The sequence below is a fragment of the Methyloversatilis sp. genome (genome assembly GCF_030696805.1).
Taxonomy (GTDB): Bacteria; Pseudomonadota; Gammaproteobacteria; order Burkholderiales; family Rhodocyclaceae; genus Methyloversatilis.
On sequence record NZ_JAUYRO010000096.1, the window covers coordinates 56,684 to 159,163 of the forward strand.

Consider the following 102,480-nt stretch of genomic DNA (forward strand, 5'->3'; position numbering starts at 1 on the left):
CTGCAGCGCGCCTGGTCGGCGCTGCCGCGCGCAGACGAACTACTGATCGAAGTCGTGCAGTCGCGCGAAGGACATCACGCCTTTTTCTATCCGTTTTCCGGCCGGCCGGTGCATGCCGGGCTGGCCGCACTGCTCGCCGGGCGCATTTCGCGCAGCCGTCCGATCACCTTTTCGCTGTCGTTCAACGACTATGGCTTCGAACTGTTGTCTGCGACGCCGATCAACTGGGCGCAGGAAATCGCGGCCGGCCTGCTGTCCGGCGACGCACTCGCGACCGACATCGAACACTGCCTGAATGCGGCCCAGCTCGCACGCCGCCGCTTTCGCGAAGTTGCCCGGGTGGCCGGCCTGACCTTCCAGGGCTATCCCGGACAGGGCAAGAGCGCGCGCCAGCTTCAGGTCAGCAGCGAGTTGCTGTTCGACGTGTTTTCGCGCCACGACCCGGACAACTTGCTGTTGCAGCAGGCGAAGCAGGAAGCCCTGCACGACGAACTGGATGCCGAACGCATCGCCGACACGCTGGCCGCGATGCGCGCCGCCCGGCATTGCATCACGCGCCCACCGTCGATGACGCCGTTCGCCTTTCCGCTGCTGGTGGCGCGGTTGCGCGAGCGGCTGTCGAGCGAACAACTGTCGGACCGTGTGGCGCGCATGGTGGCGCTGCTGGAAAAAGCGGCCGGAACCTGACGCCATGCTGCAGCTCGACATTGCCGGCGAATCGATGACGCTGCTCGCCGAACGAGCGCTGTGGTGGCCCGCGCAATCCACGCTGCTGATCGCCGACGCGCACTTCGGCAAAGGCGTCACCTTCCGGGCGCGCGGCGTGGCCGTGCCCTCGGGCACCAGCGACGACACGTTGGACCGGCTGGCCGCGCTGCTCGATCGCACCGGCGCCTCCCGCGTGGTGTTTCTCGGCGACCTGCTGCACGCCCGCGAAGCACGCCAGCCGGCGTTGATGGCGACGCTGGCCGGGCTGCACGCGCCCGCGGTGGAGTGGGTGCTGGTGCGCGGCAACCATGATGCTCACGCCGGAGTGCCGGCCGAACTGGGGCTGACCGTGGTCGACGAACCGTGGGTGTTGGCGCCTTTCGCGCTGTGCCATCACCCGGACACGCGAACGGGCCACTATGTGCTGGCCGGCCACGTGCATCCGGCGCTGCGTGTCGAGGCGGGTGGTGACAGGCTGCGCCTGCCCTGCTTCGCGTTCGGCCCGGACGTCGGTCTGCTGCCGGCCTTCGGCAGCTTCACCGGACACATGACGCTGGCGCCCGACGCCGGCATGCGCTGCTTCGTCGTCGCTGCCGACCGCGTGCTGGAAGTGCCGCATGCCTCGGCACGCCGGCGCGGCAGGGCCTAAAATGCAACGCTTGTACGATCGGTCGCGCGTCGACACACGTTTCCCGGATCCCGAATGCGAATCAGCCCGAACGCCCTGAACACCGCCGCGCTGCCTGCGCTCTACAGCGCAGAGGCCCTGCGGCGCATCGAGCGGCACTATGCACCGCGCAGCTCGCCGCGCCTGATGGAGCGCGCCGGCGCGACGGGGGCGGCCAAGGCGATGGAAATCATGGGCGGCCGGCACGGCCGCGTGCTCGTGATGTGCGGGCCGGGCAACAACGGCGGCGACGGCTTCGTGATCGCCCGCCAGCTGCGCCAGACCGGCTTCGATGTTGTCGTGGCCTATATCGGCGACGAACATGCGCAGGCCACCGACGCCGTGTCGGCCTGGGCGTCCTGGCGTGCCATCGGCGGTGTCACCCTGCCGCGTCTGCCGCAGGGCGAATACTCGCTGGTGGTCGATGCGCTGTACGGCATCGGGCTGACGCGGCCGGTCGAAGGCGAACACGCGGCGTGGATCGATGCCGTCAACGACATGACGTGCCCGGTGCTGGCCATCGACGTGCCGAGCGGATTGAACGCCGATACCGGCCGCGTGCTCGGTCGTGCCATCCGTGCTTCGCACACGGCGACGATGATTGCGTTCAAACCCGGTCTGCTGACGCTGGACGGGCCGGACCACTGCGGCGAGCTGTCGCTGCACGATCTCGGACTCGACTGTGCGTTGGTCGAGCGGCCGTCCGGCTGGCAGGTCGGCCGCGCGCTGTTCGACCACCTGCTGCGGCCACGGGCGCGCAACAGCCACAAGGGCAGCAACGGCAATGCAGTGCTGATCGGTGGTGCGCGCGGCATGGCGGGTGCCGCGCTGCTGGCAGGGCGCGCCGCGTTGAAGGTCGGCGCCGGCCGGGTCTATGTCGGCATGCTTGATCACGCTGCATTGCCGCTCGATCCCGAACAGCCCGAACTGATGATCCGCTCGCCGGGTGAAATCCTGACCGGCGACCTGGCGACCTGTGTTGCCATCGGTCCCGGTCTGGGTCAGAGCCCGGCGGCGTTCGAACTGATGCGCGAGGCGATTGCGACCACCGGCACACTGGTGCTCGACGCCGACGCGCTGAATCTGTTGTCGCAACACCCGGATCTGGCGCAGGCGGTGCATGACCGCAGTGCGCCGACATTACTCACGCCGCATCCGACCGAGGCGGCGCGCCTGCTTGGCAGCACGACGCCGCAGGTGCAGGAAGACCGCATCGCCGCGGCCTGCGCCGTCGCGCGCCGCTACCACGCCGCCACGGTCCTCAAAGGCTGCGGCAGCGTGATTGCACTGGCCGACGGACGATGGTTCATCAACACCACCGGCAATCCGGGCATGGCGTCGGCCGGCATGGGCGATGTGCTGACCGGGCTGATCGCGGGTCTGCTGGCGCAGGGCTGGCCGGCCGATCTGGCGCTGATCGGCGGCGTGCATCTGCACGGCCTGGCCGGCGACCGGCTGGTCGCGCTCGGCAAGGGGCCGAACGGCCTGACCGCCGGCGAGGTGATCGAATCGGCGCGCGCCGCGTTCAATGCGCTGATTGCCGGCACCGATGTGCAGGAAGTCAGCCATATCCCGCTCTGACCGCTCACAGCCGCTGATCGGCGTGATGCTGATGCTGGCGGCGCTGTTCTGTTTCGCCGTGCTGGACACGACAGGCAAATACCTGTCGCAACGCTATCCGGTCGGCGTACTGGTATGGGCGCGCTATCTGGTGCCCGCCATCGTACTGGGCGCTGTGCTGTACCCGCGCATGGGGCGCAACCTCGTGGTCACCGCGCGCTGGCGGCTGCAGATCGTGCGCGCGGCGCTGCTGGCCGGCGTGTCTTTCCTGATCATGGGGGGCCTGCGCACGATTCCGATGGCCGAAGGCACGTCGCTGTTCTTCATCACGCCGCTCATCGTCACCCTGCTGGCCGGTCCGGTGCTGGGCGAGCGGGTGACCGGGGCGCACTGGCTGCTCGCGCTGTTCGGCTTTTCAGGCGTGCTGCTGATTGCGCGCCCTGACGGCGACCTGCCGCTGGTGCCGGTGCTGATGCTGCTGGCCGGTTCGTTGCTGTACGCGCTGTACCAGCTGGCGACGCGCACGCTGGCGCCGACCGAGCGACCGCTGACCACGCTTTTCTACACCGCGCTGATCGGCGCAGCCATCTCGTCGGTGGCGCTGCCGGCCGCGGCACACAGCGATGTTCCGGGCTGGCAGGACACGCTGCTCGTGCTGTCGCTCGGTGTATCCGGCATGGCCGGCCACTTCCTGCTGATCCGGGCGATGGCGTTCGCGCCGGCGTCGACGCTGAGCCCGCTCATCTATGTACAACTGGTCTGGGCGACGCTGATGGGCTGGCTGGTGTTCGGCGACCTGCCGGGCGCCAGTGCCATCGGCGGTGCGGCCATCATCGTGGCCAGCGGATTGCTGAGTGCCTGGCTGGCGCACCGGCGCTGAGCACGTCCGGTGTGACTGCCGCCGCATGGCGCGTACGGGCGCGATGCTAGAATCCGCCGCTTCGATCCACCGGTCACTGCCATGCGGGAAAATGAACAGCTGTCCATCGAAATCCAGCGCAATGTATCGCAGGCGCTCGCCGAGGATGTCGGCACCGGCGACCTGACGGCGCGCCTGATTCCACCCGGGCGTGCTGCGCAGGGGCTGGTGACGGCGCGTGAAGAAGCTGTGCTGTGCGGCCGCGACTGGTTCGAAGCCTGTTTGCGTGCGCTCGATCCGAAAGCGACGGTCGCCTGGCATGTACCGGAGGGCGAGTGGGTTGCACCGGACCAGAAGCTTTGCGAAATCCTGTCCGAAACCCGTGCCTTGCTCACCGCCGAACGCGCCGCGCTGAATTTCGTGCAACTGCTGTCGGCCACCGCCACGATGACGCGCCGCTTCGTCGACGCGATCGGCGGCACCTCGGCGCGCATCGTCGATACCCGCAAGACCTTGCCGGGCCTGCGACTGGCGCAGAAGTACGCAGTGCGCATCGGTGGCGGGCTGAACCATCGCATGGGGCTGTACGACGGCATCCTGATCAAGGAAAACCACATCATGGCGGCTGGCGGCATCCGCCCGGTGCTGGCGCGGGCGCGCGGCATTGCGCCATCGAATGCCTTCATCCAGATCGAGGTGGAAACACTGGCACAACTGCGCGAGGCGCTGGACGCAGGCGCCACCATGGTGCTGCTGGACAACATGAGCATCGAACAGATGCGCGAGGCGGTGGCGATCAATGACGACCGGGCCGAACTTGAAGCATCCGGTGGTGTGGATCTGGACCGGGTGCGTGCCATTGCCGAAACCGGTGTTGACCGCATTTCGATCGGCGTGCTGACCAAGAATGTTCGTGCGATTGATCTTTCCCTTCGTCATGTCGAGCGCTGAGCGTCCGACCCACGCGACAGTCACCTGCGGAGACCCGGGCTGATGTGGTTCATCCTGTATTACATCGTTGCAATCACCGTACTCATCCTGCACTTCACCGGTTTTCTGGCCCGCAACAACATCGAATGGCTGGTGTTCGTGCTGGCGGTGACCGTGTTCCCCGCGGTGCTCTACCTTTAAGCCTGCGCGCCATGCGGGTGCGGCGCAAAAGCCCTCCCCCGCGCGAACACACGCTCACCAGCGAATCCTGACTGCCCGCCATCCGGCCGGCAGTTTCCACCCGTCGCGTGCCTGGAACCCGCCATTTTCTGCTGGGGCAGAAAACGGTTCGACTCATTAGGTAAATGAAAATACGTCCTTAAATCTACTTGAGAACCATTTACATCACGTTTACATTACGCACCTGATGCAATTCGTTCAGTGACCAGCGTTACTTGCCTAATGGAGCCAAACCCGTGATGCATCTGCCCCGCCCGATTCCGCTCGCAGCCGCCCTTGCTGCCGCCCTGTCGTCCTGCGCCTTCGCGAACGACAGCCCGACGATGCTCATGCCTCGCGTTGATGTGATCGGAACTGCCAATCGGCTGCCGGACCTTGCCGGGACCGGGCAGATCATCGACAGCAAGGAACTTGAAGGTAGCCGTGTCTTCACGGTCAACGAAGCACTGCGGCGCGTCACCGGGGTGAACGTGAGGGACGAGGAAGGGTTCGGACTGCGTCCGAACATCGGCATCCGTGGCCTCAACCCGACCCGTTCAACCAAGGTGACCCTGCTCGAGGACGGTGTGCCGCTGGCTTATGCACCGTATGGCGACAACGCGAGCTACTACCATCCGATGGTCGATCGCTACGAGCGCATCGAAGTGCTGAAAGGACCGGGATCGCTGCTGTTCGGGCCGCAGACGGTCGGCGGCACGGTGAACTACATCACCCCCGCACCACCGCAGGAGGTCGGCGGGTACGTGCAGGGCGCACTCGGCAATCGGGATTACGCCAATGCGAAGTTCAATATCGGCGGTCACGGGTTGTTGCTCGACTACACGCGTAAGCAGGGCAATGGCTCGCGCGACAACATGGAACATGAACTTGACGATCTGAACGTCAAGTACGTGATGAATCTGACCCGCGATCAGGTTTTGACGCTGCGCGGCAACTATTACACAGAGAACTCGACGGTGACCTACTCGGGTCTGACCCAGGCGGAATTCGATCGCTTCGGCGCGCGTTACAACCCGTTCAAGAACGACAGGTTCGACATCAGGCGGCATGGATTCTCCGCCACGCATGCCATCGCCGTCACTGAGAAAGCCGTGCTGACCACCAATCTGTACTACTCGCATTTCGATCGCGACTGGTGGAGACAGTCGAGCAACAGCACCGATACGCAGTGTGGGACGGGATTTCGCGATAGTCGCCTCGCGGGTATCGCAGTCGATCCCGACAACTGCAACTCCATCCAGGGACGTCTGCGCGAATACGACACCTGGGGCATCGAGCCCAGGCTGACGGTAGAGCATCAGTTCGGTGAATTCCAGGCCGGCGTCCGCATGCATTACGAAGAACAGCGCAGGGTCCAGATCAATGCAACGTCACCGACCGGACGCACCGGCGCCGTGGCGGAAAACAATCTTCGCGAAACCAAAGCGTTCAGCGCCTATGTGTCGAACCGCTTCGATATCGGCAAATTCAGCATCACGCCCATCATTCGCCATGAGGACATCGATGCTGAACGCAGGAACCGTCTGACCGGCGACACGGGTGATACGCGGGTCAGCAAAACGACACCGGGCATCGGCATCACGTGGAATCCCTCCGATGCACTTACGGTGTTCGCCGGCGCACACAAGGGCTTTGCCCCTCCGCGCGTGGAAGATCTGATTGGTGGCACGGGGACAGTGACCGAGGTAGATCCGGAAGAGTCGACCAACTTCGAACTGGGCGCACGCGTGCGCCCGACCGACAAGATTTCGTTGCAGGCTGCCTATTTCAGGTCTGATTTCGACAATCTGATTGCGGTGGGTTCGATCGCTGGCGGCAACACGCCGCTGTCCCAGGGAAAGGCGTTGTTCGAAGGTGTCGAATTCTCCGGTCAGGCCGCGTTGGCAAGCGGTGCATTCACACGCGTCGCCTATACCTGGCTGCCGGTCGCCGAGCAAAGCACGCCTTTCAGAAACGTCGCAACGCAGGCTGTCATCGCAGGCAGCCAGTCCGGTCTGCGCCAGCCCTACACGTCAAGGAACACCCTCACTGCAGCGGCCGGCTACGAGAAGGGATCGTTCCGCGGAGAGCTCGAAGCGCAGTACGTCGGCAGGCAGTTTTCGGATTTTGCGAACGTGATCGATCCGACGGCTGACGGTCAGCGTGGCGAAATCTCGTCCTACACGATCTGGAATGCCAGCCTCAACTACCGCTTCGATCGGGCCTTCAGCGTTTTCCTGACGGCGAAAAACCTCGGTGACAAGACTTACATCGTCGACCGTACCCGCGGCATCCAGGTTGGCATGCCCAGGCTGGTGTTCGCAGGCATTCGCTACACCTTCTGAGATCACCGACGCACCGGGCTGGATGCAACCTGGGGCGTCGTTCCATCTTTACCGGACCCGCCCTCACTCGTGCCGCCCTTGCCCATTCATGTTGCTGACCATAAACAACCTGCTGCAGGACGATGAAGTCGCCCTTTTGCGCACCTTGCTCGCTCGCGCCGAGTGGTCGAGCGGCGCGGCCACCGCCGGTACGCAGGCTGTCACCGTCAAGAACAACCAGCAGATCGCCGAAGATGCGCCGCTGCTGCCGGAGTTGCGGCGCATCGTGCTGGCGGCACTGAACCGCTCGCCGCTGTTTTTCACGGCGGTGCTGCCACACCGCATCGTGCCGCCCTGCTTCAACCGCTACGCCGACGGCGCGGACCGATACGGCGCGCACATCGACAACTCGATGCGCGCGCTGCCCGATGGCAGTGGCTATATGCGTGCCGACGTGTCGGCCACATTGTTCCTGTCCGACCCGGCCGATTACGACGGCGGCGAACTGGTCATCGAAGATACCTACGGACGCCACGAAGTGAAGCTGCCGGCCGGCAGTCTGGTCACTTATCCATCATCGTCGGTGCATCAGGTGCAGCCGGTGACGCGCGGCGAGCGCATCGGCTGCTTCATGTTCATCCAGAGTCTGGTGCGCGACGCCGAACAGCGGCGCCTGCTGTTCGATCTCGACATGGAATTGCTGGCGCTGCGCCAGCAGCTCGGTGAAACGCCATCCATGGTCAGGCTGACCGGGGTGTATCACAACCTGCTGCGCCGCTGGGGCGACACCTGAAGGTGAATATGCCCGCGCCGCGTTCCATCGCCGACTATCGCGAATTGGCGCGCATGCGCCTGCACCCCGAGCTCTGGCACTACCTCGACGACGGCCGCGACACGCCGTGCGGGCGCGCCAACCGCGCAGCCTTCGACGCCGCGCCGCTGATGCCGCGCCCATTGACCGACGTGCGCGGCGGCCATACCCGCATCGAACTGTTCGGCGAGGTGCTTGGTCATCCGATGCTGCTCGCCCCGCTCGCCTATCAACGCCTGTATCACCCGGATGGCGAGCAGGCGAGCGCGATGGCGGCGAATGCGCAGGACGGACAGATGGTCATGAGCTCGCTGGCCAGTCAGCCGTTCGACGCCATTGTCCGCGCCGCCGAGCGCGCGCCCTGGTTCCAGCTTTACTGGCAAGGCAGCCGCGAGGCGACGCACCGGCTGCTCGATCGCGCGATCGCTGCCGGCGTCCGCGCGGTGGTGTTCACGGTCGATGCGCCGGTCAAGGTGACGGCGCTGGCGCTGCCGGCACAGGTTGGCGCAGTCAATCTCGATGCACCGGCAAGCGCGGTCGCCATCGCCGTCGGCCAGAGTCAGGTGTTCGACGGTTGGATGGCGAAGGCGCCGACCTGGGACGACCTGGCCTGGCTGAGGGAGCACACTTCGCTGCCTTTGCTGCTCAAGGGGGTGCTGCATCGGGACGACGCGGTACGTGCGGTGCAACGGGGCTGCGACGGAATCATCGTGTCCAATCACGGAGGGCGCGTGCTGGCCGGCGCTCCGGCCAGCCTGTCAATGCTTCCGGCCATCGTATCGGCCGTCGGGCCAGGCGTGCCCGTGTTGCTGGACAGCGGCATCGACAGTGGCAGTGACGTGCACCGCGCACTGGTCGCCGGCGCACGAGCAGTGCTGATCGGCCGACCTTGCATCTGGGGGCTGGCCTGCAACGGTGCGCTCGGCGTCGCGCACGTCGTCCGGCTGTTGCGCGACGAGCTGGAACAGAGCATGGCGCTGTGCGGCCACGCCACCGTCGCTGCTAGCGCAGGAATGTCCGGCTGATTTCGCGGAATTCGTCCGAGCCCGCCGCCCCCAGCCATTCGAACGCCACCATTTCGCGCGACACCACGATCACGCCATGCTGACGCATACGATCGAGTGCGACCAGGCGGTTGCTCGGGTCGCGTGACGCGATGCAGTCTGCGACAACAAACACCTGCTTGCCGCTGGACTGCAGGTCCAGTGCGCTCTGCAGTACGCAGATATGCGCTTCGGTACCGCAGATCACGACCTGCGGCCGCTGCAGCCCGGCGACTGTGTCCAGGCAGCCATCGGTGACGCAGGAAAAATGCATCTTGGGCACAATGGACTGAACCGGCACGAGGTCGCGCAGTGCCTGCACGGTCACACCCAGACCTTTCGGATTCTGTTCGCAGATCGAAACCGGCACCGAGAGGCGCTGTGCGATGCGCACCATCCACACGACATTGTCGAGCAGACGCTCGGCGTCATCCATTGCGGGCAACAGTCGCTCCTGCATGTCGATCAGCAGCAGCGATGATCCGTGGCGGTCAATAAGCATCGAACACTCCGTCGGTCCAGACTGACCAAGAGCTTACCAGTCGTTGATGGCTGCTTGCGACGCCGACGTTCGACGTTGCCGATTCGGGCGGCGGCTCAACGCACGCGTTGCTGGCCAAGTGCCTGACTGACCGCCCGATCGAACATCGGCTCGTTATTGACCACGCGCGCCTCGCCGTTGGCCAGCTGCAGCGCCAGCGCGTCTGGCGCGATCGAGGTCGCCCGCGTCGAACCGGGGTTCGTAAACAGATAGATGCCGCGTTGCGGGCTGACCCAGTTCAGGCGCATGCGCACAAAACTGCCATCGGCCTGCCTGAACTCGATCCAGTCGCCCCGCTTGAGTTCGAATACGCGGTCCTGCTCCTGGATATCGAGCGGTGACGGCAGGTTTAACGAAATGTCATTGAGTTCCAGTCCGTCCTGTTCGACACGCTCGCTGACCACTTCGGGCGCCGGCACATCGTCATTCGCCGAGTATGCCTCCGGTACCCACTGTTCGACTGCCGGTGCCGCTGTCGCCGCACCGGGCTTGATCCACTGCGCGTGCAGATCGAACAGGCCGTTGAGCAGCATCAGCTTGTCTGCCGGATGGGCGCCTGCCAGATCGAAGCCCTGGTTGAGGCGGCGCAGCAGACCGGGCAGCGCCACGACGAGGGCGCGGCGTTCATCCGCATCGGCCTTGGCTTGCACGCTCCAGATCAGTTCGTCGATGGTGGCGAGCGCCTGCTGGTAATCGACGGCCGCATCCGGACCGGTGTCGACATGCTTGCGCAGCAGCCGGCGCCATACGCCATCGAGCAGACTTTGCACCACGCCGGGCAGCGGTTTGCGCAGCCGGTCATCGATTTCGTCGTCGGCGGCGCGCCGCGCATCTTCGCGGCGCAGCCGTTCCTGCTCGCGCGCGCTGGCAATCAGCGCCGCCGCTTCCGCACGCTGCGTCTCGTCTGCTTCCAGTTCGATGACGAAGGCGCGCAGGTCGTCGCTGCACGCCTCGAAGAGACTCAGATCGCGGTCGAAATCGCGCAGGATGCGATCGACGATTTCCGCCAGCTTGATGTACAGCGGGTCTTCGTGTCCGACGTCACGCCCCCAGCGCATCATCGAATTGGAAATCAGGTCGAGCAGTCGACGTGCCGGATGCGCCTTGCTGGAGAAGAAGCTGCGGTCCAGCATGGCCACCTTGACCAGCGGAATCTGCAGCCGGCCGACCAGCGCCTTGATTGGATCGGCGATATCCGCGTCGTCGAAGATGAGGTCGAACAGCATGGCGACGATGTCGACCGTGATCGCATCGAATTGTCCGAGATGGCGGCCCAGCTCGGAGGTGCGGAAACTGCGCAGCAGATTGGGCGGTATGCCGAGGTTGTAGGACGAAGCGGCGGGAACCGAGAGGTCAGCGTCGGACTGCAGCGCGCTCAGTGCCTCGAACACGAAAGGTGATGCAAGCCCGGCCGGGCTCGCCCCGGCGGCGCCGATCGGCGGCAGCGCAATACCCTGTGCCGCCATCTGGCCCTGGACCAGTTGCGACAGCATGGCGTAGATGTCGCCGTCTGCCTCCGCAGCGGCGCCAAACGCAGCCTGTTCTGCGAAGCCGCCATTCACCGACGACATGCCGAAGCCGGGCATCGATGCGGTGAAGCCTGCATCCTGGACACCGCCTATCGCAGGAAAACCACCCTGCCCACCAACTGATGGTGCAAATCCGCCGCTGGCCATTCCTGCCTGATCACTGGCTGCGCCGATGCCCTGACCATGCGTTGCGCCCACCACGCCGGCGCGCGCACCGACGTTGCGGCGGAATCCGCGACGCAGTCCCGGCAGCACGTTCTGCCGCTGCAACCGTACGTTCAGGTCCTGATACAACTTTGAAAGTTCGCGTGAAATCTGCGATTCGAGCGATTGCAGCAGCACCAGCCGCATCTGCACGCTGGCATCGACTTCTTCGCAGGCTGCGCGCAGCGCCTTGGCGACACCTTCGGTGCCGAGCGGATTGTCCTGATCGGTCGGATCCGTCTTGCCGAGCAGCGAGCCCAGACGCTGTTCGACGCCGAACAGCTCCTCGTCGCAGTGTTCCTTCAGCTTGCGGGTGAGTTCATGAACAGCCAGATCCTGCGTCAGGTCGTCTTCGCCCACCAGGCTGAGCTCGTCGAGCGACGTCGGTACCGCAGATCGCGATGATTCAACCGGCTCGCCGCGCACACGCGCGTCGAAATAGCGGGTCAGGTGGTCGATGAAGGTTTGTTCGATGCCGGCCCACTGCTGGCGGGCCTTGCCGCAGGTAAACATGTAGAGGTTACGCTGGTCACGGTCGAGCTCCGCTTCGGCCCGGGCGACGAGGTCTTCTTCGATTTTTTCCAGCATGCCGCGCAGCGAATCACGCAGGCGCCGGATCGTGAAATCCCGGCAGTCGCTGATCACCCGCCCTCGTTCGGGCGGTACGGCAGTCTGTTTCGGCAGGGGTACAGCGCTCATGATTCACCTTTGCGGCCGCGCACGGCGGTCGGTAAAGGCTGAAACGGGGCGCAAAGTCAGGACCGGACGCGAGGCGTGGTACAGCATCACGGCGGCCCCGCTGTCATGGGGCGCTGGGCACCCGGTAGACCGGAAACTTTGCGTCGCCACCTTTCGGTGGGTTTGCCCTGGTTCAGCTTCAATATGTCGTCACATCATTTAACGACTGCGCTGCGCAAGACTTTAGGCCCTCATATCTGCAACGTGGCGATGATGGAGTCGAGTTCTTCCTTCGATTCCGCGACCACCGCCTCCAGCGTTTCATTGTCGATGTCCGAGGTCGCCGCGTCGGCAAGAACCCCGTCCTCTTCCGGCGACAGCGTGGAGAACGGATTAGGGAATGCTGCCATGCTTTCGGCGAGGAACAGCACGTCGCCCAGCGATCGGGGCGGCACGACTGCGCCTTCGAACGACGGTGCATCAATGGCAGCGATCACCTGTTCCGGTACCTTGAGCGATTCGAGCACGGCGCGGCCGACGCTCTGGCTGAAACTGAACATCAGCCCGCCCAGTTCGGCTTCGCGCTGCAGCAGCGCAGGAAAGGCCGAGGCGCGGGCCAGCAGGTAGAACTGGCCGATTTCATGCACCAGACCGGCGAACATGGCCGTGTCGGCGTTGAGCCGCGAAAGGCGACGCGCGATGACGTAGCTCAGTGCCGAAACGTGAATGGTGTGCCGCCACAGGTCATGCGTCAGGACGCGCAGGCGTTCGTCGGCGCGCGCGTCCACCATCTGGCGGACGATGAGCGACATCGTGAGCATGCGGATCGGCTCGGTTCCGACGCGCGTGACCGCGGTACGGACGTCGGTGATTTCGTTGCCGCTGCGGTTGTAGGCGACCGAATTGGCGAGACGCAGCGCTTTCGCGCTGAGAACCGGCTCGGCGCCAACCAGCCGGCAGACCTCATTGACATTGATATCAGGATTCTCAAGCGCTTGCCGGATGCGCAGCGACACGTCAATGCTGGTCGGGAAGACGATGTCGCCCGATTCAAGTTCCGCTGACAGCCGCTGCAGTGCCTCAAGCGATGAATTCACCGGCTCACCCATGACATGTTCTCCGTGACGCACCGAGGTGCGCATATGGTTCGATGTCTGTGTATACGGCAGCGTGCGGGTCGGACTTGATCCCCGATTCAGCTCACGCTGACGCCGCTCGCCTGCAGGTCATGCAGCGTTGCGGGCAATGAAGGCCTTCATGGCGGCCACGTCGGTACCCATCACCTCGTAACGCTGCGGCAGCGATTCAAGGTGCTCCATGCCGTGCGGGCGCACCGGCTCGCAGCCCAGCGCCTCGACCACCGTTTCCGAAAATTTGGCCGGCAGTGCGGTTTCAAGCACCACCATCGGCACACCGGCTTCGCGCCGCTCCAGCGCCACTTTCAGGCCGTCGGCGGTATGCGTGTCGATGGCGCGCCCCCAGCGCGCATGGGCCAGACGCATCGTGGCCAGACGATGGGCATGATTACTGGCGCCGGACTGGAAGCCATACTCAGACGCGACCTTGCCGAACAGCCCGGTGCCTGACAGATCGAACGGGCGGCCGCGATCGACTTCGCCCCACATCGCCCTCACCTGCTCGGTGTCGCGACCGGCCAGGTCGAAGATGAAGCGTTCGAAGTTGCTCGCCTTGGAAATATCCATCGACGGGCTGCTGGTATGCAGCGTTTCCGCGTTGCCACGCGGCCGATAGAGGCCGGTGCGGAAGAACTCGTCGAGCACGTCGTTTTCGTTGGTGGCCACCACCAGATGGCGGATCGGCAGGCCCATCATGCGGGCGATGTGACCGGCGCACACATTGCCGAAGTTGCCGGACGGCACGGTAAAGCTCACCTGCTGGTCATCGCGCTGCGTCGCGGCGAAGTAACCCTTGAAGTAATAGACGACCTGGGCCGACACGCGCGCCCAGTTGATCGAATTGACGGTGCCGATGCGGTACTTCGCCTTGAAATCGAGGTCGTTCGACACCGCCTTGACCATGTCCTGGCAGTCGTCGAACACACCGCGCACCGCGATATTGAATATGTTCGGATCCTGCAGGCTGAACATCTGGGCGCTCTGGAAGCGGCTCATCTTGCCGTGCGGGCTCAGCATGAATACGCGGATGCCGCGCTTGCCGCGCATCGCGTATTCGGCGCTCGAACCGGTATCGCCCGACGTGGCACCGAAAATGTTCAGCTCGGCCCCGTTTTTCGCCAGTGCATACTCGAACAGGTTGCCGAGCAGCTGCATTGCCATGTCCTTGAACGCCAGCGTAGGGCCGTTCGACAGTTCGAGCAGATGCAGGTCGGGCTCCAGCGTGAAGAGCGGCGTGATGTCGCGTGCGTCCGAGCCGGACACCGTGTTGCAGTAAACCTCGGGGCGATACGTGCGGTCGATCAGCGCGTGCAGGTCGTCTGACGGCAGGTCGTCGGCGAAGCGCGACAGCACGGCATAGGCAAGCTGGCGGTAATCCATGCTGCGCATCGAACCGAGTTCGAGCGGCGTGAATTTCGGGTACTGCACAGGCATGGCGAGGCCGCCGTCTTCCATCAGGCCGCCCAGCAGGATGTCGGTAAAGCGCTTCTGCGGCGCGAGGCCGCGGGTGGATACGTAATACATCGCGTCGTGCATCGGATTCGTGGTCGGGAGGCGGTCGGGCGCAGCGCGCTCAATGGCGTCGGTTCAAGGGGCATCAATCTAGCACAGCGCGCCCTTGCGGCCCGCCGATCCCCTCCCGGGTTATGGCTGCATGAATGCACCAAATTGGGGCGATTGGATACACTACGGCGTTTCGCCCGGATGTTTCCCGATGACCGGCCTGACAGAACTGCTGCGCCGACATCTGATTTCCGATGCCCCGCCGCTTTCGTCCGCCGAACGATGGCGCAGTACGCTGGCCGGCCTGTTCGGCCTGTTGTTGTTCGAGTGCGTGCTGTTCGTGCTGCCGCTCGGAGCGGAAGAGAAGCGCATCCTGGCGCCGCTGGGCGCGACGTCCGTCATCCTGTTCGCGCTGCCGCACAGTCCGCTGGCACAGCCGTGGTCGGTCATCGGCGGCCTGCTGATTTCTGCGCCGCTCGGCTATGCCTGCGGTTACTGGCTACCGAGCGGGCCGTGGGTGATGGCCGTGGCACTCGCTGCATCAATCTGGCTGACCGCATGGGCGCGTTGCATCCATCCGCCGGCCGGTGCGATGGCACTGACCATGGCGATGGCCGCCGCGCAGGGTGCGACGATCGAACCCGCACTGATGGCGACCGCCGCGAACACGATCGCCATCATGGTGGCAGTTATGGTCGTGAATAACCTGATTCCCGGCCGCCGTTATCCGCAGGGTACGCCCCCCGCCGCGCAGCTGAGGATGCACGGGGCGCCGCCGGTGATCGCGCACCGCGATCTGGAGGCGGCTCTGGGCGAAATCGACGGGTTTCTCGACGTGCGTGAGGACGACCTCGTCGATCTCTACGAACGCACGCTCAGGCACGCCTTCATGCGCGTGCATGTGATGCGCTGCAGCGATCTGATCGAACGTTCGAACAAGGCAGCTCCGGCGCTGGAGTTCGCGACCCCGCTCGCCGAGGCCTGGCAGCTGATGCGCACGCTGCGCGTCGATGCCTTGCCGGTGGTCGACCGCAGTCGGCGCGTGATCGGCCTGCTGTCGCTGGAAGACTTCCTGCGCGAGGTTTCGCCGCAAGCGAGCCGGTCGATGGGCGACGCCGTGCGCCACCTGCTGGCGCGCTCGCCGCACATGCATTCCGACAAGGCAGAGGTGGTCGGGCAGATGATGCGCGACGTGCGCGATGGCGTACTCGTGCTGCGCCAGCACGACAGTGTGGCCGAGGCGGCCGAGGCGATTGCCGCTGGCCGTCAGCCCGCTGTGCCGGTGATCAATGGCGCCGACCGCTTGGTCGGTCTGCTCGATCGCACCGATCTGGTCGCGGCGCTTTACCACCGGATGGCGCTGGTCGATGCGACAAACGAACAGTCGATCTCCGGATCGGACCCCACGTCGAACTCAACCGCGGCACAGGCCGGCTGACCGCCGGCCCTGCCGTTTCAGCCGTTCAGCTCTTCCAGACGCAGTCGCGTCACGTTGCCCACCGTGCTGTCGAGCGCTTCGATGCGCGCGATGGCGGCATCGACCTTTTTCTCGCGCGTCACATGGGTCAGCATGATGATGTTGGCCTGCTGTTCACCCTCCGACGGTTCCTTCTGCAACATGGCGTCAATGCTGATTTCCTGGTCAGCCAGGATGCGCGTGATGTCGGCCAGCACACCCGGCCTGTCCTGCACACGCAGGCGCAGGTAGTAGGCGCTTTCGACTTCACTGATCGGCAGGATGGGGATGTCGGACAGCTGATCGGCGCGGAACGCCAGATGCGGCACGCGATGTTCCGGGTCAGCCGTATGCAGGCGGGTCACGTCGACCAGGTCGGCGATGACGGAACTGGCCGTCGGCTCTGCACCTGCGCCGCGACCGTAATACAGCGTGGCGCCGACCGCGTCGCCTTTCACCAGCACCGCGTTCATCACGCCTTCGACATTGGCGATCAGGCGCTTCGACGGGATGAGTGTCGGGTGCACGCGCAGTTCGAAGCCATCAGCCTTGCGCTTGGTGATGCCCAGCAACTTGATGCGATAGCCCAGCTCTTCGGCGTAGCGGATGTCGTCGGCAGTCAGCTTCGTGATGCCTTCGATGTGGGCGCGGTCGAACTGGACCGGGATGCCGAAGGCGATCGCCGACAGCAAGGTGATCTTGTGCGCGGCATCGACGCCTTCGATGTCGAACGTCGGATCGGCTTCGGCATAGCCCAGCCGCTGCGCATCGGCGAGCGCGTCGGCGAAGGTCAGGCCCTTGTCGCGCATTTCGGACAGGATGTAATTGGTGGTGCCGTTGATGATGCCGGCCACCCATTCGATGCGGTTGGCCGTCAGCCCTTCGCGTACCGCCTTGATGATGGGAATGCCCCCGGCCACCGCCGCCTCGAACGCCACCATGACGCCCTTGGCCTGCGCCGCGGCGAAGATTTCCTGCCCGTGCGTGGCCAGCAGCGCCTTGTTGGCGGTCACCACGTGCTTGCCGTGGGCGATCGCCTCGAGCACCAGTTCCTTTGCGATGGTGTAGCCGCCGATCAGTTCGACCACGATGTCGATGTCGGGGTCGCGCACCACTTCGAAGGCATCGCCGGTCACCTTCACCTTGCCGCCGGTCAGTTGCTGCGCGCGGGCGGTGTCGCGATCGGCGACCGCCGTAATCTGGATCGGCCGGCCGGCGCGACGGGTGATTTCTTCCTGGTTGCGGGTCAATACCGTCCAGGTTCCGCCGCCGACGGTGCCGATGCCGAGCAGACCTACATTGATGGGTTTCATGCCTTGCCTCGTGTGGAATGACGTTGCGGGGCCGTGTTCAGGTCCCGCGAAAAAAGGAAACAGGCGATGTGCATGCCTTCGCGATGGTAGAAGCGGTGCGCATCGACACGCTGGGTGCCGGAATCCAGTCTGAGCCGCGTGGCGCCGCGACCTGTTGCCTCGTGTGCCAGCCAGTCGAGCAGGGTCTTGCCGACGCCCTGCGAGCGGGCAGCCGGTGCGGTGACCAGATCATCGATATAGAAATGCACGCCACTTGACGTGTTGCGGTGGCAGCGGAAGACCGCCACGCCGACGACCTGGTCACCGCGGACGGCCACCGCCATTTCGCCGCCGTCGTCGAAAATGCCCTGCAACGTGCCGGCGTAATCCACGGGCAGATCGGGGCGAAGTGCGCGATGCACCGATTCAGCGCGTGCCAGCCACGAAGGTTCCAGCACGGCCCGTCTGCCGGCCACCCGCACTACGGCAACCTCAGCGGCCATGACGCTTCCGGAAGCCGTCGAGAAAGCGGGCGATGCGTCCGATGGCTTCGCGCAGGTCGTCTTCGTGCGGCAGGAAGACCACGCGGAAATGGTCCGGCCGGGGCCAGTTGAAGCCGGTGCCCTGCACCAGCAGCACGCGCTGTTCTTCCAGCAATTCGAGAATGAAGCGCTGATCGTCCTCGATCGGGTAGAGCTTGGGGTCAAGCCGCGGGAACAGGTAGAGCGAAGCGCGCGGTTTGACGCAACTGACGCCCGGGATCTGCGTCAGCAGTTCCCACGCGGTGTCGCGCTGCCGCGCCAGCCGCCCGCCCGGTGCGACCAGATCGTTGATCGTCTGATAGCCGCCGAGTGCAGTCTGGATCGCGAACTGCCCCGGTACGTTCGAGCACAGGCGCATCGACGCCAGCATGTTCAGGCCGTCGATGTAGTCGCGCGCATGACGCTTGTCACCCGACACCACCATCCAGCCGGCGCGGTAACCGCAGGCGCGGTAGTTCTTCGACAGACCGTTGAAGGTAACGAACAGCAGGTCGTCAGCCAGCGAGGCGATTGACGTGTGCGTGGCGCCGTCGTACAGCGTCTTGTCGTAGATTTCGTCGGCAAACACGATGAGGTTGTGCTGGCGCGCGATCTCCACCAGATCCTGAAGCAGCGCGTCGGAATACAGCGCGCCGGTCGGATTGTTCGGGTTGATGATGACGATGGCGCGCGTGTTGGGCGTGATCTTGGCGCGGATGTCAGCCAGATCGGGCATCCAGTCGGCGCCTTCGTCACAGATGTAGTGACGCGCCGTGCCACCGGCCAGCGTCACCGCCGCGGTCCACAGCGGATAGTCGGGCGCCGGCACCAGCACTTCGTCGCCGCTGTTGAGCAGACCCTGCATGGCCATCACGATGAGCTCGGACGCCCCGTTGCCGATGAAGATGTCGTCCACACCCACACCCGGAATCCGCTTTTCCTGGCTGTACTGCATGATCGCCTTGCGCGGCGCGAACAGGCCGCGCGAATCGGTGTAGCCGGACGCGTCGGGCAGATTCCGGATCACGTCCTGCACGATTTCCTCGGGCGCTTCAAAACCGAATGGCGCGAGGTTGCCGATGTTGAGCTTGATGACGCGCTGCCCTTCTTCCTCCATCTGGCGGGCCCGGGCAAGTACGGGGCCGCGGATGTCGTAACAGACGTTGGCGAGCTTTGAAGACTTCGAAACCGGAGGATGCACGATGGGGCGATCTGGAGAGGCGATGATTGGATGACTGGGCATGTGTCGAAGAACGACAGTCACCGGGATGACCGCCGTCGCGCGGACTGCATTGTCCGCCAGCGAAAAAAGATATGATTGTATGCGAGCCCGCAATACAGGGCAAAAGCCGGTTGCCGGCTGCGCTCCCAGTCCACTGGATCTTCCCGACCGAACCACCGTGAAGCTGCATCAGAACCCGCGCCCGACCACCTACCTCGTCACCGGATTTGGCGATGGCTATCTGCAGATTGGCGAGCGCCTGCTGACGCGCACCGTGGTGCTTGGCCCCGGAATGCTGCGCGAGGACTGGGGCGCCGGCAGTATCGACCAGCTCAGTGCCGCCGACTTTGCGCAATTGACCACGCTCGATGCGCAGATTCTGCTGCTCGGCACCGGCCCGACACAACAGTTCCCCCACTCTTCGCTGCTGCGTCCGCTGATCGACGCGGGTATCGGCGTTGAAGTCATGGACACGCTGGCGGCTGCGCGCACCTACAACATACTGGTTGCGGAAGGCCGTGCGGTAGCCGCAGCACTCATCCTGCCGGATGCGGTGCCGTCAGCATGACCCCGACGCCATTCAAGGAGAGACGGCTCAGATGAGCACCACCCCGATCGACGATTTCACGCTGGCGTCCACCTCGGGACAGGATTTCAACCTGTCCGCTGCCGCCAAGCCGCTGGTCATCTATTTCTATCCGAAAGACAGCACACCGGGCTGCACCACCGAAAGCGCAGCCTTCCGTGACCTTCATCCGCAGTTCGTTGCCGCCGGCTGCGGCGTGATCGGCATCTCGCGCGACAGCATCAAGTCGCACCAGAGTTTCAAGGCCAAGCTCGAACTCCCTTTCGAACTGATTTCCGACCCGGATGAAACCGCCTGCGCGCTGTTCGACGTCATGAAGATGAAAAACATGTACGGCAAACAGGTGCGCGGCGTGGAGCGGAGCACGTTCGTGCTCGGCAGTGGCAACCTTATCCTGCGTGAATGGCGCGGTGTGAAAGTGCCGGGCCACGCAGACGAGGTGCTCGACTTCGTCAAGACTCTCTGAAACCCGGCGCAACCGACACAGAAAAGATCCAATGGCCACCCGACGCCCCGCTGCAGCACCCGCATCGCGCACCCGCAAGTCCGCCCCGGCCACCAAGCTCTTCATCCTCGACACCAACGTGCTGATGCACGACCCGACCAGCCTGTTCCGCTTCGAAGAGCACGACATTTTCGTGCCGATCATGACGCTGGAAGAGCTGGACAACAACAAGAAGGGCATGACGGAGGTCGCGCGAAACGCTCGTCAGGCCAGCCGGTTGCTGGACGAGATCGTCAGCGGCGCGGAAGACCGCATCGCGCTGGGCATTCCGCTGGCGGCAGCGTCGAGCGACCTGGCGAGCGGCCACCTGCTGCTGCAGACCGAAGCGATCGACGGAGTGCTGCCGGCCGGTCTTCCCACCGCCAAGGCAGACAACCAGATCATCGCGGTCGTGATGCATCTGTCGCAACGCTACCCGGCGCGGCAGGTCATCCTCGTGTCGAAGGACATCAACATGCGCATCAAGGCCCGCGCGCTCGGGCTGCATGCGCAGGATTACTTCAACGACAAGGTGCTTGAAGACACCGACATGCTCTATACCGGCACGCGCGAGTTGCCGGAGAAGTTCTGGGACGATCATGGCGGCAATCTCGAATCGTGGAAGGAAAACGGCCGCACCTTGTACCGGGTCAAGGGCCCGCTGTGCCCGGATCTGCTGATCAATGAATTTGTGTATCGCGAAGCGGGCGCCAAGCAGGACAAACCCTTCCATGCTGCCGTGCGGGAGCGCAGCGGCAAGACCGCAGTGCTCGAAACGCTGGTCGATTACGGACACCACAAGAATTCGGTTTGGGGCATTCTGGCGCGCAACCGCGAACAGAATTTCGCGCTGAACCTCCTGATGAATCCGGACATCGATTTTGTCACCCTGCTCGGCCAGGCCGGCACCGGCAAAACGCTGCTGACGCTGGCTGCCGGGCTGACCCAGGTGCTGGAAAGCAAGCTCTACAGCGAAATCATCATGACTCGCGTCACCGTGCCGGTGGGCGAGGACATCGGCTTCCTGCCGGGCACCGAAGAGGAAAAGATGACGCCTTGGATGGGCGCACTCGAAGACAACCTTGACGTGCTGAACAAGACTGACGATCCGAATGCGTCCGGCGAATGGGGCCGCGCCGCCACGCTCGACCTCATCCGCAGCAGGATCAAGGTGAAGTCACTCAATTTCATGCGCGGGCGCACCTTCCTGAACAAGTTCCTGATCATCGACGAGGCGCAGAACCTGACACCAAAGCAGATGAAAACGCTGATCACCCGCGCCGGTCCCGGCACCAAGGTGATCTGCTTGGGCAATATTGCGCAGATCGATACGCCTTATCTGACCGAAGGTAGCTCAGGTTTGACCTATGTCGTTGACCGTTTCAAGGGCTGGCCGCACAGTGGCCATGTGACCTTGCAGCGCGGCGAGCGCTCGCGCCTCGCCGATCATGCAGCCGAAGTGCTGTGAGTGCCATGTGTGAAGTGATGAAGGAGCCGCAACCATGATTGACCCGATGCTTCTTGACCAGCAGCTGTGTTTTGCCCTCTATGCGGCGACGCATGCCATCACCCGTTGTTATTCGCCGGGCCTCAAGGCCCTCGGCCTGACCTACCCGCAGTATCTGGTGATGCTGGTGCTGTGGCAGGAGGACGCACTGACACTGAAGGCGCTTGCCGAACGTCTGGACCTCGATTCGCCCACGTTGACGCCGCTGCTCAAGCGCCTTGAAGGCGCCGGCTACATCACGCGGGCGCGCAGCCGGATCGACGAGCGGGCACTTGAAATCCGGCTCACCGATGCCGGACGCGCACTGCGCGAACAGGCGCGGCCAGTCCATGCCGGGGTGGCTGAACAGTCCGGCCTGCCGCCGGATGTGTTTGCCCGGATGCGCACGGAACTGCATATGCTGAGCGCGCACCTCAAGCAGCATGACCAGGCGGCGCACGGCGCCGGCTGAAACCGCGATCGGAACCGCCACTCAGTCGCCGAACAGCTTGAGCGTGCTGGCGGTATCCAGTGCAGGAAGATCCACCGGCCCGATCGCTGCGTTGAAGGCTTGCAGCGTCAGCCGATGCGGTGTCCGGCGCACACTGGCATTGTGGAATTCGAGCGCCGGGATTCATGTGCGCGTCAGTAAGAACCCGGCCGCGCCGCGTTGACGAAGCGGGTGTGTTCGCCCTGGAAGCCGAGCGTGACCGTTCCGGTCGGGCCGTTGCGGTGCTTGCCGATGATGATTTCGGCAAGCCCCTTGTCCTGCGTATCCGGGTTGTAGACCTCATCCCGGTAGATGAACATGATGATGTCGGCGTCCTGTTCGATGGCGCCGGATTCGCGCAGGTCGCTCATGACCGGCCGCTTGTTGGGTCGCTGCTCCAGTGCGCGGTTCAGCTGCGACAGCGCGATGATGGGTACGTGCAGTTCCTTGGCGAGCGACTTGATGGAACGGGAAATTTCCGAAATTTCCGCCGTCCGGTTCTCGCCATCGCGCGTGCCTGACATCAGCTGCAGGTAATCGACCACGATCAGGCCGAGCTTGCCGCATTGCCGGTACAGCCGCCGCGCGCGGGCGCGCAGATCGGTCGGATTGATGCCGCCCGTTTCGTCGATGTGGATGGGCGCTTCATGCAGCTTGCCCAGTGCCATCGTCAGCCGGCCCCAGTCATCGTCGGTCAGCCGTCCGGTGCGCAGACGGCCCTGGTCGATCTTGGCGACCGACGACACAAAACGCATGGCCAGCTGGGTGCCGGGCATTTCAAGTGAAAAGATGGCAACCGGCAGCCCGATGTCGACGGCAATGTGTTCGGCGATATTCAGCGCGAATGAGGTTTTACCCATGGCCGGGCGTCCGGCGACGATGATCATGTCGCCCGGCTGCAGGCCAGCCGTCTTCGCGTCGAGATCGATGTACCCGGTAGGGACACCGGTGACGTCGGACGGATCGTCGCGGTCGTACAGTTCCTGGATACGGTTCACCACCTGGACCAGCAGCGGCTGGATGGCGACGAATCCAGAGCCGGTGCTGGCACCGGCTTCCGCAATCTCGAAAATCTTCGATTCCGCCTCGTCGAGCAAGGTCTTGGCGTCGCGTCCGCGGGGCGACAGCGCACTCGCTGCGATTTCATCGCCCACGCTGACCAGTTTGCGCAGGATCGCGCGCTCGCGGACGATTTCCGCGTAACGGCGGATGTTCGCTGCAGAAGGCGTGTTGTTGGCGATCTCGCCCAGATACGCCAGACCGCCGGTCTGCTGCCCCTCGTCGGACTTCTCGATCGACTCATACACCGTTACGACGTCGGCCGGCTTGCCCTGTTCGATCAACTTTGCGATGTGGCGGAAGATGCGGCGATGGTCGTCGCGGTAGAAATCCGACTCACCAACCTGGTCACCGACACGGTCCCAGGTACTGTTGTCGAGCAGCAGCCCGCCGATCAGCGATTGTTCGGCCTCGATCGAATGCGGCGGCAGCTTGAGGGCAGCGATCTGTCTGTCCTGGGAAGCTTGCGCCGCCTGCGCGTCGGGGTTGCCTGCGTTGCGCACGATGCTCATTGTGTTGTTTTCATTTCCTGGAAGGTGCGTCGTCAATCCGGCAATCTAGTCCCGCCGGGCGTACGGCACAACGGCGCAAGCTGTGGATAAGCTGTGGGCAGCGATGTGGACATTCCGGAAGGACATCTGGACGCCGCATCGCAAAACAAAAAAGCCACCCTGAGGTGGCTTTCCTGCTGCGATCCGGCCATCCGGCCGGAAGTGACGATCAGCTTTCGCCGACCACTGCCACCGTCACATTGACGAGCACATCCGAATGCAGCGCGATTTCGAACTGGCTTTCGCCGGTTGTCTTCAGCGGACCGTCCGGCATGCGCACCATCGACTTGTCGACCGGGAAGGACTGGGCGACCAGTGCCTCCGCGATGTCGGACGTCGACACCGAACCGAACAAGCGACCATCGACACCGGCCTTGCGCATCACCTTGACGGTCACGCCTTCCATTTTTTCGGCGACGGACTTCGCTGTCGCCAGACGTTCGGCAGAAGCCTTTTCCAGTTCGGCGCGACGTGTCTCGAACACCGCCAGATTTTCCGGCGTCACGCGCTTGGCGCGCCCGGTCGGAATCAGGAAATTGCGGGCGTAACCGTCACGTACCTTCACCACATCGCCCAGATCGCCGAGCTTGGCCACTTTATCCATCAGGATGACTTGCATGGTCGTCTCCTCGCTTACTGGTGCAGGTCAGTGAAAGGCATCAGCGCAAGAAAGCGGGCGCGCTTGATGGCCGTGGACAGCTGGCGCTGATAGCCGGCACGGGTGCCGGTCAGTCGCGCCGGCATGATCTTGCCGTTCTCGGAAATGAAATCCTTCAGGATTTCGACGTCCTTGTAGTCGATTTCTTCGATCTTCTCGGCGCTGAAACGACAGAACTTGCGGCGCTTGAACATGCTGCGCGATCCGCGGTCGTCCTTCTTCTTTGCGTTTTTCGGTCTGAAAGCCATGGTGGTTCCTTCCATTTTTGCGACGGTTCGCGGGTCAGCGTTCCGTCACGAATTCGATGCTGTTCATGTGCATGACTGCCTGCCTGCTTCGTGCGCTGCGGGCAGCCATGAATCCTTGTGCAATCAACGCGGTTCCGAGCGGAGCGGCGGCGAGCAATCCGGCCTGGTCTCCGAGCAGCACGAAGTCGGTTTCAAGCCTGACTTCGCGCGGCACGCCGTTCTCGATCTGCTGCGAATGGTGTTCCAGACATCCCCGCAGGATCGGCACGCCAGCCGGTGTATGCCTCAGCGCATCACGTTCGATCAGGGTGGCGTGCAACGTGAAACTGTTGATCGCCTGACCGGACGGATTCGCCTCGCGCTCCGTATCCGTTCCGCCTTCGATCAAGCGGCCGGCTGTTCGGCGACCGGCTCGGCTTCCACAGCCGGTGCCGAGTCAGCGGACGGCGCCGAATCAGCGGACGGTGCCAGCAGCGAGCGCGACTTTTCTTCCTTCATCATCGGCGAGGGCGTCACAACAGCCTTGCGCATCTTGATCGTCAGATGGCGCAACACAGCGTCGTTGAATTTGAAAGCGTGCTCGAGTTCGGCCAGCGTTTCGTTGTCGCACTCGATGTTCATCAGCACGTAGTGAGCCTTGTGCACCTTCTGGATCGGGTAGGCCAGCTGGCGGCGACCCCAGTCTTCCAGACGATGAATGCTGCCGCTGCGGCCCGTGACCAGCGTGCGGTAGCGCTCGACCATCGCGGGCACCTGCTCGCTCTGGTCCGGATGGACGATGAAAACCACTTCGTAATGTCGCATGTAATCTCCTTGCGGTTTTTGCCCGCCTGCCGTGCGGCAGACTTGGCGGTTAAGCCTCCCGGCATGCGAATCCGGTGAGGCAAGGTAAGCCAAACATTATAGCCCGGAAAATCAAGGCGTCACAAGCCGATCCGGGCGCTGCGCTGGCGTCTGGCCTCGAACAGGCAGATGCCGCTGGCCACCGATACATTCAGGCTTTCGACCGTGCCATGCATCGGGATCATCGCCAGCACGTCTGCGGTTTCGCGCGTCAGCCGGCGCAGGCCGTCCCCCTCCGCGCCGAGCACCCAGGCCACGGCGCCTGACTGGTCAACCGAATACATCGACTGCGTTGCCTCGCCGGCCGCGCCGATGGTCAGGATGTCGCGTTCCTTCATTTCGCGCAGGCTGCGCGCGAGGTTGGTAACCGTCACGTAGGGCACGGTATCAGCTGCGCCGCTGGCCACCTTGATCGCGGTGGCGTTCAGGCCGACCGCACGGTCGCGCGGCGCGATCACGGCATGGGCACCCGCCGCATCGGCGACGCGCAGGCAGGCGCCGAGATTGTGCGGATCCTGGATGCCGTCGAGCACCAGCAGCAGCGGCGGCTCGGACAGCGCATCGAGTACGTCGTCGAGCGAGCGATAGGGAATCTGTGCCAGCACGCGCGCCACCACGCCCTGATGGCGGGCTGCGCCACCTGCCAGACCGTCAAGTCGCGCCGGGTCGGTCTGCACCAGTTTCACACCGGCCGCTTCAGCCGCGCGGATGAGGTCGCGCATGCGACCGTCTGTCCGTGCCGTCGAAACGAACACTTCCTTCACACTGTCCGCAGCATGACGGATCTTTGCCGTTACCGCGTGGAAGCCAAAGATGTAACGCGTATCACCACTCATTTCTTGCCACCGCGCTTCGGTGCCGGCGACTCAGACGTGGTCGCTTTCGTCCCGGTGTTTGCTGCGGCCGGCTTCGACGATTTGGAAGGCGACTTCGACAGCAGCAAGGCGGCTGGCTTGGCAGCAGCCTTCGCGGCAGGGGTCGTGGTCTGTGTTTTTGCGGCTACCGGCTTTGCGGGCTCTTGCTTTGGCGTCTTGAGCTTTGCCCCCTTTTTCGTGCCTCCTTTGGGCGGTTTGGCCGGCGCGTCTGACGCAGACTTGGAGGCCGCTTTCTGTTTCTTGCCGCCAGACGGCTTTTCCAGGGCCGCCGCGTACGGGGACGATGGAGCCGCGGACGCCTGAGCCGCCTTTCTGGCTGCCCGACCGCGACCGGTTTTCACCGCCTTCGGCGGCGTCGCGGGTTCGACAGGTTCGACGGCGACTCGCTTGCGCGATGTAGGACCGGTCGGCCCGGCTTTCGGCGTCAGCGATGCGCGCGGCACGCGGCCGAAATCCTCACCGCCGTCCGCCAGCCTGAACTCGATGCGGGTGTTGTCCAGATCGACCCGCACCACCTGAATGCGCACCCGGTCTGCGAGGCGATACATGCGTCCGCTGCGCTCACCGACCAGACGATGCTTGCCCTCTTCGTAATGGAAGTAATCGGCGCCCAGTTCGGAAATGTGCACCAGCCCTTCGATGAAGACATTGTCGAGCGCAACGAACAGACCGAAAGGTACAACGGCCGACACGCTGCCTTCGAACGCCTCACCCACGCGATCCTGCATGAAGTAGCACTTGAGCCAGTTCTGGACGTCGCGGCTGGCTTCGTCGGCGCGCCGCTCGGTGGTCGAGCAGTGCAGGCCGATGTCCGACCAGTCACCTGGCTCGTAGCGCTTTTTCGCCAACGAGGCCTTGATCGCGCGATGCACCAGCAGATCGGGATAGCGGCGGATCGGCGACGTGAAGTGGGTGTAGGCCTCGTAGGCGAGCCCGAAGTGGCCCACATTGTCTGGGCTGTAGACGGCCTGGCGCAAGGAACGCAGCATCACGGTCTGCAGCAGCTGGCGGTCCGGGCGGTCGCCGATCTGCGTCAGCAGTGCGGCGTAGTCCTTCGCGTGCGGCTTGTCGCCACCACCCAGCTGGAAGCCGAACTCGCCGAGAAAGGCGCGCAGCTTCTGCAACCGGTCCTCGCTCGGTCCTTCGTGTACGCGATAAAGCGTCGGCTGCTTGCTGTCTTCGAGAAAGCGCGATGCGCACACATTTGCGGCGAGCATGCATTCCTCGATCAACCGGTGCGCATCATTGCGGGCGTAGGGCACGATGCGGTCGATCTTGCCCTCATCGTTGAACAGCATCAGCGTTTCGACGGTTTCAAAGTCGATCGCGCCGCGCTTTGCACGCGCCTTCTCGAACACGCGGAACACTGCATCGAGCGCTTCGAGGCGCGGCAGCAACGGCTTCAGGCGCTCGCATGTTGCGGGGTCCTTGTCGTAGATCGCTGCCGCCACTTCGGTATAGGTCAGCCGTGCCCTTGAATTCATCACGGCGGCGTAAAAGCTGTAATGCTGGATGGCACCGGTGGCCGATACGTCCATGTCGCACACCATGCACAGCCGATCGACTTCGGGATTCAGCGAGCACAAGCCGTTCGACAGCTTCTCCGGCAGCATTGGAATGACGCGGCGCGGGAAATACACCGAATTGCCGCGTTCGAAGGCATCGATGTCGAGGGGTGCATCCGGCTTTACGTAGTGACTCACATCGGCGATGGCGACGATCAGGCGGAAGCCCTTGCCCTGCCGTTCGGCGTAGACCGCATCGTCGAAGTCGCGCGCCGTTTCACCGTCGATGGTGACCAGCGGTAGCGCACGCAGGTCTTCGCGCTTGCTCATGTCTTCCGGTCGAACTTCTTCGGGCAGGCGCTTTGCCGCAGCAAGTGCCTTGGCGGAAAATTCGTGCGGCATGTCGTGCTTGCGCAGCGCAATTTCGATCTCCATGCCGGAATCGCCGAAATTGCCCAGAACCTCGACCACGCGGCCGATCGGCGGCGTGTAGCGGGTCGGCTGTTCGATCAGTTCGACTTCGACCACGCTGCCAGCGGCGGCTTTCAGTGCCCGCTTGCCCTTCTCGGGCGCAGCCAGCACGATCTGCTGGCGGATGCGGCGGTTCTCGGCAATGCAGAACTGAACACCGTGCTCTTCGACGACGCGTGCAACCAGACGAGTGTTGCCGCGCTCGGTCACTTCAACCACCCTGCCCTCACGCCGACCGCGGCGATCAAGTCCGGTGACCCTCACCAGCACTCGGTCACCGTGCAGCACGCTGCGCATTTCCTGCGCGCTCAGGAAGATGTCGCCCTTGTCGCCTTTTTCGCCCTTCTTGTCCTTGCCGTCACCGGTGATGACGAATCCGAACCCGTCCGGGTGTCCTTCGACCCGACCCGCCACGAGGTCAGCCTTGTCGGGAATGATGTAGGCATCGCGCCGGTTGCGCATCAGTTGCGCCTCGCGCTCCATCGCGCTCAGGCGGCGCACGAAGTGTTCGCGTTCCTCAGGCTGGATGTCGAGTGTCTGCACAAGCTCGTCGGCGCTCATCGGCATGCCGGCCTCTTCGAGCATCTGCACGATGTACTCACGGCTCGGCAGCGGATTGTCGTACCGGGTCGACTCGCGTTCGAAGAACGGGTCGGCGCGACGGATCTTGCTGGGTGAATTCTTCTTCTCTGTTTCTCTTGACAACGTAAATGCTTTCTTTAGAATGCGCAGCCTCTTGCCCAGGTGGCGAAATTGGTAGACGCGCTAGTTTCAGGTACTAGTGCCGCAAGGTGTGGAGGTTCGAGTCCTCTCCTGGGCACCAAGAAGCAAGGACGAAAGCCGACAGCGATGTCGGCTTTTTTCTTTTCCTGTTCGCTTTATTCCTGCCGACGTTCCTGACTGCATCGGTCACTGTACGCATTATGAACCGCATGGCCTTCACGGACATGCGGCCCTCGGCCCCGCCATCACTCACTCGAACGGATGGCGCAGCAGAATGGTTTCGGTTCGGTCAGGCCCGGTGGAAATCATGTCGACCGGTACGCCGCAGATTTCCTCAATGCGCTTGAGGTAACTGCGGGCATTCGCCGGCAGTTCATCAAGCGCCTTGATACCGAAGGTTGTGTCCTTCCAGCCCGGCAGAGTTTCATACACCGGCTCGCAGCGCGACAACTCTTCTGCACCGACCGGCAGGATGTCCGACAGTTCTCCGTCGATTCGGTATCCGGTACACACCTTCAGTTCCTCGACGCCATCCAGCACGTCAAGCTTGGTCACGCACAGGCCGGATATGCCATTGATCTGGATCGAGCGCTTCAGCGCGGCGGCATCGAACCAGCCGCAGCGACGCGGGCGACCCGTGGTGGCGCCGAATTCGTTGCCCTTCGTGGCCAGATGGCGTCCGGTGTCATCGAACAGTTCAGTCGGAAACGGGCCGCCGCCGACGCGCGTCGTGTAGGCCTTGGTGATGCCGAGCACGTAATGCAGCATGGTCGGGCCGACGCCGGCGCCGGCCGCGGCGGCACCTGCGACGCAATTGCTCGATGTGACGAATGGATAAGTTCCGTGGTCAATATCGAGCAACGTGCCTTGTGCGCCCTCGAACAGAAGGTTGGAACCTGCCTTGTTTGCTTCGTACAACGCACGCGGCACGTCGGCCACCAGCTTTTCGATACGCGGCGCCAGCGCCAGCGCGCCGTCCAGCGTTTCCTGGAAATCGACCTTGGGTGCGCCGAAGTACTGCGTCAGCACGAAGTTGTGGTAGTCGAGTATCTCCGCCAGCTTGGCTGCGAAACGTGTCGGACGCAGCAGGTCTTGCAGGCGCAGCGCACGGCGCGCCACCTTGTCCTCGTAAGCCGGACCGATCCCGCGACCGGTGGTACCGATCTTGTTCTCGCCCTTGGCCGTTTCGCGGGCACGATCAAGCGCCTGGTGGTAGGGCAGGATCAGCGGACAGGCCTCCGAGATACGCAGGCGCGCCGCAACGTCGACACCGGCTGCCTCCAGTTCGTCCATCTCGGACAACAGCGCCTCCGGTGAAAGCACGACACCGTTGCCGATATAGCAGGCGACGCCTTCGCGCAGCACGCCGCTCGGAATCAGGTGCAAAACGGTCTTCTTGCCGCCAATCACCAGTGTGTGGCCGGCGTTGTGACCGCCCTGGAAGCGCACCACACCCTGTACCGAATCGGTCAGCCAGTCTACGACCTTGCCCTTGCCCTCGTCACCCCACTGACTGCCGACGACCACTACGTTCTTTGCCATGCTTTAAACCTTTCTATCGAGCGACACGATTTGCCACTCACCTTCAACAAATTCCAGTTGGCGGTCACACCCGAGTTCGGCGACATCGGCCGAATGACCCGGCAGGTCGACCACCACGATTTCGCCGGAGTCACGCAGTGCGCGAACTCGCTGCATCAGCGCGGCATCATGACCATGCGGCGCCCGGATGCCCGGCCGCCGTTCAAGTTGCGGCGCCTGCCGCGCCAGCTGTCGCAAGTCCAGGCTGAACCCGGTCGCAGGACGCGCACGGCCGAAACTCCTTCCAACTTCATCGTAGCGCCCGCCGAGCGCAATCGCCTGCGCCTGCCCGGCACAGTATGCGGCGAACGTGATTCCACTGTGGTAGTGATAGCCGCGCAGGTCCGCCAGGTCGAAACCCAGCACATCAGTGTCGACCGATGCACCGACGCGCTCAAGTTCGGCCAGTGCAGTCGCAATTTCCAGGCAATCCGGCAGCGCAGCGCGTGCCCGCGCGAGCGTGTCGGCCTTTCCGTACAAATCGGGCAGCGCAAGGAAAGCAGCCCTGAGCATGGCGGATTCATCCACCAGCAGCTGTCGCAGCGATGGCATATCCTTGGCCTGAAGCGCAGCAAACAAGTCCTGCAATCCGTCATCGCTGCGCAGCTGAGGCGACTCCAGTCGGTCTGCCAGCGCCCGAAAAATGCCGACATGGCCGAAATCGATGCGTGCCAGCTCAACCTGCGCAACATCAAGCGCCCTCAGCAGCAAGTTAACCACCTCGACATCGGCTTCGATCCCCGCATGACCGTAAAGCTCTGCGCCAAGCTGTATGGGCTCCCGCGTGGCATTGAATCCGGACGGCAGTGCATGTACGACCGCGCCGCAATAACACAGGCGGACAACGCCGTTGCGGTTCAGCAGGTGGGAATCGATGCGCGCGACCTGGGGCGTGATGTCGGCACGCAACCCCATCGTCCGACCAGACAGCTGATCCACCAGTTTGAAGGTGCGCAGATCCATGTCGCGACCACTGCCGGTCAGCAGGGACTCGATGTATTCGACCAGGGGCGGGACGACCAGCTCGTAGCCCTGGGTCAGGCACTCATCAAGCAGGCGCCGACGCAGGTTTTCGACCTGACGTGCCTCGTCGGGCAGCAGGTCTTCGATCGATTCGGGCAATAACCAGCGACGCATCACTTGAACAGCGCAATCAGCGCAATACCGATAATCATTGAGGTCAGACCGACGAAACGAAGCTGGCCGTCGGCCAGCTCTGTCGCTCTGCGAAAGGTTTCGCGCCAAAGACGCGGCGCCACGAAAGGCAGAATGCCTTCAATGACGAGCATCAAACCCACGGCGATGAGAAGAATTGAATCCATCACGAAAAAAGCACAGCCCGCATTGCGGGCTGGTGACTTTTCATTCCGTACGGCGAATAAATAACCGGTGGACTATACAGCAGCTCGGACGCCTGGGGTTCCGACCCTATTTCACGGACTGCCTGCCGCTATTGTTGAGATAGCGGAAGAAGTCGGACGTCGGCTCGATAACCATCAGGTCGCTCTTGTTCCGGAAGCTCTTCTGATAGGCATCCATGCTGCGGTAGAACGCATAGAACTCCGGATTGGAGCCAAACGCGTCAGCGTAGATGGCCGCTGCCTGGGCGTCGCCGTCACCCTTGACCTTCTGCGACTCGCGGTACGCTTCGGCAACGATGATTTCACGCTGACGGTCGGCGTCGGCGCGGATCTTCTCGGCTTCGGCCGAACCCAGAGAGCGCAACTCGTTGGCAACCCGCTTTCGCTCCGCTTCCATCCGCCGGTACACCGATTCCGACACCTCGGTCGGCAGATCGACGCGCTTGAGCCGCACATCGACGATTTCCACACCAATCTTGACCGCGTCGACGTTGGCCTTGCTTCGCATGTCTTCCATGATTCTGTCGCGCTCGCCCGACACGACCTCATTGACCGTGCGACGCCCGAATTCCTCGCGCAGGCCCGCGTTCACCGTCTGCAGCAGACGCGTTTCCGCAAGTCGCTCGTTGCCGCCGACCGAGATGTAGTACTGCTTGACGTCGGTGATGCGCCACTTGATGAACAGATCAACCAGCACATTCTTCTTTTCCGACGTGATGTAGCGCTCCGGGTCGGCACTGTCGAGCGTGAGGATGCGACGATCGAACACGCGCACATTCTGCACCAGCGGCCACTTGAAGTGCAGGCCGGGTTGCTCGATCACGGTGCGAACTTCACCGAGCTGGAACACGATCGCGTACTGGCGCTGGTCAACCGTGAAAAGCGAGCTGGACAGTACGATCAGCGCAACAATGATTCCGCCGAAGAAAAGGGGCAGCTTTTCGCGCATCAACGTTCTCCTCGCTCACGGGCGCGCAGTGCATCGCGCGATCGCATGTCGGCCGCCGCGGCGTCACCGGACATTGATGGAAGCGTCGTCGTTTCATTGCTGCGATTGCCCGCCGCGACGTCAACCGCAGCCGCGCCAGCCTGCTGCATCAGCTTGTCGAGCGGGAGATACAGCAGGTTATTGCCGCCCTTCGCGTCGAGCAGCACCTTGCTCGTATTCATCATGACCTGCTGCACCGTGTCGATATACATACGCTGCCTCGTGACTTCGGGCGCTTTCACATACTCGGCAAGAATCTGCTTGAAGCGGCTGGCGTCGCCCTGCGAAGTCGCGATGATCCGTTCCTTGTAGCCGTTTGCCTCTTCCAGCAGTCGCGATGCAGTACCGCGTGCCTTCGGAATGACGTCGTTGGCGTAGGCCTGACCTTCATTCTTCTGCCTTTCCAGATCCTGCCCGGCCTTGACGGCGTCGTCGAAGGCGGCCTGCACCTGCTCAGGCGGCTGGGCGTTCTGCAGCGTCAGGCGACTGATCTGGATGCCGGTCTGATAGCGGTCGAGTATCTGCTGCATGATGCGCTGCGCATCTACGGCGATCTGTTCCCGTCCTTCGTAAAGTACAAAGTCCATCTTGCTCTTGCCGACCACCTCCCGCATCGCTGTTTCCGCCGCATGTACAACCGATTCCTCGGGCAGACGGTTCTGAAACAGGTAGGCCACCGGATCCTTCAGGATGTACTGCACCGCGAACTGGATATTGATGATGTTCTCGTCGTCGGTGAGCATCAGTGCTTCCTTGAGCACCTTGTTGCGTTCCGCGCCGCGGTAGCCAACCTCGACCGTCCGCACGCCGGTCAGATTGACCAGTTCGTGCGAATCGATCGGATACGGCAAGCGCCACTGCAGTCCCGGGTCGGTCGTCTCGACAAGTTTGCCGAAACGCAGCACGACGCCGCGCTGACTTGCGTCGACGATGTAAAGACCGCTCGCCAGCCAGACGATGACGATCAGGCCGAGCACCACGCCGATGCCACTGCCAAACTGACGAGGCGTCACAGGCGGACGGCTTTCGCCACCGCCGTTGTTCGACTTGCCGCCGAAAAGCCCGGCCAGGCGCTTGTTGAAATCGCGCCACAGGTCTTCCAGATCGGGAGGTCCCTGGTTGCCGCCTTTGTTGCCATTGCCGCCCTGATTGCCCCAGCGGGGGTCATTCAGCGACATCAAGATCGCATTCAGCACGTTCGGATTGGATAGGTAAGGATGAAAGTTGAGGGGAGCGTTTGTCGTCTTCCTTGGAAGACGTGTCACCGCTCTCTGGTGAGCTGATCACTCGGAGTGCGGAATTCGTCCGCGGTTCCAGGTTCAGGCCTCGGGGATCGTCATTTGGCTGCACACGCTGCGCGGCGGCAATCTTTTCAGCCTGCAATCGCGCCGCGATGACTGACCGCAAATCGGCCAGACCCGCACCGGTGCGAGCACTCACGCGCACTTTGCAAATGTTATCACAGCCAGCCGGGTCGGCTCCCGGCTGCAGCGCGGGCATGAGGTCCACCTTGTTCAGCACCCGGATCTGCGGCACCGCATCGGCGCCTATTTCGGCCAGCACACGATCAACCGCCTCGATCTGCGCATCGCGATCCGGCGCGGACGAGTCGATGACGTGCAGCAACAGGTCGGCGCCAGCCGTTTCTTCAAGCGTCGCGTGAAAAGCGGCAACCAGCGTATGCGGCAGGTCGCGTATGAAGCCGACCGTGTCCGATAACACCACCTGTCCGAACTCACCGAGATAGAGCTGGCGCGAAGTCGTGTCGAGCGTGGCAAACAACTGATCGGCGGCGTAACTGCCTGCTTTCGTCAGCGCATTGAACAGCGTGGACTTGCCTGCGTTCGTATAGCCGACGAGCGCAACGACAGGCGTGGACTGCCGCTCGCGCGACTTTCGGCGGACGCCGCGTTGGCGCTCGACCTTTTCAAGCCGCTCTTTCAGCGCCTTCACCCGGTGGCCGAGCAGACGGCGATCCGTCTCTAGCTGCGTTTCACCCGGGCCACGCAAGCCGATGCCGCCCTTCTGTCGCTCCAGATGGGTCCAGCCGCGGACCAAGCGGGTCGACAAGTGTTCGAGCTGGGCCAGTTCGACCTGAAGCTTGCCCTCGTGACTACGTGCGCGCAGCGCGAAAATGTCGAGGATGAGCGCATTGCGATCGATGACACGTCGCGAAAGCGCGCGCTCGAGATTGCGCTGCTGGCTGGCCGACAACTCGTGGTTGAACAGGACGATGTCTGCTTCGTTGGCATTGGCAAGGTCGAGAATCTCGGCCACTTTGCCCTTGCCGGCAAAGGTCGCGGGATCGGGAGCCTGCCGCTTGCCACCTGCGCGAGCCACCGGCACCGCACCTGCACTCAGTGCGAGCAGCGTGAATTCGTCCAACCGGTCTTCGTAGTCGCCTTTGCCGAGATCGAGCTGGACAATGACCGCGCGCTCGCCGGTCTCGGGCCGCTCAATCATGCGAACGTAGTGCCTGCAGGTGACCGTTTTCGCCGGTCAAGCGCTGTCGCCCTGATCGTGCTGGATATTGACCGGGCGCGCGGGCACGACAGTCGAAATTGCGTGCTTGTAGACCATCTGCGTCACCGTGTTCTTGAGCAGTACGACGTACTGGTCGAACGACTCGATCTGACCCTGGAGCTTGATGCCATTCACAAGGTAGATCGCGACCGGCACGTGCTCGCGGCGCAGGGTGTTGAGGAAGGGGTCTTGTAGCATTTGCCCTTTGTTGCTCATGTGGACACCTCTTGTTTATTTGAAATAGGACTCTACTGGATTTTTTGATGCACCGCAGCTTCAGACCCCGCGCGGCGCATTTTGATTCCCGATCTCGTCATCATTTCTTCGATGCGACGAACGGATTGTGTGCGGTGCGGAATTCGACCCTCAGCGGCGTGCCCTGAAGCCGGAATATTTCCAGAAAATAGTGTTCGAGATAGCGCCGGTAACTTTCAGCAATATGTTCGAGTGCGGCGCCATGGATGACGATCACCGGCGGATTCATTCCGCCCTGATGGGCATAGCGCATCTTGGGCCGGAACAGGCCGTGTTTCGGGGGTGACTGTTTCTCGACCGCTGCCTGCAGCGCACGCGTCAACCTCGGCGTGGGCAGTTTGGTCATCGCAGCTGCGTAGGCGGCGTCCACAGCGCCGAACAGGCCACTGACCCCGAGGCCTTCGAGCGCAGAAATGTACAGATGGCGCGCAAAGCCGAGAAAACCCAGCTTGCGTGCGATTTCACGCTTGAAGATTTCGCGCCTGTAACTGTCTACGGCGTCCCACTTGTTGATGGCGAGCACCAGCGCACGGCCGCTTTCGACGATGAAACCGCCGATATGGGCGTCCTGATCGGACACTTCCTGCGTTGCATCGAGCACCAGCACACAAACATTGGCCTGCTCGATCGCCTGCACCGTCTTGATGACCGAAAACTTCTCGATCGTTTCGAACACCCGCCCCTTGCGGCGCAGCCCTGCGGTATCGATCAGCGTGTAGCGCTTGCCATTGCGTTCGAACGGGATGCTGATGGCGTCGCGCGTCGTACCGGCCTGGTCGAAGGCAATGACACGCTCTTCACCCAGCAGCGCGTTGATCAGCGTTGATTTTCCGACGTTCGGGCGACCGGCCACCGCAATCTTCGGGACGCGATCATCCGGCTCAACTTCGTCGTCGTCGGCAAACCCGCTCAGACAGTGATCAAGCAGGCTGCGCACACCTTCGCCGTGGGCGGATGAGATCACGTGCAGCTCACCCAGCCCGAGCTCGTGAAACTCGGCCGCGACGATTTCCTGCCGCATGCCTTCCGCCTTGTTCACCGCAACCACAAGCGGCTTGCCGACACGGCGCAGACGGGCCGCAATCTCCCGGTCGTGCGCAGTCAGACCGGCCCGGCCATCGACCAGGAATATGAGGATATCCGCTTCGGCGATGGCCTGTTCGGCCTGCGCCGCCATTTCGACCATGATGCCGTCGCGAGCGGTCGGTTCGAAACCACCGGTGTCCACGACGAGAAAAGGCCGGTCGCCGAGGCGGCCGGTGCCGTAATGACGGTCGCGCGTCAGACCGGGAAAATCGGCGACGAGGGCGTCTCGGGTTTTGGTCAGCCGGTTGAACAGCGTCGATTTACCGACGTTGGGGCGACCTACGAGTACCAGTACGGGTTTCAAGCTAGATCCTCAGCGGGCCGCCAGGGCCCGCACGATACCGGCGCGGCTCTGCGCCACGAAAGCGGTGCCGTACGGGCGCAACGACGCATTGACCGTGCTGCCGTCACCCTTGATCCGGGCGACGAAGGCACCATTCTCGGTGCTTAACAGATGCATCAGCCCCTCGCCATCGGCGACGGCTACAGCACCTTCGAGCGCCAACGGTCGTCCTGGATAGCGGCGCTTGAGCTTGTCCTGCTTCCACACGCTGGCGCCGGTCGCGCGGTCCAGCGCGTGAATCGCGCCATTGTCGTCGCTGACGTACAGGTTCTGGGCGTCGATGTCGATGCCGGCGGCACTCGATATGTCGCGTGTCCAGATCGACTTGCCGGTGCTCAGTTCGAAGCACGCCACACGCCCCTGAAAGGCCGAGGCGCACACATCGCGGCCGACGATGACCGGCAGGCTGGATACGTCGGCGATGCGTTCCAGTTCGGTCGCGCCGCGCGACAGTGCCACGTTGGATTCCCACACCGCTACACCTGTGCTGCGATTGATGGCAACGAGCTTGCCGCCCGGAAACCCTGCAATCAACAACGACGGTGTGCTGATCACACCGGCGTGGGTGCGCAGCGTGAGCGACGGATTCGGTCGCTGGTAATTCCACTTGCGCGCGCCATCGATCGCCGTGAACGCCTGGATGCGGCTATCGGCGCTGCGTACGAACACCATGTCATCGGTCACCAGCGGAGCACTGAGCACTTCGGAGCTCACGAGACCTTCCCACAGCGGCTTGCCATCAAGGTCGAACACCAGCACATCGCCCTTTTCAGTGCCCACGACCAGTTGCCGCTCGTTGGCGCCGATGCCGCCTGACAAGGGCTTGCCAGCGTTGATCTTCCAGACCTGCCTGCCGTCATCCAGACGGGCGATCGTGCCATCACGCGCAGCGACAAAGGTACTTTTGCCGATCACCGCAGGTTCGAAAACCGAATTGCCTGACTGGCCAACTTCATAGCGCCAAAGTTCGGTCACCGGAACACTGGCTTCAAGCGGCTCGAGTACCGGCATCTTGGGCTTGGGCGGGCCGCTGAACGGATTGAGGCTGTCGAGGCTGTCCAGCGTCGAGCCGCACCCCGCCAGCAGGGCGCAGGCCACCAGCAAAACGGTCAGTCGCGTCACCGGGCGCCACCGACCGCGTCGAGCTTGATCTCGACCACATTGCGATAGCCCTGCGGTGCAGCGCCGGCCAGCGCGCCGCCTGCCTTGGCGTTTTCGTCGATCTTCGTCAGTGCGGACTGATAGGCGGTGCGGGCTTCGTCCCGTTTGTCCTGCATCAGCAGCACGTCGCCGCGTGCTTCGAGAAAGCGCGCTTCAAGCGTGGGATCGACCTTGTCGTCGAGCTGTTTGTTCGCCTCGTCAAACGCCTGTTCCTCGATCAGCACATACGCCAGACGCAGGCGGCCGAGGTCGCGCAGCATGTTCTCCGGCGCATTCGCCTTGACCCATTCCAGCTGTGCGCGGGCGGTCTTGGTGTCACCGTTGTCGACATGCAGCTTGGCCGACAGCAGCGCCCCCAGGCTCGCATACGAGCTACCGCCGAAGTGTTCGGTCAGCTGGCCCGAGGTTTCGCGGGTTTTCTTCAGGTCACCGGCGAGGGCGGCATCCTGCAGCGCGTCGAACACGACACTGGCCTTCACCGACTGGTCACGGTTGTACCAGTTCCACGCCTGATAACCGATCAGCGACGCTGAAACCGCGATCACCGTCCAGGTGATCAGGTTGCCCCACGCCGCCCACCATGCCTTGATGGTCGAAAGCTGTTCCTGTTCTTCAAGATCGAGTGCTGCCATGTCCTGGACTCCTGTCCGGTATTTCCGGTTGTAGATTGATTTTCAGTGCAACAAAGGTTCTTCGTCGTCGGTGTCGTCGCCACCGAGCAGCAGCATGGCCAGATGTTCGGCCACGTCGTCACGGCTGATGCGCATCTGGTCACCACCGCGCAGGGGCTTGAATGTGACATCGCCTGATGCCACTTCGTCTTCGCCAAGTATCAGCGCAACCGCAGCGCCGGACGCATCCGCGCGCTTCATCTGTGACTTGAAGCTGCCTCCGCCACAATGCATCAGCGTGGCAAAGCCTGCGTCGCGCAGCTGCTCGGACAGCGCAAAAGCCTCCGCCTGGACACCTTCTCCCGAGTGGACGACATAGGCCTCCGGACGTTCGATCAGCGCGTCGGCCTGCACCGGATTCCACAGCGACAACAGACGTTCGATACCCATGGCAAAGCCGGCTGCCGGGGCCGGCTTGCCGCCGAGTTGCGAGACCAGTCCGTCGTAGCGACCCCCGGCACACACCGTTCCCTGGGCGCCAAGCTGGTCGGTTACCCACTCGAATACGGTGAGGTTGTAGTAATCCAGTCCACGCACCAGGCGCGGATTGATGCGGAACGGAATATTGGCAGCGCGCAGCGTGTCCTGGATGGCGGTGAAATGCGCCAGCGATGCTTTGCCCAGGTAGTCGGACAGCTTCGGCGCCGACTCGACGAGTGCCTGCATGGCAGGGTTCTTGGTATCGAGGATGCGCAGCGGATTGCTGTGCAGGCGGCGCTTCGCGTCCTCGTCCAGCTGTTCCTCGTGCGCCTCGAAATAGGCGATCAGTTCGGCGCGATGCTGCAGGCGCTCTTCTGGCGAGCCGAGCGAATTGATTTCCAGCCGGATGCCCATCAGGTCGAGATCGTCCCACAGGCGCTGGCACATCATGATCAGTTCGGCATCGACATCGGGCCCGGCGTAGCCGAGCGCTTCTACGCCGACTTGATGAAACTGGCGGTAGCGACCCTTCTGCGGGCGCTCGTGGCGGAACATCGGGCCCATGTACCAGAGCTTGCGCGGACTGTCGTACAGCAGGTTGTGCTCGGTCACCGCGCGCACGCAGGAGGCCGTGCCTTCCGGGCGCAGCGTCAGGTGTTCACCATTGAGGGCGTCTTCGAAGGAATACATTTCCTTCTCGACGATATCCGTCACTTCACCGATCGCGCGCTTGAACAACGGTGTGTGCTCGAGCAGCGGCATGCGGATCGGCCGGTATCCGTACGCGCGCAGCCAGTCGCGCACGATGGTTTCAAAGGCTTCCCAGCGTTCGGCTTCGTCCGGCAGGATGTCGTTCATGCCGCGAACGGCTTGCAGTTTGCTCATTGTTCTTTGTTCAGGCGCCGGTCTTGCCGGCGATCTTCCTGGTGTAGGTGCGGGCAACGTAGGCGTCGACGATGCCGCGGAATTCCGCAGAGATGTTGTCGCCCTTCAGCGTGACAGTCTTTTCGCCGTCCTCGAAAACGGGCGCCACCGGCGTTTCGCCCGTTCCCGGCAGCGAAATACCGATGTTGGCATGCTTGCTCTCACCCGGACCATTGACGACGCAGCCCATCACCGCAAGCGTCATCCGCTCGACGCCGTCGTACTGCGTTTTCCAGTCGGGCATCCGGTCGCGCACATAACTCTGGATGTCCGATGCCAGTTCCTGGAAAAAGGTGGAGGTGGTGCGTCCGCAGCCCGGGCAGGCCGCGACCATCGGCGTGAAGGCACGCAGTCCCATGGTCTGCAGCATTTCCTGGGCCACGATCACTTCCTTCGTGCGATCGCCGTTGGGCTCGGGTGTCAGCGATACGCGGATCGTGTCACCGATGCCCTGCTGCAGCAGTACCGCCATCGCCGCCGTAGATGCCACGATGCCCTTGGACCCCATGCCGGCTTCTGTCAGACCAAGATGCAGCGGGTAATCGCAGCGCTTTGCCAGCTCGCTGTAGATGGCGATCAGATCCTGAACGCCGCTCACCTTGCACGACAGGATGATGCGGTCTGGCGATAGTCCCCATTCGACCGCCTGCGCCGCGCTTTCCAGCGCCGAGGTGACCATGGCTTCCCGCATCACTTCGATAGCGTCCTTGGGCTGTGGCCGGCGGGCGTTTTCGTCCATCACGCGTGCCAGCAGGGTCTGGTCGAGGCTGCCCCAGTTCACGCCGATGCGCACCGGCTTGTCGTAACGGCAGGCGATCTCGATCAGCGCAGCGTATTGTTCGTCGCGCTTGCTTCCCTTGCCCACATTGCCCGGATTGATGCGCAGCTTGTCCAGAGCCTCGGCGCAGGCCGGATGTTCGCGCAGCAGCTTGTGGCCGTTGAAGTGGAAATCACCGACCAGCGGCACATCCACATTCATTTTCAGCAGCTGCTCGCGCACCCTCGGCACGGCGGCCGCGGCCTCCATCGTGTTCACCGTGATGCGCACGATTTCCGAACCGGCGCGTGCCAGCTGGGCCACCTGGATGGCTGTGGAGATATGGTCTTCGGTGTCGGTGTTGGTCATTGACTGCACCACCACCGGCGCTGCCGAACCGATCGTGATGCCCGCTACCCTGACCGAACGTGTCGCGCGGCGGACCAGCGAACTCATTGCTTGATCACCCATTACTCGAGCCTCAGTCGCGCGACATCAACCTTGATCGACGGCGCCAGGTCATGCGGCTGCCCATCGACCTTCAGGGTCACGGAACGCGCGTTTCCGATGACCAGAGAGACCGGGAAGGTGGCATTCACCGTCCGCGTGCTGCCGCGCCGGTTCAGTTCCGAGAGCAGGATGGCGTCGCTGGCGTCGCGAATTTCCACCCACGAGTCCGTAGTGAAGGTGAATTCGAGTCGGTGCTGTCCCGGTGCTGCCGCGCCAGCCGCCTCCGATACCATGTCCTGGACGACAGCGGCGGGGGCCGCTTCACTCGACAATTCAGCGGGCAGTGGCAGCGCATCGCTGGCCAACGCATCGGCTGGATCGAAGCGGACAACACCGTCCGTTGCTACCGGCGATGCGGAACCGTTGAGCGGCGACGCTTCGATCTGGGAAACGTCCGGCTGACCGGTGACCGGTACGTCCGGCCAGAACTCGAACCATACATACAAGGCAAGGCCTGCCAGCACCGGAACGCTCATCGCCAGCAGTGGCAACAGCCACTTGCGCCGGGCAGACTGTACCGGCATGGCGACACCGACATTGGCCTGTTCAATCAGCTGCGGCGTGGCACGTACATGCTGCTGGTCGAGACTGCCCAGCAGAGTCTGCGCGTCCAGACCGATCAGCGCTGCGTAGTTCCGGATGAAACCCCGAACGTAGGTTGGGCTCATCAGGCTGTCGAAATCATCCGCTTCAATGGCTTCCACCTGACGCGGTGCCAGCTTGATCGCACGTCCCACATTGTCGATGGACATGCCACGCGCTTCGCGCGCCTGCTTCAGTCGTGTGCCGACCGAGCCTGTTGGCGCATCGCGCGGCAGATCGACCACCTCGTCCTGCTCAGACATCAGTCGTAGTTCCCCTGCATCAGTTGCTGGTGTTCAGGCGTGCCGGCAAACCGGCGGCGCAACTGGCTGGCAAAACCGGCTTCGGACACCTTGTCGCCCAGTTTGCGTTCGATACGCACCGCAAGCCAGAGACTTTCCGCCACCGAATCGCGCTGCGCGTGGAAATTACTCAACTGCTTGCGCGCCTCGAGATAGCTGCCCTTGCGATACAGCAGCGCCGACAGGTTGTAGATCGCCTGCGTATTGCCCGGATCGGCATTTATCGCCAGCAGGAAATTCACTTCCGCCGTCTGCAGGTCATTCGCCTGCAATGCGCACAGCCCCGCATTCGTGTACGGACGGGTCGGTGTGGCGTACAGCGGATTCCTGACCGCCTCGTTGAACAATTGCATCGCACGTGCGGTGTCGCCGTCCTGGCACAGGAACCAGCCGTAGTTGTTGTTGATGTCCGGATCGCTCGATGCCAGACGCAAGGCTCGTTCGAAGTTGTCGCGCGCCTGCGGCTTCTCGCCAAGGTACATATGTGCCAGACCCATCAGGTTGTAGGCTGGGCCGTAGGACGAGTCATCGCGCAGCGCCATGCGCCCTTCTTCAAGCGCCACCGCCACGTTGCCCGCTTCGAGATAGGCCATGCCGAGTTCGGTATGCGACTTTGCACGGGTGCGCGCGGCGCCGGTCACGATCGGTTCGATCGGCTTGTATTCCGACGACTGAGCGCCGGTGCGGCTCTGCACGGTGGTGGTCGTATTCGGATTGCCGCCCGCTGAGCCGGCTGTAGTCCCGCTCTGGCCACCCGCACATCCGGCGAGCAAAACAACGAACGAAAGGACGGTCGCAACACCTGCTGAAAATCTGGTCACCGTGCTGGAACCTCCACGAGTGGAATGGTTTTCTGCGCACGTCGCGTGCGGTCGAGCACCTGACCGGCAAGTTGCCCGCAAGCGGCATCGACATCGTCGCCGCGCGTCTTGCGTGTCGTTGTGACGATGCCTTCCGCCATCAGGATGTCCGAAAACGCACGGATGCGCTCTTTCGACGACCGTCCGAACGGTGCCGCAGGAAACGGGTTGAACGGAATCAGGTTGTACTTGCACGGCACCTGTCGCGCAATCGCGACCAGTTCGCGCGCATGGGCGTCGCTGTCGTTCACGCCATCAAGCATCACATACTCGAAGGTGATGAAATCGCGCGGCGCGTGATCGAGGTAACGTACGCAGGCGGCAAGCAACTCGCGCAAGGGATACTTCTTGTTGATCGGCACCAGTTCGTCGCGCAGCGCGTCATTCGGCGCATGCAGCGAAACAGCCAGCGCGACCGGGCAGGCTTCGCCCAGGCGGTCCATGGCCGGCACGATGCCGGAGGTCGATACCGTCACCCGACGACGCGACAAGCCGTAGGCGTTGTCGTCCAGCATCAGGCGCAGCGCCTTCACCGTGGCATCGAAATTGGCCAGCGGTTCGCCCATTCCCATCATCACGACGTTCGAGATCACACGTTCGCCATCATTCTCGCCACCGCGTACGCCGCCCAGCGCGCGATTGGCCAGCCACAGCTGACCGATGATTTCCGATACCTCGAGATTGCGGTTGAAGCCCTGCTTGCCGGTCGAACAGAATGCACAATCGAGCGCGCAGCCCGCCTGGGTCGAAATGCACAGCGTGCCGCGACGCTCTTCAGGAATGAAGACGGTTTCGATGGCATTGCCGGCGCCGACATTGATCAGCCACTTGCGCGTGCCATCGGTGCTGGTGCTGTCGCGCACCGGCACCGGCGCCTCCACGCAGGCGATCTGTTCGAGTTTGGCGCGCAACGACTTGGCGACGTCGCTCATCTGAGCGAATTCCCCCTCGCCGTTGCGGTGAATCCAGCGCATGACCTGCCGCGCGCGAAAGGACTTTTCGCCAAGACCAGCGAAAAAGTCTGCGAACCCTTCGGCGTCGAACTGCAGCAGGTTGGTGCGGATCACGCGACGGCTCTCAGCGCGAGTAGACGTTCAGCGCGGGGAAGAAATAGGCGATTTCGACGGCGGCGGTTTCCGGCGCGTCCGAGCCATGTACCGCATTGGCGTCGATCGAATCGGCGAAATCCGCGCGGATGGTGCCGGGCGCGGCCTTTTTCGGATCGGTTGCGCCCATCAGGTCGCGGTTCTTCAGGATGGCGCCTTCACCTTCCAGCACCTGGATCATCACGGGGCCGGAAATCATGAAATCGACCAGATCCTTGAAGAACGGACGCTCGCGGTGAACTGCGTAGAAGCCTTCGGCCTCGGCGCGCGACAGATGGGTCATGCGCGATGCGGCGACCTTGAGCCCGGCGTCTTCGAAACGCTGGTAGATCTTCCCGATAACGTTCTTGGCGACGGCATCGGGCTTGATGATCGAAAGGGTGCGTTCTGCTGCCATGGTGAATCTCCGGAAAAATGCTGCGGGACGTAGAAGGACAACCATAGATTGTAGCAAGACCGGGGCCACAAGTCTTCGCCCTTGACGTCGCGAATTGGCGCCTCTGCTGTCCGACGGCGTCCTCTGCTTCAGGAGGTTATCGAAGTTTCAGTAATTACTGAAATTTGATGTATATTAACGAAACCGCAAACAGTCCTTGCAATCCACACGTTCATGACACCACTGGTACAGAGCTTTGTCGGCCACTTTGGCGAAATGGGCAGCCGCTGGGGCATCAATCGTACGGTCGGCCAGATCTACGCGTTGATCTTCGTGTCGCCGACTGCGCTGTGCGCCGACGAGATCGCGGACACGCTGGCCTGTTCGCGCTCGAATGTGAGCATGGGACTGAAGGAACTGCAGTCCTGGCGACTGGTGAAGATGAAGCACGTCGCCGGCGACCGGCGGGAGTTTTTCGAGGCGCCGACCGATGCCTGGGAAGTGTTCCGCACGCTGGCCGAAGAACGCCGACGGCGCGAGATGGAACCGACGCTGACCATGTTGCGTAGCGCGTTGCTTGAAGAACCGGGAAGCGAAGCCGACCGCATCGCGCAGGAGCGCATGCGCAGCATGCACGATCTGATCGATCTGTTGAGTACCTGGTTTGACGATGTACAGCGGCTCGATGCCCAGACGCTCGCCAAGCTCATGCGCATGGGTTCAAAGGTACAGAAACTGCTGGAACTGACCGGCCAGCTCAAATCCGGCAGCAAGGAGTGACCTCATGGATCTCGATCCCGTCCTGCTGGCGCGCATCCAGTTTGCGGCCAACATCACCTTTCACATCCTGTTTCCGACGATCACGATCGCGCTCGGCTGGATGCTGCTGTTCATGCGCTGGCGCTGGCTCAAGACAAACCAGCGTCCCTGGCTGACGGCCTACCGCTTCTGGACCAAGGTTTTTGCGCTCACTTTCGCGTTGGGCGTCGTCAGCGGCATCACGATGAGCTTCCAGTTCGGTACCAATTGGCCGGGCTTCATGGAAAAGGTCGGAAACATCGCAGGCCCGCTGCTTGGCTTCGAGGTGCTTACCGCCTTTTTCCTCGAGGCGACCTTCCTCGGTGTCATGTTGTTTGGCCATGGCCGCGTCAGCGAACGTATACATATGCTGGCCACCTTCCTGGTCGCCTTCGGCACCACGATGAGTGCCTTCTGGATACTGGTGCTCAACTCATGGATGCAGACGCCGGTCGGCTACGAAATCATCGACGGCGAATTCCACGTCACCAGCTGGCTGGAAATCATCTTCAATCCGTCTTTCCCGTGGCGCTTTGCGCACATGCTGCTGGCCTCCTTCCTGACCATGTCCTTCCTGGTGGCGGGCGTGTCGGCCTGGCAAGTACTGCGTCGCAAGGCCAACCCATCCAGTGCGGTGGCACTGCGTGCCGCACTGACGCTGGCCGCTCTGTTGATTCCGGTGCAGATCGTGGTCGGCGACATGCACGGCCTCAATACGCTGCAGCACCAGCCGCAGAAGATTGCTGCGATCGAAGGCGTGTGGGAGACCGAGAGGGGCGTCCCGCTGCTGCTGTTCGCACTGCCGAACGAGGCGGAACGGCGCAACGATCTCGCGATCGGCATTCCGAAGATGGCCTCTTTCATCCTGACCCACGAATGGGACGGCGAACTGAAAGGACTGAACGAGTTCGAGAACCATCCGCCCGTCAAACCCCTGTTTTTCGGTTTCCGCATCATGGTTGCGGTCGGCACGCTGATGCTGCTGGTCAGCTGGGTCGGATGCTGGATCCTGCGCCGCCATGGCTGGCAGCCTGAGCGAGCGCCGCGCTGGCTCATCGCATCGATTGCCGGCATGACCTTTTCGGGCTGGGTGGCCACCGTCGCAGGTTGGTATGTGACCGAAATCGGTCGTCAGCCCTGGATCGTGCAGGGCCTGATCAAGACCGCCGACGTAGCGTCTTCGACGCCTGCTCCCTACATCGCCCTGACGCTGGCCGGCTACCTGATCACGTATGCGGCGCTGATCGTCTGTTACATCGGCGTGCTGCGCTACATGGCCGAGAAGCCCTCCGATACCTATGACCCGGCGCCGAGCGGCGGTGCGAACGTACTCGGGAGCACGCAACTGGCGCGCAAGGCAGGTGAAGCATGACCTGGGCCGAATTTCTGCCGGTCATCTTCATGGGCCTGATGGGTCTGTCGATGTTCCTCTACGTGGTCCTGGATGGTTTCGACCTGGGTGTCGGCATGCTGCTGCATCGTGCCGACGACAGCCAGAAAGACATGATGATCGCGTCCATCGGTCCGTTCTGGGATGCCAACGAAACCTGGCTTGTGCTCGGCGTCGGCATTCTGCTGATCGCCTTCCCGAAAGCGCATGGGGTCGTGATGACTGCGCTCTATCTGCCGATTGCACTGATGCTGATCGGGCTCATCCTGCGCGGGGTCGCCTTCGATTTCCGGGTCAAGGCACAGGACACCCACAAGCCGCTGTGGAACCGTGGCTTCTTCATCGGCTCGACCGTCACTTCGGTGGCCCAGGGCTGGATGCTCGGACGCTTCATCACCGGCTTCGCGGAAGGTACGGCTTATGACCTGTTCGCGCTGGCCATCGCCATCGCCCTGCCCTGCGCCTATGTGCTGATGGGCGCCAGCTGGCTGGTGCTCAAGACGGACGGCGAGCTGCAGCGTCGTGCCGCACAGTGGGGCCGTACTGCACTGATACCGGTCATCATCGGTATGGGTCTCATTTCGCTGGCCACGCCCTGGGTCAGCAGCACGGTGGCCGAACGCTGGTTCAGCCTGCCGCAGCTGATCGGCCTGCTGCCCATACCGTTTGCCACCTTCGCCTGCTTTGTGGCGCTGTGGTGGACCCTTTCGGGCGCGCGCGCGCTGGGAACGTTGTGCTGGCTGCCGTTCATCCTGACCATCGGCGTATTCCTGATGGGTGGCCTGGGCCTGGCTTACAGCCTCTATCCCTATGTCGTGATGGACCGCATCACGATCTGGCAGGCCGCAAGTTCTACGGCTGCCCTCAACCTCATCCTCGCCGGCTGCGCCTTCACCGTGCCGGCCATCCTGGGCTACACCTTGTTCGCGCATCGCGTGTTCTGGGGCAAGGCCACCGAACTGCGCTACGGCTGACCGAATGACGGGAGGATGCCCATAGGCACCCGCCCGTCATCTTCAGCGCAGCAAGTCGCACCTTGAAGTCCCGGATTTCTTTGCGCAATCATCGTCCTCGCGGTGTGAAGAAATGCTTCAAGTATCCGACCGGAGCGTCCGCTAACCACGAATCCACAAGGCGTGCCGATCGCCTTGCTAAAAGTTCGCCACAAGCGGGCGCATAACGGAGGAATAAAAACATGCTGAACAGCCTTTTCGGGTCGAACTTGCATCAGGAAATCCAGAAGATTGCAGACAACGCATTGCGTGGCGACGGCTACGCACCCTCTGCGCGTGGCAGCGCACGACAGCGCGCGTTGCTGGGCTCGCTGGCAAATGCGCTCAATGGCGTGAAAAAGGGTCTGCACGTCGCGGAAGAACAGGTTGGGCAGCTGGAAGGCGATCTGGCGGCCGCGAAGGCTGAGCTGACTGAAGCGCGCGAGGCGGGCGATCGGGCGCGTACGCGTGGCGACATGATGGCGTCGGTGTCCGAAGCGGGTTTGTGGGAAGCCACGCCGGGCGACAGCCGAACTCTGGACCTGAAAGCGCCAGTCTGGTGGTCCGATACCGTCCGACACATGCTGGGCTTCGACAGCGAAGCCGACTTTCCGAACCGGCTCGAAAGCTGGTCGAGCCGCCTTCATCCGGATGACCGCAAGGCCACGCTGGAGGCGCTGAGCCAGGCATGGTGCAACCGCCGCGACGGCAGCTGGCCCGATATGCAGTACCGGATCGCCGCCAGGGATGGCAGCTACCGCTGGATACGCGGTCGCATGGTGACGGCCTTCGGCGCGTCCGGCCAGTCGCTGCGCATTGCCGGTTCAATGACCGACATCACTCAGCGCCGGGAAGATGAAGCGATGCTGGACGTCACGCTGACCCGCTTCACGCTGGCCAGTGAAATGCTCAACGACGGCATCTGGGATCTGGACGTCGTCGCTGGCGATCCGGTCAATCCGTCAAACACATTCTGGTGGTCGGATCAGTTCCGTCAGCTGATCGGCTTCGAGACCGAAGAGGAATTTCCCAACGTACTCGACAGCTGGGCCTCACGCCTGCATCCGGAAGAGAAACAGGCCGTTTTCAAGGCATTCATCGACCATCTGATGGACCGCAGTGGCCGCACACCCTACTGCATCGACTACCGGCTGCGCTGCAAGGACAACCAGTACCGCTGGTTCCGCGCCCGCGGCCGCACCCGGCGCGCCGCTGACGGCACGCCGCTGCGTGCGGTCGGCGCGCTAACGAGCATCGACAGCGAACTGAACGAACGCCATCTCCAGGAACTGGAACTGAACCAGCGCCAGCAACTGAAGGACAACGTCCAGAAAATCCACGAAATCGTCACGACGATCCGCGACATCGCCAGCCAGACGAACCGTCTGGCACTCAATGCGGCGATCGAAGCGGCGCGAGCCGGCGATGCCGGACGAGGCTTCTCGGTCGTGGCCGACGAGGTGCGTACGCTGTCCGAACGCACGCGCGAAGCGACTGAACAGATCGCCCATATCATCCCTGCGCAGGAAGTGATGCACTGAGTGTTCGCCGGCTGCCCAGGCAGCCTACTTGATCGAAAAATCGGCGCGAGCCGGTGATGCCTTGTCATCAGTTGTCTTCTCGCCGTTTTTCGCGACCGTATTCGGCGCAATGACGAACAGCCGTGCGTCATCGATCTTTGCCTGCTGCGCGAGATAGTCCTTCACCGCCTGCGCGCGCGCCAGGCCGAGCAGGCGAAGATCTTCGTCGCTCACTTCGGTATTGGTCATGATGAGCGTTTCCATCTCGCCGACCGGCAGGCTCTTCGTCAGCCCGACAATATTGCGCGGCTTCGGAAACGAGGCCGCTTTGTAAACCGTCTCCAGCAGATCCGGGTACTCGGCCGGATCAACCACCACCTCATTGACCGGCAACTTGCTTTTCGCCGCCTTGACTGCCTTCACCTTGTTGTCGAGCAGCGCACGGCGATAGCCTTCCGCGTCGGTCGCTCGGTCGGTACGGCCAGTCACTTCGATCTTCAATGCCGGCCGATCGGTCAGCGCCTTGCCAAGCGTATCGAGCTTGCCGCGCGCGGTGTCGCCGAGCGAAGCCCGGCCCGGTTCGAACGCGACGTGGTCGAGGTCGGCGTCGGATCCGAACAGCGATCCGAGCAATGCAAACGGCGATGTGACCGCCTTGACGATCAGGTTCACGATCACTTTCACCACCAGACCACCGATCGAGAACTGCGGATCAGACAGCGACCCGCTGATCGGCAGATGGATGTCGATGACGCCGTTGCGGTCCTTCAGCAGTGACACCGCGAGAAGAATCGGTGCCTTGATCGCGTCCGGGCTGTCGACCGGCGCGCCGAAGGTGAGCTGGTCGAGCACCACATTGTTCTGCGCCGTGAGCTGGTCATTCTCGATCTTGTAGGCGATGCTGACACTCATCTTGCCCTTCTCGATGCCGTAACCCACGTACTTGCCCGAGTAGGGCGAAAGCGGCGCCAGCTCGATGCCGCGCGCATTGGCCTTGATGTCGAGAAATAGCGGCCCGGCCAGCGGATTGATGCGTCCGGTGATGTCGATCGGCGCCGAACCTTCGACCACGCCGCGCAGTTCGACCTCGCCCGCGGTACCCGACTTCGAACTCAGGCCGGACACCCGCCCGCCAAGTTTCGACAATTGCGCGCGGTAGTTCGGCTTGATGAAGAAGTCGCTGAAATCAACCTGTCCGCCCTGCAACACAATCGTCTTCACGTCGACCGGCGGCCGCGCTGCATCGATCATCCTGGCCAGTGCGGCGCTCTGTGAGGCCGGTGGCTTGGGCTTGGCCGGCGGCGCGGCAACGATCGGCGCGATGGGTGGCGCAACCGACGTGGAGGCGCTGGCCGGCTGCTTCACAATGTCCTGCAGATTGAGCCGGCCCTCTTTCGACAGGATGATGCGGGCGAAGTAATCGGACAGCGCAACCTCGCCGACCGACAGCGACGACAGCAGGTCGGATTTGCTGCTGTCGAGCTTCAACGCCACCGCACCGATGAACAGCGAGCGCCACTTGAGCAGGTCGGAGGCGTGTATTTTGTCGGTCAGATGGACGTCGGCCACGGTCGTCTCGCCGTTCCATGACAAGGCCCAGCTGCCTGCCGGGGCGACCTGCACGCCCAGGTCACCGCGCAGGCTGACATTGCCGCGCAGCAATTCGGCGTTGAGCCGCTCGGCCATCCACGGTTGTCCTGCCAGCAGGTCAAGACGTCGCGCATCCAGTTTCAGGCCGGCCGACACCGGTTGCAGCGAAAAGCCGCCGCGCGCGCCGAACAAGCCGCCCGCTGCATCGCGAAACGCCAGATCGACACGCGACTTGAGGGTTTTGTCGGTGCCGATGTTGTCCACGGTCAACGCGATCTTGTCCAGTTCGACCACACCAGGCTTCTTCAGCGTGCGGTCCTCGAACCGGACCGCGCCGTCCGTCAGGCGGAAGGCACCGAGTAACGCGGTCCAGGGCACACCTTGCTGCGGCGAGTCGGCTGCGATCGATGCTGTTGCCATCGGCGGCGGCGGCGCCACGACAAGTCCTGCGAGATCGATGTTGCCATCGGCTTCGCGCGCGGCGCGCAGTTTCGGTTGCACGATGTCGAGCGCATCCACCTTCACCGTGCGGGCCGCCAGATCGACCGTTGCGCCGGACAGCACGATGTCGTCCGCCTGCGCGAACGGCTGCTTGGCGCCCTTGCGCACCAGCTTGAGCCCGGCCACCCCCGCCTCGGTCACGGTGACCTGACCCTGGGGCACGCCCTCGACCAGTGCGACCTTGAGCTTCGTACCCAGCCGCGCCTGCGCCTGTTCGATCATGAAGTCGAGCGACGCCGGCAGATACCCGGCAAAGCGCGGGATGTCGAGGCTGGCGACCGTCAGCTCTCCTTCGACAGTCATCGTCGAGGCTGTCGCACGGGCATCCACCGTGACCTGCAGACCGCCCTCGCCTTTTGCGTCGACCACCAGCGTGGCCGGCACGTCGCCCTGCAGTGAAAAGTCGCGCAGCACGATGTCGATCGGTTCGACGACAAAGGCGAACGGGCGCACCGGCAGCGCGTCGCTGACCCCGATGCGTGCCTGCACCACTTCGAACAGCGCTATCTTGATGTCCGGCTTCGTCGTCGCTGCCGCCTGCGACGCAGCGGCCGGAGCATCAGCCGGGGCGGGTTCGGCTTGCTCCGTCCTGGCCGATGGCACGAGCGACAACAGGTTGAGGCGGCCGTCCTTTGCACGCGCGACATCAATGTCCGGTTGGTCGATGCGGACGCTGGCGATGTCCACCTTGCCGATCAGCGGCTCAATTTCGTTGAGCACGACATCGAGCGCCGGCAGCTTGATCAACGCTGCACCGGACTTGTCGTCAAGTTTCAGATCGTGCAGGCCCAGGGTGCCGCGCAGCGTGATGCGCGGCTCGCCTTTCAATGGCTGCCGGAAACCGATCTCGATGTCGGTATCAAGCGTGCCAGCGGCAATGCGGAAATCCAGCGGTACCGGAGAGTATTCGTCGCTTCGCGCCAGGCCCAACGCCTTCAGTTCCAGCTTGAGCGTCGCTTCGCGCTCGTCGATGAAGGGCCGCACCTTGCCCTGTAACGCAAATGCTGCGTCGTTGACCCGCGCGGAGATCGACGGCTCGACATGAAGCTCGATGTCGGACGGCAGATTGGACACGAAGGGCAGACCGATTTCGATGTTGCTGATCGTATGCTGCCGCCCCAATGGCTGGTCATCGATATCGATGTGACCGCCGCGCAGGACGATGTTGTTGATCGAGAAGCGCGCCGGCTCGTCGTCGGTCGGGGGTTGATCGAGAATCTTGTTCAGTACGTCGCTGAAGTTGTAGGTCGATGAATCGATGCGCGCAAGCCGGACGCGCAGCTGATCGATCTCTACCGAGCGCACGATCGGCGCGCCACGGAATACCGAAGACCACTCCACATCCACCGCCAGCCGGGCAAGGCTCAGCGCCTCGGTTTCTTCGTTCGCCTCCAGGACGCGCAGGCCGACCAGAGACATTTCGAGCGTATAGGGGTTGATCGATACCTCGTTCAGCGTGAGCTGTCGGCCGAGAAACTCCGAGCCGTGCTTTTCTGCCAGTGACCGCACGACGTGCGGCGCTGCAAAGAATCCGAACAGGCCGAACAAGACCAGAAAAATGATCAAACCGATCAAGGTCTTGCGAAGGCGTGGGCGGGAATCAAGAATGTGGACAGGCATGCTGCATCCATCGGGCACGGGGAAAACGGAGCGTATCACCGCCCGGCACCGGCGGAGGCCCGGGAACCTGCGATGACTGTCGCCGCGGACGGCACTCAAGTGCCTGCGGGTCCGGGCCGATAACCACAACGATCCTCCTGTTTCCGGACACGCCGCCGTTTATGTCAGATCTCATCGGATCAGTCGCCAATCTCACCGGATACCGTGACCGCGATCTCATCGACAGTACCTTTGTTTCGGTACTGGGGGATTGGCTCGACCCGATGCGGCTGAATCTGTACCGCTGCGTCGGCGACGGTTCAGACCTGCGTCTTCTGCTGCAGGCGGCTATGGCAAAAGGTCAAGGCATGGTTGCGGCGGACCCTTCCTGGACACCACTCGAAGCGCTGCCACAGCTGTTGTCGCGCCCCCAGTTCGAACAGGCTTTCGCACAGGACGAACCGCTGCTTGATCTGCCGCTGCGCGACGATGACGGTCCGTGGCTCAATCTTTTCGCGGTATGGGCCGGGCCACGACGCTTCGGCATCATCGAACTGATCAGCGAACAGCCTCTGCTGGCAGTTCAGCTCCGGCTGGTGACCGGCCTGCTGAAGATATATCGCAACCAGATCACGCTGCTCGACTACAGCGAACGCGACAGCCTGACAGGTCTGCTGAACCGCAAGACCTTTGATGAACAGTTCCTGAAATGCATCGAACCGACAAAGGACGACAGGCCTTTGTCCTGGTGGCTGGGCGTCATCGATATCGACCATTTCAAACAGGTGAATGACAACTTCGGTCACCTGATCGGCGACGAGGTCTTATTGCTCGTGGCCCGCCTGCTGCGCAGTGCTTTTCGCCAGAGCGAGCAGCTGTATCGTTTCGGCGGCGAGGAATTCATCGTGCTGCTGCGTGCCGAGCACGAAGGCGAGGCCATGCTCGCCTTCGAGTTCTTCCGCGAACAGCTTGCAGGCTTCAATTTCCCGCGGGTCGGCACAGTCACCGCGAGCGTCGGGTTCACGCGCGTTCGCGCGATGGACAATGCGAGCAGCGCGGTGGACCGTGGCGACCGCGCCGTGTATCACGCGAAGAAGCACGGGCGCAACCAGGTGCATTCGCACGAGGCTCTGCTGCGCAGCGACGAACTGCTCGAGGTGGACAACTGCGGCGAAATCGAACTGTTCTGAACCGACTCGCAGACTGTTCTCTACGGAACGCGAATCGGGCGACAAAAGAAAAGGGCCGCATATGAGCGGCCCCTTCTTTGACCGAGGCGCATGCAGCGCCCCGATTATTGCTGGCGGAGTGGACGGGACTCGAACCCGCGACCCCCGGCGTGACAGGCCGGTATTCTAACCAACTGAACTACCACTCCTTGTTGGTGCCGGCACTAGCATTTCCGGACTCACTTGACTGACCAGCGAAATCACTGGCGTCCCCACGGGGATTCGAACCCCGGTACCTACCGTGAAAGGGTAGTGTCCTAGGCCTCTAGACGATGGGGACCTAGTTTTTGCTTCTTTTGCTTCTTCTCTTTCGCTTGGTGGAGGTAAGCGGGATCGAACCGCTGACCTCTTGCATGCCATGCAAGCGCTCTCCCAGCTGAGCTATACCCCCGTCGAAAGAGACGCGCATTATAAGCAGTCCGGGCGCTTTGTAAAGTGAGCCAGCCGATTATTTTTGCCCGACACGCTCATGCATTCCATCGGAGTAGGTGTTTAGCATATAAGGGGGCACCTTCAGTTCAAAGGCGGTGGCAGCAGTTTTCCTGGATTCATCAGCGCGTGCGGATCCAGCGCGCGTTTCACCGCGCGCATCAGGTCGAGCTCCACCGGACTTTTGCACTCAGCCAGCAACTGTGTCTTGAGCTGGCCGATGCCGTGCTCGGCGGATACAGACCCCTCCAGCACGCGCACCGCTTCGTAGACGAGCGCGTTGGCAGTCACAGCGTCGGCCAGTAGACGCGCATTGTCGTCTGCCTGCGGGAAGGACAGGTTGTAGTGCAGGTTGCCGTCGCCGGCATGGCCGAACACCACGATACGTACGCCGGGCAACGCCTGCGCGATGCGCTCGCCCGCCTGATCGATGAAACGCGCAATCGCGCTGACCGGCACGCTGATGTCGTGCTTGACGCTGAATCCCTCGATGCGCTGCGCCTCGGAAATGTTTTCGCGCAGCGCCCACAGTGCAGCCGCCTGCGAAAGATCTTGCGCGATCACTGCATCGCACACCACTCCCTGCTCCATCGAGGCCCCCAGAATCTCACCCAGTCGCTCATCGAGCCCGGGCTGGTTACCTGACAGCTCGATCAGCGCATACCAGGGCGCAACGCCGGACAAGGGGTCGCGCGTGTCTGGCATGTGCTTGAGCACCAGTGTCAGCGCCTCGCGCCCGACCAGTTCGAAAGCGTTGAGTACGTCACTTGCCTGGGCGCGCAGCTGCGCCAGCAGATCGATCGCACGCTGGACATCATCCATCGCCACCCAGGCAAGCGCGGAGTGGGCCGGCAGCGGCGACAGCTTCAGCACAGCGGCACTGATGAAGCCCAGCGTGCCCTCGGCGCCAATGAACATGTGCTTGAGGTCATAGCCTGTATTGTCCTTGCGCAAGGCGCGCAGACCGTCCCATATACGACCGTCGGGCAGCACGACCTCCAGTCCGAGCACCTGGTCACGCGCATTGCCATGACGCAACACATGCACGCCGCCCGCGTTGGTCGACAGGTTGCCGCCGATTTCGCACGATCCTTCCGACGCGAGGCTGAGCGGAAAGAGCAGGCCGGCATCGCGCGCGGCCGTCTGAACCGTAGCCAGCTTGCACCCTGCTTCCACAGTGATCGACGCGTTATCGCGGTCCAGCGCCCGGATGCGGTTCAGGCGCGACAGATTGACCAGCACCTCGCCCTGCCCTGCGCGCGGCGTGGCGCCGCCGCACAGGCCGGTATTGCCGCCCTGCGGCACCATGGGCAGCCCGGCGTCGGCACACAGCCGCACGACGCGTGACAGCTCGTTGGTCGTCGCCGGGCGCACGACGCACAGCGCATCGCCGATGTAGCGGCCGCGCCAGTCGGTAAAGTACCGGGCGGTATCGCCTGCGGCAGACAGAACATGGGCATCGCCGACGATGTCGCGCAGCCTGGTGAGCGCGTCAGCGATGCGCTCGCGCTCCATCGTCAGTCCTCGATGACCAGCTCGGCGTACAGGTCATGCACATCGCAGTCGGTGATGCGTACGCGCACGAAGTCGCCGACATCGAGGTCCTGCCCGTCAAGAATGTGCACCAGACCGTCTATGTCCGGCGCGTCGCCCTCGCTGCGTGCGAGGGCACCATCGTCATCCACTTCGTCAACCAGCACGATCATTTCGCGATCGATCTTCTCTTCGAGACGTTGCGTGCTGATGTCTTCCTGGAACTCCATCAGACGCTGCCTGCGCTCTTCGCGCACCTCTTCCGGCACCGCGCCCGGCAGATCGTTGGCAGTCGCGCCATCGACCGGCGAATAGGCGAAGCAGCCGACGCGGTCCAGCCGCGCTTCACCGAGGAACTGCAGCAGTTCTTCGAATTCGGCGTCTGTTTCGCCCGGAAAGCCGGCGATGAAGGTGCTGCGTATCGTGATGTCCGGACAGATTTCGCGCCAGGCGCGGATGCGTTCCAGATTGTTCTCGGCATTGGCCGGGCGCTTCATCGCCTTCAGGATGCGCGGGCTGGCGTGCTGGAACGGTACGTCGAGATAGGGAAGTATCTTGCCTTCGGCCATCAGCGGCAGGATGTCGTCGACGTGCGGGTACGGGTATACATAATGCATGCGTACCCAGATGCCCAGTTCGCCCAGCGCACTGGCCAGATCGTACAGTTTGGTGCGCAGCGGCTTGCCGCCCCAGAAACCGGTTCGGTACTTCACGTCAACACCGTAGGCGCTGGTGTCCTGCGACACGATCAGCAGCTCGCGCACTCCGGCGTCGCGCAGCGTTTCCGCCTCTCGCATCACGTCACCGATCGGACGGCTGACCAGGTCGCCGCGCATCGATGGAATGATGCAGAAACTGCAGCGGTGGTTGCAGCCTTCGGAAATCTTCAGGTAGGCATAGTGCGACGGCGTCAGCCGGATGCCCTGAGGCGGCACCAGGTCGGTGAACGGGTCGTGCGGCTTCGGCAGATGGCGATGCACCGCATTCATGACCTCCTCGGTCGCATGCGGACCGGTCACCGCCAATATCTGCGGATGCGTCTCCAGCACCTGCTGGCGCTTCGGCCCTTCGGCACCCATGCAGCCGGTCACGATGACCTTGCCGTTCTCGGCCAGGGCTTCGCCGATCGCGTCCAGCGACTCCTCGACCGCAGCATCGATGAAGCCACAGGTGTTCACCACGACGATGTCGGCACCGTCGTAGGTCGGAGAGATGTCGTAGCCCTCGGAGCGCAGCCGGGTCAGGATGGATTCGGAGTCTACCGTGGCCTTGGGACACCCAAGGCTGAGGAAGCCCACACTCGGATTCTTGCTCATGAAGCACTCGATAGGAAATCAACGCGCAAGTATACCGCCCCGCTCGTCCCGGACCGCTTGGAACGGCGGCCGGACGTGGTCGATCATGTCAGGCGGCAGATCGGCCTGGGGCGGCATCGAACCAAGGCGGCGAAAGCCCATCGATCCGAGCATGCGGAGCGAAGCCAGATTGTCGCGGTGCGCTGCAGCATGCACCGGCCGTTCGTCGCCCAGACTGGCGACAAACCCGAGCACGGACAGACAGGCCTCGCGAGCAAATCCGTTCCCCCAGTGCGCGCGGGCGAGGAAATAGCCGATCTGCAGGTCGCCGTTGCGCCGTTGCCCGAGTTGCAGGAAGCCGACCGGCTCGCCTGTTCTGAGACGGATCACGTGCTTGATGCGGTGCGCGTCGTTGGCAATCACGCTGCGCACCCAGCGTCCGGCGTCGAAAGGCAGCGGAATGTCGGGGATATAGCGGAAGATCGACGTGTCGGCTGCGATCAGTGCGAGATCGGATACGTCGTCATGCGTCATCGGCACCAGCACAAGTCGGCCGGCAAGCAGGGAGGCATTGATCAACGCGGCATGTCCGCAGACGACAAAGCCGACCCTGCGGATCGGCTCTGGGTGGTGCGCCCGGTCATTCGTCGCCGCTTACTTGGCCGGAGGCGGACCCTTGTCGCCGCTTTGCGGCGGCGTGAAGCCCGGGAATTTGAAGCCGGACATCATCGAACGCGTCTGCTGTTCAATCTGTTCCTGCATCTGCACGAACATGCGCTTGCTCTGTTCCATGTAGGCACCCATCATGCTCTGCATGGCGGGACCCTGGAAGTTCAGGAACTGGGCCCACAGATCCTTGCTCATGGCGTTGTTGTCGCCGTAGATGGCGCGCGCCTGATCCTGCAACTTGGACTGGACGTCGGTGAATGCCTTGATGTTGCCCTCAAGGTACTTGCCCATCATGCCCTGCATCGCGTTGCCGTAGAAGCGGATCATCTGCGACAGCAGGTCGGAGGTGAACATCGGCACGCCTTCACTCTCTTCTTCGATGATGATCTGCAGCAGTATGCTGCGCGTCAGGTCGTCGCCGGTTTTGGCATCGACAACCTGGAATTCCGCGTTTTCAAGGACCAATTCCTTTACGTCGGACAATGTGATGTAGGAACTCGTACGGGTATCGTAAAGCCGGCGGTTGGGGTACTTCTTGATCAGCCTGTGGGTGGAACTGGTCCCCTCGCGGCTTTGCGAAACGCTCATTGTGTCCTGTCCTCGCTCGATGGCTCTGCGTCGGGACGGTGGGTTCCGTCCGCAACATTTTTGATCATACAGCAAGCAAAGGCCTTATGCGGCAGTGCCGCATAAGGCCTTTGCTTTGATACTTTGCGCCCTGATTGTTCAGACGCCAAGGCTTACTGGTAGTAGAGCCCGCCGTTGATGTTCAGCGTTGCGCCGGTGACATAACCTGCCAGCTCCGACGCAAGATAAGACACCGCCGCACCGATTTCTTCCGGCTTGCCCAGGCGCTTCATCGGCACCGAGTCGATGATGCTCTGGCGGATGTCTTCGCGGATCGACATGACCATTTCGGTGCCGACGTAGCCCGGCGAAATGGCATTCACGGTGACGCCCTTGGTTGCCATTTCTGCTGCCAGTGCCTTGGTGAAGCCGATCACGCCGGCCTTGGCTGCCGAGTAGTTCGTCTGGCCTGCCTGACCCTTGACGCCATTGACCGACGAAATGTTGATGATGCGTCCCCAGCCACGCTCGGCCATGCGGCCAGCGACCTGATGAGTCACATTGAACAGGCTGTCGAGATTGGTGGTCAGCACTGCATCCCACTGGCCCTTGTCCATTTTCGAAAAGAACTTGTCGCGGGTGATGCCGGCATTGTTGACGACGACGTCCACCGGCCCGAAATCCTGTTCGACCTTTTCGATCATGGCCTTGCAGGACTCATAGTCCGACACGTCACCTTCGGCGGCCTTCAGGTCGAAACCTTCCGTCTGCATCTTCGTCAGCCACTCGTCCTTCTGCGGGAAACCCGGCAGACAGTTGGCCACCACGGTGTAGCCGTCCTTTGCCAGTGCCTTGCAGATTGCCGTGCCCAAGCCGCCCATACCGCCGGTTACCAGCGCCACTCTTTTCGTCATCTCTCATCTCCCAGCCAGCTGCGTCAGTGAGCTTCCACCCCCGCCGGACGGGGTGGAAGTTTTGCGCGGAAATCCGCGCTGGCGGTCAGGCCATATGCTGACCACCGTTGATTGCAATGTTGGCGCCTGTCACAAAAGCGGCTTCGTCGGACGCCAGATAGGCCACCAGGCCTGCGATTTCTTCCGGCTTTCCCAGACGCGACACCGGAATCTGCGGCAGGATCTTGCTGTCGAGGATGTCCTGCGGAATCGCCATCACCATCTTGGTGCCGATGTAGCCCGGCGAAATCGTGTTCACGGTGACGCCGTTGCGCGCAACTTCCAGCGCAAGCGCCTTGGTGAAGCCATGCATGCCGGCCTTGGCTGCTGAATAGTTGGTCTGGCCGAAGGCACCCTTCGAGCCATTGACCGACGACACATTGATGACGCGGCCCCACTTGCGCTCGGTCATGCCGTCGATGACCTGCTTGGTCATGTTGAAGCAGGAGTCGAGATTGGTCGAAATCACTACTTTCCAGTCCGCTGCCGTCATCTTCTTGAACGTCATGTCGCGGGTGATGCCGGCGTTGTTCACCAGCACATCCACTGGTCCCACTTCCTTGGTCACGGCTTCCACGCACGCCTTGCACGAATCGAAATCGGACACGTCGCACGCATAAGCCTTGAATCCGTAGCCCATGTTGTTCATCGACTGCAGCCATTCGGCTGCTTTCGTATTGCCCGGGCTGTGCGTGGTGACCACGCGGAAACCCAATGCAGCGAGCTTGATGCAGACCGCTTCGCCCAGTCCGCCCATGCCGCCCGTTACCAGTGCAACTCTTGCCATGCTTGTCTCCTCCGATTTTGTGAGGGTATTTCGCTGCCGCAGCCCCCCTCTTTAAGGCTGCCATTTCTCAAGTCGTTGCCAACCCTTTCACATACCGTCCGGGTGCCGCTTCAATCACCGTGTGTCGAGCGTTTCCGGGGGCTTTCGGCGCGGCGACCTTCTTGCCGGACTTGCCTGCCAGCCATGCGGCGTAGTGCTTCCACCAGCTGCCGGGATGTTCGGTCGCACCCGCGCGCCACTCGAGCGCATTCGATGCGTCACCGCCGGTCCAGTGCGAACGTTTGTCCTTCGAAACCGGATTGATCGTGCCGGCAACATGACCACTTGCGCCGAGCACGAAGGTGGTTTCGCCACCGAGCAGGCCACGCGCCAGATAGGCGCCTGTCCACGGCACGATGTGATCTTCCGATGTGGCGAGCAGGTAAGCCGGCATGTCGATCTTGCCAAGATCGAGCCGTACGCCGAGTACTTCGAGCTTGCCCGGAACGCGCAGGCTGTTTTCCAGATACAGATTGCGCAGATACCAGGCCAGGAAAGGCCCGGGCAGATTCGTGCTGTCGCAGTTCCAGTGCAGGATGTCGAATGGCGGTGGCGTTTCGCCCTTGAGGTAGTTGCCGACTACGTAATTCCAGATCAGATCGTTGGGTCGCAGGCTGCTGAAGGTCTGCGCCAGTTCGCGCCCGGGCAGCACACCGCCGCGACCGATTGATGCTTCGCGTGCGGCCACCATGCCTTCATCGATCAGACAGGCGAGTTCGCCGGCGTCGGAAAAGTCGAGCAGCGTGGTCAGCAAGGCCATGCTGGCGGCCGGTTTTTCGCCACGACCGCAGGCCACGGCGAGCGCCGAAGCGAGAATGGTGCCGCCAACGCAGAAACCCAGCGTGTTCGGCTGCATATCACCGGTGATGTCGCGTACGACTTCGAGCGCTGTCAGCGGGCCGAGACTGAGGTAGTTTTCCCAGGTCAGTGTGCCCATCGAATCGTCGGGATTTCGCCACGACACGAGGAATACCGTGAAGCCCTGCTCAACCAGGTAGCGCACCAGCGAGTTTTCCGGCTGCAGGTCCATCAGGTAGTACTTGTTGATGCAGGGAGGAATGATCAACAACGGCTTGGCATGTACCTTTGCGGTCAGCGGCGCGTACTGGATCAGCTGTATCAGCGTGTTTTCGAACACCACGGAACCGGGCGTCACCGCCAGATTCCTGCCGACCTCGAAGGCGCCCGGTGTCGACATGGAAATGTAGCCCTGCTGCAGGTCGCGCAGCAGGTTTTCCATGCCCTTGCGGATGCTTTCGCCTTCGGTGCGCAGCGCCGTCTGGATGAATTCGGGGTTGGTCGCGGCGAAATTCGCCGGCGACATCGCCTCGATCATCTGCTTTGACAGATAGCGCATGCGGTCCTTGGCACGTCCGTCTGCCACCGGAGTCGCTTCGACACACTCGCGCATGAAGGCCGAATTGAGCGCATAAGCCTGGCGCAGATAGTCGAAATACGGGCTTTCCGACCATTCCGGCGCCCGGAAGCGACGATCCGACGGATCCATCCTGACCACCGAAGTGCCCGCTTCATCGGGTTTGCGCTGAGTGAACGCCTGCCAGAGCTGATGCTGGTTGGTCAGCCACTGCTGGTGCAGGGCGTTGAAGCGCTCGATTTCGGGCGGCGGAAAACCGTTTGACGGAAACGGTGTCTGAGCGGATGTGACACCGGCAGCGTCGGGACGCTGCTGGCGTGCCATGAAATCGCTGAAGTTGCGGCTCATGGCAGTCATGATGGCCATCCAGTCCTGGGTCTGCTCGCCGGAAGAAGGCAATGAAGAAGACCCGGGGCTTGCCGATTCGCTGCTCATCTATTTCGATCCCTGTCGTTCCTGAAGTACCCGGATGCACGGCAAGCGACGGTAAGCTGCAGCGTCATCGGGTACGGATATACGGCCACCGAGCATAGCAGCGGCAACATTAAAGGGACCTGCCTTCAGGTCCGGCATTGCATGAATGCAGCACATTTATATCTTGCACAGTTCAGCATCGCCGGGAATTGTTGCATTGCACAAAAACTGTGTCAATCCCGGATTGCGGAAGGAGTCACACCGGATGTACATCGTCGCCATCGCCTGGATCTACGTCGTGCTGATGATGTCGATCACCGAACAGTCCATCATCGCAGGCATCATGACCTTTGTTTTCTACGGTCTGGCGCCACTGGCCCTCTTTTTGTGGATTTTCGGCACGCCGGCCCGACGGCGTGCCGCGTACCGGAAATCGCTGCTCGCACAAGCCGAAGCTTCAGTGGGCGAATCCGTCGACCAGATGGTGGATCAGCACGATGCTGCCGATGCCGGCCGAAATGAGCACCACCTGCTGAATGGTGGCGGACAGCTCGGCGCGACGGTGCAGTCCGGGGATCAGGTCGGCGACGGCAACATAGATCATGCTGGCAGCCGCGATGCACAGCAGGTAGGGCACCGCCCCTGACATCGACGCCAGTGCGAAGTACGCGCCCACGGCGCCTACCAGCGTAGCCATGCTCGATAGCAGATTGAAGGCCAGCGCCTTCATGCGGCTCATGCCCGAGTGCAGCAGCACCAGATAATCGCCCACTTCCTGAGGAATTTCGTGCGCCACGATGGCGGTCGCGGTGACGATGCCGAGCGGAATGCTCTGTGTGAAGGCAGCGGCGATCAGTACGCCATCAACAAAATTGTGGAAGGCGTCGCCGATCAGGATCAACGATGCGCTGCGCATCGATTCTTCGCTGCCATAGCCATGCGCATGGCCCCCGCCCGCGACGTGGCTGTGCGCCTGGAGCGCCACGGGCGCAGTGGCCGGCGCGACCGGCCGGTACGAATGCGCCGTCGAAGTGCGCTTCACTTCGACCGGATCATGCGCCTCGCAGCTGACTTCATGGCAGTGCCGCCACAGCACCAGCTTTTCGAGCAGGAAAAAACCGAGGATGCCGGCCAGCAGTATGCTCGTGGCCAACTCGACGCTGCCGATTTCGGTGATCGCCTGGGGCAGCACACCCAGCAACGATGCACCGAGCAGCGCACCGACCGAATAGCTGATGAGCAGCGGAATCGTGTGCGGCTTCGCGGCAAAACCGACCAGCGCAGCGGCACATACACTGATCACGCCACCCACGAACGAGGCAAGCACGATCCACATTAGTACAGACATAAAGTGCAGCGCGTAGCTGAAAAGAGGCCGGATTATCCTTGATCCGGCGGCGCAGCGGGGCCTGCCGTCCGCCAGACCAGACTGGCCATGCGCCCGGTATGGCCGTCGCGCCTGAACGAATGGAACAGGCCGGACTGACCGACCGTGCACAAACCGCCGCCATAGACTGCCTGTACACCTGCCTGTGCCAGTTCGAGCCGGGCCAGCCGATAGATGTCGGCAAACAGCCGGTCGCCCTCACCCGGCCTGAAGGCATCTTCTGCCCGGGCCAGCCGCGCGACGAAGGCGTCCTTCACTTCAGGTCCGACCTCGAAGGCGTCCGGCCCGATGGCCGGACCCAGCCAGGCAAGGATGTCGCTCGCCGGACAGCGCATACGCTCGACGGTAAGGGTGAGCACCCCTGCGGCCAGACCCCGCCAGCCTGCATGCGCGGCGGCCACCACCGTACCCTGTCGGTTGCAGAACAGCACCGGCAGGCAGTCGGCGGTCAGAACGGCGCATACCGATCCCGGCTGATGCGACACCGATGCGTCGGCACGCGCGGTGCCGGCGATATCGGCATCCGCCACGTCCACGCCGTGCACCTGATCGAGCCACAGTGGTTCGGCCGGCAGGCAATCGCGCAGCAGCGCGCGATTGGCTGCAACCGCAGCCGGATCATCGCCCACGTGCGACGCCGGGTTGAACGGACCGAACGGCCACTGGCTGACCCCACCGATACGGGTCGTCACGGCCGCGTGCACGCCGGGCGGGGCCGGCCAGTCGGGGCGGATCAGCGGCAGCGTCATCGGGGATCCCGCAGGCTGTCCATCAGTTGCACCATGTCGTCCGGCAGCGGTACCTCCCAGGCGACTTCGACGCCACTGCGTGGGTGAATCAGCCCGAGGCGCCAGGCGTGCAACGCCTGCCGGCCGAACTGCGCCGCAACCGGGCGTGGCGCATAGGTGTCGTCACCGAGCAGCGGGTGAGCAATGGATGCCATGTGCACGCGTATCTGATGCGTGCGGCCGGTTTCCAGCCGGCACTCGAGGGCCGTGGCATCGCGCAACCGGTCGCGCACGGCGTAGTGGGTACGCGCCGGCCGCCCGGTCGGCACGACGGCCATGCGCGTGCGGTGCACCGGATGACGGCCGATCGGCGCGTCGACCACCCCGTCGGCCCGCACGGCGCCGCTGACCACTGCAATGTAACGACGCGACACGGAGCGCGCCTGCAGCTGGCGCACCAGATCGGTCTGTGCTTCCAGCGTACAGGCCACTACCAGAAGGCCGGTCGTATCCTTGTCCAGCCGGTGCACGATGCCTGCGCGAGGAACCTGCGCCAGCGCCGGGCGGTGATGCAGCAGCGCATTGAGCAAGGTGCCGTCCGGCACGCCATTACCCGGGTGCACGACCATGCCGGCCGGCTTGCTGATCACCAGCAGTGTGTCGTCCTCATGAATGATGTGCAGCGGGATGTCCTGCGGCATATGCACGGTATCGGGCGCGGGTGCGTCGGGATCAAGTTCGAGCCGCTCGCCGGTGAAGGTGCGGCGCCGGGTGTCGCTCACCGGTACCTCGTCCACTTTCACCCGGCCCGCGCGCAGCCAGTCCTGAAGGCGTGCCCGCGAGTACTGCGGCCACACTGCGGCCAGCACCACGTCAAGTCGCTGGCCGACCACGCCGGGCGGTACCACTGCATGAAGTCGATGACCGGGCTGCTCGGCGATATAATCGTCGTCTTGAATCTCTTCCAGGGCTGGTGCGGTCATGTGGCGTATTTTAACGATAGTGTTCGTGGTGCTGTCCGCAGGCTGCAACATCCTGCCGAAGAAGATCGACGAAACTGCCAACTGGTCGGCGCAGCGCCTCTACACCGAAGCGAAGCAGCTGCTCGACGAAGGTGCCTTCGATCAGTCGGTCAAGATGTACGAAAAACTGGAAGCGCGTTACCCGTATGGCCGCTACGCGCAGCAGGCGCAGATCGAGGTGGCCTACGCCTATTACCGCTCGGGTGACCGCGTACAGGCGCTTGCCGCCTGCGAGCGATTCATCCGTCTGCACCCCAATCACCCGAACATCGATTACATCTTCTATCTGCGCGGGCTGGTCGACTTCAATGAAGACATGGGCTTCATGAGCAAGATTTCGCGTCAGGACATGACCGAACGCGACCCCAAGGGACTGCGCGACTCGTTTGATGCGCTGAAGGAGCTGATCACCCGCTATCCGGACAGCAAGTATGCGCCTGACGCCAAGGCGCGCATGGGCTACCTGGTCAATGCGCTGGCCGCCGCCGAAGTACATGTGGCGCGTTATTACTTCCGCCGCGGCGCCTACCTCGCCGCCGCCAACCGCGCACAGTTCGCGATCAGCAGTTTCCAGGAATCGCCGTCGACCGAAGAAGCGCTGTACATCCTCACCCGCTCGTACGAACAGCTCGGCCTGAGTGACTTGCAGGAAGACGCCCAGCGCGTCATGGTGAAGAACTTCCCCGACAGCACCTATCCGGAACTGGGCTTCCAGGACGGCAAGGACGACCCGTGGTGGAAGCTCTGGTAAACATCGTGCCGCGCAGTCCCGCGCGGCAGATCTGACTGCATCGACAGGGAGCGTCCCATGTACAGCAAGGTCCTGCTCGCCTACGACGGATCCGAATCCGGCCGCCGCGCACTGTTCGAGTGTGCCGACATCAACAACCTGCTGCACGCCGACATCCACCTGCTCGCGGTCGCGCCCATTGCGCCGACCTTGTTCGTCGCCGAAGGCTTTGTCGCCGACGTGCCGCAGGAAGAGGAAAACGCGCGCTTTGCGCAGGTGCTCGACGATGGCCTGGCCCAGCTTGCCGCGCGCAATGTCAAGGCAGCCGGTCATCTGGTGACCGGTGACGCAGTGCGCGAAATCAGCCGCATGGCGCGCGAACTGAAGGTCGACCTCATCGTTATCGGACACAAACACCACCCGTCGCGGCTCGAGCGCTGGTGGAAGGGTTCGGTCGGCGCCTCGCTGGTCGAAGAAGCGCCGTGCAGCATCCTGGTCGCCGTGCAGAACCCGTGACGGCTGCGGCGCGCGCGGGCACGCGCGACTGGCAGCAGTACTCGGTGCTGGTGGTCGATGACGAAGAAGGCATGCGCAGCTTCATCACGCGCGCTCTGGGTTCGCGCTGCGGTCTGGTGGAAGCCGCCTGCAGCGTCGAAACCGCGCAGCAGCTGTTCACCCGGCTTCACTTCGATCTCATCATCCTCGACATCACCCTGCCCGGCCGCAGCGGCCTCGAATGGCTCAATGAACTGCGCGAACAGGGGCACCAGTGCGATGTCATCCTGATCACCGCGTTTGCCGATATCGAAACCGCCATCAACGCACTGCGTGCCGGCGCGTCGGACTTCATCCTGAAGCCCTTCCGCATCGACCAGATGATGAATGCCGTCGGCCGCTGTTTCGACCGCGCCGGGCTGCTGCGCGAGAACTATGTGCTGCGCCGGGAGATCGCACGCCAGACCGAAGGCGTCGAGGGCATGGTCGGCGAATCCGCGCCGGTGCGCGAACTGGCCACCGTACTGCGGCGCGCCGCAGCGATGCCCAGCACCGTGCTGCTGACCGGCGAATCCGGCGTCGGCAAGGAAGTCGCTGCGCGCGCACTGCACCAGATGAGCCCGCGCGCCGCCGCCCCGTTCGTGCCTGTCAATTGCGGCGCCATCAGCGCAGAACTGATCGAATCCGAACTGTTCGGCCACGTAAAAGGCGCCTTCACCGGCGCACAGGACAACTACCCCGGCCTGCTGTTCTACGCCCAGGGCGGCACGCTGTTCCTCGATGAAATTTCCGAGCTGCCGCAAGCCATGCAGACCAAGCTGCTGCGCGTGCTCGAAGACCGCATGATCCGCCCCGTCGGCTCGACTCGCGAAGTCCCGGTCGACATCCGCATCGTCGCCGCCAGCAACCGCGACCTCGCCACCGAAGTGCGCACCGGCCGTTTCCGCCAGGACCTGTTCTACCGGCTCGACGTCGTGCGCATCACCATTCCGCCGCTGCGCGAAAGGCGTGAAGACGTGAAGCTGCTGGTCGCCCACTTCATGGCGCAACTGTCGTCCCGCCTCGGTGTGGCGCCGATTCCGCTCGACCGCGAAACTGTGCTGCGCATGGCCGGCTACGACTGGCCCGGCAACATCCGCGAACTGCGCAATCTGGTCGAACGCGCCCTCATCCTTGGCTACTTTCCGGCCGACGCCCTCGGCAGCCTGACCCCGCCCGCCCCCGCCGCAGGCGAGCGTACCGCGCTCGATGACGTCGAACGCAAGCACATCCTCGATGTACTCACCGCCTGCGGCGGCAACAAATCCGAAGCCGCCCGCCAGCTCGGCGTGTCGCGCAAGACGATAGAACGCAAATGCGCGCAGTGGGGTGTCGCCGGGGTTTAGCGACGCATGCGTCGCTCCGGCGACACGGGTCGGCTGTACCCAGCCGACCTCCCTCACAAGGGGTTTAGCGACGCATGCGTCGCTCCGGCGGTGCCAGAGGTACGGCCGATTCGTTGGGCATCGCTGCGCTCACCCCAACCTACGGGTCGCACAGTACGTAGGGAAGTTCGTAGGTTGGGGTGAGCGCAGCGATGCCCAACAACGGGCTGAAGACGGGTGACCGACGAGCGATCAGACGACCGCGTCGTGCTCGATGGCGCGCAGCCGTTGCCGCGCTCGCGCTCGACGCACAGCCGATCCCCCACATCCGGCGTTCAGCAAACGACCGGTTTGCTCCGGCGACGTGGGTGGTACGGCCGATTCGTTGGGCATCGCTGCGCTCACCCCAACCTACGGGTCGCACAGTACGGAGGGTAGTTCGTAGGTTGGGGTGTGCGCAGCGATGCCCAACAACGGGCTGAAGACGGGCGACCGACGAGCCATCAGACGACCGCGTCGTGCTCGATGGCGCGCAGCCGCTGGCGCACGCGCCGCACTGCTTCGCGGTCGAGTTCGCTGCCGCGCTCGCGCCCGACGCACAGCGCGCCGCGAAAGCCGAGGTAGTCCGGAGCCTGCGCAGCCAGCACGTCTATATGTTCGATGCGCAATGACCCGGCCAGACCGCAAAGAAGACTGCGGCCGCGAGCGCGTGCGATGAAATCTGCCAGCCAGTCAGAAGAAGCAACGTCGCACAGACTGCGGCCCTGCTTCAGCGCGGTGTCGACCATGACACCGTCGAAGCCGGCCTCGGCCACCGCGTCGACCAGATCAAGCGACGGCGCGAGGTCGGCGAACATGACCGCGATGCGGCGTGTGCCCGGCAGCGGCTGCAGCGCGGTGAGACAGCCGAACACCCCGGCGTAGTCGCGCCCGCCGTGCGTCCAGCCGCGCGGAAACAGGCCAGCCTTCACGTAGTCGACGCCGGTGGCTGCGATGCTCGCCATCGCCACCTGCAGCCCGATGGCATCGGGCTCGATGTTGCCGGCAGTGGCGCTGGTGGTCGTGCGGCCGGCAACGACATCGACGACGTCGCGGATGACATCGACCGGCAACGCGCCGAGTGCGCCGTCGGCGGGGTTCTTCAGGTCGATCAGGTCGACGCCGGCTTCCAGCACGATCAGCGCCTCGGCCCGGTCGCGCACGCTGGCGAGCATGCGGATCAAGACTGCACTCCGGCGCGATGGGCGTCGATCTTCTCGATCAGCCAACCCCACGCCTCGCGTTCGGCCGGGCCGGCGGTCTTGTCGATGGCGATCTGCAGATAGGCCAGTTCGGCGTCGATCTTTTCGATCGGCAGCATGTGCAGGCGGCTGACCAGGATGGCGGCTTCGACCACGGCCGAGCGGGCGCGATTGAAGCCGGGGAAGGCGCCGTGACTGGTTTCATGCACGGTGCGGCAGAACAGGCGCGGGCGAACGTCGTCTTCCTCGACCTCGACCAGTTCCAGTTCGCGATGGGCCAGCGTGTTGACCAGTCGCGCGCAGGCCACTTTTTCGGCCGCCTCCACCGGCCAGTCGCGCCGGCCGGTCAGGCAACCGGCGAACACGCGAACGTCGTCGGTGAAATTGACCACCGCCACGCGGTTGGCGAGCACGTTGTCCAGTGTGGACGACGGACGGAACGGCGACAGCACGGTAAGCCCGCGCTCCTCGCGGATGCCCAGCGGCGTGATGTGGGTGCGGCCCTGCACGTCGACGGTGGTGAGTATGGTTTCCCAGATCATGGCGTGTCCTGTATGCGGTCCTGGTCGGGACCCTGTGTGCCGTCGGGCATAGAGCCTTGTTGTGCGTCGGCCACCCGGTCCGCGGCCTTCTTCGGCTTCTTCTTCGTGGTGCTGCCGGGCGCGCGATGCACCTGCAGGTCGACCGGCTTGGGCTCTACCGCAGCGCCCCATTCCAGCTCTTCGTCCTGCGCGTAGCGCTTGCCCAGTTGATATGCAATCTGCGCGCGCGCCAGCTCCACGCCAAGATAGAAGGCGTGACCGGCGTCGTCCTCGACGCCCAGCTTCGGGTACAGATCGAACGGGTCGGTCGCGACCTGATGGCCGTCCCGGTTATAGATATGCACGCCATCCGTCGCGACCTGGATGCGGAAATTGCGGTCGCGCACCGCGCCGGCCACATCGACGATTTCCTGCGGCGTGTCGGTATAGGGGCGGCGCGCATGCGTGGTCATCAGCGCGCCGGAATAGTCGCGCGGCAGCGCGTTGTCCTCGCGCGCGGCGAACATGATGCGGCGCGCCCAGTCGGCTTCGCGCACGGCGCGCCGCGCATGCGGGCTGACCTCGGTGGCGAGGATTGCGCCCACGTGCAGCTCCGAAATGATGCCCATCAGCAACGCATTGATACCGCTGGTGTCGGCGTCGGTCAGTTCGGTCAGATTGCCCACTCCCATCATCATCGGAATGTCGGGGTGGGTACGGCGCAGTTCGTGGAAGCGCACGATGGACGCAGTCAGCCCGAAGTGGATGGGCTCCAGTATCGGGTCGGCGAAGAAAGGCCGGCCGCGCGCAAGCATCAGGTCGACCACGCGACGCAGCGAATCGAGGTCGCCCGGCGTGTTCGGGATCAGGATGGGCGTGGCATCGACCTCGTCGGCCACCCACAGCGTGTCTTCCTTCAGGCTGAGCAGGAAATCCGCGCCGGCACGGGCGCCGCGCAGCAGGTCCTTCGGATCGAGCGAATCGACGCTGACGCGGAACCCTTCGGCCTTGAGCGCGCGCACGCAGTCCTCGAGATGCGGAAAATCGGTGTCCGGCAGGCAACCGATGTCGATCACGTCGGCCCCGTCGCGCCGGTAGCGTTGTGCGCGTTCGACGACTGCCGCCACCTCGACCCGGGGCGCATCGACGATTTCGGCGAAGATGAGCACATCATGCTTCGACAGGTCGGCCACCCGGGCCTTGCGGCCGAAGTGCAGCGGCAGGTCCTTCAGTTCGTCCGGACCACGCTGCACCGGTACGCCGTAGTGCTGCGCCAGCGCGTCGAGATCGCCACGGCATCGGCCGGGCACGATGATGCGGTCGGCAGCGACTGGATGCGGCAGGCGGCGGCGGATCAGCTCGGCCGTCATCAGCCCGGCGACATTGATGCCGATGTCCAGCACTTGCGGTGCGAAGGGCAGCGGCTCCATGTCGCCGAGTATCCGGTGCAGGCTTTTCTGCGCCAGATGGCCGGTCAGGAAGAGGACACGCTCGACGGGGCGTGGTGCGGCGTTCTCCGGCGGGTCGGGGTCTGTCGTCACAGGAACGTTCGCGTTCATCCGACAACAGACTCCAGTCTTCGCTTGAGCGCTGCCTTCAGCGCCTCGACGCTGTCGACCACGGTCACGTGTTCGAAGGTCGCGAGGGTCGCGGTGTGCGCGAGGTCGATGGCGCGCGGGTAAAGCGTCACCCATTCGCTGGGCGATTCGGTGATCACCACCGGTTCGCTGTCGCAGGCGAACACGATGGTCGGAATGCGCAACTTGCCAGCCTGCGCAAAGATATTGGTCACCAGCGTGTCGGAAATGCCCAGCGCGCACTTGGCCACGGTGTTCGATGTGGCCGGCGCGATCACCACGGTGTGGTACTGGCCCTGGTAGAACAGTCCGACCGGGGCCGCACTCGCCGTGTTGTCGCGGAAGATGCGGTAGCGCTTCTTCATGTCGGCCAGCGGGTAGCCATACATGTTGAGCACTTCTTCGCCGGCGCGCGTCATGAACAGATCGATGCTGTTCATGTCGTCCGCCAGTTCGAGCGACTCTTTCAGGAAGTGTCCGGAACCGGTCAGCCCCCACGCGATCCGGGCGTCGGGCAGCAGTTCGAGCGGGTCCCACTTCGGATCGAGCCGCGGATCAGAAGCCATCGCCCACCTGCGCATCGGTATCGATATCGAGCCGCTTCATCTTGCGATAGATGGTGTTGCGGCTGACGCCCAGCTCGCGCGCCAGTCCGGCGATGTTCCACCGATGTCGCCGAAGCTCGCCGAGCAGCGCGTCGCGCTCTGCCGACTGCAGTGGATTGAGGTTACTCGGCGGTGCAGATGGCGCAGCCGCCGTGTCCTGCACAGGTTCGTGCGCGACGATGGCGGGCGGCAGCGGCTCGGGCGCATCCAGCATTTCGGCCGGCATGTCGCGCAGCGTGATTTCCGGCCCGTCGCACAGCGCGACCAGGGTACGCAGCACATAGCGCAGCTGCCGGATGTTACCCGGCCAGCGGAAGCGATCGAGCACATTCATCGCCGCCTGGCCCAGGCGCACCGGCGGGTGGCGACCCGCACTTTCCTCGTTCAGGCAGCGCTCGATCAGCGAGCGGCGGTCAGTGCGCTCGCGCAGCGGCGGCAGACTGATTTCCATGCCGCGCAGACGGTAATACAGGTCTTCGCGGAAACTGCCGTCGCGCACCATGGCGCGCAGGTCGCGGTGTGTCGCGCACACCAGCTGCAGATCGACCGGCACCGCGTTCTCGCCGCCCAGCGGCGTCACCTTGCGCTCTTCGAGCACGCGCAGCAGGCGCGCCTGCAACTGCAGCGGCATGTCGCCGATCTCGTCGAGAAACAGCGTGCCGCCGTCGGCCTGCAGCACCTTGCCGCGACGCCCGTCGCGGTTGGCGCCGGTGAAGGCGCCCTGCTTGTAGCCGAACAGTTCGGATTCGATCAGCGCCTCGGGCAGCGACGCGCAGTTGATCGCGACGAAAGGCCCGCGCGCGCGCTGGCTTGATGCGTGAAAGGCGCGCGCGAACACTTCCTTGCCGGTCCCGGTCTCGCCGGCGATCAGCAGCGGAATGTCGCGATCGAGGATGCGCATCGCGCTGTGCACATTGCCGGCCATGCGCAGATCGCCCAGGTCCAGCTCGGCCAGCGCCTGCGCCGCAGACGCGGAATCGCTGGCGCGCGTGCCGCTTTGCGTGCGGGTGCGCGACGGCTGCTGGGCCAGCAGATGCCAGGTCTGGTGCTGTGGCATCGACAACGCGAGCGGATGAAAGCCGGCGCGGAAGGTGCGCGACAGCAGTTCGGGGAGGGACTGGCCGAAGAATTCAGTCACTTCGCGTCCGAGCAGCGCTTCGCCTTCCGGCGACAGCAGTTCGAACGCGATGTGGTTGGCTTCGATCACTTCGCCTTCGGGCGACAGTGCGAGCAGGCCGTCGACCGCGGTCAGTACACGGCCGGCGTGGGCGTGGAAGCGGATGATGTAGTCGGCCGCATGGCGGGCGCGGAAGGCGCGGTGTTCGATCACCCGCGCCGAGCGCTCGATCAGCGCACGCAGCGCGCGCGCGCCGCCAGGGGCCAGCGAACACACGGCCAGCACCGCCGCCGCCTCGCCGGCGCCGTCGTAGATCGGTGCCGCGGCGCACACCATGTCTGTATGGCGGGCAAAAAAGTGCTCGTGGCCCGCGATCACCAGCGAATGACGCTCGGCCAGTACGGTGCCGATGCCATTGGTACCCTGCACGTCCTCGCTCCAGCGCGCGCCTTCGACCAGTCCGCGCAGCGACGCTTCGCGCGCGAAACCGGGGTGGCGCACGATGCTGACGATGACGCCTTCGGCGTCGGCCAGCACCAGCGCCGACTGCGGGTCGTCGAGCTGGCGGTGCAGCGTCTGCATTTCAGGGATTGCGCTGTCCATGACTTCGCCCAGCCGGTCGCCGCGCTCGCGCCAGGCCTGGGGCGCCAGCGGCGGCGGGCTGTCTTCGGCGGCCGGGTCGAGCCCCAGTTCGTGAAAGCAGCGCAGCCACGAGCGGGCCACAAGTTCGTGGCCTGCCGGGCGTTGCGGACGGCTGATGATGGCGTGAACCGAACGGACGTGTTCCGCCACCGAATTGGAAGACACCATGAATTCAAGCCTTGGGAGCCGGGGCCGCTCAGTGCGCGCCGCGGTGTGCCGGACGCATCGTTTTGCAGGCCGCGCAGGTCGTGGGAATAACAGCGGATGGTATCACCGGGGCCACATCCCGGGCCAGCCGCCGCCGTGTCCAGCTGGACATGCGCGGCGGGATACCCGCGGGACGGTGGCCGGATTGCAGCGTGGCGGCCGGGAAAGTGCTGCCCAGGCGCAGTTTTTCAGTCGTAGATGTCGGTCGACATCGCGCCCGGGTCGGCGCCGATCGCCAGCAGGTGGGCCACCGCCAGGCGCTGCCGCTTGAACACGGCCCAGTACAGCGCGTTGAAACCGCCGCCATCGGTGATGTTGGGGTCGAACCCGGCCGTCAGCAGCTGGTCGAGCACGTTCAGATGACCCAGCGCCGCCGCCAGCGACAGCGCATGGCGGCCGAATTCGCGCTCGGTCTGAAGTTCCCACTTCGGCCGGTGACGCAGCAGCACCGCCACCACCTCGCTGCGGTCGAGCATCACGGCGTCGATCAGGGCCGTATGGCCGTTCGAACTTTTGGCATCGATGTCGGCACCGGCGCGCAGCAGCAGGTCGACCGCCTTGTGATGGCCGGCAAGCGCCGCGGCGCCCAGCGGCGTGAAGCCTTTTGCGCCGCGCCGGTCGACGTGTGCGCCGGCGTTGATCAGCGCGCGCACGAATTCGGTCTCGCCGGCCGCCGCGGCATGGACCAGCACGCTGTCGCCCCACACATCGCGAGCATTGGCCGGCGCACCCGCCTTCAGCAGTTTCGCCGCGGTCGCCCACTCGCCGCGCCGCGCTGCCGACAGCAGCGCCAGATCCGCGGCGCGGTAAGCGCGCGGATCGACGTCCGCGCCGCTGCGCCTGATGTCGGCGTACTCAAGTGGGGTCGCGGGCACGGCCGCGCGCGTCCGCTCGGGCTCGGCGATGCGGCCCTGCCATTCGGGCGGTACATCATGTGCATGCGCGCCGGCCAGCCACAGGCCGAACAGAAGGAAAAAGGTCTGGCGCTGCAGCATCGATATCGTCCTCTTCATGACATGTCCCGCGCCGTTTCGGCGCCGCCTTCGTGTGCGCGCAGCGCAGTGACGCGCGCCACGGCCTGGGCGCGGTTGGTCACGTCCAGCTTGCGCAGTATTTTCTGGATGTGGTTCTTCACGGTCAGCGGGCTGATGTCCAGGATCTGCCCGATTTCCTGATTGGTCTTGCCTTCGCGCACCCAGTCGAGCACCTGCAGTTCGCGCCCGCTCAGCGTTGCCTGCAGCGGCGGGCGAACGCCGGTACGTTCGCCCGATTCGGCACGCTCGAACTCGACGATGCGCAGCAGTGCGAGATGCAGGTTGGGCATCAGCAGCTCGATGTGGCGCGCGTCCTGACTGGTCGGCGCCGCGGGCACGCCGAGCAATGCAAAAAAGGTGGACTGCTCGCCCCGCGCCTCGCGACAGCCGTGCGCCAGCGCATGTTCGATGCCCAGGGTGCGCAGCAGCGCCGTACTGCTGTCCCGGTTGCGCGGTCCGCTCGAACGGGCCAGCGGTTCGCGCGCGCCATGGCGCCAGTCTTCGATCAGACGGCCGATCAGTCCGTCGGCCGGATTGGTCATCTGCGCCTCGATTTCCGGCGCAAGCACCGAACGCGAAAACACCAGCGCGCGGAAGTTGCCGCGCTCGAGGTCGCCACAGGCGCACAGCAGGGTTTCGTGCGGCAGGAATGTCTGCAGCGAACCCTGCGCCCAGAGGAAAAACTGGAAACGCTTGACCACCCGGATCGACGTTTCGATCGTGAACAGCAGCAGCTGAACGTCGACCTGTTCCTGCGCGAGCGATTCTTTCATGGAGCGCCTGAACGGTCGTGAATGTCTGGACGCGAGACCGGTCCGTCGTAGTCTGCGGTGTGTCCGGTCCGCGAGCCGCGGATGGGAAGCGCTGACGCGGGAATACCGCAATTCGCGAATGCGGATTGTCCCGGGTGAATGTTGCAATTGGGTGACGAGGTTGGCCGTCGATGACCGCCCATGCCTTGCGCATGGCCGCTACCGCAGTGCGCGACTGCACCATCCGGCTGTCGCCGGACGGCGCCAGCTTGCGGTCAGACCGCCGTATCCTGCCGGCCGCGCGTGAGGCCGTCCAGACCGGAGCGTTTCAGTTGCTCGTCGATGCCGAAGCGCTTGAGCTTGACGTAGAGCGTGCTCTTGGCGATGCCCGCTTCGCGCGCCGCGGCGGTCATGTTTCCGCCATGCTTGATGATCGCGGTCACGATCACTTCGCGTTCGGCATTTTCGAGACTGGTCAAGGACGGGGCGCTGTCTGCAACCGGCCCTGCCGCGACGGATCCACTCGGTGAAATGGACGGCGCCGGCAACCTTGACGCAGCCGGCAGCGGCGACAGCACATGAGGCGGCAGGTCGTCCACGTCCAGCACCGTGTTCCCCGAGGTGAGCAACATGCTTTCCATGACGTTGCGGAACTCGCGGATGTTTCCCGGCCAGGCGTGCTGCTGCAATACGGTCAGAACAGCGGGCGACAAGGTCCGCAGCGGCATGCCATGCCGTTGCGACAGTTGCGTCAGGAAGTGTTCGCCGAGCAACGCGATGTCGTCACTGCGGGCCCGCAGCGACGGAATATTGATGCTGGTGACGGCCACGCGGTAAAACAGGTCCATGCGGAATCCACCGGACTGGATTTCCTTGCGCAAGTCACGGTTCGTTGCCGCAATGAGCCGGAAGTTCACCTTTCTCGGCTTGTTTTCACCGATGCGATAGACCTCACCCTCCTCGAGTACGCGCAGGAAGTGCGGCTGCAGATCGAGCGGCATTTCGCCGATTTCATCGAGAAAGAGGGAGCCGCCGCTGGCCGCTTCTATCTTGCCGATGGCCCCGCCCTGCCGGGCACCGGTGAAGGCGCCCTCGGCGTAACCGAACAGTTCGCTGGACAGCAATTCACGCGAAAAACCGCCGCAGTTCAGCGCCACGAATGGCGCCCCCTCCAATGCCCCCGATTCATGGATGCAACGCGCGAACACATCCTTGCCGACGCCGGTTTCTCCCAGCAGCAGCACGGGCACGCGAGACTTCGCCAACTGTTGCGCGCGGCCGACTGCCTGCATCAGGACATCCGATTTGCCGATGATCTTTTCGAAACCGCGCTGGTCGGCGGCGTCGCCGCTGGCAGCGGACAGACTGCCGCGGCTGCTGCCGGCCAGCATCGACCCACGCCGGTTGGGCAGGGTGAGCACGCTGCCGATGTGTTCGCCATTTTCGATGACGGGCTCGACCCATTCCCTGCGTATCCAGTCAGGCAGGTCTACGGGCGAATCCTTTCGCTTGTTCCAGCGCAGGGAAATGGATGACAGCCCTTCCGGGCCGTCGACAGCTGCGTCGATGCCCAGATCGGCAATGATGGTCGACGAGCGTCCGTTGGACTTGATGGCGCGTCCGCGCCGGTCGAACACGATGACGCCATCGGTGGTCCGGCGGGCGAGCCGGTCGACGCACTCTTCGAGCAGGCGGTAGCGGATGTCCAGTTCCAGCTTGGCGAGCCGGTTCTCGATGCGGCCCGCCGTCGCGAGGACCAGCGCGAGACTGAGACGGTTGTAGGACTCGGTCAGAGCCGACACATCGACGACACCGAGGATGGATTTGTCGTACGGGTCGCGCACCACGGTGGCTGCGCAGGACCAGCGCTTGATGCCGGCGCAGTAGTGCTCCGCCGAATGAATCTGCACGGCATGGCCGACAGCCAGCGCGGTTCCAATGGCGTTGGTGCCGCAGGCGAGTTCGCTCCAGTTGGCGCCGGACAGCAGATGCACGTCCTCCGCGGCGCCACGCGTCGACATGTCGCCTTCGAGATTCAGGATCGTTCCGCTCTGGTCGGTCAGCACCATGACCGTGCCGGTTTCCGCAAGGAAGTCGCGCGCCGCGGCCATCACCGGCGTGCTCGCCGTCAGCAGTTCGCTGCATTCGGTCTGCAGCGAATGCAGCGAGTTTTCCTTGATCGGCGGCGGCGCCTGATAAATCGCCGGATCGACGCTGGCGCCCTGACAGCGGCGCCACGAATCATCGATCAGGCGGCGCAGGGCATCAGCGCCGCCTTCGTCACCGTTCAGGAAGCGTTCCCATGAAGCCATGACCTGATGATCGTTTTCCGGCTCGGAAAACAGCTGCGCTGAAGTGGCCGAACTCATGCACCTCCCTGTTGTGTCCTGAAGAACGACCGCATCCGCGCATGTCGGTACCGGTGCCACGAAAACAGCTGGCTGGCACCTTGAATCGGCGTCCCGGACGGATACGCAAGCGATGCGCACGCGACCCTCTACAATGATGCCTTATACCAAAGTACGACTGTCGGCACCACGCGCACAGCGGCTGTGAACGGGGTCCGGATATTGATAACAAAGGTGAAATGCATCCCGGCCTCATGCTGACCATGACGGCGTCCGCCGCTTGCACTCCCTGCTCGAATACCGTCGCAACGCGCGAGGCGATTCCGGGCTCCCGGACCCGCCCGCACAAGCAGAATCTTCGGAGAGACCGATGACATCAAGCGCTTCATCCACCGCCCGCACCGTCGGCGCCCCGATAGACCGGATTCCGGTGAGCCTGTTGACCGGTTTTCTCGGTGCCGGCAAGACGACCCTGCTGAACGAGCTGATGAAGCATCCCGCGATGGCCGGCACCGCGGTCCTGATCAACGAATTCGGCGAAGTGGGCATCGATCACCATCTGGTGGAGAAACTCGACGACACCACGGTGCTGCTCGATTCCGGCTGTCTGTGCTGCAGCGTGCAGGGCGATCTGGTGGCCGCACTCAAACAGTTGCACCTCCGAAGTTCGAAGCGCGAGATTCCGCCGGTCACGCGGGTGCTGATCGAAACCACCGGTCTGGCCGACCCGGTGCCGGTCATCTACACGCTGATGGAAGAGCGCTTCATCGCCGCCCGTTTCGTGTGCGACAGCGTGCTCACTGCGGTCGATGCGACACATGGCCTGGAACAGATCGACCGCCATCAGGAAGCGCTGCGCCAGATCGCCATGGCCGACCGCCTGCTGATCACCAAGGGCGACCTGGCGGGTGCCGATAGCCGGGCAGCGCTCGATGCGCGGCTCGACACGCTCAATCCGGGCGCGCTGCGTCTGGACGTGCGCCACGGTCGGATCGAGCCCGACCAGCTGTTCGGCAGCGGCATCTATTCCACCACCGGCAAGCTGCCGGATGTGGCGGCGTGGCTGGGCGAGGAACGCGTTCTCGATGAAAGCGCCCGGGCCGCGCACGCTGCGGCACCGCTGCGCTGGAACACACAGCCGGCACCGGCGCGTGCGACGTCGGCGCGCCACGACGATTCGGTATCGAGCTTCGTCGTGCGCTTCGAGGCACCCGTGCCGTGGTACGGGTTTTCGGTCGCCATGGGTCGCATCCTGGAAAGCTGGGGTCCGCGTCTGCTGCGCGTGAAGGGCTTGATGAATGTGGCCGGTGACGACCTGCCGCAGGTGATCCAGTGCGTGCAGGACGTGGCCTACCCGCCGCTGCGCCTGCCTGCGTGGCCGGCAGGCGGCCCGTTCGACGATCGCCACGGGCGTCTGGTGTTCATCACGCGGGACATCGGCGACGACGAGCGCGACCTCATCCGCACGCTGCTTGCCAATCTTCCTCCGCAGGCAGCTGCCGCACGCGCAGTGGCCGCCAACCCGTTCATGGCGACGCGCTGCTGGCTGTCGCAGAGGATGCCGGTCGCGCCGGCCGGTGGTCTGCAGGCAGACGGCTGGGTCGTCCAGGCCCGGCGTTTTTCGGCCCGCCCCGCGCCGGGTCGCGGCGGCACCTGAAGCGCGTCAGGCGGGGCCGGCGAACCTTGCCGACAACGGGTCGAGATAGCGCACCAGCAGGTCGTGCGCGTTTTGCCCGAACAAGCGGATGCGTCCGGTGTTGTTCAGCATCAGCAGGCCGACGATGTGCGCGAAGATCGCGCTGGTTTCGATCACCGCCTCCGCTTCGTTCAGGCCGAGCTGCGCCAGCAATTCCTGGATCGGCAGCAGTGCGGCCTGCAACCGGCGATTGAGCTGCTGGTTCAGTTCGGGTGTCAGGCCGCGGGGCCGCGCGCCGTTGAACAGGTAGAACCCGAGGTCCATGTCCTGCGGGTGGTCGCGGTAGAAACCGAAGAAGGCCATTGCCCGGGCACGCAGCAGCGCGACGAGCGCAGCACGCTCGTCCGTCGCGGCAACTCCGCCTGCGGGCGTCGCGTCATCCACGCACTGCTTCAGCCGGTGCAGCGACTCGCCGAGCAGTGCGGCGTAGATTTCCTCGCGGCTGCCGAAGTAGCTGTACAGCGCGCCGGGTGTGTAGCCGGCGCGCTTGGCGATTTCCCGCAGGCTGGCGCCTTCGAGCCCCAGTTCGAAGAACGCGGACCGCGCGGCATCGAGAATCAGCGTGCGCCGCGTTTCGTTGATGGCCGCCTCGCGCAGCACGCGCGGTGCGTTCGGCGCAGGCAGCACCGGCTCGTCGTCCGGCGACCGTACGGTTGACTTGACCATGACCTGATTTTAACCTGACGCAATTATTTGAACAGTGTTCAATCAATGGAACGTTCCACACTTCCCCTGCATGGAAAAGCGGCCCCCGCCGCCAACACCGGCACGCTGATGACAGGTCGGGACTTCCGCGAGTCCCTGCGCAAGCTTTCCCCCAGGGTTTATGTCGATGGCCAACTGCTCGATTCGGTCGTCGACGCACCGTCGATGCAGCCCGGCATCAACGCACTCGCGGTGAGCTACGATTTCGCGCACGACCCGGCCAAAGCGCCGCTGATGACGGCCGTGCAGACGCGCAGCGGCCGGACGGTCAATCGCATGCTGCACATCAACGAGTCGTCCGGCGACCTGCTGAACAAGCTCGAAGCAGTGCGCATCCTGTGCCAGGAAACCGGTTGCGCGCAGCGCTATCTGGCGCATGACGCACTCAATGGCATCGGCCAGGCGGTGGCGCGGCTCGACGACGCGCGGGGCAACACCGAGTACGGCGCCCGCTTTGCCGACTACCTGCAGCGCGTGCAGGACGAAGACCTGACGCTGGGCATCGCGATGACCGACGCCAAGGGCGACCGAAGCCAGCGGCCGCACCAGCAGTCGAATCCGGACGTCTACCTGCACATCGTCGAGCGCAACGGCCGCGGCATCGTCATTTCCGGCACCAAGGCCATCGTCACCGGCGCGCCCTACATGCATGAGTTCCTGGTCATGCCGTCGCGCAACATGACCGAAGCCGACGCAGACTTCGCCGTGTGCTGTGCGGTACCGGTCGACGCGCCCGGCATCACCATCGTCGCCCGCCCCGCCGGCCGGCCGGGCGAGAAGCCCGAGCATGGCTCACCGCTGTTTTCGCGCCGCTACGGCCAATCGACCGGCGTGGTCATCTTTGACCGCGTGTTCGTGCCCTGGGCGCGCGTGTTCCTCGCCGGCGAGTGGGAACACTCCGGCGCCGTCACCTATAACTACGCCACCCACCACCGCCACAGCTGCATCGCCGCGCGCGCCGGTTTCGGCGACCTGCTGATCGGCGCTGCCGCGTTGATGTGCGAAGCGAACGGGCTGGACCCCGACCGCAAGGCCAATCTGCGCGACCCGATGGTCGAACTGATCAAGATCACCGAAGGTTTCTACGCCTGCGGTGTGGCCGCCAGCGTCTATGCGGCGGCCGATCCGTACTCGTACACCTTCATGCCGGAGCCGGTGTTCGCCAATATCGGCAAGCTGCTGCTGTCGACCCAGATCTACGACATGCACCGGCTGGCGCACGAAGTGTCAGGCGGCCTGATCGTCGCCCTGCCCGGCCCGCACGAAGACCACAACCCGGCCACCGCTGCGACGCTGGCCGAGGTGCTGCGTGCCAATCCGGACATCCCGTACGACAAGCGGATCGAGGTCGCGCGCTTCATGGAAGACCTGACCGCCTCGTATCAGGGCGGCTGGTATTCGCTGATCAGCCTGCATGGCGGCGGATCGCCCGCCGCACTGAAACAGGAAATCTGGCGCAACTACCCGGTCGGCGACAAGGTCGATCTGGTCGAGCGCCTGCTTGATCGCGGCGTGCTGGCGGACGAGAAGCGTTCGATCACACGCAACAGGCAGCCCGGACGCTGTTGCGACGCCGGTTGCAGCCAACCCGGTCAGGCCGTGATGGTGCCGCTGCCCGTCGCGCGTCCGACCGATGACTGACGACCGGGCGTAACCCACACCAGCCGCCTCCCGACACGGCAGGCGGCCGGCGCAACAGGAAAGAGCCAGCATGCGCATCAAACCTTGTGAATCCGTACTGCTGGTCATCGATCTGCAGGGACGCCTGCTGCCGGCCATCGATGACGGCCAGACCGTTCTCGAGAACGCGACCTGGTTGGTCGACGTGGCACAGGCGATCAGCGTGCCGATACTGGCGACCGAGCAGTATCCGCAAGGCCTCGGGCCGACCGAAGCCGGTCTGCGGGCGCGCTTTCCGGACGGCACCATCGTCGAGAAAACGCATTTCTCGGCGCTTGCCGAAAGCAGCCTGCTCAGGGCACCCGAAGCCGGACGCAGACAATGGGTCGTCGTCGGCACCGAGGCGCACGTCTGCGTGCAGCAGACCGTGCTAGACCGGCTCGCCATGGGTCGGCAGGTGTTCGTCGTCGAGGATGCGGTCGGCTCGCGACGCCCCCGCGACAAGGCGCTGGCGCTGCAGCGCATGCAGCAGAACGGCGCGGAAATCGTCAGCCGCGAAATGGTGGCGTTCGAATGGCTCGAACAGGCAGGCACGCCGTTGTTCCGCGCCGTACTGGAACGCTTCATCCGCTGAGCCGAGCCGGCAGTGCGGCCGCCTCAGGTCGCCCGGACCGTGTGCGCCACGACGCACGGCAATTCGCCCGCTCCGGCCCTCCCTCCCCCCGCGCTTTTTTGTCCTCCCTTCCCCTTCGCAATCCATCCCCCGAGCCTGCCTCGAACACGCCTTTATATTGCGTCGCAGCAATCAAGAGGGATCGGACGATCGTCCGGATAACGAACCATCGTCTGGCTTTCAGCGCATTTTGGCCATTTTAATCCCTATATAAATCAATTACTTGAAAATATCTCGCGTGTGGCACAGCGCTTGCGTTGGTGCTGTCGGGAAGTCCACGTGTCACACGGGTCCCGTTCGCCGGCAGAAGACATTGATGCCGCGGACGGCCATGCGGCGTCGGTATCGATTTCTGATCTTCTAAAAGCGGTCTTGATCCACGAATGGATGGCGGGAGGTAATGGGGAATGGCAGTGCACATCAACATCGATAACGGTGGAACGCTCACCGATATCTGCATCATGACGGACGGCGTCGTCAAAAAGACCAAGGTGCTCACGACACCCTATGACCTGAGCAAGTGCTTCTTCGACGGCTTGCAGAAGGCGTCCGAAGTGATCTATGGCGCAGCGGACGTGAAGCGCCTGCTCGAAGAAGTGGACCTGATCCGCTACTCGACCACGCAGGGCACGAATGCCATCTGCGAACGCAAGGGCCCGCGTCTGGGTTTGATCATCGACGGCGCGCTGCGCGACCTGCCGGTCCGGCTGGCCGAGCATGACCCGGAAGTGTACGAAGCGCTGGTCGGCGACCGCGTCGTGTTCCTCGACAGCGCCGAAGTCACCGGCCCCGATGCCGAAATCGAAGTGGTCAAGGCGATCAACAAGTTGACCGCGATGGGTGCCAGTCGCCTCGTCGTGAGCTTCGACGGCGCCGACTTCATGGCGGTGGAAACCTGCTTCAAGAAGGTGGCGCTGCGCAAGTACCCGCGCCATCTGCTCGGCGCGGTGCCCATCCTGTATGGCAGCGACCTGTCCACCGACCGCGACATGGTTCGCCGCACCTGGACCTCGCTGATCAATTCCTTTCTCCATCCGGCGATGGAAGCCTTCCTGTTCAATGCGGAAAAGCGCCTGCGCGACTATCGCACCAAGAATCCGCTGCTGATTTTCCGCAATGACGGTGACGCCTCCCGCGTGGCCAAGACCGTGGCGATCAAGACCTACAGCTCCGGCCCGCGCGGCGGCATGGAGGGCATGAAGTCCTTCGCCCGGCTGTACGGCATGTCGGACGTGATCGGCATCGACGTCGGCGGCACGACGACCGACATCGGCCAGTGCCTCGACGGCAAGGTCGCCGAGGTCCAGCGCGGTCACGTGGAAGGCATCAGCGTGTCCTTCCCGCTGTGCGAAATCATGAGCGCGGGCGCCGGTGGCAGTTCGATCATCAAGGTGGTGAATGGCCGTGTCGTCATCGGCCCGGAAAGCGTCGGCGCCGTACCCGGACCGGCGGCATTCGGCCGTGGCGGCAAGGAAGCGACCATCACCGACGCCAGTCTGCTGAGCGGCCTGTTCGACCCGAAGTCCTACTTCGGCGGCGGCATGGCGCTCGATCTGGACCGCGCCGCAACGGCCGTCCAGGTCAGGATTGCCGAACCGCTCGGCGTCGATCTCGACGAAGCGCTGCTCAAGATGGAGCACGCCTACGAAGACAAGATCGCCGTCGAACTGCATCGTTTCACGAAGATTTCGAAGGACACCGTGATACTGGCCTTCGGAGGCGCAGGCCCGCTGAATGCGTGCGGCGTCGCCGAAAAGGCCGGCATCGACAAGGTGGCCGTGCCGAAGCTGGCCGCCGTGTTCAGCGCGTTCGGCATCGGTTCCTGCGACATATCGCAGCGCTACGCCGTGGCGCTCGGTGACCGCAGCGACAAGGCACTGGCCGAGGCGCTGGAAGCACTGAAGGTCAAGGCATCGCGCGACATGTTCGCCGAAGGCTTCGGCGCCGGCGAATACGAGGTCGAGGCGTGGCTCGTGGGCGAGAACAGCGACGGCAGCGAAAGCACGCACGCGATCTCCGGCACGCCGACCCTGCCCGCCGCGCTGGCGAGCGCTGTGGCGGTCGAACTGCAGTTGAGAGCGGTCAAGTCGTTGCGCACCAGCGCGGCCGACACCGCACGCTTCGTTGCGGGAAGCGCTGCCAAGGCCGACGGCACGCGCAAGGTGCTGATCCGCGACAAGGGTCGCGTCGACGTGCCGGTCTACAAGCTGAGCCAGCTCAAGGCGGGCGACCAGGCCGCCGGACCGGCCATTCTCGAAGAAGACTACTTTACCTGCCGGGTGCTCGATGGCTGGAGTTTCGTCATCAGCGACGCGGGCGACATCATGCTGAACAGGAAGGGCTGAGAAAAATGAAAGTACTGATGACCGAATATCTGCGCATCGACCTGGAGACCGAAAACTGGGAATGCCGCGTGTGCGACCACGTGATCGGCTCGGCCGGGAAGAGCTACAAGGAAGGTCTGCTGGTGCATAACCGCGACCCGCGCGAAATCCATCCGCCCATCCTCGACCCGGAAAAGTACCGCTTCACCTTCAGCCCCGATCCGGAATGGGTGCGCATCCTCGAATTCTGCTGCCCGTCCTGCGGCACCCAGGTGGAAACCGAATACGCCATTCCCGGCCATCCGCCGCTGTACGACATGGAACCGGATCTGCCCGCACTGAAGGCCCAGTGGGCCAGGCGCGGCGAGCAGAAGACGCCGGTCGTCGGCCCCGCAGTCGCGGCGGACAAGGGACACGGCCACTGAGCCCGGATGCATTGCCGGCGTGCAGGCCCGCAGGGGCTGCGTGCGTCAGTACGAACGAATCGAGGAGATAGCATGAGGCGCGTATCAGTTGATATCGGTGGCACATTCACCGATTGTTTCGTGGTGTGGGACGGCAAGCACATCGAGGCCAAGGCCCTGACCACCCACCACAACCTTGCACTGGGCTTCAACGAAGCACTGAGCAAGGCCTATCACGTGCTCGGTCTGGAACTGGAAGAAATCCTGTCCCAGGTCGACTCCGTCCGCTACGCCACGACGCTGGGCACCAATGCCCTGATCGAGCACAAGGGACCGAAGATCGGCATGCTGGTGACCGCCGGCTTCGAGGCGACGGTGCCGCTGAGCCGTGCGCGCGGCTACGGTGAAGGTCTGGACAATCTCGGCCAGCAGGATCTGCCGAACGCGCAGCGCCCCGAGCCGCTGGTGCTGGCCCACATGATCCGCGGCGTGCGCGAACGCCTCGACTTCCAGGGCGAGCAGGTCATGCCGCTGGACGAAGAAGACGTGCGCACGCAGATCCGCGAACTGGTGGACCGCGGCGCCGAAATCATCGTCGTGGCACTGGTGAATTCGGTGGTCAACCCGGTGAACGAGCAGCGCATCGAAGAAATCCTGCTCGAGGAATATCCGTCGCATCTGCTCGGCGCTATCCCGATCATCCTGTCGCACCAGGTGGCCGGTCGCAAGGGCGAATACGTGCGCGCCACCTCGGCCGTCATCGACGGCTATCTGCACTCGACCATGTACCACGCGCTGTCGGCGCTCGAGCAGAACCTGCGCGCCCACAAGTATGAAAAGCCGATGCTGGTGATCCACAACTCCGGCGGCATGGCACAACTGAATTCGACCGACGCGCTGCAGACCATCCACTCCGGTCCGGTGTCGGGCATCGCGGCGTCCGAACACCTGGCCATGCAGTGCGACCTGGGCAATGTGGTGGCGACCGACATGGGCGGCACCAGCTACGACATCGGTATCGTCGTCGAAGGCGGCATCAAGCATTACGACTTCAACCCGGTGATCGACCGCTGGCTGGTGTCCGTGCCGATGGTCCACCTTGTCACGCTGGGTGCCGGCGGCGGTTCCATCGCCAGCTACGACCGCATGTACAACACGGTGAAGTGCGGCCCTGAATCGGCCGGCTCAGACCCCGGCCCGGCCTGCTACGACCGCGGCGGCATGAACCCGACCGTGACCGATGCCGACCTGCTGCTCGGTTACCTCGATGCGGCCAACTACGCCGGTGGCTCGATTCCGCTGAATCCGCGTCGTGCCAAGGCGGCCATCGAAGACGCGCTGTGCGACGACCTCGACTGCGAAGTGATCGAAGCCGCGCTGCTGATTCGCGAAAAGGTCGATGCCAACATGGCCAACGGGCTGTTCACCGAGCTGCGCGCCCGGGGTTACGACCCGAAGGAATTCACCATGCTGGCCTACGGCGGCAACGGCCCGCTGCATTGCTGCGGCATCGCGCAGAACCTGAACATCGACCGGATTCTGGCACCCCCGCTCAGCTCGGTGTTTTCGGCGGTCGGTGCCGGCAACATGCACCAGCTGCACATTCACGAACAGTCGCTCTACATGGTGCTGTACGACTCGAACACGCGTCACCTGTTCGACGACTACGCCCGCTTCAATTCCATCGTGGCCGAGCTGAAGGAACTGGGTACCCAGGATCTGCAGCGTCAGGGCGTGCCGCGCGAGGACGTCTGCCACAGCCTCGAACTGGACATGCGCTACGGCAACCAGCTGGTGCAGACCACAGCCGTCATCCCGCAGCACGAAGTACATGGCGTGAGCGACGTGATGGCCATCATCACGCAGTTCTCGAATGACTACGGCAAGCGCTTCGGCGAAGGCTCGCAGGCACCGGAAGCGGGCATCCGCATCAACACCATCCGGGTGGCTGCCTTCGTGCGCCATGAAACCGTGAAGTTCGAGAACATCAAGCCGGTCCCGGCCGAACAGCGCACCGCACCGCCGGCACCGGGCAGCCGCCGCAAGTGCTGGTTCGTCGGCCATGACAGCGCCTTCGATACGCCGGTGTGGAGCCGCGATGCGATCGAACCCGGCATGCAGATCGCCGGCCCGGCCATCATCGCCTCCGAAGTCACGACCTTTCTGGTGGATCCGGGCTGGACCTTCGTGGCCGCCAAACAGGGTGCGTCCTGGTTCCTGCGCGGCTGAACGCGCAGGCATCCCGATCAAACCCATACAGATGACAGGATTGAAAATGAGCGAAACAAGCACGAAGGTGGCACCGAAAGTGCCGAGCGCCGAAGAAGTCGCGCTGATCAAGAAGTTCCTGAACGACACCACGCTGTTTCTGGGTCCCGACCCGGAAATCATGCGGAACCATGACCTGATGCCGCGCAGCGCCGACGAAGACGCTGCGATGAAGAACCTCAGCGACGCGCACACCGTGGCCAAGATCCGTGACCGCATCCAGGCCGGTTGCGACGAAGGCTACGAAATGGTCGAGCAGATGGGTGCGGCACCGGGCGCCAAGTGGGGCGACATCATCACGGGCGTCTATTCGGCCTCGGGCGATCTGGCGATCGCCAGCGCCGGCGGCGTGCTGATCTTCTCGGCGCTGGTGCACCACCCGATCAAGTTCATCATCAAGAACTGGGTGAACGAACCGACGGTGGGCGTGCGCGACGGCGACGGCTTCATCCACAACGACTCGCGTTACGGCAACGTCCACAACACCGACCAGTCGATGATCCTGCCCATCTTCCACCAGGGCAAGCTGGTGTGCTGGGTGGCGTCCACGGTGCATGAGGGCGAGAACGGCGCGATCGAGCCGGGCGGCATGCCGTCGATGGCCGAAAGCCCGTCCGACGAAGGCCTCAAGATGTGCCCGTTCAAGGTGGTCGAGAACTACCAGATCAAGCGCGACATCCTGACCTTCCTGCAGAACTCGGTGCGCGAGCCCAAGCTGCAGTACGAAGACATGAAGGTGAAGCTGTTCGCCTGCCTGCGCATCAAGCAGCGCATCGAGGAAACGCTGAACAGCGACGGCCCGGAAGCACTGGTCGCGACGCTGCGCACGACGATGGAAAACGTCCGTGCCGAAGTGAAGCGCCGGGTCAGCGAATGGCCGGACATGACGGTGCGCACCTACATCATCCAGGACTCGACGCTGCGCGAGAACTGCGTGGTGAAGATCAACTGCAAGCTGACCAAGACCGGCGACCGGCTGATCTTCGACTTCCGCGGCTCCAGCCCGGAATTCACCAACCGCGCCACCAACACCATCCTGGCCGGCCTCAAGGGCATGCTGGCGCAGTGCTTCCTGTGCTACGTGTGGCCGGACCTGCCGCGCGGTCAGGCGGCGTTCGCACCGATCGAAGTGATCACCGATCCGCATTCGATCGTCAATTCGTCGTACGACGCACCGAACTCGCAGTCGCTGATGTCCATCTTCACCGGCTTCACCGCCGGCCAGCACGCGGTGGCCAAGTTTCTCTACAGCTGTCCGGAGAAGTACACCAAGGTGCACGCGCCGACCTTCAACATGATCAACACCTTCATCTGGGGTGGGGTCAGCCAGCACGGCGAAACGCTGGGCAACCTGTGTGCCGACCTGAACGGCATGGGCGGCGGCGCGCGTTCCGACACCGACGGCGAACATGCCCTGGCTCCGATTTTCGCCACCATGGCGGACATCGGCGAACAGGAGCTGAACGAGGAAGACGTGCCCTTCCTGCAGCTCGTGTCGAAGAAGATGACGCGCGATGCCATCGCCCCGGGCAAGTACCGCGGCGGCCAGGGCTACACGATGATCGTGGCGACCAAGGACTCCGAACAGTGGGGCTTCATGACCACCGCCCAGGGCGCGAAAATTCCGCCGATCCAGGGGCTGTTTGGCGGCTACGCCTGCGGCTGCTACCCGCTGTCGAAGGTCAAGGGCGTCGATGTCTACGACGTGCTGCAGAACGAGCCGCACAAGTTCAAGCACTCGATCGAAGAAATCATGAACGACCAGCCCTTTGAGGGCGCCACCTACAGCACCTATCACATGGGCATGGGCTTCGAAATTTCGAAGCGCGGCGAACTGTTCATGATTTCGCAGGGCGCGGGTGCCGGCTACGGCGACCTGCTCGAACGCGACCCGGCCAGCGTGATTCGTGACATCGAAGAAGGCCTGATGTCGCAGGGCGTGGCCGAACGCCTGTACAAGGTCAAGTTCGATCCGGTGACGCTGGCCATCAACCAGGAAGCGACCGACGCCGCCCGCGATGCCGAACGCAAGGCACGGATTGCCCGCAGCGTGCCCTACGCCGAGTTCATCAAGAGCTGGAACAAGCCGACGCCGCCGACGCATCTGCAGTACTTCGGCTGCTGGGGCGATGACATCACCAAGCTCTACATGGGCAGCGCCGACAAGTTCCGCGACGCCGACACGCCGCGTCCGAACTACATGACCCACCCGAAAGACGTGCGGATCGCAGAACTGGAAGCCCGTCTGGCTGCGCTGGGTGCGATGGGGAGCGACAAGCAATGAGTCAGCGCCTCGCCGACATCCTGCCCGGTCAGCAAGGTGGCAGCGGCCTCAAGGTCTGGTTGAAGTCCTCCGCCTACACCCGGCGACTGCTGCTGGGTGAAGACGGCGATCCCTGGCTGAGCGGTGCCCGGTATCTGGCGTACTTCTCGCAGGCCCAGGGGCTGCTGCGGCCCGACGTGGCCGTGGTGGAAGTCGGCGAGCTGTTCGATTCATGGCTGGTGCGTCACCCTGAAGTGCGCGCCGAACTCGGGTCGAAGAAGCGGCTGTCCTTTCCGTTGCGCAAGCTGCTGGAACAGGACGAGCCGCGCGCGCTGCTGGCCGAAATCGTGGAAGCGGTCATCGCCAATCTGCGCGGCCAGACGCCGCTGGTGCTGGCGATGCCCTCGCCCAAGCACTGGCTGTTTCACGCCAACGAACTGGCGGGCCGCAGCGACATCGAGCTCGACCCGGACGGCATCGAAGATGCTGCGATGTACATGGCAGACCTGATCCGTTCGGTGTCCGCTCACCCGGTGGGCGGCATCCTGCTGGAGGAACGCCCGGACGACCCCCGCATGGGCGAGACGGACGTCGAGCGCTATCGTCCGCTGATCAATGTCGCGAAACACTATCGCTGGTCCATCGCGCTGCGCGCGCAGGGCGATGCCCTGCTGCCTTCGCCTGCGCTGGCCGATTTCGATGCGGTGATTTCGCCGAGCCTGCGCGTGCCGGCTCCGTCGTCTGCAGGCGTCGATGTCAGTCAGGCGCTGTGGAGCGGCGCTGCCCTGCCGGTACTCGAAGCCGGTCAGTTCTGGTTCGCCGACATTCCGGCGAGTCAGAAACCCGAATCCGTCCTCGAATCGCTGGCCGCGCTGCGCGCGTCGATCGGCGGCTGAACAAACGGGGGCACCCGGCCGGGATGTCCCCGAACACCGCGCATCAAGCCCGCAGGCCTTACCTGCCTGCGCGGTCGCGGTGCCTTACCACAGGCTACCGCGAATGCACGCCCGCCTGCGCCGGATACTGACCGGCGCAGGCAGGGCTTTTCATTTTCCGGATACGGCGACTTTCAGGGTTGATCCATGCTGCCCATCGCACGCGGCCAGGTCACCGCGCGCCACGGCCGTTTTCTGGCCTCGATCCGGGCGGTGACTTCGAGCTTTTCAGCGCCCACCAACACAAGCTGAACCGAGCGTCCGCAGCCGCCCGCCACCGTCCATCTGCGCCCGACCAATCTGGATGAACGAAATAAAGCTGCCCGCACGCAGAAGATTTGCCCGCCGCGTCCGTTGACTCCGTGTCGAGGTCTTTCGAATTTTTCGTCAGGGAATGCACATGAACTTCATATCGCGCAGCATCCGCAACAAGCTCCTGGTCATCTGCGGCGGCGGCACCGCCGCACTGCTGCTGGCCGCGGTCATCGGCCTCGCCGTGGAATGGTCGGCCATCGATGCCCTGTCGGGCGACATCACGCGGGCGCAGGCGCTGGCCGTGCGCGAAGAGACGGCGAACAAGCTGATGGTGATCGGCGGGGCCTTCGCCATCGTCGTTCTACTTGCCTTCGTACTTTTCCTGTGGGCCCTGCAGCGCACGATCATCGGCCCGGCGCGACGCCTGTCGGCCGATCTCGAACGGCTCGCCGGCGGCGACTTCGGCGGTCACGTGGCCTGCACCACACAGGACGAACTCGGTGCCATCGCGCTCAGTGCCGAACGCATCCGCAAAGACCTGGGCGCCCTCGTGTCGCAACTCAAGCAGTCGGCGCACTCGCTGGTCGATGCGTCGCAGACGGTCAGCGGCGAATCGCGCCGGGTGGCCGACGCCTCGGCCGCGCAATCGAGCGCGGCGAGTTCCACCGCCACCTCGGTCGAAGAGGTGACCGCCGGCATCCGCGCCGTGGCCGCCAATGCCGGCAACGCCGCGCGCCAGGCCGACGAATCGCTGGACCAGTCCGCGCGTGCGCAATCGCACCTGACCGAGCTGCGCGAATCGATCGGCCGCACGGCGAACGTGATGAACGAGGTGTCGGGTGCAGCCGCTGCCTTCGTCGACAACGCGCAGCAGATCACCCGCATGACGCGCGAAGTGCGCGAAATCGCCGACCAGACCAATCTGCTGGCGCTCAATGCTGCCATCGAGGCGGCACGCGCCGGCGAACAGGGCCGCGGTTTCGCGGTGGTGGCCGACGAGGTGCGCAAGCTGGCCGAGAAATCGAGCGCTTCGGCCGGCGAGATCGACACCATCACCCGCAGCCTGGCCGAGCGGGCGACGAGCCTGGCGACGGCGCTGACCAACGGCCGCGAAGCGGTCGGTGTCGCCGAATCGTCGAGCAATTCTGCCGCCGGCGTCATCACCGTCGCCCACCGGGCGGTATCGCAAGCCGCCGACGAGGTGCGGTCGATCAACGTGGCGCTCGAACAGCAAAGCCGCGCCACCGGCGACATCGCCGAGCACGTGGACAGCATTGCAACCATGTCGGAGCAGAACCGCTCGGCCGGCAGCAACCTCGCCGCCTCGGTCACGCACCTTCAGGGGCTGGCAAACGAACTGAACGATCTGACCGGACGCTTCCGCCTGTAGCGGGCCGCCGGCCGGACCGTGCAAATGCCGCTCAGGGCTGGTCGAGGCTGCCCATCGCACGCGGCCAGGTCACCACGCCCCAGGGCAGCTTCTTGTCCTCGATCCGGGCGGTCACTTCGAGCTTCGCGGCATCGACGACCACAACCTGATTCGAGCGGCCGCAGGCCACCAGGATCTGCTTTTCGTCCGGCGTGAAGGTGAAGTGCCAGCAGCGCTCGGCGTCGAGCGGCACGTCCTTGATCTTGACAAAGGTTTTCGCATCGAACACCTCGAGCGCCTTGGCCCGGGCAGTCGCGACGAACAACCGCTCACCCTTGCGATCGAAGGCCACGCCATACGGTGTCTGACCGGTCGCGACCGTCTTGATCGGCGTCAGCTTGTCGTCCAGCACCAGGAAGTTATTGCCGAATTCCAGCGTGGCGATATAGGTCTTGCCATCCGGCGACAGCTTGATGCCGCGCGGGCGGGCACCGTACTTTTCGACATCGACCTTTTTCACCAGCTTGCCCGACTTGATGTCGTGCAGCGTGAGCGTGTTGTCGGCTTCGTTGGTCACCACCAGGCTCTTGCCGTCAGGCGAGAATTCGATGCCTTCGGTTTCCGGGCCGCCCACGATGTTGCGCACCACCTTGCCGGCCTTCAGGTCGACCACGGCGACCTGTGCCGGCTCCCTGTCCTCGTCGTCATCGTCGTCGTCATGGCCGTGGGCGCCGTCCTTGCCACCTTCTTTCTTCTCTTCCTTCTTTTCGGTGCCCGGCTTCGGCGGCGGGCCGAGCTTGGAAGTCGGTTCGAACGACACGAAAGCCATGTCCCCGCGCACGCGTACGAATTCCGGGTTCTTGCCGATCTTGACGCGCTTGATGATCTTGCCGCTGGCCGTGTCGATCAGCGCGACGTCGCCGGTTTCACGCACCGCAACGACCAGCGTCTTGCCGTCGTCGGTGACGCCCAGGCCACGCGGCACCTTGCCGCCGACCGCGTACTCACCGGTCACCTGCATCTTCGCCAGATCGATGATCGAAATGCCGCCTTCCTGATTGCTCACATAGGCCGTGCCCTGCGCCTGCGCCAGACCGGCACCGGCAAACAACGAAAAAAGTGCGGCAGACCACAGGCTGCGCGCTGCGATTGGGCGGGTCATCTTTTTCATGGGGTTTCCTCCTTGATTAATTCTTATTCGACTGCTGTCGGCCACATCGAACCCAACGCGCGTGCCAGGCACCGGGACGACGTGATCGAAGCGCTGCAGTATAGAGATCGTCGCGCGGCCTTCGGTTCAGGAAATCCGCCAGTCGGGGCGGCGGGCGAGGCTGATCCGCCCGTGCCGACCGGGAAAACCGCCCGTTACGGTGTCGCAGCCCAGCCCCGGGTACAAGGGAAATCGTCCCGTACCCCCACGGTCGCGTCGGCGCACACACGGCACTGCGCGCGCCGGCAGAGGGTCCGCTCACCGTGCCCGGCCGCTGCAGCCGGTACAATCGACGGTTTTCCGTATTCCGGGCCCGCACATCATGGAAGCAGAACGTCTGAACGCCATCGCCAATCATCTGACCGACCTGCAGTCGCGGGCCGGCGAACTGCGGAGGTATCTTTGACTTCGATGCCAAGGCATCGCGGCTCGAAGAGGTAGAACGCGCGCTGGAAGATCCGGGCATCTGGAGCGACACTGCGCGCGCGCAGGAACTGGGCAAGGAGAAGCACACGCTGGAAGCGGTCGTGCGCGCCATCGAATCGATTGACGCACGGCTTGCCGACGCCAGCGAACTGTTCGAACTGGCTCGTGAAGAGGCCGACGAAGACACCGTGGTGGCAATCGAAGCCGACAAGGCGAAGGTCGAAGCCGACGTGGCAGGCCTCGAATTCCGCCGCATGTTCAACAATCCGCAGGATCCGAATCCGTGCTTCCTGGAAATCCAGGCCGGCGCCGGCGGCACCGAAGCGCAGGACTGGGCATCGATGCTGCTGCGCATGTACGTGAAGTACTGCGAACGCAAGGGTTTCGACGTCGAGGTGATGGAAGAGTCGGAAGGCGACGTGGCCGGCATCAAGAGCGCCACCATCAAGGTGACCGCCGAATATGCCTACGGCACGCTGCGCACCGAAACCGGCATCCACCGGCTGGTGCGCAAAAGCCCGTTCGATTCCGGCGCGCGTCGGCACACCAGTTTTTCCAGCGTGTTCGTCTATCCGGAAGCCGACGACTCGATCGAGATCGAAATCAATCCGGCCGATCTGCGGGTCGACACCTTCCGTGCGTCGGGCGCCGGCGGTCAGCACATCAACAAGACCGACTCGGCGATCCGCATCACGCACGCGCCGTCCGGCATCGTCGTGCAGTGCCAGAGCGATCGCAGCCAGCACCGCAACCGCGCCGAAGCGATGGCCATGCTGAAGTCGCGCCTGTATGAAGCCGAACTGCGCAAGCGCCAGACTGAGCAGCAGGCGCTGGAAGATTCCAAGACCGACATCGGCTGGGGCCACCAGATCCGCTCCTACGTGCTCGACCAGAGCCGCATCAAGGATCTGCGCACCAATTACGAGGTGGGCAACACGCAGGGCGTGCTCGATGGCGACCTCGACGGCTTCATCCAGGCCAGCCTGAAGCAGGGCGTGTGAAGTTGCTGAAGTTCCTGCTGTGGCTGGTGCCGCTGACGCTGCTGCTTGCACTGGCCGCCGTCATCGGCGCGGTGTCGCTGATGGTCGATGCCAATCCGGCACTGCCCGAGCCGCCGGCGGTGTCGCCGGAAGCGGCCGAAAAGCTGCTTCAGCAACTCGCCCTGAACGACCCGCGCCGCCTGCGCACCGGTCAGCGCAGCGAAATCCGGCTCGACACGGCTGACCTGCAGCTGCTGGCGCATGAAGCGGGCCGCCGGCTGCCGGCGACCCGGCTCGATCTGCAGCCGGACGCCGGCGGAATGAACATCGCGGCCAGCACCCAGGTGCCGGCGATATCGCGCTGGGTCAATGTGCAGGCGCGTGTGGCGGTGTCAGACACCGGCCAGCCGGCGCTCGACACCCTCCGTATCGGTCAGCTCACCGTACCTGACTTCATCGCGCAGCCGCTGGTGGGCCGCGCCGTGCCGAGGGTGCTGGAGATGGCCGGCGTCGGCATCGATCCGCAGCGCTTCATCGACCTGCTCGACCGGGTGCAGATCAGTCCGGCGGGCATCGCACTGAACTACGTCTGGTCGACCGAACTGTGGAAGGAAGGTGTGCAGTCGATGCTGCCGGCCGGCGAAGCCGAACGGCTCGGCTTTTATCACGAGGCGCTGGTGAAGGTCGTGGTGGGCATGCGCAAGGACGGCGACAGCGAACTGCTGCGTGCGATGCAGGCGCTGTTTGCGCTGGCCGGACAGCGTTCCGGCGATGGCGACGCCCTGGCGGAACAACGGTCCGCCGTGCTCGCTCTCGCGCTTTTCGTCAATGGCCGCCACCCGCGCGATCTGGTGCCGCAGGCTGCCGAATGGCTGCCTGTGCCGCGGCTCAGCCTGACGCTGCGCGGGCGGGAGGATCTGTCGCAGCACTATGTCGGGTCTGCCCTGCTCGCCCTGCACGCGGGCGCCGGCTGGGCCGATGCCATCGGCCTGTCGAAGGAGGTGCGCGATGCGCAGGTCGGCAGCGGCTTCTCCTTCACCGACCTGCTGGCCGACCGCGCCGGCACCCGGCTGGGCGAACAGATTGCCGCCGGCCGCGGCAACGTTTCGCAGCGCTTTGCGGCCGGTCTGCCGGTCGATGAAGTGCTGCCACCGATCGATGGCCTGCCCGAATTCATGCCGGAGGAAGAGTTTCTCCGGCGATTTGGTGGCATCGGTGCCCCCGCCTACCAGGCCGTGATCGACGACATCGAGGCACGCCTCGAAAAACTGGAGTTGTACCGGTGAGCGCGGGCGACTTCCTGATCGATCCTGCGGCGGGCTTTGCCGACTTTCTCTCGCCCGGCGTCAGCCCCGGCGACCTGCCCGAACTTGACCGGCTGGCACGCGCGCGGCCCCTGCTGTCCGCCTTCACGACGCTGTTCCACGGCTCGGAATCCGAGGTGCTGCTGCGCGTGCTGGTGCTGGGCGAGATCGGCCGCACGGCCGACGCGCCGCGCTGGTCGCCCGAGGCGCTGCGCGCACGCTTCGCCTTCATCGACCCGGTCAAGCTGGAAACCGTGCTGCGCCGCCTGCGCGACCACGCCCTGCTGCGCGTCGTCGACAGTCAGTACCAGCTGTCCGACATCGGCCGCAACGCGTGCGCGGCGCTGGCCATGCTGCTCGAACTGTCCGGCGACGAAGATGTGGAGCTGGGCTTCCTGACCGCACAGATCGCCGGCCTGCAGGCGGTCGATGGCGACACCGGCGACGCGCTGCAGCACCTGCTGGGCAAGCTGAACGATCTCACGCTGCACTTCGAGGACGCGATCGCCTCCGGGTCGGAATTCCGCATCATCGCGGCGCGCCGCCGTCTGGACGCCAACGGCCGCTGGCTGGAACGGGGCACCGCGCTGCTGCGCGACCTGCTGGCCGATGACGACCTGCCGTTCGAGCGGGCCCGGCTGGCGCAGCGCATCGGTCTGGCGCAGTCGCGCCTCGCGCGGGTGGACGCCTCGTTCCAGCGCGCACTGAACAAGATCGAATCGCAGCGCGTGACGCTGGGTGGCTCCGGCATTTCATCATCCGATGTCGCGGGCTGGCTGCGCCGGCTCGACAGCGCGGCACTCGCCGGGCTGGCGGCCGACGCGCTTGCGCCCTGCCCCGACCTCACGCTGCTGGCGGGTGACCACGAACTGCTGGACCGCGCAGAACCCACGCTGTCCGCCGAGCCGGTCAGCGACACCACAACCGCGCTGCCGGCGCCTGACGACGCACCGGTCGCCGCCCAACCGCCGGCGGAAGACCTGCACCTGCTCGAACGTTTCGCGCATCGCCTTGGCGCCCTGCCCGGCCCGGTCGCGCTGGCCGATGTGATTCCGGGCAGCGGTTTCGCGCAGGCGTCCTACCGCATGTCGCTGCTCGCGCTGCTGCGTGACGCCGGAGCAGGCGGCGACCCGGCGGTCGAAGCCGGCGCAGGCCCGGTTGCCGACTTCCTGCGCCTGGCGGTCGACGTGCGCTTCACCGAAGAATTGCAGTCGCTGACCGACGACGACATCGCTGCGATCACGGTCGGCGAAGTGCTGCCGAGGGGCGCGTCGTGATGCGGCTGCGTCCTGCATGGACGCAGCAACACGGGAGAGCGGCCGCTGTCCCGACGGTGTCCTCCGCCCTTGACCGGACCCTGCCGCGTCGATCTGCAGCAGGTCCTTTGAACTGATGGATATGGAAACAGAACTTCGCACCCTCACCGCGCGCCTGCTGGCGCACCGCTCGATGCCGCGCACCGACCGGCTGGCCCGCCGCGCCCTGGTTGATGACGGCTTCCGACATGCGCTCGACCAGCGGCTCGCCGCGGTCGGCCTGCAGCTGTTCGACAACCCTTATGCCGCGCACATCGCAGTCGGCATCGCCGACGACATGCGCGAACCGGTGTTCGGACAGGCGCGCGAATACGCCGCCAGCAATGTCGGGCTGATGCGCGACGAACTGGCCTGGCTGATGGTGATCTGGTCGCTGATTGTGCTGCCCAAGCGCGAACGCCAGGTCAGCCGGCGCGCACTGAACGACGAAGGGCAGGACGACATGTTCGGCGCCGAACAACCGGTCGAGCACGGCGACTCGGTATCGGGCGCACTGACCGAAGCTTCGCTGGTGGCCGACTTCGGTGCCCGGCTTGGTGGCATCACGAAGCTCAGATTCACACTCGGCAAGCTGTCACGTCTCGGATTCATCGAGCGGCGCAACGGCCTGGTGTTCGAAGGCCCGCTGCTCGACGTGCTGCTCGACTACCGCATCCTGGCCGACCGCGTCATACACGGCACGCTGGCCGACGTGCTCACCGGCGCCGGCCACGCCATGCCCGAAGCGAATGCCTTCGAACTGGCCGCCGCGGCCGCCGCCGCCGACGACGAGGCCGAAGCATGACTCGCCCGTCCCTGGCCGGCGCGCGCCCCGCCTGTGATCAGGCACCTGTCGATGATTGCAGTCTGTATCGCGGGCAGGGCCCGCTCCTACGAAAGGCAAACACAGGCGTGGTTGTTGTAGGAGCCTGCCCTGCAGGCGATACGCCCGTCGATCATCGGCAGGCGGCTGATCACCGCCACCCTCTCTGCCACCGCCCACTCACTTCTCACGCACGCTGACGAGCCACCCATGTTCCACATCAAGCAACTCGAACTGGTGCACTGGGATTTCTGGCGGCGCTTCACGCTGCCGCTCGATGCACAGATCATCACCATCGTCGGCCCGAATGGTTCGGGCAAGACCACGCTGCTCGATGCGCTGCGCACGCTGTTTGCGCTGCGCTGTTCCGGCAAGCGCGACTTCCGGCGCTACGTGCGGCGCGGCGAGCACGACTACGCATGGATCCGCGCGGTCGTCGCCAATGTGGCCAGCGGCACCGGCAAGCGGCCGTTCTTTCCGTGCATCCACGACGAGGTCACGCTGGCCTGCCGCATCAAGCGCGCCGGCGGCGACTGGACGCGCGACTACGCCATCCTCGACGGCGATGTCGCGATCGAAACACTGGAATCCGGCGGCGAATGGACCGGCCTGCGCGACTACCAGAACCGCCTTGCGTGGGGCGGGCTGACCCCGGCCATCGCCAAGGTGCTGTCGCTGGAACAGGGCGACACCGACAAGCTGTGCGAATACTCGCCGCGCGCCCTGCTCGACCTGGTGTTCGACGTGTTCGGCGACAAGGAGGTGCTGGATAACTATCAGGCTGCGCGCGAGGAACAGAAAGGCGCCGAACGCGAACTCGAAGGCATCGGCCTCGACCTCGAACGGCTGCGTGCGCAGGCTGAAGCCAAGCGGCTCGAAGCCGACAATTACCGGCAGTGGAAGCAGCACGCCGATGAGGTGCTGGCGCTGGAAACGGAAATCGTGCCGCGGCTCGAAGTCGCCGAACTGACGCGCGACATGTCGAACGAGCGCGGCGACCTTGCCCGCCTGCGCGACGACCTGCGCTGGCTGGGTCGCGAACAGGCCACGCTGACGGCGCGGCTGGCCGCGGTGACGAGCGAACGTGAAACTGCGGTTGCTGCACTGGCCGAGGTGCGCGCCGACGAGCAGCAGGCGGAAGCGCGCCAGTTGGCAGCGCACGATGCGCTGCGCGATGTCGAGCGGCTGCTCGACGAAGAACGCAAGCTGCGCGAGCGGGTGGCCAGCGAACACGGCGCCGATGCACTGACGCTCGAAGCCGAACATGCCGCAGCCGAAGCGCTTGCTGCGAAGCTGGCGGGCGACGAGCGCGTGCTGGTGGCGAAGTTCGAAGACAAGGCCGAACAGCTGCGCGCCGCCCAGGAACGACGCGGCGCACCCGGTGACGCCGAGGTGAGCGCCTTCCGCACGAAGCTGGATGAAGCCGGCATCGCACACCGCGTGCTGTCCGATGTGGTCGAAGTGACCGACGTCGCCTGGCAGGCGGCACTCGAAGCCGTACTGCGGCCCTACCGCCATCTGGTGCTGCTGGAGCGCGAAGACGACCGCCACGCTGCGTGGGCGCTCGGCGAACAGGCGCGATTCCGCCACTTCATTGTGGCCGAACGCGAAACCGTGATGTCGGCGCGTGCCGGCTCGCTGGCCGAAGTCGTGCGCTTTGCCGCTGCGGTACCGCGCTGGCTCGCGGATCTGCTGGGCCGCATGCAGCGCGTGGACAGCGCCGATGCCGCGCGCCATCTGCCGCGCGACACCGAATGGATCACTCGCGACGGCTATCACCGCGAGCGGCGCGGCGCGCGCCACCTCGGTCGTCCGGCCGAATTCCACTTCGGCGAACTGGCCCGGCAGGCGCGCATCGAGCAGTTGGGGCGCGACATCGCCGAACTCGACGCGTCGCGTCGCACGCTCAGCCCCGAGCTGGACCGGGTACGCCAACAGGTGACCGCCATGCGCGCCCGCCTGCTCGGCCTGCAGTCGGCCAGCCTGCTGGCGCTGCGCAGCAACGAATTTGCGCAGGCCCGTGCCGCCTTGCCCGGTGCGCGCTCCGACAGCGACCAGACCCTCACCGCGCGCGATGCCGCCCGGCACGAAGTCGAGCGCCTGCGCGAAAACCTGACCGGCATCGACACCGAAATCGATCGCAGGCGGCGCGAGCTGAATGCCACCGGCACGCGCCTGCGCGATCTGACGCAGCAACTGACACCTCGCCGCACCGAACAGGCGCAGCGACTGGTGGCGCTGCGCACGCGCCGCCGTGGCATGCCGGCGCACTGGCTCGATGCACGCGAACTTGCCCAGCTGACCGAACGTTACGGCGACGCCCGCGCCGCCCGGCGCGAACTGGGTCGCCTGCGCGACCTGCTGGCCACCGGCGACTGGGTCACCGACCCGTCCGCGCTGACGCTGCGCGACCGGCTGAAGGACGACCTCGCGCGGCGAGAGCAGGACTACGCCAGCCGCCAGGGATACTGCGCCACGGCCCGCCGTCACACCGACGACGCACGCGCCGCCTACATTGCCAAGCTGCGCGCCACCGTGCGCCAGTACGGCAAGAACCTGCGCGCCTTGGGCGAACTGGCCAACGTGGGTGTGGACTGCGGCGCACCGCCGCTGGACAACGACGATCTGGCGCTCGCCCAGGCCGGGCTGGACGTGAGTTTCGACTTCGACCGCAAGGGCGCGGTCGGCCTGAACGACGGCGAGGCGTCCGGCGGTCAGCAGGTGATGAAGTCGCTCATCCTGCTGATCGCATTGCTGATGGACGACACGCGACCCGGTGGCTTCGTATTCATCGACGAACCGTTCGCGCATCTGGACGTCGCCAACATCGACCGCGTCGGCCGCTTCCTCGGCGCCACCCGTGCGCAGTACCTCATCACCACCCCGGTGACGCACAACGCCAACGTGTTCGCCCCGTCCCAGCTGACACTGGTCACCAGCAAGAAGTCACCCACCGAAAGCTGGGCACCGCCGATCGGCATCCTGAAGCGCGCGAAATGAAGCATAGCGACAACAGCCGCTGCGTCACCGCAGTCAGGATCGAGATGGTCGTTGATCCACACACGCATCGCCTGCAGGGGCAGGCTCCTACGAAAAACAGCGACAGTCTTGCCCTTCGTAGGAGCCTGCCCCGCAGGCGATCCCGGTCTCCGAACACGCGACGGCGCTCGATCAACGTGCGGATCGCGGACGGGGTCCGCTCCTACGAAAAACGCCGCCAGCTGTGAAGTCTTCGCGGTTTTCGTAGGAGCCGTCCCACGGTCGGCCCTGCATGGCCGACCGGCTATGCGGGCGGCGAGCAATGCTAGCCGAAACCCCCGCTCCGCCCCCGCAGGCGATCCCGGTCTCCGAACACGCGACGGCGCTCGATCAACGTGCGGATCGCGGACGGGGTCCGCTCCTCCGAAAAACGCCGCCAGTTGTGAAGCCTTCACGGTTTTCGTAGGAGCCTGACTCTCCGAACACGCGACGGCGCTCGATCAACGTGCGGAT

Annotated in this window: 87 protein-coding genes, 4 tRNA genes and 1 riboswitch (1 of these 92 running past the window's edge); of the genes, 37 read left to right on the forward strand and 54 right to left on the reverse strand. The window is 64.0% G+C overall.

Annotated elements, in window-relative coordinates; translation table 11 throughout:
* The 9 genes from Q8R75_RS16220 to Q8R75_RS16260 form a co-directional block, all read left to right on the forward strand.
* Window positions 1–687, forward strand: partial view of a ligase-associated DNA damage response DEXH box helicase gene (locus Q8R75_RS16220; protein ID WP_305612628.1) — the 3' portion only. It extends 2,049 nt beyond the left edge of the window; the window shows 687 of its 2,736 coding nt (coding positions 2,050–2,736); its start codon lies off the left edge, out of view; the stop codon is at window positions 685–687.
* A gap of 4 nt (window positions 688–691) precedes the next feature.
* On the forward strand, window positions 692–1,357 hold the full coding sequence (pdeM, locus tag Q8R75_RS16225; protein ID WP_305612627.1) for a ligase-associated DNA damage response endonuclease PdeM: 666 nt from the start codon (window positions 692–694) through the stop codon (window positions 1,355–1,357).
* A gap of 54 nt (window positions 1,358–1,411) precedes the next feature.
* On the forward strand, window positions 1,412–2,956 hold the full coding sequence (locus tag Q8R75_RS16230; RefSeq protein WP_305612625.1) for an NAD(P)H-hydrate dehydratase: 1,545 nt from the start codon (window positions 1,412–1,414) through the stop codon (window positions 2,954–2,956).
* 25 nt (window positions 2,957–2,981) lie between these two features.
* On the forward strand, window positions 2,982–3,815 hold the full coding sequence (locus tag Q8R75_RS16235; protein WP_305612623.1) for a DMT family transporter: 834 nt from the start codon (window positions 2,982–2,984) through the stop codon (window positions 3,813–3,815).
* An 81-nt stretch (window positions 3,816–3,896) separates the two neighbouring features.
* A complete protein-coding gene (gene nadC, locus Q8R75_RS16240; protein ID WP_305612621.1) occupies window positions 3,897–4,745 on the forward strand; it encodes a carboxylating nicotinate-nucleotide diphosphorylase in 849 nt (282 codons plus the stop codon).
* Window positions 4,746–4,787: 42 nt separating this feature from the next.
* Complete coding sequence (locus tag Q8R75_RS16245; RefSeq protein ID WP_190295037.1) at window positions 4,788–4,925, forward strand: hypothetical protein; 138 nt, start codon at window positions 4,788–4,790, stop codon at window positions 4,923–4,925.
* 278 nt (window positions 4,926–5,203) lie between these two features.
* Complete coding sequence (locus Q8R75_RS16250) at window positions 5,204–7,288, forward strand: TonB-dependent receptor (protein WP_305626185.1); 2,085 nt, start codon at window positions 5,204–5,206, stop codon at window positions 7,286–7,288.
* An 88-nt stretch (window positions 7,289–7,376) separates the two neighbouring features.
* Entirely contained in the window at window positions 7,377–8,060 is a 684-nt protein-coding gene (locus Q8R75_RS16255; protein WP_305612679.1) for a Fe2+-dependent dioxygenase, read from the forward strand.
* Between the two features lie 8 nt (window positions 8,061–8,068).
* Window positions 8,069–9,103, forward strand: coding sequence for an alpha-hydroxy acid oxidase (locus Q8R75_RS16260; RefSeq protein ID WP_305626184.1), 1,035 nt, complete (start codon window positions 8,069–8,071; stop codon window positions 9,101–9,103).
* Here the strand turns inward: Q8R75_RS16260 and Q8R75_RS16265 are convergent.
* The 4 genes from Q8R75_RS16265 to thrC all read right to left on the reverse strand — a co-directional run bounded on the left by Q8R75_RS16265 (window position 9,081) and on the right by thrC (window position 14,745).
* Window positions 9,081–9,623 carry a hydrolase gene (locus tag Q8R75_RS16265; RefSeq protein WP_305611938.1) on the reverse strand — a complete coding sequence of 181 codons (543 nt, stop codon included), beginning with the start codon at window positions 9,621–9,623 and terminating at the stop codon, window positions 9,081–9,083. The two genes, Q8R75_RS16260 and Q8R75_RS16265, sit on opposite strands and share 23 nt — an antisense overlap.
* Window positions 9,624–9,718: 95 nt before the next feature.
* Window positions 9,719–12,094 (reverse strand): DUF1631 family protein, encoded by a 2,376-nt coding sequence (locus Q8R75_RS16270; RefSeq protein ID WP_305611940.1) that lies wholly within the window; start codon window positions 12,092–12,094, stop codon window positions 9,719–9,721.
* 87 nt (window positions 12,095–12,181) lie between these two features.
* Window positions 12,182–12,271: riboswitch (cyclic di-GMP riboswitch) on the reverse strand.
* Between the two features lie 53 nt (window positions 12,272–12,324).
* A complete protein-coding gene (locus Q8R75_RS16275) occupies window positions 12,325–13,182 on the reverse strand; it encodes an HDOD domain-containing protein (RefSeq protein WP_305611941.1) in 858 nt (285 codons plus the stop codon).
* Between the two features lie 117 nt (window positions 13,183–13,299).
* Window positions 13,300–14,745, reverse strand: coding sequence for a threonine synthase (thrC, locus tag Q8R75_RS16280; RefSeq protein ID WP_305611943.1), 1,446 nt, complete (start codon window positions 14,743–14,745; stop codon window positions 13,300–13,302).
* 178 nt (window positions 14,746–14,923) lie between these two features.
* Between thrC and Q8R75_RS16285 the strand changes: the two genes are divergently transcribed.
* Window positions 14,924–16,150 (forward strand): HPP family protein, encoded by a 1,227-nt coding sequence (locus Q8R75_RS16285; protein ID WP_305611944.1) that lies wholly within the window; start codon window positions 14,924–14,926, stop codon window positions 16,148–16,150.
* Window positions 16,151–16,167: 17 nt separating this feature from the next.
* On the opposite strand, the gene Q8R75_RS16290 is transcribed toward Q8R75_RS16285, so the two are convergent.
* From Q8R75_RS16290 to Q8R75_RS16300, 3 genes are read right to left on the reverse strand one after another with little or no spacing between them, the layout of a single operon-like run.
* Window positions 16,168–17,481 (reverse strand): homoserine dehydrogenase, encoded by a 1,314-nt coding sequence (locus Q8R75_RS16290; protein ID WP_305611946.1) that lies wholly within the window; start codon window positions 17,479–17,481, stop codon window positions 16,168–16,170.
* Entirely contained in the window at window positions 17,478–17,963 is a 486-nt protein-coding gene (locus Q8R75_RS16295; RefSeq protein ID WP_305611948.1) for a GNAT family N-acetyltransferase, read from the reverse strand. The genes Q8R75_RS16290 and Q8R75_RS16295 overlap by 4 nt, the downstream gene beginning before the upstream one ends.
* Window positions 17,953–19,224, reverse strand: a complete 1,272-nt coding sequence (locus Q8R75_RS16300) for a pyridoxal phosphate-dependent aminotransferase (RefSeq protein WP_305611950.1) — start codon at window positions 19,222–19,224, stop codon at window positions 17,953–17,955. Before Q8R75_RS16300 ends, Q8R75_RS16295 begins: the two co-directional genes overlap by 11 nt.
* 157 nt (window positions 19,225–19,381) lie before the next feature.
* Between Q8R75_RS16300 and Q8R75_RS16305 the strand changes: the two genes are divergently transcribed.
* From Q8R75_RS16305 to Q8R75_RS16320, 4 genes are read left to right on the forward strand one after another with little or no spacing between them, the layout of a single operon-like run.
* Window positions 19,382–19,771, forward strand: a complete 390-nt coding sequence (locus tag Q8R75_RS16305) for an Mth938-like domain-containing protein (RefSeq protein ID WP_305611951.1) — start codon at window positions 19,382–19,384, stop codon at window positions 19,769–19,771.
* A gap of 31 nt (window positions 19,772–19,802) precedes the next feature.
* Window positions 19,803–20,255 carry a peroxiredoxin gene (locus Q8R75_RS16310; protein WP_305611953.1) on the forward strand — a complete coding sequence of 151 codons (453 nt, stop codon included), beginning with the start codon at window positions 19,803–19,805 and terminating at the stop codon, window positions 20,253–20,255.
* A 31-nt stretch (window positions 20,256–20,286) separates the two neighbouring features.
* Window positions 20,287–21,741, forward strand: coding sequence for a PhoH family protein (locus tag Q8R75_RS16315; protein ID WP_305611955.1), 1,455 nt, complete (start codon window positions 20,287–20,289; stop codon window positions 21,739–21,741).
* A gap of 34 nt (window positions 21,742–21,775) precedes the next feature.
* Entirely contained in the window at window positions 21,776–22,231 is a 456-nt protein-coding gene (locus Q8R75_RS16320) for a MarR family transcriptional regulator (RefSeq protein ID WP_069037354.1), read from the forward strand.
* Window positions 22,232–22,404: 173 nt separating this feature from the next.
* Here Q8R75_RS16320 and dnaB read toward each other — a convergent pair whose 3' ends face one another.
* The 7 genes from dnaB to rnr all read right to left on the reverse strand — a co-directional run bounded on the left by dnaB (window position 22,405) and on the right by rnr (window position 29,164).
* Complete coding sequence (dnaB, locus tag Q8R75_RS16325) at window positions 22,405–23,820, reverse strand: replicative DNA helicase (RefSeq protein ID WP_305611958.1); 1,416 nt, start codon at window positions 23,818–23,820, stop codon at window positions 22,405–22,407.
* Between the two features lie 208 nt (window positions 23,821–24,028).
* A complete protein-coding gene (rplI, locus tag Q8R75_RS16330; protein WP_305611960.1) occupies window positions 24,029–24,478 on the reverse strand; it encodes a 50S ribosomal protein L9 in 450 nt (149 codons plus the stop codon).
* 14 nt (window positions 24,479–24,492) lie between these two features.
* Window positions 24,493–24,765, reverse strand: a complete 273-nt coding sequence (gene rpsR / locus Q8R75_RS16335; protein WP_069040341.1) for a 30S ribosomal protein S18 — start codon at window positions 24,763–24,765, stop codon at window positions 24,493–24,495.
* Window positions 24,766–24,799: 34 nt separating this feature from the next.
* Window positions 24,800–25,153 (reverse strand): primosomal replication protein N, encoded by a 354-nt coding sequence (gene priB / locus Q8R75_RS16340; protein ID WP_305611962.1) that lies wholly within the window; start codon window positions 25,151–25,153, stop codon window positions 24,800–24,802.
* A complete protein-coding gene (gene rpsF / locus Q8R75_RS16345; RefSeq protein WP_305611964.1) occupies window positions 25,150–25,569 on the reverse strand; it encodes a 30S ribosomal protein S6 in 420 nt (139 codons plus the stop codon). The genes priB and rpsF overlap by 4 nt, the downstream gene beginning before the upstream one ends.
* A 119-nt stretch (window positions 25,570–25,688) precedes the next feature.
* The gene (gene rlmB / locus Q8R75_RS16350) at window positions 25,689–26,444 is read right to left on the reverse strand and encodes a 23S rRNA (guanosine(2251)-2'-O)-methyltransferase RlmB (RefSeq protein WP_305611966.1); all 756 of its coding nucleotides are present in this window, start codon (window positions 26,442–26,444) and stop codon (window positions 25,689–25,691) included.
* Window positions 26,441–29,164, reverse strand: a complete 2,724-nt coding sequence (rnr, locus tag Q8R75_RS16355; protein WP_305611968.1) for a ribonuclease R — start codon at window positions 29,162–29,164, stop codon at window positions 26,441–26,443. Before rnr ends, rlmB begins: the two co-directional genes overlap by 4 nt.
* 33 nt (window positions 29,165–29,197) lie before the next feature.
* On the opposite strand from rnr, the gene Q8R75_RS16360 reads away from it, so the two are divergent.
* Window positions 29,198–29,282 (forward strand) — tRNA-Leu (locus Q8R75_RS16360).
* A 149-nt stretch (window positions 29,283–29,431) separates the two neighbouring features.
* On the opposite strand, the gene Q8R75_RS16365 is transcribed toward Q8R75_RS16360, so the two are convergent.
* From Q8R75_RS16365 to ndk, 16 genes are all read right to left on the reverse strand, one after another.
* Entirely contained in the window at window positions 29,432–30,724 is a 1,293-nt protein-coding gene (locus tag Q8R75_RS16365; protein WP_069037361.1) for an adenylosuccinate synthase, read from the reverse strand.
* Window positions 30,725–30,727: 3 nt separating this feature from the next.
* Window positions 30,728–31,900: an ATP phosphoribosyltransferase regulatory subunit gene (locus tag Q8R75_RS16370; RefSeq protein WP_305626183.1), complete on the reverse strand. Its 1,173-nt coding sequence runs from the start codon at window positions 31,898–31,900 to the stop codon at window positions 30,728–30,730.
* Complete coding sequence (locus Q8R75_RS16375) at window positions 31,900–32,085, reverse strand: DUF2065 domain-containing protein (RefSeq protein ID WP_305613399.1); 186 nt, start codon at window positions 32,083–32,085, stop codon at window positions 31,900–31,902. The genes Q8R75_RS16370 and Q8R75_RS16375 overlap by 1 nt, the downstream gene beginning before the upstream one ends.
* A gap of 106 nt (window positions 32,086–32,191) precedes the next feature.
* Window positions 32,192–33,073 (reverse strand): protease modulator HflC, encoded by an 882-nt coding sequence (gene hflC / locus Q8R75_RS16380; RefSeq protein ID WP_305626182.1) that lies wholly within the window; start codon window positions 33,071–33,073, stop codon window positions 32,192–32,194.
* Window positions 33,073–34,290, reverse strand: a complete 1,218-nt coding sequence (gene hflK, locus Q8R75_RS16385) for an FtsH protease activity modulator HflK (RefSeq protein WP_305613097.1) — start codon at window positions 34,288–34,290, stop codon at window positions 33,073–33,075. The genes hflC and hflK overlap by 1 nt, the downstream gene beginning before the upstream one ends.
* A complete protein-coding gene (hflX, locus tag Q8R75_RS16390) occupies window positions 34,277–35,575 on the reverse strand; it encodes a GTPase HflX (protein WP_305613098.1) in 1,299 nt (432 codons plus the stop codon). Before hflX ends, hflK begins: the two co-directional genes overlap by 14 nt.
* 36 nt (window positions 35,576–35,611) lie before the next feature.
* Complete coding sequence (gene hfq / locus Q8R75_RS16395) at window positions 35,612–35,851, reverse strand: RNA chaperone Hfq (RefSeq protein ID WP_069037366.1); 240 nt, start codon at window positions 35,849–35,851, stop codon at window positions 35,612–35,614.
* 100 nt (window positions 35,852–35,951) lie between these two features.
* Entirely contained in the window at window positions 35,952–37,280 is a 1,329-nt protein-coding gene (gene der / locus Q8R75_RS16400) for a ribosome biogenesis GTPase Der (RefSeq protein WP_305613100.1), read from the reverse strand.
* A 9-nt stretch (window positions 37,281–37,289) separates the two neighbouring features.
* Window positions 37,290–38,441 carry an outer membrane protein assembly factor BamB gene (bamB, locus tag Q8R75_RS16405; RefSeq protein WP_305613101.1) on the reverse strand — a complete coding sequence of 384 codons (1,152 nt, stop codon included), beginning with the start codon at window positions 38,439–38,441 and terminating at the stop codon, window positions 37,290–37,292.
* Entirely contained in the window at window positions 38,438–39,112 is a 675-nt protein-coding gene (locus Q8R75_RS16410) for a tetratricopeptide repeat protein (RefSeq protein WP_305613102.1), read from the reverse strand. Before Q8R75_RS16410 ends, bamB begins: the two co-directional genes overlap by 4 nt.
* 42 nt (window positions 39,113–39,154) lie before the next feature.
* A complete protein-coding gene (gene hisS, locus Q8R75_RS16415; RefSeq protein WP_305613103.1) occupies window positions 39,155–40,456 on the reverse strand; it encodes a histidine--tRNA ligase in 1,302 nt (433 codons plus the stop codon).
* 10 nt (window positions 40,457–40,466) lie between these two features.
* On the reverse strand, window positions 40,467–41,708 hold the full coding sequence (ispG, locus tag Q8R75_RS16420; protein ID WP_305613104.1) for a flavodoxin-dependent (E)-4-hydroxy-3-methylbut-2-enyl-diphosphate synthase: 1,242 nt from the start codon (window positions 41,706–41,708) through the stop codon (window positions 40,467–40,469).
* Window positions 41,709–41,722: 14 nt separating this feature from the next.
* The gene (locus tag Q8R75_RS16425) at window positions 41,723–42,607 is read right to left on the reverse strand and encodes a RodZ domain-containing protein (RefSeq protein ID WP_305613105.1); all 885 of its coding nucleotides are present in this window, start codon (window positions 42,605–42,607) and stop codon (window positions 41,723–41,725) included.
* Window positions 42,607–43,341, reverse strand: coding sequence for a type IV pilus biogenesis/stability protein PilW (pilW, locus tag Q8R75_RS16430; protein ID WP_305663795.1), 735 nt, complete (start codon window positions 43,339–43,341; stop codon window positions 42,607–42,609). Before pilW ends, Q8R75_RS16425 begins: the two co-directional genes overlap by 1 nt.
* A gap of 122 nt (window positions 43,342–43,463) precedes the next feature.
* Window positions 43,464–44,573 (reverse strand): 23S rRNA (adenine(2503)-C(2))-methyltransferase RlmN, encoded by a 1,110-nt coding sequence (gene rlmN, locus Q8R75_RS16435; protein WP_305613107.1) that lies wholly within the window; start codon window positions 44,571–44,573, stop codon window positions 43,464–43,466.
* A gap of 10 nt (window positions 44,574–44,583) precedes the next feature.
* Complete coding sequence (ndk, locus tag Q8R75_RS16440) at window positions 44,584–45,009, reverse strand: nucleoside-diphosphate kinase (RefSeq protein ID WP_305613108.1); 426 nt, start codon at window positions 45,007–45,009, stop codon at window positions 44,584–44,586.
* 213 nt (window positions 45,010–45,222) lie between these two features.
* Here ndk and Q8R75_RS16445 point away from each other — a divergent pair, with 213 nt between their 5' ends.
* The 4 genes from Q8R75_RS16445 to Q8R75_RS16460 all read left to right on the forward strand — a co-directional run bounded on the left by Q8R75_RS16445 (window position 45,223) and on the right by Q8R75_RS16460 (window position 49,709).
* Window positions 45,223–45,768, forward strand: coding sequence for a GbsR/MarR family transcriptional regulator (locus Q8R75_RS16445; protein ID WP_305613109.1), 546 nt, complete (start codon window positions 45,223–45,225; stop codon window positions 45,766–45,768).
* 4 nt (window positions 45,769–45,772) lie between these two features.
* Window positions 45,773–47,158, forward strand: a complete 1,386-nt coding sequence (locus Q8R75_RS16450; protein ID WP_305613110.1) for a cytochrome ubiquinol oxidase subunit I — start codon at window positions 45,773–45,775, stop codon at window positions 47,156–47,158.
* Window positions 47,155–48,150, forward strand: coding sequence for a cytochrome d ubiquinol oxidase subunit II (locus Q8R75_RS16455; RefSeq protein ID WP_305613111.1), 996 nt, complete (start codon window positions 47,155–47,157; stop codon window positions 48,148–48,150). The genes Q8R75_RS16450 and Q8R75_RS16455 overlap by 4 nt, the downstream gene beginning before the upstream one ends.
* A 221-nt stretch (window positions 48,151–48,371) precedes the next feature.
* A complete protein-coding gene (locus Q8R75_RS16460; RefSeq protein WP_305613112.1) occupies window positions 48,372–49,709 on the forward strand; it encodes a PAS domain-containing protein in 1,338 nt (445 codons plus the stop codon).
* Window positions 49,710–49,733: 24 nt separating this feature from the next.
* On the opposite strand, the gene Q8R75_RS16465 is transcribed toward Q8R75_RS16460, so the two are convergent.
* The gene (locus Q8R75_RS16465) at window positions 49,734–53,399 is read right to left on the reverse strand and encodes a DUF748 domain-containing protein (RefSeq protein ID WP_305626181.1); all 3,666 of its coding nucleotides are present in this window, start codon (window positions 53,397–53,399) and stop codon (window positions 49,734–49,736) included.
* A 161-nt stretch (window positions 53,400–53,560) separates the two neighbouring features.
* Between Q8R75_RS16465 and Q8R75_RS16470 the strand changes: the two genes are divergently transcribed.
* The gene (locus tag Q8R75_RS16470; protein ID WP_305612779.1) at window positions 53,561–54,568 is read left to right on the forward strand and encodes a GGDEF domain-containing protein; all 1,008 of its coding nucleotides are present in this window, start codon (window positions 53,561–53,563) and stop codon (window positions 54,566–54,568) included.
* Window positions 54,569–54,679: 111 nt separating this feature from the next.
* Here Q8R75_RS16470 and Q8R75_RS16475 read toward each other — a convergent pair.
* The 13 genes from Q8R75_RS16475 to rluD all read right to left on the reverse strand — a co-directional run bounded on the left by Q8R75_RS16475 (window position 54,680) and on the right by rluD (window position 65,766).
* A tRNA-Asp gene (locus tag Q8R75_RS16475) sits at window positions 54,680–54,756 on the reverse strand.
* 55 nt (window positions 54,757–54,811) lie between these two features.
* Window positions 54,812–54,887, reverse strand: a tRNA-Glu gene (locus Q8R75_RS16480).
* Between the two features lie 35 nt (window positions 54,888–54,922).
* Window positions 54,923–54,998 (reverse strand) — tRNA-Ala (locus Q8R75_RS16485).
* Window positions 54,999–55,120: 122 nt separating this feature from the next.
* Window positions 55,121–56,551 carry an FAD-binding oxidoreductase gene (locus tag Q8R75_RS16490; RefSeq protein ID WP_305612778.1) on the reverse strand — a complete coding sequence of 477 codons (1,431 nt, stop codon included), beginning with the start codon at window positions 56,549–56,551 and terminating at the stop codon, window positions 55,121–55,123.
* 2 nt (window positions 56,552–56,553) lie between these two features.
* Complete coding sequence (gene rimO, locus Q8R75_RS16495; RefSeq protein WP_305612777.1) at window positions 56,554–57,885, reverse strand: 30S ribosomal protein S12 methylthiotransferase RimO; 1,332 nt, start codon at window positions 57,883–57,885, stop codon at window positions 56,554–56,556.
* A gap of 18 nt (window positions 57,886–57,903) precedes the next feature.
* On the reverse strand, window positions 57,904–58,443 hold the full coding sequence (locus tag Q8R75_RS16500) for a GNAT family N-acetyltransferase (RefSeq protein WP_305612774.1): 540 nt from the start codon (window positions 58,441–58,443) through the stop codon (window positions 57,904–57,906).
* Between the two features lie 75 nt (window positions 58,444–58,518).
* On the reverse strand, window positions 58,519–59,121 hold the full coding sequence (gene phaR / locus Q8R75_RS16505) for a polyhydroxyalkanoate synthesis repressor PhaR (protein ID WP_305612770.1): 603 nt from the start codon (window positions 59,119–59,121) through the stop codon (window positions 58,519–58,521).
* Window positions 59,122–59,273: 152 nt separating this feature from the next.
* On the reverse strand, window positions 59,274–60,014 hold the full coding sequence (locus Q8R75_RS16510; RefSeq protein WP_305612768.1) for a beta-ketoacyl-ACP reductase: 741 nt from the start codon (window positions 60,012–60,014) through the stop codon (window positions 59,274–59,276).
* 85 nt (window positions 60,015–60,099) lie between these two features.
* Window positions 60,100–60,840: an acetoacetyl-CoA reductase gene (gene phbB, locus Q8R75_RS16515; RefSeq protein WP_305612766.1), complete on the reverse strand. Its 741-nt coding sequence runs from the start codon at window positions 60,838–60,840 to the stop codon at window positions 60,100–60,102.
* A 67-nt stretch (window positions 60,841–60,907) separates the two neighbouring features.
* The gene (phaC, locus tag Q8R75_RS16520) at window positions 60,908–62,611 is read right to left on the reverse strand and encodes a class I poly(R)-hydroxyalkanoic acid synthase (RefSeq protein WP_305626178.1); all 1,704 of its coding nucleotides are present in this window, start codon (window positions 62,609–62,611) and stop codon (window positions 60,908–60,910) included.
* A 514-nt stretch (window positions 62,612–63,125) separates the two neighbouring features.
* Window positions 63,126–64,016, reverse strand: a complete 891-nt coding sequence (locus tag Q8R75_RS16525) for a ZIP family metal transporter (protein ID WP_305612074.1) — start codon at window positions 64,014–64,016, stop codon at window positions 63,126–63,128.
* Between the two features lie 32 nt (window positions 64,017–64,048).
* The gene (gene pgeF, locus Q8R75_RS16530) at window positions 64,049–64,804 is read right to left on the reverse strand and encodes a peptidoglycan editing factor PgeF (RefSeq protein WP_305612072.1); all 756 of its coding nucleotides are present in this window, start codon (window positions 64,802–64,804) and stop codon (window positions 64,049–64,051) included.
* Complete coding sequence (gene rluD, locus Q8R75_RS16535; RefSeq protein ID WP_305626177.1) at window positions 64,801–65,766, reverse strand: 23S rRNA pseudouridine(1911/1915/1917) synthase RluD; 966 nt, start codon at window positions 65,764–65,766, stop codon at window positions 64,801–64,803. Before rluD ends, pgeF begins: the two co-directional genes overlap by 4 nt.
* Here rluD and Q8R75_RS16540 point away from each other — a divergent pair.
* From Q8R75_RS16540 to Q8R75_RS16550, 3 genes are read left to right on the forward strand one after another with little or no spacing between them, the layout of a single operon-like run.
* Window positions 65,765–66,556, forward strand: a complete 792-nt coding sequence (locus Q8R75_RS16540) for an outer membrane protein assembly factor BamD (RefSeq protein ID WP_305612068.1) — start codon at window positions 65,765–65,767, stop codon at window positions 66,554–66,556. The genes rluD and Q8R75_RS16540 overlap by 2 nt on opposite strands.
* A gap of 57 nt (window positions 66,557–66,613) precedes the next feature.
* On the forward strand, window positions 66,614–67,051 hold the full coding sequence (locus Q8R75_RS16545) for a universal stress protein (protein WP_257078442.1): 438 nt from the start codon (window positions 66,614–66,616) through the stop codon (window positions 67,049–67,051).
* The gene (locus Q8R75_RS16550; RefSeq protein ID WP_305612065.1) at window positions 67,048–68,415 is read left to right on the forward strand and encodes a sigma-54 dependent transcriptional regulator; all 1,368 of its coding nucleotides are present in this window, start codon (window positions 67,048–67,050) and stop codon (window positions 68,413–68,415) included. Before Q8R75_RS16545 ends, Q8R75_RS16550 begins: the two co-directional genes overlap by 4 nt.
* Before the next feature lie 482 nt (window positions 68,416–68,897).
* On the opposite strand, the gene Q8R75_RS16555 is transcribed toward Q8R75_RS16550, so the two are convergent.
* The 8 genes from Q8R75_RS16555 to Q8R75_RS16590 form a co-directional block, all read right to left on the reverse strand.
* Window positions 68,898–69,608 (reverse strand): (5-formylfuran-3-yl)methyl phosphate synthase, encoded by a 711-nt coding sequence (locus Q8R75_RS16555; RefSeq protein WP_305612945.1) that lies wholly within the window; start codon window positions 69,606–69,608, stop codon window positions 68,898–68,900.
* A gap of 5 nt (window positions 69,609–69,613) precedes the next feature.
* On the reverse strand, window positions 69,614–70,177 hold the full coding sequence (locus Q8R75_RS16560) for a DUF447 domain-containing protein (RefSeq protein WP_305612914.1): 564 nt from the start codon (window positions 70,175–70,177) through the stop codon (window positions 69,614–69,616).
* A complete protein-coding gene (locus Q8R75_RS16565; RefSeq protein ID WP_305626396.1) occupies window positions 70,174–71,715 on the reverse strand; it encodes a DUF6513 domain-containing protein in 1,542 nt (513 codons plus the stop codon). Before Q8R75_RS16565 ends, Q8R75_RS16560 begins: the two co-directional genes overlap by 4 nt.
* Window positions 71,712–72,299, reverse strand: coding sequence for a flavoprotein (locus Q8R75_RS16570; protein WP_305612917.1), 588 nt, complete (start codon window positions 72,297–72,299; stop codon window positions 71,712–71,714). Before Q8R75_RS16570 ends, Q8R75_RS16565 begins: the two co-directional genes overlap by 4 nt.
* Window positions 72,289–74,265, reverse strand: a complete 1,977-nt coding sequence (locus tag Q8R75_RS16575) for a sigma-54-dependent Fis family transcriptional regulator (protein WP_305626394.1) — start codon at window positions 74,263–74,265, stop codon at window positions 72,289–72,291. The genes Q8R75_RS16570 and Q8R75_RS16575 overlap by 11 nt, the downstream gene beginning before the upstream one ends.
* Window positions 74,266–74,492: 227 nt before the next feature.
* A complete protein-coding gene (locus tag Q8R75_RS16580) occupies window positions 74,493–75,317 on the reverse strand; it encodes an ankyrin repeat domain-containing protein (protein ID WP_305612920.1) in 825 nt (274 codons plus the stop codon).
* Complete coding sequence (gene epsA, locus Q8R75_RS16585) at window positions 75,314–76,111, reverse strand: XrtB/PEP-CTERM-associated transcriptional regulator EpsA (RefSeq protein ID WP_305612922.1); 798 nt, start codon at window positions 76,109–76,111, stop codon at window positions 75,314–75,316. Before epsA ends, Q8R75_RS16580 begins: the two co-directional genes overlap by 4 nt.
* A 254-nt stretch (window positions 76,112–76,365) precedes the next feature.
* Complete coding sequence (locus Q8R75_RS16590) at window positions 76,366–78,459, reverse strand: sigma-54-dependent Fis family transcriptional regulator (RefSeq protein ID WP_305626391.1); 2,094 nt, start codon at window positions 78,457–78,459, stop codon at window positions 76,366–76,368.
* Between the two features lie 349 nt (window positions 78,460–78,808).
* On the opposite strand from Q8R75_RS16590, the gene Q8R75_RS16595 reads away from it, so the two are divergent.
* On the forward strand, window positions 78,809–80,095 hold the full coding sequence (locus Q8R75_RS16595) for a GTP-binding protein (protein WP_305612930.1): 1,287 nt from the start codon (window positions 78,809–78,811) through the stop codon (window positions 80,093–80,095).
* Between the two features lie 6 nt (window positions 80,096–80,101).
* Here the strand turns inward: Q8R75_RS16595 and Q8R75_RS16600 are convergent, their stop codons facing one another.
* On the reverse strand, window positions 80,102–80,800 hold the full coding sequence (locus Q8R75_RS16600) for a TetR/AcrR family transcriptional regulator (RefSeq protein WP_305612932.1): 699 nt from the start codon (window positions 80,798–80,800) through the stop codon (window positions 80,102–80,104).
* Between the two features lie 108 nt (window positions 80,801–80,908).
* Here Q8R75_RS16600 and Q8R75_RS16605 point away from each other — a divergent pair, with 108 nt between their 5' ends.
* The 8 genes from Q8R75_RS16605 (at window position 80,909) to Q8R75_RS16640 (ending at window position 92,971) form a co-directional block, all read left to right on the forward strand.
* A complete protein-coding gene (locus Q8R75_RS16605; RefSeq protein ID WP_305626390.1) occupies window positions 80,909–82,480 on the forward strand; it encodes a 4-hydroxyphenylacetate 3-hydroxylase N-terminal domain-containing protein in 1,572 nt (523 codons plus the stop codon).
* Between the two features lie 70 nt (window positions 82,481–82,550).
* A complete protein-coding gene (locus Q8R75_RS16610; RefSeq protein WP_305612935.1) occupies window positions 82,551–83,093 on the forward strand; it encodes a hydrolase in 543 nt (180 codons plus the stop codon).
* Between the two features lie 446 nt (window positions 83,094–83,539).
* Window positions 83,540–85,477, forward strand: coding sequence for a hydantoinase/oxoprolinase family protein (locus Q8R75_RS16615; RefSeq protein WP_305612937.1), 1,938 nt, complete (start codon window positions 83,540–83,542; stop codon window positions 85,475–85,477).
* A 5-nt stretch (window positions 85,478–85,482) separates the two neighbouring features.
* A complete protein-coding gene (locus tag Q8R75_RS16620) occupies window positions 85,483–85,881 on the forward strand; it encodes an acetone carboxylase subunit gamma (RefSeq protein ID WP_305612939.1) in 399 nt (132 codons plus the stop codon).
* A gap of 72 nt (window positions 85,882–85,953) precedes the next feature.
* Window positions 85,954–88,089, forward strand: a complete 2,136-nt coding sequence (locus Q8R75_RS16625) for a hydantoinase/oxoprolinase family protein (protein WP_305612940.1) — start codon at window positions 85,954–85,956, stop codon at window positions 88,087–88,089.
* Window positions 88,090–88,135: 46 nt separating this feature from the next.
* On the forward strand, window positions 88,136–90,412 hold the full coding sequence (locus tag Q8R75_RS16630; protein ID WP_305612942.1) for a hydantoinase B/oxoprolinase family protein: 2,277 nt from the start codon (window positions 88,136–88,138) through the stop codon (window positions 90,410–90,412).
* The gene (locus Q8R75_RS16635) at window positions 90,409–91,287 is read left to right on the forward strand and encodes a hypothetical protein (RefSeq protein ID WP_305612944.1); all 879 of its coding nucleotides are present in this window, start codon (window positions 90,409–90,411) and stop codon (window positions 91,285–91,287) included. Before Q8R75_RS16630 ends, Q8R75_RS16635 begins: the two co-directional genes overlap by 4 nt.
* 439 nt (window positions 91,288–91,726) lie before the next feature.
* Complete coding sequence (locus Q8R75_RS16640; protein WP_305613335.1) at window positions 91,727–92,971, forward strand: methyl-accepting chemotaxis protein; 1,245 nt, start codon at window positions 91,727–91,729, stop codon at window positions 92,969–92,971.
* 31 nt (window positions 92,972–93,002) lie between these two features.
* Here Q8R75_RS16640 and Q8R75_RS16645 read toward each other — a convergent pair whose 3' ends face one another.
* Window positions 93,003–94,121 carry a beta-propeller fold lactonase family protein gene (locus tag Q8R75_RS16645; protein WP_305613336.1) on the reverse strand — a complete coding sequence of 373 codons (1,119 nt, stop codon included), beginning with the start codon at window positions 94,119–94,121 and terminating at the stop codon, window positions 93,003–93,005.
* A gap of 361 nt (window positions 94,122–94,482) precedes the next feature.
* On the opposite strand from Q8R75_RS16645, the gene prfB reads away from it, so the two are divergent.
* From prfB to Q8R75_RS16670, 5 genes are all read left to right on the forward strand, one after another.
* Window positions 94,483–95,587 (forward strand): peptide chain release factor 2 gene (gene prfB, locus Q8R75_RS16650; RefSeq protein WP_305613337.1). Its coding sequence is split into 2 segments (ribosomal slippage): window positions 94,483–94,563 and window positions 94,565–95,587, totalling 1,104 coding nucleotides; the frame shifts between segments, so codons are not numbered across the junction.
* Window positions 95,584–96,852, forward strand: a complete 1,269-nt coding sequence (locus Q8R75_RS16655; RefSeq protein ID WP_305613338.1) for a hypothetical protein — start codon at window positions 95,584–95,586, stop codon at window positions 96,850–96,852. Before prfB ends, Q8R75_RS16655 begins: the two co-directional genes overlap by 4 nt.
* Window positions 96,849–98,147, forward strand: coding sequence for a hypothetical protein (locus tag Q8R75_RS16660; protein WP_305613339.1), 1,299 nt, complete (start codon window positions 96,849–96,851; stop codon window positions 98,145–98,147). Before Q8R75_RS16655 ends, Q8R75_RS16660 begins: the two co-directional genes overlap by 4 nt.
* 121 nt (window positions 98,148–98,268) lie before the next feature.
* Window positions 98,269–98,970: a hypothetical protein gene (locus tag Q8R75_RS16665; protein WP_305613340.1), complete on the forward strand. Its 702-nt coding sequence runs from the start codon at window positions 98,269–98,271 to the stop codon at window positions 98,968–98,970.
* Window positions 98,971–99,198: 228 nt separating this feature from the next.
* A complete protein-coding gene (locus Q8R75_RS16670) occupies window positions 99,199–101,988 on the forward strand; it encodes an AAA family ATPase (RefSeq protein WP_305613341.1) in 2,790 nt (929 codons plus the stop codon).
* Window positions 101,989–102,480: the final 492 nt, after the last annotated feature.

Bases quoted from the DNA above. Each gene is read 5' to 3' on its own strand.
- pdeM (WP_305612627.1), top strand. From the start codon at position 692: ATGCTGCAGCTCGACATTGCCGGCGAATCGATGACGCTGCTCGCCGAA.
- Q8R75_RS16230 (WP_305612625.1), top strand. From the start codon at position 1,412: ATGCGAATCAGCCCGAACGCCCTGAACACCGCCGCGCTGCCTGCGCTC.
- Q8R75_RS16235 (WP_305612623.1), top strand. From the start codon at position 2,982: ATGCTGATGCTGGCGGCGCTGTTCTGTTTCGCCGTGCTGGACACGACA.
- nadC (WP_305612621.1), top strand. From the start codon at position 3,897: ATGCGGGAAAATGAACAGCTGTCCATCGAAATCCAGCGCAATGTATCG.
- Q8R75_RS16245 (WP_190295037.1), top strand. From the start codon at position 4,788: ATGTGGTTCATCCTGTATTACATCGTTGCAATCACCGTACTCATCCTG.
- Q8R75_RS16250 (WP_305626185.1), top strand. From the start codon at position 5,204: ATGCATCTGCCCCGCCCGATTCCGCTCGCAGCCGCCCTTGCTGCCGCC.
- Q8R75_RS16255 (WP_305612679.1), top strand. From the start codon at position 7,377: ATGTTGCTGACCATAAACAACCTGCTGCAGGACGATGAAGTCGCCCTT.
- Q8R75_RS16260 (WP_305626184.1), top strand. From the start codon at position 8,069: ATGCCCGCGCCGCGTTCCATCGCCGACTATCGCGAATTGGCGCGCATG.
- Q8R75_RS16265 (WP_305611938.1), bottom strand. From the start codon at position 9,623: ATGCTTATTGACCGCCACGGATCATCGCTGCTGCTGATCGACATGCAG.
- Q8R75_RS16270 (WP_305611940.1), bottom strand. From the start codon at position 12,094: ATGAGCGCTGTACCCCTGCCGAAACAGACTGCCGTACCGCCCGAACGA.
- Q8R75_RS16275 (WP_305611941.1), bottom strand. From the start codon at position 13,182: ATGGGTGAGCCGGTGAATTCATCGCTTGAGGCACTGCAGCGGCTGTCA.
- thrC (WP_305611943.1), bottom strand. From the start codon at position 14,745: ATGCACGACGCGATGTATTACGTATCCACCCGCGGCCTCGCGCCGCAG.
- Q8R75_RS16285 (WP_305611944.1), top strand. From the start codon at position 14,924: ATGACCGGCCTGACAGAACTGCTGCGCCGACATCTGATTTCCGATGCC.
- Q8R75_RS16290 (WP_305611946.1), bottom strand. From the start codon at position 17,481: ATGAAACCCATCAATGTAGGTCTGCTCGGCATCGGCACCGTCGGCGGC.
- Q8R75_RS16295 (WP_305611948.1), bottom strand. From the start codon at position 17,963: ATGGCCGCTGAGGTTGCCGTAGTGCGGGTGGCCGGCAGACGGGCCGTG.
- Q8R75_RS16300 (WP_305611950.1), bottom strand. From the start codon at position 19,224: ATGCCCAGTCATCCAATCATCGCCTCTCCAGATCGCCCCATCGTGCAT.
- Q8R75_RS16310 (WP_305611953.1), top strand. From the start codon at position 19,803: ATGAGCACCACCCCGATCGACGATTTCACGCTGGCGTCCACCTCGGGA.
- Q8R75_RS16315 (WP_305611955.1), top strand. From the start codon at position 20,287: ATGGCCACCCGACGCCCCGCTGCAGCACCCGCATCGCGCACCCGCAAG.
- Q8R75_RS16320 (WP_069037354.1), top strand. From the start codon at position 21,776: ATGATTGACCCGATGCTTCTTGACCAGCAGCTGTGTTTTGCCCTCTAT.
- dnaB (WP_305611958.1), bottom strand. From the start codon at position 23,820: ATGAGCATCGTGCGCAACGCAGGCAACCCCGACGCGCAGGCGGCGCAA.
- rplI (WP_305611960.1), bottom strand. From the start codon at position 24,478: ATGCAAGTCATCCTGATGGATAAAGTGGCCAAGCTCGGCGATCTGGGC.
- rpsR (WP_069040341.1), bottom strand. From the start codon at position 24,765: ATGGCTTTCAGACCGAAAAACGCAAAGAAGAAGGACGACCGCGGATCG.
- rpsF (WP_305611964.1), bottom strand. From the start codon at position 25,569: ATGCGACATTACGAAGTGGTTTTCATCGTCCATCCGGACCAGAGCGAG.
- rlmB (WP_305611966.1), bottom strand. From the start codon at position 26,444: ATGAGTGGTGATACGCGTTACATCTTTGGCTTCCACGCGGTAACGGCA.
- Q8R75_RS16365 (WP_069037361.1), bottom strand. From the start codon at position 30,724: ATGGCAAAGAACGTAGTGGTCGTCGGCAGTCAGTGGGGTGACGAGGGC.
- Q8R75_RS16370 (WP_305626183.1), bottom strand. From the start codon at position 31,900: ATGCGTCGCTGGTTATTGCCCGAATCGATCGAAGACCTGCTGCCCGAC.
- Q8R75_RS16375 (WP_305613399.1), bottom strand. From the start codon at position 32,085: ATGGATTCAATTCTTCTCATCGCCGTGGGTTTGATGCTCGTCATTGAA.
- hflC (WP_305626182.1), bottom strand. From the start codon at position 33,073: ATGCGCGAAAAGCTGCCCCTTTTCTTCGGCGGAATCATTGTTGCGCTG.
- hflK (WP_305613097.1), bottom strand. From the start codon at position 34,290: ATGTCGCTGAATGACCCCCGCTGGGGCAATCAGGGCGGCAATGGCAAC.
- hflX (WP_305613098.1), bottom strand. From the start codon at position 35,575: ATGATTGAGCGGCCCGAGACCGGCGAGCGCGCGGTCATTGTCCAGCTC.
- hfq (WP_069037366.1), bottom strand. From the start codon at position 35,851: ATGAGCAACAAAGGGCAAATGCTACAAGACCCCTTCCTCAACACCCTG.
- Q8R75_RS16410 (WP_305613102.1), bottom strand. From the start codon at position 39,112: ATGGCAGCACTCGATCTTGAAGAACAGGAACAGCTTTCGACCATCAAG.
- hisS (WP_305613103.1), bottom strand. From the start codon at position 40,456: ATGAGCAAACTGCAAGCCGTTCGCGGCATGAACGACATCCTGCCGGAC.
- ispG (WP_305613104.1), bottom strand. From the start codon at position 41,708: ATGAGTTCGCTGGTCCGCCGCGCGACACGTTCGGTCAGGGTAGCGGGC.
- Q8R75_RS16425 (WP_305613105.1), bottom strand. From the start codon at position 42,607: ATGTCTGAGCAGGACGAGGTGGTCGATCTGCCGCGCGATGCGCCAACA.
- ndk (WP_305613108.1), bottom strand. From the start codon at position 45,009: ATGGCAGCAGAACGCACCCTTTCGATCATCAAGCCCGATGCCGTCGCC.
- Q8R75_RS16445 (WP_305613109.1), top strand. From the start codon at position 45,223: ATGACACCACTGGTACAGAGCTTTGTCGGCCACTTTGGCGAAATGGGC.
- Q8R75_RS16450 (WP_305613110.1), top strand. From the start codon at position 45,773: ATGGATCTCGATCCCGTCCTGCTGGCGCGCATCCAGTTTGCGGCCAAC.
- Q8R75_RS16455 (WP_305613111.1), top strand. From the start codon at position 47,155: ATGACCTGGGCCGAATTTCTGCCGGTCATCTTCATGGGCCTGATGGGT.
- Q8R75_RS16460 (WP_305613112.1), top strand. From the start codon at position 48,372: ATGCTGAACAGCCTTTTCGGGTCGAACTTGCATCAGGAAATCCAGAAG.
- Q8R75_RS16465 (WP_305626181.1), bottom strand. From the start codon at position 53,399: ATGCCTGTCCACATTCTTGATTCCCGCCCACGCCTTCGCAAGACCTTG.
- Q8R75_RS16470 (WP_305612779.1), top strand. From the start codon at position 53,561: ATGTCAGATCTCATCGGATCAGTCGCCAATCTCACCGGATACCGTGAC.
- Q8R75_RS16490 (WP_305612778.1), bottom strand. From the start codon at position 56,551: ATGGAGCGCGAGCGCATCGCTGACGCGCTCACCAGGCTGCGCGACATC.
- rimO (WP_305612777.1), bottom strand. From the start codon at position 57,885: ATGAGCAAGAATCCGAGTGTGGGCTTCCTCAGCCTTGGGTGTCCCAAG.
- phaR (WP_305612770.1), bottom strand. From the start codon at position 59,121: ATGAGCGTTTCGCAAAGCCGCGAGGGGACCAGTTCCACCCACAGGCTG.
- Q8R75_RS16510 (WP_305612768.1), bottom strand. From the start codon at position 60,014: ATGACGAAAAGAGTGGCGCTGGTAACCGGCGGTATGGGCGGCTTGGGC.
- phbB (WP_305612766.1), bottom strand. From the start codon at position 60,840: ATGGCAAGAGTTGCACTGGTAACGGGCGGCATGGGCGGACTGGGCGAA.
- phaC (WP_305626178.1), bottom strand. From the start codon at position 62,611: ATGACTGCCATGAGCCGCAACTTCAGCGATTTCATGGCACGCCAGCAG.
- Q8R75_RS16525 (WP_305612074.1), bottom strand. From the start codon at position 64,016: ATGTCTGTACTAATGTGGATCGTGCTTGCCTCGTTCGTGGGTGGCGTG.
- pgeF (WP_305612072.1), bottom strand. From the start codon at position 64,804: ATGACGCTGCCGCTGATCCGCCCCGACTGGCCGGCCCCGCCCGGCGTG.
- Q8R75_RS16540 (WP_305612068.1), top strand. From the start codon at position 65,765: ATGTGGCGTATTTTAACGATAGTGTTCGTGGTGCTGTCCGCAGGCTGC.
- rluD (WP_305626177.1), bottom strand. From the start codon at position 65,766: ATGACCGCACCAGCCCTGGAAGAGATTCAAGACGACGATTATATCGCC.
- Q8R75_RS16545 (WP_257078442.1), top strand. From the start codon at position 66,614: ATGTACAGCAAGGTCCTGCTCGCCTACGACGGATCCGAATCCGGCCGC.
- Q8R75_RS16555 (WP_305612945.1), bottom strand. From the start codon at position 69,608: ATGCTCGCCAGCGTGCGCGACCGGGCCGAGGCGCTGATCGTGCTGGAA.
- Q8R75_RS16560 (WP_305612914.1), bottom strand. From the start codon at position 70,177: ATGATCTGGGAAACCATACTCACCACCGTCGACGTGCAGGGCCGCACC.
- Q8R75_RS16565 (WP_305626396.1), bottom strand. From the start codon at position 71,715: ATGAACGCGAACGTTCCTGTGACGACAGACCCCGACCCGCCGGAGAAC.
- Q8R75_RS16570 (WP_305612917.1), bottom strand. From the start codon at position 72,299: ATGGCTTCTGATCCGCGGCTCGATCCGAAGTGGGACCCGCTCGAACTG.
- Q8R75_RS16575 (WP_305626394.1), bottom strand. From the start codon at position 74,265: ATGGTGTCTTCCAATTCGGTGGCGGAACACGTCCGTTCGGTTCACGCC.
- Q8R75_RS16580 (WP_305612920.1), bottom strand. From the start codon at position 75,317: ATGAAGAGGACGATATCGATGCTGCAGCGCCAGACCTTTTTCCTTCTG.
- epsA (WP_305612922.1), bottom strand. From the start codon at position 76,111: ATGAAAGAATCGCTCGCGCAGGAACAGGTCGACGTTCAGCTGCTGCTG.
- Q8R75_RS16590 (WP_305626391.1), bottom strand. From the start codon at position 78,459: ATGAGTTCGGCCACTTCAGCGCAGCTGTTTTCCGAGCCGGAAAACGAT.
- Q8R75_RS16595 (WP_305612930.1), top strand. From the start codon at position 78,809: ATGACATCAAGCGCTTCATCCACCGCCCGCACCGTCGGCGCCCCGATA.
- Q8R75_RS16600 (WP_305612932.1), bottom strand. From the start codon at position 80,800: ATGGTCAAGTCAACCGTACGGTCGCCGGACGACGAGCCGGTGCTGCCT.
- Q8R75_RS16605 (WP_305626390.1), top strand. From the start codon at position 80,909: ATGACAGGTCGGGACTTCCGCGAGTCCCTGCGCAAGCTTTCCCCCAGG.
- Q8R75_RS16610 (WP_305612935.1), top strand. From the start codon at position 82,551: ATGCGCATCAAACCTTGTGAATCCGTACTGCTGGTCATCGATCTGCAG.
- Q8R75_RS16615 (WP_305612937.1), top strand. From the start codon at position 83,540: ATGGCAGTGCACATCAACATCGATAACGGTGGAACGCTCACCGATATC.
- Q8R75_RS16620 (WP_305612939.1), top strand. From the start codon at position 85,483: ATGAAAGTACTGATGACCGAATATCTGCGCATCGACCTGGAGACCGAA.
- Q8R75_RS16625 (WP_305612940.1), top strand. From the start codon at position 85,954: ATGAGGCGCGTATCAGTTGATATCGGTGGCACATTCACCGATTGTTTC.
- Q8R75_RS16630 (WP_305612942.1), top strand. From the start codon at position 88,136: ATGAGCGAAACAAGCACGAAGGTGGCACCGAAAGTGCCGAGCGCCGAA.
- Q8R75_RS16635 (WP_305612944.1), top strand. From the start codon at position 90,409: ATGAGTCAGCGCCTCGCCGACATCCTGCCCGGTCAGCAAGGTGGCAGC.
- Q8R75_RS16640 (WP_305613335.1), top strand. From the start codon at position 91,727: ATGAACTTCATATCGCGCAGCATCCGCAACAAGCTCCTGGTCATCTGC.
- Q8R75_RS16645 (WP_305613336.1), bottom strand. From the start codon at position 94,121: ATGAAAAAGATGACCCGCCCAATCGCAGCGCGCAGCCTGTGGTCTGCC.
- Q8R75_RS16665 (WP_305613340.1), top strand. From the start codon at position 98,269: ATGGAAACAGAACTTCGCACCCTCACCGCGCGCCTGCTGGCGCACCGC.
- Q8R75_RS16670 (WP_305613341.1), top strand. From the start codon at position 99,199: ATGTTCCACATCAAGCAACTCGAACTGGTGCACTGGGATTTCTGGCGG.